Origin of the sequence: Thermomonas carbonis (genome assembly GCF_014396975.1) — a bacterium.
Taxonomy (GTDB): Bacteria; Pseudomonadota; Gammaproteobacteria; order Xanthomonadales; family Xanthomonadaceae; genus Thermomonas; species Thermomonas carbonis.
The window spans coordinates 2,945,406-3,059,228 of sequence record NZ_CP060719.1; the positions used below are offsets into that span (position 1 = coordinate 2,945,406).

Here is a 113,823-nt window from a genome sequence, read left to right on the forward strand (position 1 = left end):
CAGCCCTCGGGCTTGGCATTCCCGATGAGTATCGATTATTGGTCCATCGCACAGGTCACATCGGGCTGCTGGCCAGCACGAAGGTACGCAAGCAACTGCGTGACTGGCTGGGCTGAGCCAGGCATCGGCGGCGACTTCGCGCATCGCCATCCATCGCATACGCTAGCGCGATGACAGACGCCATCGCCCCACCCGGACTCACCTGCCAGCAAGCCCGGACACTCACGCTCGCCGCACTCGGCGGTGCATTGGAGTTCTACGACTTCGTGATCTTCGTGTTCTTCGCGACCACGATGGGCGTGCTGTTCTTCCCGCCCGACATGCCCGAGTGGCTGAAGCTGGTGCAGACCTTCGGCATCTTTGCAGCGGGATACCTGGCGCGGCCGCTGGGCGGCATCGTGATGGCGCACTTTGGCGACCTGTCCGGGCGCAAGCGGATGTTCATGCTGAGCATCCTGATGATGGCGATCCCGACCCTGCTGATGGGCTTGCTGCCGACGTATGCCACGGTCGGCGTGCTCGCGCCGATCCTGCTGCTGTTGCTGCGGATCATGCAGGGCGCGGCGATCGGCGGCGAGGCACCGGGGGCGTGGGTCTTCGTCAGCGAACACGTGTCGGCGCGGCATCGCGCACTGGCTTGCGGTGCGCTATCGGCCGGACTCTGCAGCGGCATCCTGCTGGGCTCGCTGGTGGCGCGCGCGATCCACGCATCGTTCGAGGAAGCGGAAGTGCTGGCATGGGCCTGGCGCATTCCGTTCATCGCCGGCGGCGTGTTCGGTCTGTTGGCGATGTTCCTGCGCCGCAAGCTGCACGAGACTCCGGTCTTCGCCGAGATGCGCGAGCGCAAGTCGCTGGCGGCCGAACTGCCGTTGAAGACCGTCGTGCGCGACCACACCGGCGCGGTGGTACTCGCGATGTTGCTGACGTGGCTGCTCACTGCGGCCGTGGTCGTCACGCTGCTGATGATGCCGACCCTGCTGCAGGGCCTCGGCGTCAGCCGTGCCGATGCACTGGCCGGCAACACACTGGCGATCTGCGCGACCGTCATCGCCAATCTCGTCGCCGGCTGGATGGCCGACCGCTTCGGCGCCGGCCGCGTGCTGGTGCTGTGGAGCGTGCTGCTCGGCCTCGCGTTCTGGACGTTCTATTCCGGCGCGTTGGCGGGCGCGTATTCGCCGGCGCTGTATGTGGTCGCCGGTTTCGGCGTGGGCGTGACCGCGCTGGTGCCGGCGATCGCGGTGAGCGGTTTCCCCGCGCAGGTGGGGTTTTCCGGGCTGTCGTTTTCCTACAACGTGGCGTACGCGATCGCCGGTGGCCTGACGCCCATCGCGCTGAGCATCGCGATCAAGGACGATCCCGCCGCGCCGATGCTCTACATCGCCGGCATGGCGGTGCTGGGTGTCGCACTGGGATTGCACGTGATGATGCGACGACCGCGCGTTGCGGAGTGACGGCAACCGGTCCGCACACGCCTGTCAAGCTTACGCAGGCCGCACGCGACGGCGACAATTGCGGCTTCCGTTCCCGCAAGCAGCCACCACCGAATGACTCAGCAGTCCCCAGCGCTCGCGCGCAAGATCGCCCAGACCATCGCCATCGAGATCGGCGCACAGGACGCGCAGGTGCATGCCGCCGTGGCCCTGCTCGACGAAGGCGCGACCGTGCCGTTCATCGCGCGCTACCGCAAGGAAGTCACCGGCGGGCTGGACGACACCCAGCTGCGCAACCTCGAAGCGCGCTTGTCCTATCTACGCGAAATGGAAGACCGGCGCGCCGCGATCCTCTCGAGCATCAGCGAGCAAGGCAAGCTGACCGACGAATTGCGCGCAGAGATCGACGCCGCCGACAGCAAGTCGCGACTTGAAGACCTGTACCTGCCTTACAAGCAGAAGCGCCGCACGCGCGCGCAGATCGCCCGCGAGGCCGGGCTGGAGCCGCTTGCCGATGGATTGCTCACGGATCCGTCGCAGGTTCCTGAAGAATTCGCCGCATCCTTCGTCGACGCCGACAAGGGCGTGGCCGACGCCAAGGCCGCGCTGGAAGGCGCGCGCGCGATCCTGATCGAACGCTGGTCCGAGGACGCGGCCTTGCTCGGTGAACTGCGTGGCTGGCTGGAAGGCAACGGCCTGATCCGCGCCAAGGTGGTCGAGGGCAAGGAGATTGCGGGCGAGAAATTCCGCGATTACTTCGACCACACGGAATCGCTGGCGAAGATTCCATCGCATCGATTGCTGGCGCTGTTCCGCGGCCGCCGCGAGGAATTCCTGCAACTCGACCTCGATCCGGGCGCGGATGCCGAAGCCGGCAACCTCTACGCCGAGGGCCGCATCGCCTTGCATGCCGGCATCGCCGAACGCGGCCGCGCCGCCGATGCCTGGCTGCGCAACGCCTGCCGCCTGGCCTGGCGCGCACGCATTCACATGCACTTGCTGCTGGACCTGTTCAACCAGGCGCGCGAGAAAGCCGAGGCCGAGGCGATCAATGTGTTCGGCGACAACCTGCAGGATCTGATGCTGGCTGCACCGGCCGGCCCGAAAGCCGTACTCGGCCTCGATCCCGGCCTGCGCACTGGCGTGAAAGTGGCCGTCGTCGATGCCACCGGCAAGCTGGTCGCCACCGACACGATTTATCCGCACGAACCGCGCAAGCAATGGGACCAGTCGCTCGCATCGCTGAAGAAGCTGTGCATCGCGCATGGCGTGCAACTCATCGCCATCGGCAACGGCACCGCATCGCGCGAGACCGACAAGCTGGCCGGCGACCTGCTCAAACTGGTGCCCGAATTGAAGACGCAGAAGATCGTGGTCAGCGAGGCCGGTGCGTCCGTGTATTCCGCATCGGAATTGGCGGCGAAGGAATTTCCAGGCCTCGATGTGTCGATCCGCGGCGCGGTGTCGATCGCGCGTCGCTTGCAGGATCCGCTGGCGGAACTCGTCAAGATCGAACCGAAGGCGATCGGCGTCGGCCAGTACCAGCACGACGTCGACCAGTACCGTCTCGCGCGTGCACTGGATGCGCGCGTGGAGGATTGCGTGAACGCGGTCGGCGTGGACGTGAATACCGCATCCGGCGCATTGCTGGCGCGCGTCTCCGGCCTGTCCGCCAGCGTCGCCGAGAACATCGTGGTGTATCGCGATGAACATGGCGCGTTCGCCTCGCGCAAGGCGCTGCTGAAGGTGCCGCGCTTGGGCGACAAGACCTTCGAGCAGTGCGCCGGCTTCCTGCGCATCGTCGACGGCAGCCAGCCGCTGGATGCATCGTCGGTGCATCCGGAAGCCTATCCGGTGGTCGAACGCATCCTCGCCGCGGGCGGCGGCAAACAGGTGAAACAGGTCATCGGCGACATCGCGTTCCTGCGTTCGCTCAAGGCCGAACAATTCACCGACGACACCTTCGGCCTGCCGACCGTGCGCGACATCCTGAAAGAGCTGGAAAAACCCGGCCGCGACCCGCGCCCGGAGTTCAAGGCCGCGACCTTCGCCGAAGGCATCGAGGACATCAAGGACCTCCGGCCGGGCATGGTGCTGGAAGGCGTGGTCAGCAACGTCGCCGCGTTCGGCGCCTTCGTCGACATCGGCGTGCACCAGGACGGCCTGGTCCACATCTCCGCGCTGTCCGACACGTTCGTGAAGGATCCGCGCGAAGTGGTGAAAGCCGGCGACATCGTCAAGGTCAAGGTGCTGGAAGTCGATGTGGCCCGCAAGCGCATCGCCCTGACCCGGCGCATGGGCGATGAGCCGGGCCAGTCGACCTCGCGCGCACCGGGTGGCGAGCGCGACGCACGACGCGACGCATCGCGTGGCGATGATCGCGGTCGCGCAAACACGCAACCGCGTGCACCGCAGCAGAAAACGCAGGCCGCGCCGTTCAACAGCGCGATGGCAGATGCGTTGAAGGGATTGAAGCGCGGCTGAGCGATGACGTCCGCCGCGCTCAGGCGATGACAGGGAGGTGGGCCACGCCGTAGCGATCGGCAAGTACGGCCAGGCGCTTGTCCAGCGTCCACAGTCGCGTGCGCGGGGTAAGCAATGTGCTGGCCAGCAAGGCCACATCGACCATGCCGCAGCCCAGGCCATGCAGTTTTTCGCGCTCGATGAAGTCGAGCAGTTCGGCCTGGCTGGCCTGCACCGCCGGACGCAGCCGCGCGATGTCGTCCAGCGTCCGGCGGCGCGGCGCGGGGGGCGTGCCGCAGGCCAGTTCGGCCAATACCCACGGATGGATCAGCACGACATCCAGCGCGAGCAGTTGCGCCAACGCGGGCTGACCGTTGCGGAAGTGGTCGACCCAGACCGAGGTATCGACCAGGACATTCATTCCCCGGGCGCGTCTTCGTTGACCCGCAGGCCGCCACGGCGCGGCACGTCGGGCATGTCCGGTACGGCAGCGCCGAGTGCGGCGAGTCGCTGCGCGGCACGCACGCGGATGAAGGTGCGGATGGCTTCGCGGAACAGGTCGGCCTTGTCCATGTCGGGTTCTGCTACGGCCAGGGCGGCTTCGTAATCGTTGTCGTCGATCGTGACGGTGGTACGCATTGCGTCGTCCTTGAATCAGGAGTGATGCGATTGTGCATCGATCGGGAAGGCATGGCTAGCTCGCGCTAACTGGATCACCTGGCTGATGCGGCTCGCCGCACGTCAGTCAGGATCGACGGCGTTCGCAGACGCACCGCCACCCAGCACCGCGACGCGGCGCTGGTCGCGGCTGTTCATCGGTTCCGCGGCCTGCAGGGCGACATCCGGTGCGCCCGGTTCCCAACGACGCACGGCGCGCTGGAAGAACATGCTGTTGGGCACGCGCAGCAGGCTGTGGCCGCCGTGCGCGTGGATCTCGCGCAGGGTGACGTAGACCAGGGTGATGTCCATCACCTGTCCGCGCAGGCCCGGACGCTCGCCGCTCTCCAGCAATTCCACGTGGTCGTGCAAGCGGAATGGCCGGCTGGTCATGATCAGGAAGGCGCAGAACACGTTGGTCAGCACGCTCCACGCGGCGAAGAACGCCACTGCCGCCACCGTGGCGAAGCCGGTGAACGCGCCCCACAACACGCCCGCGGACACGCCGACCACGTGCAGGATCGCCAGCAATGCCGCAAACCCGAGCAGAAAGCCGCTGACCCGGCGCACGCCCATGCTGACTTCCAGCGGCAGGTCGTAGCGCTTTGCGAGCCGCGCGATCAGGCGACGCAGCACCCAGCGAACAGTCCATGCCAGCAGCAGGATCGCCAGTACCTGCAGGACGATCGCCACTTCGGCGAACCACGGGCGCAACCAGTCGGGGAGATATGTACTCATGCAGAGAATGGTACCCGTGGGTGCGGCCGCAGCTTCAGCGGAACACCACGGTGCGATGTCCGTTCGGCAGGATGCGATGCTCGATGTGGTGGCGCACGGCGCGCGCGAGCACCTGCGATTCGATGTCGCTGCCCACGCGGACGAGATCGCGTGGGGTCATCGCGTGATCCACCCGCGCGACGTCCTGCTCGATGATCGGGCCTTCGTCGAGATCCGGCGTCACGTAGTGCGCGGTCGCGCCGATCAGCTTGACCCCGCGCGCATGCGCCTGGTGGTAGGGCTGCGCGCCCTTGAAGCTGGGCAGGAAGCTGTGGTGGATGTTGATCGCACGGCCCGCCAATGCTTCGCACAGGCGCGGCGAGAGGATCTGCATGTAGCGCGCCAGGACGACCAGATCGACCTGTTCGCGCTGCGCCAGGTCGATGATCGCCTGCTCCTGCGCCTCGCGATTGCCGGCATCCACCGGCAGATGATGGAACGGCACGCCATAGGACGACGCGAGCGCGGCGAAGTCCCCGTGGTTGGATGCCACCGCGACGATGTCCGCGCGCAGCTGCCGGCTATGGGTGCGGAACAAGAGATCGTTGAGGCAATGACCCTGCTTGCTGACCAGCATCAGCAAACGCGCGCGGCGGCGCGCATCGTGCAATTGCCAGTCCATGCCGAAGTCGTCGGCCAGCGTCGCGAAGCGGATGCGGAACGCCTCCACCGCGTTCGCCGCGGGCGCATCGAAATGCACGCGCAGGAAGAAGCGACCGGTTTCGCCATCGCCGAATTGCTGGGCGTCGAGGATGTTGCAGCCGGCGTCGAACAGGCAGCCGGAGACGCGATGGACGATGCCGGTGCGATCCGGGCAGGACAGGGTCAGGATGTGGTCGTGGCGCATGCGGGCGTTGTGGTGCGCACGGACGCGCGCGGCGCGCCACTATGTCACAGGTCGAATGCGAGCAAGTCCAGCCCGGCTGCCGCACGCACGATGCGCCGGTACAGCACGTTGCCGTTGGCCGCGTTGGTCATGATGACGATCGCGCGCTGGCGCGCGGCATCGCCCAGCGCGAAGGTCTTGAAGATGCCGGCGTTGCTGCCGGAGTGGTACAGCACCGGGCCGATCCGGGTGGCCTCGATGTTCCAGCCGAGGCCTTTCTCCGTCCATCGGCCGGGCAATGCGATCTGCGGAGCCAACATCGCGTTGCGCGTTGCGGGTTTCAGCTCCCACGCGGCTGGCGTTGCATGCACGACCAGCGTCATCAAGCGCGCGTAATCCTGCACCGTGCAGCGCAGGCTGGCCGCCGAATTCGCGAGGATGTCGCTGGGCCAGTTCACCACGCCAGGCTTCGCATTCGCGCGGGCCAGCGGCAAGGCGCGTTCGGCATCGGCGTAGCGCCACGTCGACAAGGGCTTGCGCCATGCATCGGCCACCGGCTGTGCCGCGTCCCAGGCCTCGCGCAATCCCTGCGCCGGCATGCCCGGCTGCGTGTCATCCGGTGCGCGATGGCCGTACGTGGAGCGCGCCGCCAGCGCGGCATCCCAACCATAGCTGCTGTCATGCATGCCGGCGAGCTCGAACAGCAGCCTGCGCATCGCCTGGTCGAGGCTTTCGCCGGTCACCGCCTCCACCGCCAGTTGCAGCCAGACGAAGGCCTCGCCCGAATAGTCGATGCGCGTGCCCGGCGCCACCGCGGGCACCAGTGGTTCGTTGGCCGGATCCTTGCGCCAGTTCGGCAAGCCGGTGGTGTGCCGAAGTACGTCGCGCACGGTGATGCGTTCGATCCACGGTGACTCACCGAGGTAGGCGGGCCTTGCGTATTTCACCAGCGGCGCATCCAGCGCCAGCTCGCCGCGATCGACCAGTTGCAACACCGTGTAGGCGAACACCGGCTTGCTGAGGGATGCCGCTTCCCACAAGGTGTTGCCTTCGACCGGTGTGCCGCGTTCCGCATGGGTCACGCCGAACCCACGCGACCACGCCAGTCTGCCCGCCTCCACCACTGCGACGCCCACGCCGGGCACACCCAGCGCTTGCATCTGTCGTGGCAGATCCTTGAGGAAGTCATCGCCGGGAACCCAGTCTGCGTCGGCATCCCAACGCTGTGCCGCCAGCCCATCTGCCGGCACGATGGCCAATGACGCCAGTCCGATGCCGCCGGCCAACAGATTGCGACGCGAGATGGCGGGCACGGTGGAATCAGTCATGCCGCATTGGAGCGGTTCGTCGCCGATGCCGCAAGCACCCACTTCAACGTGCATGGATAATCATCGCGACGCCACCACCCGCATCGCATGACCAGTCCGCTCACCAGCGCCGATCCCGACCCGCGCCCGCAAGCACCCGAACGCCCCCTGCCGTCGGACTGCTGCGACAGCGGCTGCGCGGTCTGCGTGCACGACCTGTATGCCGAAGAAGTGATCGCACATCGGCAGGCGCTGGCGGCGTGGATGCTGCGGCATCCCGATGCGGATGCCGCAGCTTCGTGGTAGCGACTTCAACTCAAAACGCGTGGTCGAAGCCGACTTCGCCCTGCACGCCGACTTGGTAGGCCGACACCCGGCGCTCGAAGAAGTTGGTCAGCTCCTGCACGTCCTGCAGATCCATGAACGGGAACGGATTGCGCGCGCCGAAGTGCCGGGGGATTCCCAGCTGGACCATGCGCTGGTCGGCGCAATATTCCAGGTACTGGCGCATGTCGCGGATCGACAAGCCGGCCACGCCGCCGCTGAGGGTGTCTTCGGCGAACGCGACTTCGCAGTCGACCGCTTCCGACATCATCTGCACCACCTGCGCTTTGAGGTCGTCGTCGAACAGGTCGGGCTCTTCCTCGCGGGCAGTGCGGATCACCTCGAAGGCGAAGGCCATGTGCGCGCTCTCGTCACGGAACACCCAGTTGGTGCCGCTGGCCAGGCCGTGCAGTAGTCCGCGCGAACGCAGGTAGTACACGTAGGCGAACGCGCCGAAGAAGAACAGCCCCTCGATGCAACCCGCGAAGCAGACCATGTTGAGCAGGAACTGGCGGCGCTGCGCACGCGTCTCGATCTTCTGCACGCCCTGCAGCGAGTCGATCCACTTGAAGCAGAACTCGGCCTTGCGCTTGATCGACGGAATGTTCTCCACCGCCGCGAAGGCCTTGGCGCGCTCGTTCGGATCCGGCAGGTAGGTATCCAGCAAGGTGAGGTAGAACTGCACGTGCAGCGCTTCCTCGTACAGCTGTCGCGACAGGTACATCCGCGCTTCCGGCGCATTGATGTGCTGGTAGAGATTCAACACCAGGTTGTTGGAGACGATCGAGTCACCGGTGGCGAAGAATGCGATCAGACGTTCGATCAGGTGCCGCTCGGCCGGCCCGAACTTGGTTTTCAGATCGTTGGTGTCCAGCGAGAAATCCACCTCTTCCACCGTCCAGGTGTTGCGGATGGCATCGCGGTACATCTCGTAGAACTGCGGGTAGCGCATCGGCCGCAGGGTGAGTTCGAAGCCGGGATCGAGCAGTAGTTGGCGGGTATGCGCACTCACTGGCAGGCCTCGCAGGCTTCCGGGTTCTCCAGTGAACACGCGATCGCTTCGACCGGCATGTAGTCCGGCTTCGGCACGTTTGCCGCAGCACTCCCAACGGTGGTCTTGGCGATCTTCGTCGCCGGCCGCGAGCGGAGGTAGTACGTGGTCTTGATGCCCTGCTTCCACGCGTACATGTACATCGATGACATCGCGCCGATGTTCGGGCTTTCCATGAACAGGTTGAGCGACGCGGACTGATCGATGAAGGCACCTCGCCCGGCCGCCATGTCGATGAGTGCGCGCATCGGGATCTCCCACGCGGTGCGGTAGACATGGCGCAACGTCTCCGGGATCTGCGCCACGCCCTGCACCGAGCCTTCGGCCTGCTTGATCGCATCGCGCACCTCCGATGTCCACAGACCGAGCTTCTTCAGTTCCTCGACCAGATAGCGATTCACCTGCAGAAAATCGCCGGACAGCGTCTCGCGCTTGAACAGATTGGACACCTGCGGCTCCACGCATTCGTAGCAGCCGGCAATGGACGCAATCGTCGCGGTCGGCGCGATCGCCACCAGCAGCGAATTGCGCAGGCCATGCAGCTTGATCTGCTCGCGCAACGCATTCCAGCGCTCGTTGTTCGCAGGCACGATGTTCCATGCATCGAACTGCAATTCGCCACGTGCCGCGCGGGTATCCGCGAACGATGGATGCTGGCCACGTTCCTCGGCGAGTTCGCAGGAGGTTTCCAGCGCGTGGAAGTAGATGGTCTCGGCGATGCGCGCGGACAATGCGCGGGCTTCGTCGCCATCGAATGGCAGGCGCAGTTTGAAGAACACGTCCTGCAGACCCATGCAGCCCAGTCCGACCGGTCGCCAGCGCAGGTTGCCGCGACGCGCGGATTCGATCGGATAGAAATTCAGGTCGATGACGCGATCGAGCTGGCGCACGGCGAGCCGCACGGTCTCGGCGAGCTTGTCGAAATCGAAGCATCCGCTTCCGTTATCAGGATCGTTGTCGAAATGCCGCGCCAGGTTGATCGAGCCGAGGTTGCACACCGCGGTTTCCTCGGCCGAAGTGACTTCGAGGATCTCGGTACACAGGTTCGACAGGTGGATGACGTTGCCCGGCCGCAGCGTCTGGTTGCTGGCCCGGTTGCATTTGTCCTTGAAGGTCATCCAGCCGTTGCCGGTCTGCGCCAGCGTGCGCATCATCCGCGCGTAGAGGTCGCGCGCCTTGATGGTCTTCAGCGCCTTGCCCTGCGCCTCGGCCTGCTCGTAGGCGCGCTCGAACGCCTCGCCGAACAGGTCGGTGAATTCGGGAACGACGCGCGGGTCGAACAGCGACCAGTCGGCGTCGGCCTCGACGCGGCGCATGAAAAGATCAGGAATCCAGTTGGCCAGGTTGAGGTTGTGCGTGCGACGCGCCTCGTCGCCGGTGTTCTCGCGCAGCTCCAGGAATTCCTCGACATCGCCATGCCAGGGCTCCAGGTAGACGCAGGCCGCGCCCTTGCGCTTGCCGCCCTGGTTGACCGCAGCGACGGACGAATCCAGCGTCTTCAACCACGGCACGATGCCGTTGCTGTGGCCGTTGGTGGACTTGATCAATGAGCCGCGCGAACGCACGCGCGTGTAGCTCACGCCGATACCGCCACTGAACTTGCTGAGCTGGGCGATATCGCCGTATTTCGCATAGATCGATTCCAGCGAGTCCTGCGGCGAATCCAGCAGGAAGCAGGACGACAACTGCTCATGCGTGGTGCCGCTGTTGAACAGGGTCGGCGAGCTCGGCAGGTAATCGAGCTCGGCCATGCGCCGGTACAACGCCAGCGCGCCGGGCACGTCTTCGCTCAGGGCGCAGCCGATGCGCAGGAAGAACTGCTGCGGGGTCTCGATGACCTTGCGCGTGCGTGGGTGCCGCAGCAGGTAGCGGTCGTACAGCGTGCGCAGGCCGAAGTAGTCGAAGTGCCGATCCAGGGTGACATCCAGCGCGTCGTTGAGCTTGCGCGCGTTGGCCTGCACGAAACCGAGCAGGCGATCGTTGGCCAGACCGACCTCGTGCCCGCGCTGCACCGACTGCGAGAACGCGTGGATCTCCTGCCCGGCCACTTCCTTGGCGATCACGCTGGCGAGCAGGCGAGCGGCGAGCCGGCCGTACTCCGGTTCCTCGCCGGTCAGCAGCGCGGCGGTGCGGATCGACAGTTCGTCGAGTTCGGCGGTGGTCGCGCCGTCGTACAGGCCGGAGATCGTGCGGGTGGCGACCCGCATCGGTTCGACCGCGTGCAGGCCCTCCGCGGCACGGGTCACCGCGCGCACGATCTTGTTGAGGTCGACCGCTTCGCTACTGCCGTTGCGCTTGGTCACGCGCATCGTGGTCGCGGTCGGCGGCGGAGTCAGGTCGAACATCGGTGTTGCGGGCGCGGGCGCTTCGGCCACGGCGGCATCGGCCATGCTGGCTTGGTTCGCGGACATCGGGTGACTCCATGCGTGATGCACGGTCCTTGCCTGTCCCTCGCAGGCGCGGATGGCATCGGAAACGCAGGGTCTGGCATCGGTGTCGCACGGCCTGCGACATGCATGCAGAACATGCGGGCCGGCCATGCTGCACCAGCCATCTCCCCCCGGAGATTCGTCGGCCGGCACCGCGCGGCGTGCTTCGCGCGGCTGTCGGCAGGTCTTCGGACTCGTGGCTACGGCCGGGACACGAGTCCCCGCCACCGCGATCGCTGCTTCCCAGGGCCACCGCCCCAGTGCTTGATGCGACCGCGTCACCACTTACCGCTGCGGGGCAGTGCCGGGATGGGCGCTTGCGCGCCGCACCGGCTTCCCTTTTCATCCTGCAGCTTGTGGCTGCCGGAACCGACCACCACAACATATTGGGCCGAACGTGATTCGTCAATCGATTCCGACACCACAAACGAAAAGCGGGCCGAAGCCCGCTTTTCAGTTGGCGCAATGACGCGGCGGCTTACTCGGCCGCGACGCCTTCGCCTTCGGCCACGGCCTTCATCGACAGGCGGATGCGGCCCTGCTTGTCGACTTCCAGCACCTTGACCTTGACCACGTCGCCTTCCTTCAGCACGTCGCCGACCTTCTCGACGCGGTCGTTGGAGATCTGCGACACGTGCACCAGGCCGTCCTTGCCCGGGGCGATGGTCACGAACGCACCGAAGTCCATCAGCTTGGCGACCTTGCCCTCGTAGATGCGGCCCGGCTCGACGTCGGAGGTGATCTGCTCGATGCGATCCTTGGCGGCCTTGCCTGCGGCGGCATCGACCGAGGCGATCGTGATGGTGCCGTCGTCCTTGATGTCGATCTGCGCGCCGGTTTCCTTGGTGATCGCCTGGATCACCGAGCCGCCCTTGCCGATCACTTCGCGGATCTTGTCGGGGTGGATCTTGATGGTGATCAGGCGCGGCGCGAAGTCGGACAACTCGGCGCGCGGCGCGGTCAGCGCATTGGCCATCTCGCCGAGGATGTGCAGGCGACCGGCCTTGGCCTGGGCCAGCGCGACCTTCATGATTTCCTCGGTGATGCCCTGGATCTTGATGTCCATCTGCAGCGCGGAAATGCCGTTGCTGGTACCCGCGACCTTGAAGTCCATGTCGCCCAGGTGATCCTCGTCGCCGAGGATGTCGGACAGCACGACGAAGTCGTTGCCTTCCTTGACCAGGCCCATCGCGATGCCGGCGACCGGTGCCTTGACCGGCACGCCCGCGTCCATCAGCGCCAGCGAGGAACCGCAGACCGAAGCCATCGAGGACGAACCGTTCGACTCGGTGATCTCGGAGACCACGCGGATGGTGTACGGGAACGCTTCCATGGTCGGCATGACCGCCAGCACGCCGCGCTTGGCGAGGCGGCCGTGGCCGATCTCGCGGCGCTTCGGGCCCATCATGCGGCCGGCTTCGCCTACCGAGTAGGGGGGAAGTTGTAATGGAACAGGAAGTGTTCCTTGTACTCGCCGCCGACGGCATCGATGATCTGGCCGTCGCGCGCGGTACCGAGGGTGACCGCAACGATCGCCTGGGTCTCGCCGCGGGTGAACAGCGAGGAGCCGTGCACGCGCGGCAGGATGCCGACCTTGGAGGCGATCGGGCGGACGGTGTCCAGGGCGCGACCGTCGATGCGGACCTTGGTGGCCAGCACCGCGTCGCGCATGGTCTGGTACTCGAGTTCGCCGAATTCCTTGGACAACTCGGCGGCCTTCCAGCCATTGGCTTCCGACTGCTCGGCCAGCGCGGTCATCACGTCCTTCTTCAGGGCGGAAATGGCGTCCTTGCGCTCCAGCTTGTCGCGCACCGCAAAAGCCTGGGTGAGGCGATCGCCGATGGCAGCCTTCAGCGCGTCGACCAGACCCGCGCTTGCGGCAGGCGCGGCCCAGGTCCACTTCGGCTTGCTGGCCTCGGCGACCAGCGCGTTGATGGTGTCGATCGCCACCTGCATCTGCTGGTGGCCGAACACGACCGCACCGAGCATCACCTCTTCCGACAGCTCGGCGGCTTCGGATTCGACCATCAGCACCGCGTCCTTGGTACCGGCGACGACCAGCTCGAGCTTCGATTCCTTGAGTGCGCTGACGCTGGGGTTGAGCAGGTACTGGCCGTCCTTGTAGCCGACCTTGGCGGCGCCGATCGGGCCATCGAACGGGGCGCCGGTCAAGGCGACCGCCGCCGAGCAGCCGATCAGGGCGAGCACGTCGCCGTCGACTTCCGGGTTCAGCGACATCACGGTCGCAATCACCTGCACTTCATTGCGGAAACCATCCGGAAACAGCGGGCGGATCGGGCGATCGATCAGGCGGCTGGTCAGCGTTTCCTTCTCGGTGGCGCGACCTTCGCGCTTGAAGAAGCCGCCCGGGATGCGGCCACCGGCGTAGAACTTCTCCTGGTAATCCACGGTCAGCGGGAAGAAGTCCTGCCCTTCGCGCTGGGTCTTGGCCGCCACCGCGGTGCACAACACGACGGTGCCGTCGCACGAGACCATCACGGCACCGCCGGCCTGGCGGGCGATCTCGCCGGTTTCGAGGGTGACGGTCTGGTTGCCGTACTGGAAGGACTTGCTGATCTTCGCCACGAGGGAATCCTTGAATGTCTTGGGTCGTCGACGCCGCGGAGCCCCGCTCCGTGCGCTGCATCGCGGGGCGATGCGGGAATGCGGCATGGCCGCGATGGAATGTGTCCGGTACCGCAAAAACGAAACCGCGGCGCATTTCTGCGCCGCGGCGGGGTATTCGATCAGCGACGCAGGCCGAGCTTTCCGATCAGCGCCTTGTACCGCTCGCCATCCTTGCGGTGCAGGTAATCGAGCAGGCTGCGGCGGCGGTTGACCATCATCAGCAGGCCACGACGGCTGTGGTGATCCTGCTTGTGGGTCTTGAAATGGTTGGTCAGGTGTTCGATGCGGGCGGTCAGCAGGGCGACCTGCACTTCGGGGGAGCCGGTGTCGTTGTCGCCGCGCTTGTGTTCGGTGATGACTTTCTGGGAATCGATGGACATGCTTGCCTCGTCGTCGCGTGGCCGGCAGGAACGGGGGTCCGGTAAGGACGCCGCACTGCACGGCTCGCCGTGGATGGAATCGTGAATGGTGGGTTGGAACGTGAAACCGCTCCGGGGAGCAGCGGGATTATAGCCCGCATGGAGCGGGACGGGCAACGCGCGGCGGAGCGCCTCACCCAGTCGCGGCGGCGGCGGGCTTGCCGGTGGCCGCCGCCCAGCGGAACAGGCGCGTCGGCCGCAGACCGCCCTCGCCGTCGACCTCGCCCAAGCCCAGACCACGGCCGTGTTCGTCGAGTATCACGACCTGTCCGGTCGGCCGGTACGGCCCGCGCAGGCCCTGGCCAAGGCCGAGCCGCTGCGCCTGGACCTCATTGACCCGCACGGAAGGCCACGAGGTCATCCCGGCCTCGACCGGCAACAGGCAGGCCTCCAGCACGCGCTCGCCGGCCTGTTCGCGCAGGTCTTCAAGTGCCGGCAGCGTCCACATCCGCGGTTCGCGGAACGGATCCACCCACAGCCGGCGCAATTCGGCCACATGCCCGCCGCAGCCCAGCAATTCGCCGAGGTCGCGCACCAGGCTACGTACGTAGGTACCGGAGCCGCATTCGATGTGCAGGCGCAGCGTCGGCGATGCCCCGTTCTCGAGCTGGCCGTCGAGCAGATCGGCCGCATTCAGCAGGTCGAAGGCGTGGACCTCGATGTCGCGTTCGTCGATCTCGATCGATTCGCCACGCCGGGCCTTGGCATACAGCGGTTCGCCGCCGCGCTTCAGCGCCGAATAGATCGGCGGGCGCTGGCGGATGCGTCCGGTCAGCTGCCGGAGCGCGGCATCGATCTGGTCGATGGACAGCGCCGGCACCGGGCGCTCGCGCAGCGGCTGGCCCTCGGCGTCGTCGGTGTCGGTGGTGATGCCGAGGCGGGCCACGGTCTCGTAGGCCTTGCGCGCACCCAGCAGGCCGCCGGCGATCTTGGTGGCCTCGCCGAAGCAGACCGGCAGCAGGCCGGTCGCCAGCGGATCCAGGCTGCCGGTGTGGCCGCCCTTTTCGGCGCGGAACAGGTGACGCACGCGCTGCAAGGCCTGGTTGGACGACAGGCCCTGCGGCTTGTCGAGCAGCAGGATGCCATCCAGCCCGCGGAAGACCGTGCGCGGGCGGCGCGGCGGCGCCGGGTCAGCCGGCGTCGTCACTGGCGCGGACGTCGCGCAGCAGGGTGTCGATGCGCTCGCCGCGATCCACCGATTCGTCGTAGTGGAAATGCAGTTCCGGCACGTGGCGCAGCTTCATCGCGCGCGCCAGCTGGTAGCGGATTTCCGGTGCCAGTTGCTTCAGCGCCTTGAGCGTCTCTTCGGCCTTGTCGGCCAGCAGCACGGTGACGAAGACCTTGGCATGCGCCATGTCGCGGGTGACCTCGACGTCGGAGACGCTGGTCGAGCACAGGCCATGCTCGCGCACGGCCGCATGCACCAAAGTACCCAGTTCCCGGCGCAATTGCGCCGAGACCCGGTCGGTGCGGTGGAATGATTTCTGCGCCATGGCGGTTGCGGGCACGCCTTACAGCGTGCGCTGCACCTCGATGCGCTCGAAGCATTCGATCTGGTCGCCCGGCTTGACGTCGTTGTACGCCTTCACGCCGATGCCGCACTCGGTGTTGACGCGGACTTCGTCCACGTTCTCCTTGAAGCGGCGCAGCGATTCGAGCTCGCCTTCGAACACCACGACGCTGTCGCGCAGGACGCGGATCGGCTTGCTGCGCTTGACCACGCCCTCGACCACCATGCAACCGGCGACCGCACCGAACTTGGAGCTGCGGAACACGTCGCGGACCTGGGCGATGCCGATGATCTCTTCGCGGATTTCCTTGCCCAGCACGTTCGACGCGACCTGCTTCACCTGGTCGATGACGTCGTAGATGATCGAGAAGTAGCGCAGGTCGACGCCATTGCCTTCGATGACGCGACGTGCGGAGGCGTCGGCGCGGACATTGAAGCCGATCACGGTCGCCTTGGAGGTGGCCGCCAACTGGGCGTCGGACTCGGTGATGCCGCCCACGCCGGAGCCGATCACGTTGATCCGGATCTGCTCGTTGGACAGGCCGGTCAAGGCCTCGCGCAGGGCCTGCATCGAGCCATGCACGTCGGCCTTGACCACCAGGTTGAGGGTCTGCTGGGTCGCGCCCTCGCCCATCTGCGCCATGATGTCTTCCATGCGGTTGCCCGCGGCGGCGACCAGTCGCGTTTCGCGGCGCTTGACGTCGCGCTGCTGGGCGACGTCCTTGGCCAGGCGCTCGTCGGCCACGACCACGAAGTCGTCACCCGATTCCGGCACGCCGGAGAGACCGAGCACCTGCACCGGGATCGACGGGCCGGCCTGCGCCACCTGCGAACCGGTTTCGTCGAACAGGGCGCGCACGCGACCGTACTGGATGCCGCACACCAGGTAATCGCCCTTCGACAACGTGCCCTGCTGCACCAGCACCGTGGCCACCGGGCCGCGGCCCTTGTCCAGCGCGGATTCGATGACGACGCCACTGGCGCGCCCCTCGAAGACCGCCTTGAGGTCGAGCACTTCGGCCTGCAGCGAAATCGCGTCGAGCAGGTCGTCCACGCCCAGGCCGGTCTTCGCCGACAGCTCCACCATCTGAGTGTCGCCGCCGAACTCTTCCGCCACCACGTCGTGCGCCAGCAGGTCGTTCTTGACCCGTGACGGATCCGCATCGGACTTGTCGATCTTGTTGATCGCGATGATCAGCGGCACCTTGGCCGCCTTGGCGTGCTTGATCGCCTCGATCGTCTGCGGCATCACGCCATCATCGGCGGCAACCACCAGGATCACGATGTCGGTCAGCTTCGCGCCACGCTGGCGCATCTGGGTGAACGCGGCGTGGCCCGGCGTGTCGAGGAAGCTGATCGTGCCCTTCGGCGTCTGCACGTGGTACGCGCCGATGTGCTGGGTGATGCCGCCGGCTTCGCCGGACGCGACCTTGGTGGTGCGGATGTAATCCAGCAGCGAGGTCTTGCCGTGGTCGACGTGACCCATGATGGTGACCACCGGCGGGCGCTGGGTCTGGTCGCCCTGCACCGCCTCGACATGCGCCAGCAGTTCGCTCTCGGCATCGCCGGCGTCGGCGTGCACGGCCTTGTGGCCGAGTTCCTCGGTGACCAGCACCGCGGTGTCGTGGTCGATGGTCTGGGTGATGGTGGCCATCACGCCCATCTTGAACAACTGCTTGACCACGTCGCCGCCCTTCAGCGCCAGCTTCTGGGCAAGGTCGGAGACGGTGATCGCATCGCCGATCGCGATCTCGCGGACCATCGGGGCGACCGGCTTCTGGAACCCGGTGCCGGTGCGCGACTGGTCCAGCGAACGCTGGCGCTGCTTCGGTTTGCCGCGATTGTTGGCGCTGCTGCTGCGGCGCGCACGGTCGGAAGCCGACAGGTGCAACTGGCCGGCGAAACGCGCGGTGTTGTCGTCGTCCTCGACGCCCGCGACCATCGCGTGCGAGCCGCGATGCGCGGTCTTGCCCTTGTTGGCGGCGGTCTTGTCGTCCGCGCGCGCGGGCGCAGGCTTGGGACTGCCGTGGTGGCCAGGCTTGGGCTTGCCGGCGTCGTCCTGCACCGCCGCTTCGGCGGCGGCCAGGCGCGCACGCTCGGCGGCAGCATCGGCGACACGCTTGGTCTCGGCGAGTTCTTCCGCGCGTTGGCGATCCTTCGCGGCAAGCGCGATTTGCTCGGCCTCGTTGCGCTGGCGGGACTCCGCCAGCTTGCGATGGATCTCGGCCATCTCGGCATCGGGATCGCCCGCTGCGCCCGGTTTGTTGAGGGTCACTTTCTTGCGCACGACCACGTCGATCGTGCTCGGGCCGCGGCCGGACTTGGCGTTGCCGCCAACGGTGATTTCCTGCTTGCGGCTGCGATTGAGCACGATCTTGCCGGGCGCGACGACTTCCTCGGCAGCGCTTTCGGACTTGCCGTGCGAGCGCTTGAGGAAGCCCAGCAATTTGACTTTCTCGATGCTGGTCACGACCTGGTCGGGACCGCTGAAGCTCATGCCGGCCTCGGCCAGCTGCTCCAGCAGTTTCTCGACCGGCGTGTTCACCAGTTCGGCCAGCTTGCGAATAGTGGTTTGCTGCGACATTCGGATTCCGGTGTCTTTGGCCGCAACGGATGCGGCCGGGATATCAATGGAGAATCAGGCGATTGTAGGACGGGCCCAAGCCCGCCAGCCAATCAAGCGTGGCAGGCCCAGGCCTCCCCTGCGGTGCTCATTCGAACCAGTGCTTGCGCGCTTCCATGATGAGTGCCGCGGCGCGTTCGGCATCCATGCCTTCCACATCCTCGATTTCGTCGGTGGCGGCTTCGGCCAGGTCTTCACGGGTACGGATGCCGCGCTCGGCCAACGCGTAAGCGGTGGACTCGTCCATGCCTTCGAGCGACAGCAGGTCCTCGGCCGGCTGGTGTTCCTCCAGGCCCTCCTCGACCGCCAATGCGTCGTTGAGCAACGCATCGCGGGCACGCGAGCGCAGTTCCTCGACGATGTCCTCGTCGAAGCCCTCGACCGCCAGCAGTTCGCCGACCGGCACGTAGGCAATTTCCTCGACGGAGTTGAAGCCCTCGGCGACCAGGATGCCGGCGATCTCTTCGTCGACTTCCATCTTGTCCATGAACAGCTGGCGCGACGTGGCCTGCTCGGCCTCCGACTTCGCCTGCACCTGATCGGCGGTCATCACATTGAGCTGCCAGCCGGTCAGGCGGCTGGCGAGGCGCACGTTCTGGCCGCCACGGCCGATCGCCTGCGCCAGCTTGTCCTCGGCGACCGCGAGGTCCATCGAGTGCTTGTCCTCGTCGACGATGATCGACTGCACTTCGGCCGGTGCCATCGCGTTGATGACGAATTGCGCGGCGTTGTCGCTCCACAGGATGATGTCGACGCGCTCGCCGTTGAGCTCGTTGGTCACCGCCTGCACGCGCGAACCGCGCATGCCGATGCAGGCGCCGATCGGATCGGTGCGGTTGTCGTGCGCCAGCACCGCGATCTTGGCGCGGTCGCCCGGATCGCGCGCGCAGGCCATGATCGAGACCAGGCCCTGGCCGACTTCCGGCACTTCCAGCTTGAACAGTTCCATCATGAATTCCGGCGCGGCGCGGCTGATGAACAGCTGCGGGCCACGCGGCTCCGAACGCACGTCGAACAGGTAGCCACGCACGCGGTCGCCAGTGCGCAGCACGTCACGCGGGATGCCCTTGTCCTTGGCGATGATCGCCTCGGCGTTGCCGCCCAGGTCGACGTAGATATTGCCGCGCTCGACGCGCTTGACCACACCGGTCACCAGCTCGCCCACGCGATCCTTCCACGCATCCACGACCTGCGCGCGCTCGGCCTCGCGGACACGCTGCACGATCACCTGCTTGGCGGCCTGCGCGGCGATGCGGCCGAAGTCCGGGTTCTCGATCTGTTCCTCGATGTAGTCGCCAACCTCGGCGTCATCGCTCTCGTCGACCGCATCCATCAGGCGCACCTGGCGATCCGGCGATTCCATCACCACGTCATCGGCCACCACCTCCCAACGACGGAAGGTCTCGTAGCTGCCATCCTTCGAATCGATGGCCACGCGCACCAGCACGTCCTGCTCGGCGTAGCGCTTCTTCGCCGCCGTGGCCAGCGCGGCTTCGATCGCCTCCAGGATCACCGACTCGGGCACGCCCTTCTCGGCAGCCACCGCATCGACGACAAGCAACAATTCCTTGCTCATTTACGCTTACTCCGCATCGGACGGCTTGCGCGCCGCCCTGCTGTTGATGGTTGTTTCGCTGGTTGGTGTCTTCGCCGCGGACTTCTTGCCCGCGGGCTTCTTCTTTTGCTTGCCCGGCCGCGCATCGCGCCCGGATTCATCCACGGCCGGCGCCATGCCCAGCGCGATCCAGTCGGGCATCAACCGGGCCTTGTCGATATTGGCCGCATCGACGACGAACTCGCCGGCGTCCAGCGCGAACACCACGGTCGAACCCTCGACCCGCGCGATCTTTCCCTGCAACCGGCGGCGCCCTTCCTGCGGCAACTTCAGCACGACCTTCGCGCTCTCGCCGACGACGCGCGCGAATTGCGCGGCACCGAAGATCGGGCGGTCGATGCCGGGCGAGGACACTTCCAGCGTGTAGTTACCGCTGATCGGATCGGCAACATCCAGCTGCGCCGAGACTTCGCGGCTCACCGCCTCGCAATCCTCAATGCCCACGTGGCGCGAGTCGTCGCCGGCGGGCATGTCGATGTACAGGCGCACGACCGAACCACCCGCCGCGGGCAGGTATTCGATGCCGAGCAACTGCAGCCCCAGGGATTCCACAGTGGGCGAAAGCAGCGCGGCGATTTCGTCAGCCTTGTCGGTCACGTCGCATCCAATCGAATTGCGGGAACAGCGATTCCGGAAAAAACAGAATCCCGGAAACGAGAAAGGGCCCGATGGGCCCTTTTCCGATGACGCTGGATTGCGAAACCCGGGAACAACGGATTTCGCGGCCCTAGCCCGGCAACAATCCCGTGGAAGCGATCGCTGCTTGAACTTGGTAGCGGGGGCAGGATTTGAACCTGCGACCTTCGGGTTATGAGCCCGACGAGCTGCCAGACTGCTCCACCCCGCAGCAGAAGCGGAATTATCGCGATGCGCGCGGGATATTGCAAGCCCGTATCGCGTTTTATTGCCGAGTTGCGGTCAGGCGAAGGCCTGCTGGCACCACGACATGATCGGGCTCCAGAACAATCCGAACGCAAGCAGCGCAAGCGCGTTGACGCCGAACACCACGCGCAACGTGCGATCGGCGCGCGGTACCACCGGCTCGCCGACGGGTTCGTCGAAATACATCGCCTTGATCACGCGCAGGTAATAGAACGCGCCGATCACCGCGCAGACGATGCCGACGATGGCAAGCCACAACATGCCGCCTTCCATCGCAGCGCGCAGCACCACCAGCTTCGACCAGAAGCCGAGGAACGGCGGCACGCCGGCGAGCGACGCCATCACGCAAAGCACCAGGCCTGCGGTCCACGGATCGCGCGCGTTCAAGCCCTTGAAATCCTCGATGCGATCGGCCTCGAAACCGCGCCGCGAGAGCAGGATGATCGCGCCGAAGGCCGCGGTCGCCATGATCGAATAGCTGAGCGCATAGAACATCGCCGCCGCATAGCCGGTCGCGCCGCCACCCGCCAGGCCCATGAGCAGGAAGCCCACGTGCGAGACGGTCGAATACGCCAGCATTCGCTTGAGGTTGGCCTGCGCCAGCGCGAACAGGTTGCCGACCACCAGCGACAACGCCGCCAGCATCGCCAGCAACGGACGCCAGTCTTCGGCGAGCGGACCCATGCCCACTTCCAGCAAGCGCATCGCCATCGCGAACGCCGCCAGCTTCGGTGCGGAACCGATGAACAAGGTAATCGGGGTCGGCGCGCCCTCATAGACGTCCGGCACCCACATGTGGAACGGCGCGGCGCCGAACTTGAAGGCGATGCCGGCGAGCATGAACGCCATGCCAGTGAGCAGCAGGGTCTTCTGCTCGGTGACGACCGCATTCGCGGCGATGGTCGCCAGGTCGATGCTGCCGCTGGCGCCGTACACCAGCGACATGCCGTACAGCAGCATCCCGGAGGCCAGCGCGCCCAGCACGAAATACTTCATCGCCGCCTCGGAGCCCGCTGGACTGTCGCGGTCGATCGCCACCAGCGCGTACGAACACAGCGCCAGCAATTCCAGACCCAGATAGACCATCACCAGGCTGCCGGCGGAGATCAGCAGCATCATGCCTGTCACCGCGAACAGCACCAGCACCGGGATCTCGCCCTTGTACAGACCGCGCTCGCGCAGGAACGGCCAGCCGTACAGCAGCGCGATGGCGGAGACCACGCAGGTGCCGATCTTCAGCACGTCGGCCATGTTGTCGCGGATGAACATCCCGCCCAGCACAGTGCCCTGCCCGCCGGTACCAGCGACCAGCAACGCCGCGACCAGCACCAGGCTGGCGACCGCCAGCAGGTGGGTGATCACGCGCTGCCTTTCGTTGAGGAACAGGTCGAGCATCAGCAGCGCGAATGCGGCGCCGACCAGCACGAGCTCCGGAATCAGCGGCAGTAATTCGGTGGCGGCCGGCGTGGCGAGGGTGGCTTGCATCGTCATCATCGCCTCTTCAAAGCTTGGTGGCGGCGAGCTGCGCCGCCAGTTGCGCGATGGAAGGCTCCATCAGATCGATCAGGGGCTTGGGCCACACGCCCAGAACCAGCACGCCGGCGGCGAACACGCCAAGCACCAGCCATTCACGCGCATTGATGTCCTCGAGTTCGGCCACGTGGGCATTGCCGATGTCGCCCCAGATCACCCGCTTGGTCAGCCACAGCGTGTAACCGGCACCAATGATGAGGGTCGCCGCCGCAGCGAAGCCGATCAGCGGGCTGTGCTGGAACGCGGCCAGGATGACCATGAATTCGCCGACGAAACCGCTGGTGCCCGGCAGGCCCGAGTTGGCCATCGCGAACAGCACCCAGAACATCGCGAACCAAGGCATCACGTTGGCCACGCCGCCGTAGTCGCGGATCATGCGGCTGTGCATGCGGTCGTACAGCACGCCGACGCAGGAGAACATCGCGCCGGACACGAAACCGTGGCTGATCATCTGCACCATCGCGCCCTGCAGGCCCAGCCGCGCTGCGTCGACGCCGCCGGGATTGCCGTCGCGGACCAATGCAAACGCGATGAAGGTGCCCAGGGTCACGAAGCCCATGTGCGAGACCGACGAATACGCGATCAGCTTCTTCATGTCCTCCTGCACCAGCGCGACCAGGCCGACGTAGACCACCGCGACGAGCGACAGCGCGATCACCAGCCAGGCGAATTCATGGCCGGCATCGGGGACGATCGGCAACACGAAGCGCAGGAAGCCGTAGCCGCCGATCTTCAGCATGATCGCGGCCAGGATCACCGAACCACCGGTCGGTGCCTCGACGTGCGCGTCCGGCAACCAGGTGTGCACCGGGAACATCGGCACCTTGACCGCGAACGCGACGAGGAAGGCGAAGAACAGCCAGGTCTGTTCGCCGATGGTCAGGGGCAGTGCGGCCATGTCGGCCAGCTGCCAGCTGCCACCCTTGAGGTACAGGTAGACCAGCCCGACCAGCATGAACACCGAGCCGAGGAAGGTGTACAGGAAGAATTTCACCGAGGCATACACGCGGCGCGGTCCGCCCCACACGCCGATGATGATGAACATCGGGATCAGCATGCCTTCGAAGAACACGTAGAACAGGATCGCGTCGAGCGCGCTGAACACGCCGATCATCAGGCCTTCGAGGATCATGAAGGCCGCGTAGTACTGGCTCACGCGCTTGTCGATCGAGCCCCACGCACCGATCAGCACCAGCACGGTCGTCAGCGTGGTCAGCCCGATCAGCGCCAGCGAGATGCCATCGGCACCCAGGTGGTACTCGATGTCGTAGGCCGGCAGCCACGCCAGCCGCTCGACGTACTGCATCGCCGGGCTGGCCAGGTCGAAGCCCATGAACAACGGGATGCTGCACAGGAAGGTGGCGACCGCGAAGCCGAGCGCGATCCAGCGGGCCGCCCCGGGCGGGCGTTGCCCGCAAGCAGGGTGCACACGCCGCCCAGGATGGGCAGCCAGATCAGGATGCTGAGGAGAGGCCAGTGGGTCACGCGCAGGGTTCCATCGAGTCGTTCATCCGGCTCATTGCCAGTAGTGGTTGGCCAGCGCCAGCAGCGCGACCAGGCCCAGGATCATGGCGAAGGCGTAGTGGTACAGGTAGCCCGACTGCAGTTTGCGAACCAGGCCTGCGGTCAGACCGACCAGGTTGGCGCTGCCGTTGACCGCGAGGCCATCGACCACCTTGCCGTCGAACAGGCGCGAGAGCTTGCCCAGCTTCACGCCGCCGCCGGCAAAGCCACCAATCCACAGGTCGTCCATGAAGTACTTGCGGTCCAGTACCCGGATCGGCCACGCCAGCGTGCGGGTGATGCCCGCGCGCCATTCCGGCTTGACCATGTACAGCAGGGTCGCCAGCAGGAAGCCCATCAGCGCCAGGTAGAACGCCGGTGCCTGGAAGCCGTGCAGCGCGAAAGCGACCGGGCCGTGCCAGACCTGTGCCCCCACGGCAGCGATCACGTCGCGTTCCTTCAGCAGGTCGATCGCGCCGAGGAAGAACGGCAGCTGTTTCTCGTGGCCCATCATGTCGGTGCCGAACAGCATCGGACCCACGGTGAGGAAACCGATCGCGATCGACGGGATCGCCAGCAATATCAGCGGCAAGGTCACCACCCACGGCGACTCGTGAGGCTCGTGCGCGCCATGGCCATGCCCGTGGTGGTCGTGCGCGTCGGCGTGGTGATCATCGTGCGCATGCGCGTCGTGTCCGTGTGCATCGCGGAAGCGCTCTTGGCCGAAGAACGTCAGGTACAGCAGGCGGAAACTGTAGAAGCTGGTCACGAACGCACCCAGCAGCACCGCGAAATTGGCGTACTGCGCGATCAGGCTGCCCGAATGCTCGCCGGCATGGTGGGCGACGGCCTCGATGATGGTGTCCTTCGAATAGAAGCCGCTGAAGAACGGCGTGCCGACCAGCGCCAGCGTGCCGACCCACATGGTGAGGTGGGTGATCGGCATGTACTTGCGCAGGCCGCCCATCTTGCGCATGTCCTGCTCGTGGTGCATGCCGATGATCACGCTGCCGGCACCGAGGAAGAGCAGCGCCTTGAAGAAGGCGTGGGTCATCAGGTGGAACACCGCCGCGGAGTACGCGGACACGCCCAGCGCCACGGTCATGTAGCCGAGCTGCGACAGCGTCGAATACGCGACCACGCGCTTGATGTCGTTCTGGACCATGCCGATCAGGCCGGTCCAGAACGCCGTCGTGGCACCGATGACCAGGATGAAGTTGAGCGCCGTCGTCGACATCTCGAACAGCGGCGACATGCGCGCCACCATGAAGATGCCGGCGGTGACCATCGTTGCCGCATGGATCAACGCCGAGATCGGGGTCGGGCCTTCCATCGAGTCCGGCAGCCAGACATGCAACGGCACCTGCGCGGACTTGCCCATCGCGCCGATGAACAGGCAGATGCAGACCACGGTCGGCACCGACCATTCCTGGCCTGGCAACACGGTGATGGTGAGGTCGCGCATCACGCCGGCATTGGCGAAGGCGGTGGCGTAGTCGAGCGTGCCGATCCAGAACAACACGCCGGCGATGCCGAGCAGGAAACCGAAGTCGCCGACGCGGTTGACCAGGAACGCCTTGAGGTTGGCGAAGATCGCCGTGGGCTTCTTGAACCAGAAACCGATCAGCAGGTACGACACCAGGCCCACCGCTTCCCAGCCGAAGAACAGCTGCAGGAAGTTGTTGCTCATCACCAGCATCAGCATGCTGAAGGTGAACAGCGAAATGTAGCTGAAGAAGCGATGGTAGCCGTCGTCCTCGGCCATGTAGCCGATGGTGTAGATGTGCACCAGCAGCGACACGAAGGTGACCACCACCATCATCATCGCGGTCAGCTTGTCGACCATGAAGCCGACGTGCGCCGAGTAATTGCCGACCTGGAACCAGGTGTAGAGGTTCTCGTTGAACGGCACCGCGCCCTGCAGCAATTGCCACAGCACATGCGCGGACAGCACGCAGCTCGCGGCCACGCCGAGGATGGTCACGCTGTGCGACGCCGTCCGGCCGATCTTCCTGCCGAACAGGCCGGCGACAATGCTGCCCAGCAAGGGCAGCAGCACGATCAGGATGAGCTGGGTCTTGGAGATGAGGATTTCCGGGGACATCGGGTCAGCCCTTCAGCGAATCGATGTCCGCCACGTCGATGGTGCGACGGTTGCGGAACAGGGTGACCAGGATGGCCAGGCCGATGGCGGCTTCAGCCGCGGCCACGGTCAGGATGAAGAACACGAAGACTTGACCGGCGGGGTCGCCCAGCGAACGCGAGAACCCCACGAAGTTGATGTTCACCGAGAGCAGCAGCAACTCCAGCGACATCAGCAACATGATCACGTTCTTCCGGTTGAGGAAGATGCCGGCCACGCTGATGCAGAACAGCACCGCGCCCAGCGTGAGGAAGTGGCCCAGGGTCAGCGCGGCAAAGACGTTGCTCATGGCGCGCCCTCCCCTTCGCTGGATGCCGGCGGCAACGGACGCGTCGCCTGCATCTTGACCATGCGCACGCGATCGGCAGCCTTGACCCGCGACTGCGCCGCCGGGTCCTGGTGCTTGGTGCCGCCACGCCGCCGCAGAGTCAGGGTCACCGCGGCCACCACCGCCACGGTCAGGATCACCGCGGCGACCTCGAACGGCAGCATGAAATCGGTGAACAGGGACCTCGCCAGCCAGGTGGTGTTCGGCACATCGGCACCGGTCGCGGCGTTGTCGGCAAACGGCACCGCCGCCGCGGCACGCACGCCGATCAGCGACAGCATCTGCACCAGCATCACAACCGCCACCACCATCCCAACCGGGAGATATTTGACGTAACCCTCGCGCAACGGGGTGAGGTCGATGTCGAGCATCATCACCACGAACAGGAACAGCACCATCACTGCGCCGACATAGACCAGCACCAGCGCGATGCCGAGGAACTCGGCGCCGCCGACGATCCAGGTGCAGGCCACCGAGAAGAAGGTCAGCACCAGCCACAACGCGGCATGCACCGGGTTGCGCGAGGTGATCGTCGCCAGCGCCGCGATCGCCGCGGTCGCGGCGAAGGCGAGGAAGGCCAGGGTCGTGAAATCGAAAGTCATGCGTTTCTCAACCTCAGCGGAACGGCGCGTCGGCGGCGCGTCGCTCGGCGATCTCCGCCTCCAGGCGGTCGCCGATGGCCAGCAACTGCGGCTTGGTCAGGATGTTCTGGCCGCGCTTGTCGAAGTGGTATTCGTGCACGTGGGTCTCGACGATCGAGTCCACCGGGCAGGATTCCTCGCAGAACCCGCAGTAGATGCACTTGAACAGGTCGATGTCGTAGCGCGTGGTGCGGCGGGTGCCGTCGGCGCGCTGTTCCGAATCGATGGTGATCGCAAGCGCCGGGCACACCGCCTCGCACAGCTTGCAGGCGATGCAGCGTTCCTCGCCGTTCGCGTAGCGACGCAGCGCATGCACGCCGCGGAAGCGCGGCGACTGCGGGGTCTTCTCCATCGGGTACATCAGCGTGTACTTCGGCTTGAACAGGTACTTCAGGGTCAGCCACAGGCCACCCAGCAGTTCCAGCAGGAGCAGGCTCTTGAAATAGGAAACGATCTTGGACATGGCTTACTGCCCCGCCTGCAGAATGCCGAAGAACACCAGCAACGCGGTCACGAAAATCCAGACGATGGTGATCGGGATGAACACCTTCCAACCCAGACGCATGATCTGGTCGTAGCGGTAGCGCGGGAACGAGGCACGGAACCAGATGAAGCAGCTGGCGAAGAAGAACACCTTGGCCAGCAACCACCACCAGCCATCACCAAGCACGGTCGAAAGCACCGGCACGTCGGGGATGAACGCAGGCGGGATCGGCGACAGCCAACCGCCGACGAAGAAGGTCGCGGTCAGGAAGCTGACCAGAATCATGTTGGCGTATTCGGCAAGGAAGAACAGCGCGAACTGGGAACCGGAGTACTCGACCATGTGGCCGGCGACGATTTCCGATTCGCCTTCGACCACGTCGAACGGGGCGCGGTTGGTCTCGGCCACGCCGGAGATGAAATACACCACGAACAGCGGCAGCAACGGCCACATGAACCATTCGGTGAAGCCGCCGTTGCCGCCCTGCGCATTGACGATGTCGCTCAGGTTGAGGCTGCCGGCGGCGATCAGCACACCGACCAGGGCGAAGCCCATCGCGATCTCGTAGCTGACCACCTGTGCCGCACCACGCATCGCGCCGAGGAATGCGTACTTGGAGTTGGACGCCCAGCCCGCCAGGATCACGCCGTACACGCCCATCGAGGTCATCGCCAGCAGGTACAGCAGGCCCGCGTTGGCATTCGACAGCACCACCTGCGCGTCGAACGGCACGACTGCCCAGGCAGCGAATGCCGGCACCAGCGCGATCAGCGGGGCGAGCCGGAACAGGAACGGATGCGCCACCGACGGCTGCAGCACTTCCTTGAACAGCAGCTTGAACACGTCGGCGAACGCTTGCAGCACGCCCCAGCCGACATACATCGGCCCGTGGCGCACATGCATCCAGCCGATCAGCTTGCGCTCCCAGACCACGTAGAAGGCCACCGAGACGATCACCGGAACGGCGATGGCCAGGATCTTCAACACGATCCAGACCAACATGCCGATGGTGCCCAGCGACAGCAGGAAATCGCGGGCGGGTTCGACCGCGTGGGTCATCAGCGGATTCATCGAAGCCATCTTGAGCGAGGCAATCGCGTTCATGCGCGCACGACCTCCACCTTGGCCGACGCCGCAAGCGGTGCAGTCGCGCCATGGCCGGTTTCGATCCACGCACAACCCGGGGCGACGCGATCATCGATCACGACCTGCAAGGTTGCGGTACCGGTAGCGGTCGACAGCTTCGCCATCGCCTCGTCGGCGAGGCCGGCAGTGGCGGCATCGGCCGGATTGAGCAGCACGCGCGGGCCGGCATTGAGAGGATGCGCCTGCAATGCCTGGGCACGGCGAGTCACCGCATCGACGCGGTAGATCGCCTGCGAAGCCGCAACCTCAAGACCATTCCCAGCGAGCGGGGGCGCACTGCCCTTCGCCACCTGCACCGGCTTCGGCGCGATGGACGCACGCAAGCCGGCAAGATCGGTAAAGCCGAAACCGTCGAGCTTCAATTCGTCGGCCAACGCACGCAGCACGCGCCAGCCGGCATGGGCCTGGCCCGGCAGCTTGCCGGCAGCCAAGGCGGTCTGCGCCACGCCGTCGAGATTGGTCAAGGTCGCATCGACTTCCGCCAGCGCACCGATCGGCAGGATCACGTCGGCGACTTGGCGGGTGGACTGGCAGGCGAACTGGCTGAACGCCACGACCTGCGCGCCGCCCAGCGCCTTCAACGCGGTCAGCTGGTCGGCGAAATCCAGACCCGGTTCGATGCCGTAGATCAGATAACCGGCGCGCGCATCGCGCAACATCGCCTGCGCATCGCGCGAAGCCGGCAACACACCGTACTGGCTCAGGCCCAACGCATTCGCGCCTTGCGGAATGCGGCAGAGCTTCGCGCGCTTCGCGGCAGCGAAATCGGCCGCGGCCTTGCGGATCGCGGCCGCATGCACGCTGTTCTCGGCGACCCCTCCGACGATCACCGCGATGGTCGCGGCATCGCCCAGGTCGATCGTGCCGATGACATCGGCCAGTTGCGATGGCGCCACGATCTGCTTCGATGCCACGCCGAACGCCACATCGAAATCGACCGGATTGACCATATGCACCTTGGTGCCGCCCTTGACGGCCTTGCGCAGGCGCTGGTGCAGCAGCGGGACTTCATGGCGCAGGTTGGAGCCAACGATGACGATGGCATCGGCCTGCTCGAGTTCTGCGGCCGGCATCGCGAACGCTTCCGCAATCGCGCCATCCGACAGGTCGCACTGGCCGATGCGGTGGTCGAGGTTGCCGGTGCCCAGTGCCTCGGCCAGGCGGGCAAGCAACGCGCCCTCCTCGTTCGAGGTCGACGGATGCACCAGGATGCCGAGGTCGTCGGCGGCGTTGTCGCGCAGGATCTGCGAGGCCTTCGCCAGCGCTTCGTCCCACGAGGCTTCGCGGAAATTTTCACCGTCGCGGATGAGCGGAACCGTCGCGCGGTCGGCCGCGTACAGGCCTTCGTGCGCGTAACGGTCGCGGTCCGACAGCCAGCACTCGTTCACCGCTTCGTTGTCGCGCGGCACGCTGCGCAGGATCTCGCCGCGGCGCACGTGGTGGAACAGGTTGCTGCCCAGCGCGTCGTGGTAACCCAGCGACGGCTTGGCGGTCAGTTCCCACGGGCGCGCCTTGAAGCGGAACACCTTGTTGGTCAGCGCGCCGACCGGGCACACATCGATCACGTTGCCGGACAGCTCGGTGGTCAGCGGCTTGCCGTCGTAGGTGCCGATCTGCAGGTTCTCGCCGCGCTGCATGCCGCCCAGTTCGTAGGTGCCGGCGATGTCCGCGGTGAAGCGCACGCAGCGCGTGCACTGGATGCAGCGGGTCATCTCGGTGGCGACCAGCGGGCCCATGTCCTCGTCGGCGACCACGCGCTTGCGCTCGACGAAGCGGCTGACCGACCGGCCGTAGCCCAGCGACAGGTCCTGCAACTCGCACTCGCCGCCCTGGTCGCAGATCGGGCAATCCAGCGGATGGTTGATCAGCAGGAATTCCATCACGTTGCGCTGGGCCTTCAGCGCTTTTTCATTGCGGGTGAAGACCTTCAAGCCGTCCATCACCGGGGTGGCGCAGGCCGGCGACGGCTTCGGCGCGGAACGCCCACCGACTTCGGTATCGACCAGGCACATGCGGCAATTGGCGGCGATCGGCAGCTTCTCGTGGTAGCAGAAGCGCGGGATCGGGATGCCGGCCTTGTCGGCGGCATGGATGATCATCGAGCCCTTGGGCGCGGCGAGCTCGACGCCGTCGATGATCACGGTGACGTGGTCGGGCGGCAGGTTCGGGTTGACCGGTTGCGCGCTCATGCGGCGGCCTCCACCGGCTTCACCAACTTCCCGGCGCGCTCGTCGTCGACGTAGAAGCGCTGGTTGAGGATGGCGTATTCGAATTCGTGCCAGTAGTGACGCAGGAAGCCCTGCACCGGCCAGGCAGCGGCTTCGCCGAAGGCGCAGATGGTGTGGCCTTCGATCTGGCCGGCGGCCGCGCGCAGCATCTGCAGGTCGTCCAAGGTGGCCTGGAAATTGCAGATGCGGTCGAGCATGCGATGCATCCAGCCGGTGCCTTCGCGGCAGGGCGTGCACTGGCCGCAGCTTTCCTTCCAGTAGAAGCGCGAGATGCGCCGGCAGGCACGCACCATGCAGGTGGTGTCGTCCATCACCACGACCGCGCCCGAGCCCAGGCCGGAGCCGGCCTTCTGGATCGCGTCGTAGTCCATGGTCAGGCCCATCATCACCTCACCCGGCAGCACCGGCATCGAGGAACCACCCGGGATCACGCCCTTGAGCGTGCGGCCTTCGCGCATGCCGCCGCACAGGGCCAGCAGGTCGGCGAAGCTGGTGCCGAGGCGGACTTCATGGTTGCCCGGGTTGGCCACGTGGCCTGACACCGAAAAGATCTTGCAGCCGCCATTGTTCGGTTTGCCCAAGCCCATGAACCATTCCGCGCCATTGCGGATGATCGCCGGCACCGAGGCATAGGTCTCGGTGTTGTTGATCGTGGTCGGCTTGCCGTACAGGCCGAAGTTGGCCGGGAACGGCGGCTTGTAGCGCGGCTGGCCCTTCTTGCCTTCCAGCGACTCCATCAAGGCGGTTTCTTCGCCACAGATGTACGCGCCGGCGCCGAGCGCGTTGTACATGTCGATGTCGATGCCGGAGCCGAGGATGTCCTTGCCCAGCCAACCGTTCGCGTAGGCCTCGCGGGTGGCTTCTTCCAGGTGCTCGAACGGTTCGTGGTGGAACTCGCCGCGCAGGTAGTTATACGCGGCAGTGGAACCGGTGGCATAGCAGGCGATCGCCATGCCCTCGATCACCGAATGCGGGTTGTAGCGCAGGATGTCGCGATCCTTGGCGGTACCCGGCTCGGATTCGTCCGAGTTGCACAGGATGTATTTCTGCCCCGGGCCCTTGGGCATGAAGCTCCACTTCAGGCCGGTCGGGAAACCGGCGCCGCCACGGCCACGCAGGCCGGAGGCCTTGACCATCTCGATCACGTCGGCCGGCGGGATCTTCTCTTCCAGGATCCGGCGCAGCGCCGCGTAGCCGCCGGTCTTCAGGTAGTTCTCGTACGACCACGGCTTGTCGAAGTGCAGCGTCGTGTAGACGGCCTGGTGGGCCTGCGGCGCCGGGCCGACCGGCCCGTAGCCTTCCGAGACATGCCTGTTCAAATCCTGACTGTGACCGCCCATTACTTCAGTCCGTCCAGCAGCTCGTCGACCTTCGCGGCGTCGAGCTTCTCGTGGTAGTGCCCGTTGATCACGACGACCGGCGCGCCACAGCACGCGGCCACGCATTCCTCTTCGCGCTTCAGATAGACGCGGCCGTCCGCGGTGGATCCGCCCAACTTGCAGCCCAGCTTCTTCTCGGCATGCGCGACCAGGTCTTCCGCGCCGTTCAACCAGCAACTGATGTTGGTGCAGAAGGCCACGTTGTTGCGGCCGACCGGCTCGGTCTCGAACATCGAGTAGAAGGTCGCGACCTCGTAAGCCCAGACCGGCGGCAAGTCGAGGTACTTGGCCACGGCAGCGATCAACTCATCGCTCAGCCATCCACCATTCTGTTCCTGCGCCGCGAACAGGCCCTGTAGCACCGCCGACCGCTTGCGGTCGGCCGGAAACTTGGTCAACCAATGTTCGATATGCGCACGCGTCGCATCCGACAGCACCACCATCGGATCCACGTTGCGGCAGGCCTCGAAATTGCCCGTCGCCTTCATCGGTCGATCTCCCCGAACACCACGTCGTAGGTGCCGATCATGGCGACGACGTCGGCCAGCATGTGGCCCTTCACGATTTCGTCCATCGAGGACAGGTGGGCGAAGCCCGGCGCACGCAGGTGCACGCGGAACGGCTTGTTGGCGCCGTCGCTGACCAGGTAGCAGCCGAATTCGCCCTTCGGCGCTTCCACCGCGGCGTAGGTCTCACCGGCCGGCACGCAATAGCCTTCCGAGAACAGCTTGAAGTGGTGGATCAGCGCTTCCATGTCGTCCTTCATCGCTTCACGCGACGGCGGCGACACCTTGTAGTTGTCCAGCATCACCGGACCCGGGTTGGCCTTCAGCCACTTCACGCACTGGGCGATGATCTTGGTGGACTCGCGCATTTCGGCGATGCGCACCAGGTAGCGGTCGTAGCAGTCGCCATTGACGCCCACCGGAATGTCGAAATCGACTTCCGCATACTTGGCGTACGGCTGCTTCTTGCGCAGGTCCCAGGCCACGCCGGAACCGCGGATCATCGGCCCGGTCATGCCCCAGGCCATCGCCGTTTCCGGGCTGATCACGCCGATGCCGACCGTGCGCTGCTTCCAGATGCGGTTGTCGGTGAGGAGGGTTTCGTATTCGTCGATGCGCGACGGGAAGTCCTGGCAGAAGTGCTCCAGGTAATCCAGCAGCGAGCCTTCGCGCCACTCGTTGAAGCGCTTGAGCTTCGCGCCCTTGCGCCACGGCGATTCCTTGTACTTCGGCATCCGGTCAGGCAGGTCGCGGTAGACGCCGCCCGGACGGTAATAGGCCGCGTGCATGCGCGCGCCGCTGACTGCCTCGTAGCAGTCCATCAGCTCTTCGCGCTCGCGGAAGGCGTACAGGAACACAGCCATCGCACCGAGGTCGAGTGCGTTCGAGCCCGCCCACATCAGGTGATTCAGGATGCGGGTGATCTCGTCGAACATCGTGCGGATCCACTGCGCGCGTTCCGGCGCTTCGATCCCCATCAAGGTCTCGATGGCGCGAACGTAGGCGTGCTCGTTGCACATCATCGACACGTAATCCAGGCGATCCATGTAACCGATCGACTGGTTGAACGGCTTGGATTCGGCCAGCTTCTCGGTGCCACGGTGCAGCAGGCCGATATGCGGATCGGCGCGGCGCACGATTTCGCCGTCCATCTCCAGGATCAGGCGCAGCACGCCGTGTGCGGCCGGATGCTGGGGGCCGAAGTTGAACGTGTAATTCCTGATTTCCTGCTGTGCTTCCGCCGAATTGCTGGCGAACACGTTGCTGCTCGGGACGGCGCTCATCAACGCGCCTCCCGCTGCAGGATCTTGCCGCCACGCTCGCCCTCGGCGGTGGCGAAGCGGGCGTCGTCGCGAATCACTCGCGGCACGCCGACGCGCGGCTCGACCGAGGTCACAGGCGCATAGACCACGCGCTGCTTCTCGGCGTCGTAGTGCACCTCGACATTGCCGATCAGCGGGAAGTCCTTGCGGAACGGATGGCCGACGAAACCGTAGTCGGTGAGGATGCGGCGCAAATCAGGATGGCCATCGAAGATGATCCCGAACATGTCGAACGCCTCGCGTTCGAACCAGTTCACGCCCGGCCAGATGCCGACCAGCGATGGCACCACCGGCAAGGAATTGTCGGCAGCGAAGCAGCGCACGCGCACGCGGATGTTGTTGCGCACCGACACCAGGTGCAGGACCGCGGCATAGCGCTTGCCGTCCAGCGCATCGATCGCGATGGCCTGCGGATCGGCGACCTGGTGGCTCGGTTGCTCGGTCCACTTGAAGCGGCCCGGGCCCTGCCCTTCGACACCGCGGCTGAAGCCCTGGGCGGACACCCCGTCGGTGTCCCACTCGTCGTCGCCGTAGCTGAGGTAATCGATGCCGCAGAGGTCGATGAAGGTGTCGAAACCGAACTCGTCACGCAACGAGGTGCAGGCAGCCAGCCATTCGTCGACGGCGACCTCGAGCGTGACTTCGCCGCGCGGCAGGGCGATCTGCACGGCGGCGGCACCGAAACGTGCCGCCAACTCGGTGGCAAACGTGGCGCTCATGCCACCACGCCCTTCTGCAGGGTGGCGTGGCCGGCTTCATTGCCCTCGCCACCCGGCGCGAACGGGTTCTGCGCGCTGCGGCGGATCTTCTTCTGCAATTGCAGGATGCCGTAGACCAGCGCTTCGGCGGTCGGCGGACAACCCGGCACATAGACATCGACCGGGACGATGCGATCACAGCCGCGCACCACGGAATAGGAGTAGTGGTAATAGCCGCCGCCATTGGCGCAACTACCCATCGAGATCACCCACTTGGGGTCGGGCATCTGGTCGTAGACCTTGCGCAAGGCAGGGGCCATCTTGTTGCACAGGGTGCCGGCCACGATCATCACGTCGGACTGGCGCGGCGACGGGCGGAACACCACGCCGAAGCGATCCAGGTCCAGGCGCGCCGCGCCGGCATGCATCATCTCCACCGCGCAACAGGCCAGGCCGAAGGTCATCGGCCACATCGAGCCGGTGCGCGCCCAGTTCCACAGCGCGTCCATGCTGGTGGTGACGAACCCGTTCTGCAGCAGCGGGTTGTCGCCTTCGGGGCGCAGGATGTCGTCCAGCCGCCCTTCGGGCAGCGGATTGCTGGCGGCTTCCAGGACTTTCTGGACGATGTTGCTCATTCCCACTCCAGCGCGCCGCGCTTCCAGACGTAGATGAAGCCGAGGAACAGCATGCCCACGAACAGACCCATTGTGACCATGCCGCGCACACCGAGCTCCTGGAAGACCAGGGTCCACGGCACGATGAAGATGATTTCCAGGTCGAAGACGATGAACTGGATGGCGATCAGGTAATACCGGATGTCGAACGGCATGCGCGCGTTCTCGAACGCACTGAACCCGCACTCGTACGGGTCGAGCTTGTCGGCACTCGGACTCTTCGGACCCAGCACGTTGCCGACCACGATCAGGACGATGCCGATGCCGGTGGCGACGATCAGGAACAGCAGGGTGGGCAGGTATTCGGCCAGCACGCGTGCCTCGATTGTTCTTCTTGGGGGGCTAGCCGGCACGAAGGCCGCTCGCTATATCCGCATTATTGTAGCCGCGCAGGCTCCGCGGCGGCCAGACCCGGATGCATCACCCGGGTAAATCGTGGCCAGCGTCGCGGCTCAGCCACCTTCGAGCGCTTCCCAGCGCAGGTAGGCGGCATCGAGTTCGGCCTGCGCAGCCGCCATCGCGATGTTGTCCGCGGTGACCATGGCGGCATCACGCTGGTAGTAACCGGCTTCGGTCATGCGCTTGGCCATCCCCGCAAGTTGCGTTTCGAGGGTCTCGATGCGCAGCGGCAACTGCTCCAGCTCCTTGAGTTCCTTGAAGCTGCGCTTGGCTTTCGGCTGTGAAGACGCCGCTGGCGCAGCGGCAAAGCCGGCACCCGCCGGTGTGGGCCTGGCCTGTGCAAGCACCTGGCGCTCCGCCGATGCCGCCGCCTGCCGCAACCAATCGCTGTAACCACCGACGAACTCGCCGATCCGGCCATCGCCTTCCATCACGATCGTCGAGGTCACCACGTTGTCGAGGAAATCGCGGTCGTGGCTGACCAGCAGCAGGGTGCCGGGATAGTCGCCCAGCAGTTCTTCCAGCAACTCCAGGGTTTCGACATCGAGGTCGTTGGTCGGTTCGTCCATCACCAGCAGGTTGGACGGCTGCGCGAACAGCCGCGCCAGCAACAGGCGGTTGCGTTCGCCGCCGGACAGGCGGGTGATCGGCGCGCGGGCGCGTTCGGGGGTGAACAGGAAGTCCTGCAGGTAGCCGATGATGTGCTTCTGCTTGCCGCCGACTTCCACGAACTCGCGCCCCTCGGCGACATTTTCGATGGCGTTCCAGTCCTCGCGCAGGGTGGCGCGGTACTGGTCGAAATAGGCGATCTGCAACTGGGTGCCAGTGCGGATCTCACCGGCCTGTGGCTGCAAATCACCCAGCAGCAACTTCAGCAAGGTGGTCTTGCCGCTGCCGTTGGGGCCGACCAGGCCGATGCGGTCGCCGCGCATGATGACGGTGCTGAAATCGCGCACCAGCACGTTGCTGCCGTGCGCGAAATCGACGGACTTGGCCTCGATCACCTTCTTGCCGGATTCGCCCGCCTGCGCGGTCGCCATCTTCACATTGCCGGTCTGCGCACGCCGTTCCGCGCGGTCCTCGCGCATTGCCTTCAGGCGGCGAACGCGGCCTTCATCGCGGGTGCGGCGGGCCTTGATGCCCTGGCGGATCCACACTTCTTCCTGCGCCAGCAGCTTGTCGAAGCGGGCATTTTCCTGGGCTTCGGCGTTGAGCCGTTCTTCCTTGCGACGCTGGTAGTTGTCCCAGTCCCCGGGCCAACTGGTGACCTGGCCACGGTCGATCTCGACGATGCGGGTCGCCAGCGCGCGCAGGAAGCGACGGTCATGGGTGACGAAGACCAATGCCCCGCTCCACTGCTTGAGGAAGCCCTCCAGCCAGTTGATCGCGGTGATGTCGAGGTGGTTGGTGGGCTCGTCCAGCAGCAGCAGGTCGGGTTGCGAGACCAGCGCGCGCGCCAGCAACACCCGCCGCTTCATCCCGCCCGAGAGCGCGGCGAAATCGGCATCGCCATCCAGCCCGAGCCGCTCCAGCGTCTCGATGACCCGCTGGTCCAGCGACCAGCCGTTGGCGGCCTCGATCTTCGCCTGCACCTCGGCCAGTGCGTCCATGTCGATGTGCTCGGCATGGATCAGGTGGTGGTAGTGCGCCAGCTGGGCACCGACATCGCCCAACCCGGCGGCGACCACGTCGAACACACTGCCAGCCGCGTCCAGCGGGACTTCCTGCTCCAGCCGGGCGATGCGGCGGCCACCCTCGACGCGTACCTCCCCGTCATCCGGCTTGATTTCGCCGGCCAGCAGCTTCATCAGGGTCGACTTGCCGGCACCGTTGCGGCCAATCAGGGCGATACGCTCGCCCGCTTCGATGGTGAGGTCGACGTGTTCCAGCAACAAGGGGCCGCCGACGCTGTAGTCGAGGCCCTGCAAAGTGATCAAAGGCATCCGCGCATTGTACGTGCCGGCGTCATCGCAAACCCGCGTGCATGATCGTTCCCGTGCGCACGCGGTCGCGGTAGGCTTGCGCCCAGCACCACCCACCCACTCGACCGGAGATCGCCATGAGCAAGGGCATGGACCAGAAGAAAAGCGAAAAGAAGAAGCCGGAAAAGAACCTGAAGGAAAAGCGCGCGGCGAAGAAGGAAAAGAAGGGCAAGTAAGCCCTTGTCGCCCGGTTAAGGCTGCCAGGCCGCACCCGGGATTCACGTGCCTCCCGGATGCGCTCCGCTTGTCCGGGCTACGAGGAACAGGACAGCATCGAGCAACCCGCCTTGTCCTTCGCCCAGTCCGGGCGTTTCCCCGCGAATCGTTCCTGGCCCGGCTGATCGTCATAAGGCCGGCGCATCACCTCCAGCAATTCACCGATGCCGGCCATGTCGCCGGCATCGGCACGGTCGATGGCTTCCTGCGCCAGCCAGTTGCGCAGCACGTAGTTCGGATTGGCCGCGTGCATGCGGGCGCGACGCTCATCGGCCACAAGCGGATCTTCGTTCAGACGGGTGGCGTAACGCGCCAGCCAATCGTCGAACGCAGGTTCGCCCGCCACGCGCTTGTCGGCGTCGTAGAAGGCGTCTTCCAGCGGAGCCAGCGAAGGCCGTGCCGGTTCGATATCGGCCAGCGCACGGAACCAGAGCGTCATGTCCACTTCGTGCGTCTGCAGCAGCGCATGCAGATCGCGTAGCAGGTCGACATCCCTGTCCCGGCATTCGGCCAACCCCAGTTTGCGGGCGGTGTTGTCGCGATCGGCCGCGGTATAGATGGCGGCAAAGCGCTCCAGCCCGGTTTGCAACGGTGCCGGATCGGCGAACAGCGGCGACAAGGCCCGCGCCAGTTGGCCCAGGTTCCAGTACGCCACCCGCGGCTGCCAGCCGAAGCGGTAACGCCGGCCCGCAGCATCGGTCGTGTTCGGCGTCCAGTCGGGGTCGTAGGCGTCGATCCAGCCGTACGGGCCGTAGTCGATGGCCAGGCCGAGGATCGACAGGTTGTCGGTATTGAGCACGCCGTGGACGAAGCCCACGCGCATCCAGCCGGCGACGAGGCGCGCGGTGCGCTCGCAGACCTCCGCGAACCAGTCGGCATAAAGCGCCTCGCCATGGCCCTGCAGATGCGGGAAATCACGGGCGATGCAGAAGTCGGCCAGCCGGCGCAGCAGCTCGATATCGCCGCGCATGGCCGGCAACTCGAAATGGCCGAAACGCAGGAATGACGGCGCGACGCGACAGACGATGGCCCCGGCTTCGAGCTGCGGATGGCCGTCGTAGAACATGTCGCGGACCACGCCTTCGCCGGTGCCGACCAGGCTCAGCGCACGGGTGGTGGGAATGCCGAGGTGGTGCATGGCCTCGCTGCACAGGAATTCGCGGATCGAGGAGCGCAGCACCGCGCGGCCATCGGCGCTGCGCGAATACGGGGTCGGCCCGGCGCCCTTCAGTTGCAGCTCGCGACGCTGGCCATCCGGCAGGATCGCCTCGCCCAGGCTGATCGCCCGCCCATCGCCCAATTGCCCCGCCCAATGACCGAACTGGTGGCCACCGTAGTTCGTCGCGAAGGGCTGCATGCCGGGTAACAAGGTGTTGCCGCCGAACACCCGGGCGAATTCGGGCGATACCAGGTCGGCCTCGCTGAAGCCGAGTTCCGCCGCCATTTCTCGCGAATGCGCCAGCAAGCGTGGCGCTTCGACCGGGGTCGGCTCGACCGCAGACCACAGTGCCGCCTGCACCTGGCGCGGGAAAATGCGCGTTTCCGGGTCGCCGGGCAAGGCGCGCAGGAAGCTGTTGTCAAAGGTCGGGAAGTGCATGAGTCATGGTAGCTGCACGAGCGTGGGAGCCTCAGCCCAAGCCAGCGGGCGTACACTGTGCGGTCAAATCTGTGGCAGACACGCCCGCAGAATCAGCAACATGGGACGCATATGAGCGCCGACGCCACACCCGACATCAAATTTTCCGACCTTGGCCTGCCCGAGACCCTGCTGCAGGCCCTGCGCACCGTCGGATACGAATCCCCCAGCCCGATCCAGGCCGCGACCATCCCGCCGCTGCTGGCCGGCCGCGACATGATCGGCCAGGCGCAGACCGGTACCGGCAAGACCGCCGCGTTCGCCCTGCCCGCCCTGGCCCTGCTGGATGCCGCCGCGAGCAAGCCGCAGGTGCTGGTGCTGGCGCCGACCCGCGAACTGGCGATCCAGGTCGCAGAGGCGTTCCAGAAGTACGCCACCCACATCCCCGGCTTCCACGTGCTGCCGATCTACGGCGGCCAGAGCTACCAGCCGCAGCTGAGCGCGCTGAAGCGTGGCGTGCACGTGGTGGTCGGCACCCCGGGCCGGGTCATCGACCACCTCGAGCGCGGCTCGCTGGACCTGTCCGCGCTGCGCATGCTGGTGCTCGACGAAGCCGATGAAATGCTGCGGATGGGCTTCATCGACGATGTCGAGGCTGTGCTCAAGAAGACCCCGGAAACCCGCCAGGTCGCCTTGTTCTCGGCGACGATGCCGTCGCAGATCAAGCGCATCGCCCAGACCTACCTGAAGGAGCCGGTCGAGATCGCGATCAAGTCGCTGACCTCCACCGCCGAGAACATCCGCCAGCGCTTCTGGATGGTCAGCGGGATCAACAAGCTGGACGCACTGACCCGGATCATGGAAGCCGAGCCGTTCGAGGCGATGATCGTGTTCGCGCGGACCAAGCTGGGCACCGATGAACTGGCCGAAAAACTCGCCGCCCGGGGTTTCTCCGCCGCGGCGATCAACGGCGACGTCGACCAGAAGATGCGCGAGCGCACCATCCAGCGCCTGAAGGACGGCCAGATCGACATCCTGGTGGCCACCGACGTGGCCGCGCGCGGGCTCGACGTGGACCGCATCAGCCACGTGCTGAACTACGACATCCCGTACGACACCGAAAGCTACGTGCACCGCATCGGCCGCACCGGTCGCGCCGGTCGCAAGGGCGAGGCGATCCTGTTCGTGGCCCCGCGCGAGCGCGGCATGCTCGGCGCGATCGAGCGCGCCACCCGGCAGAAGATCGAGCAGATGCAGCTGCCCAGCGTCGATGCGGTCAACGAACGCCGCGTCGCCAAGTTCCTCGACAAGATCGAGGGCGCGCTGGCCAGCGACGACCTGTCGATCTTCCGCGACCTGGTCGAGCGCTACGAGCGCGAGAAGAACGTGCCTGCGGTGGAGATCGCCGCGGCGCTGGCGCAACTGGTGCAGGGCAAGACGCCGCTGCTGCTGGCCAAGCCGACCATGCCGGAGCGCAGCTTCGAGGTGCGTGAGCCGCGTGAACGCAGCGAACGCCCGGATCGTGGCGAGCGCCCCGTGCGCGAACGCGCCCCGCGTGATCCCAGCGCCCCCGAAGTCGGCATGAAGACCTACCGCATCGAGGTTGGCTACCAGCACGGCGTGCAGCCGGGCAACATCGTCGGCGCCATCGCCAATGAGGCCGACCTGGAAGCGCGCTTCATCGGCCGCATCGACATCCGCGACGACTTCACCCTGGTCGACCTGCCCGATGGCATGCCGGCCGACCTGCTGCAGCACATGCAGACCGTTCGCGTGGCCAGCCGTCCGCTGCGGATGCGCCCCGCCGAGAATGCCGACATCGACGCGCCCAAGGCCAAGCGCAGCTTCGGCCCGCCGCGCGGCGACCGTCCCGGCGGCGGGCCGCGCAAGCCGGGTGGCTTCAAGCCGCGCGGTCCGCGCTCCTGAGCAGACGCGAATAGGCGCATGCCCCATCGCGATTGGCGATGAGGCAGCGTCGTTTGGCATAGTCGTCGCATGCCGCGCCTCCTCGTCTTCCAGCACGTCGCCGCCGAACCGCTGGGCACGCTCGATCCGCTGATCCGGCGGCGCGGGCACCGGATCCGCTTCAAGAATTTCGACCGGCATCCGGACGCACAGCTCAACGTCGACCGCTATCGCGGCCTGATCGTGCTGGGCGGGCCGATGAACGTGGAAGATCATCCGCAGCGCCCGCATCTGGCCAACGAGATGCGCGCCATCGAACGCATGCTCGAGCAGGGCAAGCCGGTGCTCGGGATCTGCCTGGGCGCGCAATTACTCGCGCATGTGCTTGGCGCGCCGGTGTCGCGCAACGATGTGCCGGAAATCGGCTGGTATCCGCTGCAGAAAACCGACGGAGGCCTGTCCGACCCCGTGCTCGCGCCGCTGCAGGGAGACACCCCGGTGTTCCAGTGGCACGGCTGCCGTTTCGATATCCCCAAGGATGCCGTCCACCTTGCGCGCAGCCCGCAGTGCGAGCAGCAGGCCTTCCGTTACGGCGACAACGCCTACGGCTTCCAGTTCCACCTGGAGATGGACGAACAACTGGTGGAACGTTGGCTGGCCAATCCCGTGTATCGCGACGAACTGGCGGCCTCCGGCCTTGCCCACGATGCGGATGCGATCCGCACGCAGACGAAGCGGCACATCGCCGCGATGCAGCAGCAGGCGGACGCGGTGTTCAACAATTTCCTCGACCTGGTCGGCAGGCCGCAGCGGCGCTACACCCTGCCCTCGCGCGAATGGGCCTGAGCGCGTGACCGAGAAGGCCCATGACGCCATCGTCATCGGCGCTGGCGCGGCCGGCTTGATGGCGGCGATCACCGCCGCCCAGCGCGGCCTGCGCGTGCTGGTCGTCGACCACGCCAACAAGGTCGGCAAGAAGATCCTGATGTCCGGCGGCGGCCGCTGCAATTTCACCAATACCGGTACCACGCCCGCGCAGTACCTGTCGGCGAACCCGCATTTCTGCAAGTCGGCGCTGGCGCGCTACACGCCCTGGCATTTCATCGAACTGGTCGAGCGCCACCGCATCGCCTACCACGAGAAGGAACTGGGCCAGCTGTTCTGCGACGAGTCCTCGAAACTCATCGTCAAGATGCTGTTGGACGAGTGCGCGACCGCAGGCGTCGAAGTCCGCACGCAGTGCACGATCGAGCGCGTCGAGCACCTGGACGATGGCAGTTTCCGCTTGCACACCGCGCAAGGCCGCCTGGTGACGCCGTCGCTGGTCATTGCCAGTGGCGGGCTGTCGATCCCGAGCATGGGCGCGTCCGGCTTCGGCTACACCCTTGCGAAACAGTTCGGCCACGAGGTGTTGCCGACGCGCGCCGGCCTTGTGCCGCTGACCCTGACCGGCAAGCACGCCGAACGCCTGCAGGACCTGGCCGGGGTTTCGCTGCCGGTGGAGGCACGCTGCAACGACACCAGCTTCCGCAACTTCATGCTGGTCACCCATCGCGGGATCAGCGGACCGTCGATCCTGCAGGTCAGTTCCTACTGGCAACCCGGCGATGACCTGCGACTCGACCTGTTGCCCGGCATCGATGCCGAGGCGCAGCTGCGCGAATGGCAGGCCACGCGACGCGATGCAGAACTGAAGACGCTGCTGGCCGAAGTCCTGCCCAAGCGCTTCGCCCAGCGCCTGTGCGAGCACTGGATCGCCAGCAAGCCGCTGCGCCAGTACACCCCGCCCGAGCTGCGCGGCATCGCCGACTTGTTGTCCTCATGGCCTTTGATCGCCAGCGGCACCGAGGGCTACCGCACCGCGGAAGTCACCCTGGGCGGCGTCGATAGCGACGGACTGTCATCCACCACGATGATGTCCAGGCACGTGCCGGGCCTGTATTTCATCGGCGAGGTGGTCGACGTGACCGGTTGGCTTGGCGGCTACAACTTCCAGTGGGCCTGGGCCAGCGGGCATGCCGCGGGAACCGCGCTCGCCGCTTGAGGCTGCGTCAGAAGGGGAACGGAATCCCGATCATCGGACCGAAGTACCACCACGCGAATCCGAGGATGGCGACCCAGAGCGCGATCTTGAACAGCGCGCCGACGACCTTGATCGCGGCGTAGATCGCCAGGATCAGCACCACGATGCCGATCCAGCTCATGCGGCCGCTTCCTTCGTCGTCATTCCATCCACCAGTGGTTTCAATTGCGGATCCAATGCGACGCGCTCATCGAACACGAAGCAGCCCCCGTCATAGCCCGCACCGCCGACGGCCTCGAAGTAGCCCAGGATGCCACCGTCCAGTTGCAGCAGGTTGTCCATGCCGTCATGCCGCAGCCACAGCGCGGCCTTCTCGCAGCGGATGCCACCGGTGCAGAAGCTGACCACGGTCGCATCGGCCAATGCCTCGCGATGCGCGGCCAGCGCATCGGGCAGGTCGGTGAAATTGTCGATCGGCAAGGTCAGCGCGCCGGCGAAGCTGCCGAAGCCGAATTCCTCGCGGTTGCGGGTGTCCAGCAGGACCAGCCGCTTGCCGGCATCGTCATGGCCTTGTTCGATCCAGCGTGCCAGCGTTGCGGGCGCTACGGCGGGCGCACGTTCGCCGCTGTCCAGCGGCGAAGCATGCTCGCGTCGGAACGCGATGATCTCGTCCTTGCGCTTCACCTTGAGTCGTGCAAAGGGCACGGTCTCGCTCCAGCTTTCCTTGACCTGCAGGGCGGCGAAGCGCGGGTCGTCGCGCAGCCACCCGAGGAAACCGTGCAGCGCGGACACTTCGCCGGCCAGGAACAGGTTCAGGCCTTCCGGGGTGACCAGCACGCTGCCGCGCAAGGCATCGGCTTCGGCGCGCTCGCGCAGGCGAACGGCCAGTGCATCGGCATCGTCGATGGCAACGAACAGGTAGGCGGCGATGTTGAGGATCACGCTGAGGCCGGGGCAGCGCCACTGCGCAACAGGATGCTGCAACAGGTCACTGCGCCTTCGGCCTTCTGCAGCTCCGAAACATCCACCGTGGTGACATCGATGCCGGCGCTGCGCAGTCGCGCCAACGTTTGCGGGAAGCCATCCGGGTAGAGCAGCGCATCGCCCACCCGCACCGCATTGGCGGCATGCGGCTCGGTGGGATCGATCTCGATGCAGTCGTAGCCGGCGAACGGCCCGATGTCGACCCAGGCCGGATTGACCAGCACCGTGGACTCGCCGACCTGGGTGACCGCGGACTTCAGGTGCAGGCAGTCGCGCATCGCCACCGATTCCACCGTGTAGCCATGCGGTGCCAGCAAGTCGCGCAACTGGCCGTGGCCGGCGGCGTTGCTGCGCGCGGAAATGCCCACGAACACGCGCTTGCCGATGCGCAGCACGTCGCCACCATCGAGCGTGCCCGGCGCTTCGATCCTCGACACGGCGCGGACGCTGCCGAGCAGCTCCAGCACGGCGCTGCCCTCATCACGACGCGACTCCGCACCCGGCCGCGTCGCGATGGCGAGCTCGTCGAAGGCCAGCGCCACGTCCTCGACGAAGACCGAATCCGGCCAGGCCGCCTCGGCCGGCAGTTCCAACACCCGGCAACCCAACCCCTCGAGTGCGGCACGATAGGCCGCGTGTTGCGCGCGTGCGCGATCGACGTCGATCGCGTCGCGTTCGACGAACGACAACTGGCACGCGGCGAGCGCCGGGCTGACTTCACGGGTGATGGCGATCCACATCGGGCCATTGTAAGCCGGCCACCGCGGGGATCAGCGCACCGCGGGGCTGCCGAACACCGCCTTGAAGCGGGCCCGCTGGGCCGGGCTGGCATCCGGCTCGCGATTGATGAACATTTCCTCGGCAAAGCTGTCCATGCGCAGCCCCAGCGCGGCGTAGCTGGGGCGGATGTCGAAATACGATTCGCTGCCGACGGTGCCTGCAAAGAATCCGGAGAAGTCGCTGCCGGTCAGGGCCTTGGCGATTCGCTCCAGGTCCGCCAGCGCGTAGGTCTTGCCGGGCTTGCCGAACTCCGCATGCAACGCGCGCATGAATTCCGGCAGGCCGACTCTGTCGCCGCTGCGCTCGCGCAGGGCAACATCCAGCGCCAGCGCGGCCAGGCTGCCGCCGCCATAGACCAGTTGCCGGTTGGGCTGCTTGTCCTTGCCAGCATCGCGCACGCTCATCTGCAGGTTCTGGGCGTAACGCGCGATCAGGTAACGGCGCGGCACGTTCTCCAGCCGCTTGAACAGCAGGTTTTCGTCCAGCCAGCCATTGCGGGCCAGGGTCACGATGGTGAGGTAGTCGGTGACGCCTTCCTTGAACCATTCCTCGCGATGATCAGCGGGGACGATGCTGAGCCCGTTCCAGAAATGCAGCAGTTCGTGGGCCATCACATAGCCCCAGATCACCCGATTGCGTTCATCCGCATCGCCCTGCACGAACTGGCTGAAGCTGCTGGCGAAGGCACCGCCGTCGCCGCTTGCGTGTTCGTTGATGATGATCAGATAGCGCCTGGACAGCGGCGGCCCGCCGAACAGTTCGGCATAACTCGCCAACTGGGTGCTTAGCAGGTCGACGAACAGCGGCAGGCTCCTGCGATAGCGCTCGCCCAGCACCAGGGTCAATTCCACGCCACCGGCATCAAAGGTTTCCGCATGCGCGGTGCCGAGGAACAGCGCGTTGCTGATGAGTTCGCGACGCGAGTCGACGCGGAAACGGTCGCCATCGCCCGCGCTGGTCCACGGCGTGCGTGCCTGCCAGCCGCGCGGAAGGTCGAAGTCGACTTCGATCGGCGCCTGCACCGGCGCATCGCCATCGGCGAAGAACAGCGCCGCACCGGTGGCCATCATGCCTTCGTCGGTGCGATACGACACCTCTTCCATACCGGCCGGCCACGGGTATTTGTCGTGTTCGAGACGCACCGTGTACGACAGGCGGATGCGTTGGCCACCGGCAATGCCGAAGTCGCCAGCGCCCCGGTCCTTGAGCGCGAGCGTCGCGCCCTTCGCATCGGCGGCGCGCAGGCCCTCGACCAGACTTGCCTGCCCGTTCGGCAAGCCGGGTACCTCCATCACGTTGTACATCGACAGCATGTCGCTCTGCTGCCAGAGGTCGGCTTCCACCACGGCGCGCGAGGCCTGTGCATCGACGCGCACGCGTTAGCGATTCGGTTCGCCGTCCCAATCGGCGGCAACGGCGGAGAGCGGCAACAGCAGGCACAGGGCCAACCCGTACGGCAAGCGCAACATCGAAGGCATCCACGAGAACGTTGCGCAAGGGATACGACGGATGCGCCGGCGGTTGCAGTCGCGGCATCATGTGCGGATGCCCCCCGAATCCAGCCACCCTGCCCGCCTTGCCATCATCGGCGGCGGCCCCGCCGGCCTGATGGCCGCCGATGCCGCCTGCGCAGCCGGCATCGACGTGCACGTGTTCGAGGCAAAGGGCTCGGTGGGCCGCAAGTTCCTGATCGCCGGCAAGGGCGGGCTCAACCTCACCCATTCCGAGCCGCGCCCCACGTTCGATGCGCGCTATCGTGAACGCGCGCCCGAGATCGGCACGTGGCTCGATGAGTTCGATGCCGATGCGTTGCGCGATTGGGCGCGTGGCTTCGGCGTGGAGACCTACATCGGCAGTTCCGGCCGGGTGTTCCCGAGGGACCGCAAGGCCGCGCCGCTGCTGCGGGCCTGGGTGCGCCGCCTGCGCGATGCCGGCGTGCACTTCCACGTGCAACATCGCTGGCTGGGCTGGAACGATGTGGGCGCGCTGCGCTTCGACACTCCCGATGGCGAAACATCGTTCGTGGCCGAGGCAGTGGTGTTGGCCTTGGGCGGTGGCAGCTGGCCGCAGCTCGGCTCCGATGGCACATGGGTGGAAACGCTGGGCATGCGCGGTATCGACATCGCGCCGCTGCAACCGGCCAATTGCGGCTTCGACATCGGCTGGAGCGATTTCCTGTCCAGCAAACACGCCGGTGCGCCACTGAAGCCGGTCGTCGCGCACTGGCGCGATGCCACCGGCGTACAACACGCCCTGCAAGGCGAATGCGTATTGACCGAAACCGGCATCGAGGGCAGCTTGATCTACGCCATCGCCGCCGACCTGCGCGATGCGATCGCGCGCGATGGCGAAGCGATGCTGCACCTCGACCTGGTCCCAGGCCGTACGCTGCAACGATTGCAGCAGGATCTGGGAAAGTCGCGCAATGGACGCAGCCTGGGCGAGCACCTGCGCCGCCAGGCCGGCATCGATGGCGCGAAGTCCGCGTTGCTGCACGAAGTGCTGGACAAGCCGGCACTGCAGGACATGGCGCGTGTCGCCGGTACGCTCAAACGCTTGCCGCTGCGCTTGTTGCGCCCACGGCCGATGGCGGAAACCATCTCCACCGCCGGCGGCGTGCGGTTGGAAGCACTGGACGATGCATTGATGCTGCGCGGTGCGCCCGGTGTGTTCTGCGCCGGCGAGATGCTCGACTGGGAAGCACCGACCGGCGGCTATCTGCTCACCGCGTGTTTCGCCAGCGGGTTACGCGCCGGGCGCGGCGCGGCGACGTGGCTGCAAACGCCACGCTGAGCTTCAGGGTTTCCTGGCGGCCTCGGCCTTCGCCTTCTCCGCCGCCGCCTTCGCACGGTCAGCCGTGTCCTTCTGGAATTCTGCGATATGCGGCAATTCGCGCAGCACGCGCGAATGCGGATCCAGCGTGTAGGTCGCCGCCGCCGGCAACTCCACGCGGCCTCGTCCATCTGTCATCGGCACATCGATGACCTTGTCACCGACACGCACCTGCACCGGCAGCGGGAACGGCGTGTCGTCCTTCGTCTTCCAGCGCAACCAGAGGCCACCGGCATCGCGGGTGGCCCGCAATTCCGGCAACGCCGCGGAACGCAGGTAGCCGTCGAAGAACCAGCGGTAATCCTTGCCGGTGATGCGGTTGACGATGGCGATGAAGTCGTTGGTCGAGGCGTGGCGCGACTTGAAGTTGCCGGGCTTGGGCGTGGCGGTGCCGTAGACCAGCTCGCGGATGGCGCGGAAGAAGGCGTCGTCGCCGATCTGCCCGCGCAAGGTGTGCAGCATCAGCGAACCCTTGTAGTAGGTATCGTTGCCCGGCCCCTCTCCTGCCTTGTAGACCTCGTTTTCTGGCAGGCCGCGTCCGGAAATCACCGGATACTTGTTGACCAGCGCGGCACGTTGCTTCATCAACGCCGTCATGTACTCCATGTCGCCGCGCAGCCACTGCAGGTACAGCGGCTGCATGTAGCTGCCGCAGCCCTCGTGCAACCAGAAGTCGTCCCAGTCGCGATGGGTCAGCTGGTTGCCGAACCATTCGTGGGCGAGTTCGTGCTGCAACAGCCAGTCGTAGCCGGCGTCGCCCTTCCGGTAGTCGTTGCCGTAGGCGTTGATGGTCTGGTGTTCCATGCCCAGGTGCGGGGTTTCGACAACGCCCATCTTCTCGTCGGCGAACGGATACGGGCCGATCATCTCCTCGAAGAAATCCAGCATCGGGGTGAATTCGGCGAACAGGCCCTCGGCCTTCGCGGCATTGCCCTTCAGGTGCCAGAAGCGCAGCGGGATGGTGTTGCCGTAACGCGATTTGTACTCGCCCTGCAGCAGTTCATACGGGCCGATGTTCAGGGAAACCGCATAGGTGTTGGGATTCTTCGCGCGCCAGTGGTAGGTGCGCCAGCCATTCTTCTCTTCCATCCCCTCGGCGATGCCGTTGCCGGCCACGACCAGCGGACTCGGCACGGTGATGTGCTGCACGACTTCCCGCGGTTCGCCGAGCGGATGGTCGATGCACGGCCAGAACAGATCGCAGCCTTCGCCCTGGACCGCGGTGGCGACCCACGGCTCGCCAGTCGGGGCCGTCGCCCACACGAAACCGCCATCCCACGGCGCCTTGTTGGCCACATGCGGGGCGCCCGAATAGCGGATGCGCAGGGTGGCGCGCGTGCCGGCCGCGAGCGAAGCCGGCAGGTCAATGGTCATGCGCCCTTCGGGATTGCGCCACTGGGCGGCGGCAACCGTCTTGCCGTCGACTTCGACAGCATCAATCGCGTAATTGCGATCCAGATCGACCACGAGGCGATCGACCGGCGTATCGGCGCGGAAGGTCAGCGTGGCGTCGCCCTCCAGCCACTTGCGCGCAGGATCGACCTTGAATGAGAGCTCGGCGCGCTCGAACGTCACTGCTTCCTGCTCCGGTGCGCGTGGCAGGCCGCTGGCCGCGGTGATCCTGGTCAGCGCGGGTTGCGCTGCCTGCGCGAGGAGGCTGGAGGATGCGAGTGCGGCGGCAAGCAGGCAACGAGCAAGGGGCATGGCAACGATCCGGGTAAACGATCGCCAACTTTCGCATGCAGGGCGCGGCATCGACCCTGTCTTTGGTCACTGCGGTGCAGGAACCCGGAAGCGAAGATCACCACCCGGGCATTGATCGGCCGGAACATGCCCCGACCCCGGCAAGGCGTCCATCGGACGCACTCTCGGCCGAATCTGAATACGAGCTTTCAAGTCCTGAGCCGACCAGGGCGAATAACGGAAATCTCAGGTTTGATTCATCCTTCACACCGCTAACTGCACGCACGGCGCGAATGGTTCGCGGCCGATGGAGAAGCATCAGGTGGAGAAGCTCATGACCCGCCATTTCACCGCCCGCCGATTGGCCGTTTCGCTCATGGGGGCCTTGCTCGCCGTCGGCGCGACTGCCCCAGCGTTCGCACTGCAACAGGATCGCAACCAGGATCGCGACGACCGCAAGCCGCGCAAGCAGCAGGCCGACCGCGAAGAAGCGCGCCGCGAACAGCCGCAACGGCAACAACCGCCCCCGAGGGAACCGCAGCGGCAGCCACAGGTGCAAGAGCGCCAGGCGTCGCAGCCGCGTCCTGCCTTGCAGCAGGGCAATGGCCGTTCGCAACCGGAACGCCGCGAAAACTGGGACCGGGGCAGCCGCGAACGCGAGCAGCAGCGGCGCGAGAATCTGGACGTGCAGGCCCGCCAGCGCGACGACGCGACCCAGCGCCAGTCGCAGCAGCGCGAAGACATGCAGCGGCGCATCGCCGAACAGCGTCGCGAGCAGGCCGGCCAGCGCGGAGCCAACGCACGGCGCATGGCCGAGCAGCAACGCGAGCGCCAGCAGCAGGCGGATCGCCGTGGCGACGAGCAACGTCGCGGCAACGATGAACGCACAGCCCGCGAACGCGCCGAGCAGGATCGCCGCATCGCCGACCAGCGTGATCGCGATGGCCGGCGCGACGATCGACGCGACGACCGCAACGATGCACGCGACGACCGCCGGGATGATCGCAACAACCGGGGCAATGACCGACGCGACGACCGCAATGACCGGATCTCGCGCGACCAGCAGCAGCGCCGCATCGACGACCAGCGACGTCAGGCGATCGAGTGGCAGCGCCGCGAATCGGGACGCCGCTCGCAGCTGGAGCAGCGCAACCGCGAGCTGGAACGCCAGCGCCGCAGCCATCAGTACCGCTACCAGCAGGACTACTACCGCCGCTGGCTGGCGCAGCAGTCGCGCTGGAATGCCTCGCGGTACGACTACTACAACGATCCGTACTACTCGACCGCCTACAACTACCGCTACAACTACGGTGGTCGCTGGTACCAGACCAACAGCTATGGTCGGGACTTGTTGCAGCAGGCGATCCGCGATGGTTATCGGGAAGGTTGGTACGCCGGTCAGGCCGATCTCAACGACCGCTGGCGCTTCGACTACCAGAGCAACTATGGCTATCGGGACGGCACCTTCGGTTACAACGGCTACTACGTTGGTCGTGACGAATACCGCTACTACTTCCAGCAGGGCTTCGAACGCGGTTATCGCGACGGTTACTACCGCAGGAACCAGTACGGACGCTACGACAACGGGGCGGCGGTGATCCTGCCAGCGATTCTGGGCGCGATACTCAACATCAGCCGCTACTGATCAGGCATTGCGCTGCACCATCACGCCCGGCTCCGGCCGGGCGTTTCTTTTGGCGATGTCGATGCGCGACCGGTCGGCGGCGATTCAACGCAACTGGCTGTCCTTGCTGCCGCGACGGTTGTAGCCGGCGGTGCCCGCTTCATCGCGATCATGCAGCTCCTGGCAGGCCAAGCACAGGCGAGCGCCCGGCATCGCCTTGCGGCGGGCCTCGGGGATCGCGGCATCGCAGTCCTCGCAATGCGTGCGGCCCGGGCCGCTGGGCAGGCGGCTGCGCGCACGCTGGATCGCGTCCTTCACGGTCGCATCGATCTGATCCTGCACCGCGCCGTCGCCGGCCCATCCGGTCGCCATGGCTCGCTCCTGATTCAGCTTCATGAGCGACGCAGCCTAGCAATCAAGCAGTGGCGTTGGCGTCGAGGCGAGTCCTCGCGCACACTGGCGGCTGCTCTGGGGGGAGCCGGCATGACACGCACCAACCACCGCGAGGACGGCGACGGCACCGACGTGCCGCCGCACCTGCGCAACCTGCACCGTCGCACGTATCCGATGCGCACCCTCGGCATGGGCTTGGCGGTGCTGCCCGTGCTGGTGGTCCTGCACGAACTGGATACCGGCTGGCCGGCCTGGGCATGGACACTCTTCTGCAGCCTGGTCTGGCCGCATGTCGCCTGGCTGCGCGCCAGGCACAGCCGCGTTCCTTATCGGGCCGAGTTGACCAATTTCATGATCGATTCGGCCATGGCTGCCAGCCTGGCGCCGATCATGCACTTCAATTTGCTGCCGTCGGCGATGCTGGTCACCTTGGCGACCGCCGACAAGATCAATGCAGGCGTGCGCGGGCTGTGGTCGCGCTCGTTGCTGGGCATGCTGGTGGCGATCCTCGTGACATCCGTGCTGACGGGCTTCCAGCTCGACATCGCCACCAGCACGCCGGTGCTGCTGGCCTGTCTGCCGCTGATGGTCATCCATACACTCGCGGTGAGCGTCACCAGCTACCGGCTGGTTCGCAAGGTGCAGAAGCAGAACCTGCGGCTGGACGACTTGAGTCGCCACGATGCGTTGACCGGCCTGCTGAGCCGCGGGCATTGGCAGGAACAGGCGACCACCCTGCTGGTGGCCGGCGCGCCGGCCAGCCTGTTGCTGGTCGATGTCGACCTGTTCAAATCGATCAACGACCACCACGGCCACGCCACCGGCGACGACGTCCTGCGCGGAATTGCCGACGCGATCCGCGCCGCGGTACCGGACGGCAGCCATGCCGGGCGGCTGGGTGGCGACGAATTCGCGGTGGCCGTGCCGCTGGCCCTGACCGACAGCCGTCATGTCGCCGAAGACATCCGCGCGCGCGTGGAGGCGCTGCAGCTGGACGATGCGCCCGTGCAGTGCTCGGTCAGCATCGGCATGGCCGAACCGCCATTGGCGGGTACCGGGCTGCGCGCCTGGATGGAGTCGGCCGATCGCGCGCTCTATCGGGCCAAGGCGGCCGGACGCAACCGCATCCAGGCCGCCACGCCCGACAGCCTACCGGCCTGAACCGGCGCGTTCCGGCTACGCGCCGGCGCGGGATTTCCAGAGCGCCAGCAATTCCGTTTCTTTCTCGCGGGTGATGCCGGCACGTGGCTTGGCCTGGCGCTCCGCGGGCAGCGAACGGAACCACGCCAGCAAATCCTGCACGGTGGTGGCCAAGGGACGTAGCGTCATCCCCGCCGCCAATGCACGCGCATTGCTGACCGTGCCATAGCCGGCATACGGATTGTCCGCACGCGGCACCCAGATCGGCAGTTCGATCTTCTGCTCCTCGACGAATTTCGGCGTGACGTGGGTCAGTTGCATGCCGCTGGCGGTCACCGCCTGGCAGCCGTAGATCATCGCGTCGGTGGTCAGCGTGTAGTCGGGGCCGACCGCGTTGTAGATCCCGTACGCCTTCGCTTCGGCGAGGCGGATCATCCATTCGCCGAGGTCGCGGCCATCGATGATCTGGATCGGATCCTGGCCATCGCCGGGCACCAGGATCTCGCCGCCCTGCGCGACCCGCAGCGGCCAGTAAGTGAAGCGGTCGGTCTCGTCGCGCGGACCGACGATGTAGCCGGGTCGGACAATCGTGCTGCGTTCGCCGAAATGCTTGCGCACTTCCGCTTCGCTCAGGGCCTTCAGCGAGCCGTAGAGATTCTCCATGTCGGCGCGCATGGACTCCTGCGTTTCCGCCATCGCGTCCTTGCCGTTGTAGACCGCGAGCGGCGAGTTTTCGTCGATGCCGTGCTTGCTGCCATCGGCATACACCGAGATCGTCGAGATGAACATGTAGTGGCCGACATTGCCCTTCAGCACCCTGGCGGCATCACGCACCCAGAACGGCAGCGTGGTCGGGTTGTCGATGCACACATCCCACTTGCGCCCGGCAAGCGACTTCAGGTCGCCGGTGTTGCGGTCGCCGTGCAGTTGCTCGACCTCGCCCGGCCATTCCGGCGAGGGCCGCTTGCCGCGATTGAACAGGGTCACCTTGTGCCCGCGCGCCAGTGCGTAATTCACCTGGAACGGGCCGGTGAAGCCGGTTCCGCCGAGGATAAGAAGGTTCAGCGGCTTTGCGGCCTTGGCGATCGCCGACGCAGCGGCGCCGGGCGATGCGAAGGAAGGCAGCGCTGCCGCAGCGGCGGCGAGTGTTCCGAACTTCAGCAGATCCCGACGCGTGCTGCGCATATGCCTTCCCCGGCTGGTGTGTCTGGCGAGTCTCGCACCGGTTCGGGGATGCTGCTTATGTCGAAAGTCGGGGTGCCGTCGGTAACGCGCTGCGGGCGCGACGCGGAGACCATCGACCGCTCGTCGGAACTAGACAAATATTTCTAGACAATATTTTCTAGAAGAGGCATCGTCCCGACACCGAAACAGCGATGACGCCGATGCCCGCGCCCCGCCTGCCAAAACCGACGCCCGCCGAACTCGACCTGCTGCGCACGCTCTGGCAGCAGGGCCCGAGCACGGCAAAGCAGATCCACGAATTGCAGCAGCGCGAACGCCCCGACCTGCCCTACGCCAACGTGTTGCGGCTGATGCAGATCATGCACGGCAAGGGCTTGCTCAAGCGCGACGAACGCGAGCGCGCCCATGTGTACGCGGCGGCTCAGGCGCAGGGTCCGCTGCAGACACGATTGATGGACGATTTGATCCACAAGGCGTTTGCGGGATCCGGCAAGGCGCTGGTGATGGCAGCGTTGCGCGGTGGACGCGTCAGCGATGCCGAGCGCGCCGAGATCCAGCAGTTCCTGGAGGACACCCGCGATGAATGACCTGGCCGCGACCGTGATTCCCGCGTTGGGCAGCGCCCTGCTGCATTTCCTCTGGCAGGGCACGTTGCTCGGCCTGCTCGCAGGGCTGGGCCTGGCGATGTTGCGCAATGCGCGTCCGCAGGCGCGTTACGCAGTGGCTTGCACGGCACTCATCGCGTCCCTGTTGTTGCCGATGCTGACCGTGGCTTGGTTGCTGGCGTCACCGATCATCGGCACCAATACCGCCTTGCCCGTCGTGACCGCCACCCCGGCCGATGTCGCGAACCTCCATGCCGTTGGCGACATGCTGGCGATGCAGCAAGCAAACACCCTGCCGTGGATCGTCCTGCTGTGGGCATCCGGGGTCGCAACGTTGTTCCTGCGCATGGCCGGTGGGCTGTGGTGGGTGCATCGTCTGCAGCATCAAGCGTGGCCCGATGCCGGCGGACTCTGGCAGGCGCGAGCCGACGCGCTGGCATCGCAACTCAACCTGCCGCGCGGCGTGCAGCTGCGCTTGTTCGATGGCGACGCGCCGCTGGCGATCGGCTGGTGGCGGCCAATGGTGCTGCTGCCCGCGGCCTTGCTGGCGCGCATGCCGGCCGGTTTGCTGGAAGCACTGCTGGCCCACGAGCTGGCGCATATCCGCCGCCACGATTACCTGGTCAACCTGCTGCAGGCCGTGGTCGAGGCCCTGCTCTTTTACCACCCGGTGGTGTGGTGGCTGTCGCGCCGCATCCGCCACGAACGCGAACTGATCGCCGACGACCTGGCCGCCACGGCACTGGGCGATCGTCGCAGCCTTGCGCTCGCGCTGTCCGAACTCGACCGCATGCTCGGCGCGACCGCCGCCGGGCCCATTCCCCGCTTCGCGCACGCCGCCCATGGAGGCCAACTCATGTCCCGCATCCAGCACCTGCTCCGCCCGCGCCAACACCCGCTCGCCATCGGCCTGTCCCTGCCTCTGCTGGGCCTGGCGCTGGCCGGCGTGGCGATGTATGCGCATGCCCAATCCACCGCACCCGCCGCGACACCGACCGTCGATCACACCGACACCCGGTATCCACCGCCACCGCCGCCACCGCCCGCCCCGCCCGCGCCTCCTGCCATGCCCGCGCCTCCTGCCGCACCTGCAGCGCCGCCACCGCCGCCACCGCGTGCCGATCGGCTCAAGAAGCTGCATGCCGGCATCGACGCATCGAATGGCTACGCGATGGTGCGCAAGGGCGACACCGGCTTCCGCATGAGCGGCAGCACCGACGACATCCCCGACATCCGCCAACTGCGCCACGGCATCGACGGCGACTTCCTGTGGGTGCGTCGCGGTGGCGATGCCTACGTGGTCCGCGATGCCGGCGTGCTGGCCGGCGTGGACGAGGCCTGGGGGCCCGTCGATGCACTCGAAGTGCGCATGGACGCTCTGCAGGTGCGCATGCAGCCGCACCAGCGCAAGCTCGATGCGCTGGGTGCGCGGATGGAGCGAATGGAACCGGTGGAAACACCGGAGATGCGCGCCGCAGGGCGGCAATTGGAAGACCTCGCCTCGCACCAGCAGGCGTTGGCCGAAAAGCAGGAGCGGCTCGCCCGGAAGATGGACAAGGCCGACGACGCCGGGCGCGGCGCATTGTCGCGCGACATGGAGCTGATTTCGACGCAGATGGCCCTGTTGTCAGAGCAGATGGACCGCCACTCGAGCGTGATGGACCGGCAGTCCGAGATCATGCAAGCGCAATCCGGAAAGATGGAAGCAGTCGCTCGCGAGATGGAAGCCGCCGCAAAGCCGATGGAAGCGATCGGCCGCGACATGGAAGCACTGGGCAACCAGATCGAACGCGAGGCCGGCATCGCCGACACCCGCATCCGCGGCCTGATCGACGACGCCATCGCCCGCGGCCTGGCGCAGCCAGTCAAGCGCCGCTGACCCGCGCCATCACGCGCATCGGGGTATCGTGGCGGCTCCGCACCGGAGCCGCCCGCATGACCCGTCGATACGCCGCATTCGCACTCGCCTGCTTGCTCGCCGCCCCCTGCTTCGCCGCGCTCAAGCCGGGCACGCAAGCCCCACTGTTCAAGGCACCCGCCTACCTGGCCGGCAAGCCGTTCACCTTCGACCTCGCAGCCGCGCTCAAGAAGGGTCCGGTGGTGGTCTATTTCTTCCCAGCCGCGTTCACCGCCGGCTGCAATGTCGAGGCCGCGGCGTTCTCGCAGGCGATCGACAAGTTCAAGGCGCAGGGTGCCACCGTCATCGGCATGACCTCCGGCAATACCGAACGGTTGGCGGAGTTCTCCAGCGACATCGAAAAATGCGCGGGCAAGTTCGCGGTCGCCGCCGACACCGGCGCGAAGATCGCCAAGTCCTACGACGCCACCATGACCATGAAGCCGGATCTCTCCAGCCGGACGTCGTACGTGATCGGCAAGGACGGCAGGATCGTCCATGTGCATGACGCGATGAACCCCAACCAGCACGTCAAGGAAACGCTGGATGCGGTCACCGCGCTGGCGCGGCCCGCCCCGACCAAGGCAAAGGCAAAGGCGAGCGGCGGCTGATCCACGGCGCCGCGCGACGGTGGATGGCACTCGCAGGACGCCGTCGCCGCAGCGCATACTTCCCCGTACAGGGGAACATCGACGCATGACCATCATCCGGGCAGCCTGCTTGCTGCTGTGCCTTGCCATGCCCGCGTGGGCGATGACGGCAGCAGCACCGCCAAATGCCGCGACGACCGCGACGCGTCCGCTCGACCTCTCGGATCTCGCCGCGCCGGTATTCGCCAACTTCTCGGCGCGCGATGGCCTGCCCGAGCAGGTGATGGTCGACGTGCGCACCGATCGCGACGGGTTCGTCTGGGCCGCATCGCCACAGGGCGTGTCGCGCTACGACGGCCGCCGCTGGGTTCCCGGCAACGACCCGGCGATGGCGCATCCGGTCAACAACCTGTTCGTGGATGGCACCGGCACCTTGTGGGCCGGGTTCCGCAACCATGGCCTGGCTCGCTACGACGGCCAGCGCTGGCACGTGGAAAACGCCGCCAGCGGGCTGCCATTCGAGCAGGTACGGCGCTTCGCCGAGACCACGGATGCACGTGGCCAGCGCGTCCTGTGGGCAACCACCTGGGACCATCACGTGATGCAGCGTCGCGATGGCCGCTGGGTCAAGGATCCTGGCGATGCCAGCCTGCCCGGCAGCATGATCCTGTCGATGGCGCAGACCACAGGCATCGATGGCGTGCGTCGGCAGTGGCTGGGTACCGGCAGCCACGGCCTGTGGTATCGCGACGAAGGCACGCGCGACTGGCGCCAGTGGCATGCGGAGGACATCGACGCCGCCCAGATCGAAGCCCTGCTGGTGACCCGCGACGGCGATGGCGAGGCCTTGTGGATGTCCGCGTTCGGCGTCGGCCTGCTGCGCCTGGACGCGAAGGGCCTGCGCCGCTGGACCCAGCAGGACGGCGAGTTGCCGACCAACCAGTTGTACGACATCGCCGCCACCCCGCTGCCGAGCGGGAAAAGCGTGATCTGGATCGCGTCGCGCTCCGGGCTCCTGCGCGTCCACGACGGACGCGTGCAGGTCTTCGACCGTCGCCACGGACTGGCCTCGGACATGATCCGTGGACTGAATGCATGGCGCAGCCCGAACGGCAGCCAGGTGCTCTGGCTGGCGACCGAGGCCGGGATCTCGCGCACGCCGCTGGACGGCAGCGCCTGGTCGACCGCCTCGCTGATGGGATCGCGCTCGCTCGGCGTGTTCGGGGTGTTGATCGAACCCGATGGCCGCGGCGGCGAGCGACTCTGGGTCGGCTCCAGCGACGAAGGACTCGGGCTGTACGAGGACGGGCGCTGGCGGCGGTTCAGCGCGGACAGCGGCCACCTGCCGACCAACAGCATCAGCATGATCCGCGCACTGCCCGAGGCAGGTGGCCGGCGAACGCTGTGGCTCGGCACCTGGGGTGGCGACCTGCTGCGGGTGGACGACGGACCGCGTTTCACGCGGCAGGCAACGCCCTGGCCAAAACTCACCGGGCAGTCGGTGCAGGACGTCCTGCAGCGCACGGTCGATGGCCGCGACGAGTTGTGGGTGGGTACCCGCCTGTCCGGTGCCTGGCGGCTGCGCGATGGTCGCTGGGACGAGATCCGCCCGCCGGGCATCGACGGTCAGTGGCGGGTGAGCCGCTTCGTGGCGCAGCGCGACCAGGCCGGACGCGACTGGCTGTGGGCCGCCACCGATCGCGGACTGGGCCGCTTCGATGGCAAGGCCTGGGCATTGTTCGACAGCAGCACCGGGTTCCCCGATGAACAACTGGCCGGATTGCGCTTGTATCCCGATGCCGGCGACCGGCCGATCCTGTGGATGGGCAGCGCGCGTGTCGGCATCGTTCGCGTCGACATCGGCGACCCGCTGCAACCGCGGGTATTGCCGGCGACCTTGCCGCCACCACCCGATCCCTACACCTACGGGGCCATGCGCGCGCCCGACGGCCGCGTCTACGTGTGCAGCAATACCGGCGTGCAGCAACTCACGCCCGATGCGCAGGGCGGCTACAGCACGCGAGCGTTCAATCGCCGCGATGGCATGGTCCACGAGGAATGCAACGGCAACGCGCAATTCGTCGATGCGCATGGCCGGTTCTGGACCGGCACGCTCGGTGGCCTGACCGTCTACGACCCCAGTCGCGGAACCGCCGACACCCAGCCCAAGCCGCTGCGCGTGACCGGCATGCACATCGATGGCGCAGCGCAGTCGGGCACGCGGCTACGGGTGCCTGCAGGTGCCGCCACCGTCGATGTCGAATACGCCCTGCTGTCATGGGATCGCGAAGCCGAGTCGCGCTTCCGCAGCCAGCTGCTCGGCCTGGAAAGCGCGCCGACGCCCTGGACCGCGCAGACCGCGCGCAGCTTCGGCGCGTTGCCGCCCGGCGATTACACGCTGCGGATCGAGGCGCGCGACCATGCCGGCAACACCAGCATGCCCATCGACATCCCGATCCACGTGGCCGCCCATTGGTGGCAGCGCTGGTGGGCCTACGCGACCAGCGTGCTCATCCTCGTCCTGCTGGGCTATGTCATCGCGCTGGCACGCACCCGGGTACTGCGCGCGCAGCACGATGCACTCGAACAGCGCGTCGCCGAGCGCACAGCCGAACTGGACGCCGCCAATGCCCGCCTGCTCGACCTGTCCTATCGCGATGCGCTGACCGGGCTGGCCAATCGCCGGCGCTTGCTGGACGCCCTGGAACGCACGCCATCCGGCAGCCTCATGGCGCTGGTGTTTTTCGATGTCGACCACTTCAAGGAATTGAACGACCGCCATGGTCATCCGGCGGGCGACGAAGTCCTGCGCCGGATCGTCGATGCGATGTCGTCATGCACGCCCGCCGACGCACTGCTGGCGCGTTACGGCGGCGAGGAATTCGCCTGTCTGTTGCCGGGGGTGACGACCGCCGCCGCGGCCGACGTCGCCGAGCGCATGCGCGCTGCGGTCGAGGCGACGTCGGTGCAGATCCCGGATGGCCCGCAGGACGCCAGGGTCTCGGTCAGTGCCGGCGTCGCCAGTCGTGTCCTGCGCACGCTCGAAGACCGGCAACGATTGCTGCGCGATGCCGACGTCGCGCTCTACCAGGCGAAGGGCGAAGGCCGCAACTGCGTACGCACCTCCGCCGACTGAGCCGCGGCAAACACTAGGGCGCGGGTTGCGCCGGCGGCACCAGCCGTTCGCTCCACTCGGGGATCAGCATCGTCGCCGCCGAGCCATACCACGGGTGGTACTCGGCGATCATTTCGCCGTGGAGGATCACCGGGTCGGTCGCGACCAGCGCCTTCGCTTCCCCGATGTCGCCCACCGCGAGCACGAACAAGCCGCGCCAGCCCGCCGGATCCTGCACGAAGGGGCCGGCGAGCGCCAATTTGCCTTCCTTCGCCAGCCGCCCGATGTTGGCCATGTGCCCGGCGAACATCGCGTTGCGCGCCTCGCCATCCGGCATCCGCGTCGGCCCGGTCTTCAGGATCACCAGCACGTAGCGGCGCATCCCGCGTTCATCCGCGCCGGTGCGTTGGGCGAGCGCGGCGTCGAACGTCGGGGCAGCGGCGGGAATGGCGGGATCCGCGGCAACCGCCGTGCCGGTGCACAGCGACAACGCGAAAGGTAGCAGCAGGCGCATGGCGACTCTCCGTTTGGCGGATACGCAGTCTAGGCTCCGATCAAGTGCGCGACACGGCCCATGCAGCGGCTTCATCGCGGATTGCCGTGAAAACACCGCCCCAGTCCCCGCGCGAAGGTTGCCGGAACAAGCGCATCGTCGGGTACCACGGCGAATCCATGCGTTTCAGCATCCAGCGCCATTCCGGCATCCACTTCAGTGCAAGCCAGACAGGACGCCCCAACGCACCGGCCAGATGGGCCACCGCGGTGTCGGACGTGACCACCAGATCGAGGCTTTGCATCAATGCGGCCGTGTCCAGAAACGCATGAGCGCCGGCATCGAAGCGTGGATCCGGTTCCAGCACCTGCATCCCGGCCGGCAACGAACGCAATTGCTCGATGCCGTGGCCGCGTTGCAGGCTGATCAGGCGCACCCCGGGCATGTCCGCGAGCGGGGCGAACGCGGCCAGCGGAATCGATCGACCCGCATCGATCTTGCGCTCAGGCCTGCCCTGCCAGCAGATACCCACATTGAGTGCAACAGGCTCGCAAAGTCCTGCCCAACGCGCCACGCGTGCCGGATCCGCGGACAGGTAGGGCACGTCCGCGGGAATGTCGCCGACGCCCATGCCCAGCAGTCTTGGCACGCTCCACAACTGACAATGGAAGTCGAAACCGTGCGGCTCCTCGTCGGCAGGCAAGAAGCGGACCGGCCACGGGCTGCTGCGCAGCAATTCGAACAAGGCCGGCCTGCCTTGGAAGGTGATCTCCGCGCCCATCGCCTGCAAGCACGGGATGAAGCGCCAGTACTGCAATGCATCGCCGAAACCGTTGGGTTCGGAGAGCAGGAGGGACTTGCACGCCAACGGTTCGCCGCGCCACTGCGGGATGCCGTTCACCGCACCATTCGCACGTTGCCGCGCATCCAGCGCCTGCAGGCTGGCCTCGTAATCCCGCCAACCAGCGGCGTAATCGCCACGCAACAGGTGCAACGCACCACGCCGCTTTGCGGCTTCGGCGAAGCCCGGTCGCGCGGCCAGCGCGGCATCGAAATCGGCCATGGCCGCATCGAGTTGGCCAAGCTCCTGGCGGGACAGTCCGCGATTGGAAAGCGCGTCCGGATAGCCGGGACGCAGGCGCAACGCCTCATCGAAGCAGGCGATCGCCTCCTCGAACGACCCGAGGTCGTGCAGCGCATTGCCGAGGTTGTTGATCGCTTCCGCGAACTGCGGCGCCGCGGCGACCGCTTGGCGAAAATCCGCCACTGCTTCGTCCAGGCGGCCAAGATCGTTCCAGGTGATGCCGCGGGCATTCAGCGCGATGGGCACGCCCGGCATCAGCGATACCCCGCGGCCTGCATCCGCGTGGGCGTCCTCGAAGCGCCCGAACTCGCGCAGGGCCATCGCCCGGCGCACGTAGGCGATACCGAACCGGGGATTGCGCGCGATCGCCGCATCATGGGCCTGAATCGCGTCGGCATGGCGACCAAGCCGCTGCAGCACCAAGCCACGATTGTCGTGGGGCTCGGGGAGCCGCGGATCCAGCGCGATCACGCGTTCATAGCTGGCCAGCGCGTCCGGCCAGCGCTCCAGTGCGAACAGCAGTCCTCCACGGTCATGCCAAGCCACCAAGTCGCGGGGGTCATGCCGGATCGCCGCCTCGCACTGTGCGAGCCGCTGCGCGATGTCGTGTGCTTGGTTCATGGGAGAGATCGATGCGATAGATGCATAAGCGACAGGATAGTGGACGCATCACGATCCGCCGGACCACATCCACGCGGCAATGAAACGAAGACAAGGGTGATGAAGATCACCGGCATCCGTCAGTCAACGCCAGAAACAGCGAAGCTGATGCGAACGGAATTGAGTGGAATCTTGCCGCGCCCATCACCGTTCGGCTGGTATTCCTGACCTCCCCCACGGAAGGAAAAGGAATGCGCCATGACCGATGCACGCGACCTTGAACGCAAATTCTGGAAGGCCATCGACCACGACCGCACGGTGATGCTGGGCATCACCGGCGTGGCCCCGCGGCCCATGACCGCATTGGCGGAAGACGAGCAGGCACCGATCTGGTTCTTCACCGCCTCTGACACCGACTTGGCCGAAAGCCTGCGCGGCAGCCTGGGCAAGCAGGCCACCGCCACCATCGCCAGCAAGGATCACGCTCTGTTCGCCACGGTCAGCGGCAAGATCGTGGTCGACAACGACCCGGCGGTGATCGACCGCCTCTGGAACCCGTTCATCGCCGCGTGGTTCGAGGGCGGCAAGGATGATCCCAAGCTGCGCCTGCTGCGCATGGATCCCGAAGACGCGCATGTCTGGCTCAACGAGAACAGCCTGCTTGCGGGCGTGAAATTGATGTTGGGCGTCGATCCGAAACGCGCCTACGAAGACAAGACCGGCGATATCGACATCGCCTGACCTGCCCTCTGGGGCCGGCATCACCCGTCGTCGTCGGCCTGCTGCAGGTCGACGGCGTCGCGGTCGTAGCCCAGCAACTCGCCGGGCGTGCAGTCCAGCACCAGGCACAACTTCGCCAAGGTGCGGAAGCGGATTCCCTTGACCTTGCCACTGCGGAACAGCGAGAGCTGGGTTTCGCTGATCCCAACCGTGGCCGCAAGTTCGCGCGCCTTCATGCCGCGACGGACGAGCATCTCGTCGAGGGTCACCCGGATCGGCATCAGACGATCTCGTCCAGTTCGGCCTGCAGCGCACGCGCCTGGTCGACCAGCCGCGCCAGCAACACCAGTGCCGCGCCGACCACTCCCAGCACGATCCCCGACAGGTCGAAATACAGGTAACCACCCTGCCCACCAGCGATCCAGCGCGACAGGTTGGTCACCGCGAACACATTGAACAACGCCCCGGCAAGCACGCCGATGCCGATGTGCCGCATCGCGCGTGCCACGGTCGGATGGAACAAGCGACCGGCGGCCAGGTCGCCCAGTGCGCGTTGCACCGCCCAAAGCGCCCACAGATAGCCAAGCCCAGGCAGGAAGCGCACCACCGAAAGCAGGGCCCGGGTGTTCCAGCCTTCCGGCATGTCGTTTGCCATCCGCCATGGCAGCCCGATCATGCCCATCGCCAGCAGCACGAGCAGGCCAGCGAACACCACGAGCGTCGCGGCGCGCAGGAGCCGGCATTGGCGACGGAAACTATCGGTTATCGGCATCGGACACCCCTGTCGTTGGTCATGCAAGTTTAATCTTGACTTAAAGTTTTGCTGTCCCTTAACTTTATCTCAGACTTAAATTTCCGGGAAGCCCCCGCATGCACACCGCCATCGAAACCCAAGGTCTCACCCGCCGCTTCGGCCAGCGCGCGGCGGTCGATGCGGTCTCCATGACCGTGCCCGAACGCAGCATCTACGGCTTCCTGGGCCGCAACGGCGCGGGCAAGACCACCACCATCAAGCTGCTGCTCGGCCTGCTGCAGGCGGATGCCGGGCGGGCGCGGATCGCCGGTATCGATGTCGCCGCCGACCGGATCGGCGCTGCGCGCAAGGTCGGCGCGCTGCTGGAAGCGCAGGGCTTCTACCCGCATCTCGGCGGCCGCGAGAACCTGGACCTCACCCGTCGCCTGCTGGGCCTGCCCAGGCGGGAAATCGACCGCGTCCTGGAGGTCACCGAAATGACCGCGCATGGCGGCCGGCGCGTCGCCGACTATTCGCTGGGCATGCGCCAACGGCTCGGCCTCGCCCGGGCAATGCTCGGTGCGCCTCCGGTGCTGATCCTGGACGAACCGACCAACGGGCTGGATCCGGAGGGCATCGCCGACATGCGCGGCTTCCTGCGCGAGCTGCCCGCGCGCAGCGGCGCCACCGTGTTGCTGTCCAGCCACCTGCTCGGCGAGATCGAACAGACCGCGACCCATATCGGCATCCTCAGCCATGGTCGGCTGGTGCTGGAAGGCGCGCTGGCCGAACTCAAGGCAGGACTGGCCACCGAAGTCGCGATCGAGACCGACACGCCGGAGCGCGCGCTGCTGCTCGCCCGCGAACACGGTTTCGATGTCGAACAGGCCGACGATGCCCTGGTCGCGCGCTTCGCCGCGGGCGAGGACGTGCGCGACGCCACCGCCACGCTCAACCGCGTGCTGTGCATCGCCGGCGGCATCCGCATCCATGCCCTTGCGCCGCGTCGGCGCTCGCTGGAAACCCTGTATCGCAATGCCGCCAAGGTCGCCGAACCAGCGGCGCTGGCCTGACTACCGGAGCCCGACCATGCCGCACGCCGCCCCTCCCCGTTTCGCCACCGCCCTCGCCGTCGAGGCCTTCAAGCTGCGCCGCTCGCTCGCGCTGTTTCTGGCGGCAGTGGCACCGCTGCTGATCGCGGTGTTCGTGTTCTTCAACCTGCTGCGGCTGGAAAAGGGCGCGCCGTGGGCAATGACCCTGCAGTCGTCCGCGGCGATCTGGGCGTTCTTCATGCTGCCGATGAGCGTGACCGCGCTGACCGCACTGGTCGCGCACACCGAGCACGGCCCGCGCGCCTGGGACCATCTGCGCGCCCTGCCCCTGCCGCGTTGGCACCTGTACGCATCGAAGGCGCTCTGCGTGCTCGGCGTGGTCGCGGCGATGAGCCTGCTGCTGGCCCTGCTCACCATGTTCGCCGTCGAAGCCGCAGGCCTGATCAAGCCGGCGGTCGCGGCGATCGGTACGCCCGACATCGGCGGATATCTCGCATTGCTCGGCCGCATCTTCCTGGCCGCATGGCTGCTGGTCGCGGTGCAGCTGTGGATCGCGTTGCGCTATTCGAGCTTTGTCCCCGCACTGGCGGTCGGCATCGGCGGCACATTCTTCGCGGTGGTCGCCACCTCGGCGAAGATCGGCGCGTTCCTGCCCTGGCAGATCCCGGTCAACCAACTCGCCAGCGATCCGGCACGCGCGCACCTCGCGCTGGCGCTTGGCTGCATCGGCGGTTGCGCCGTGTTCGTGGCGATGCTGTGGCAGTTGGGCCGACGCGAAGTGCTGGGCTGAGCGCGGTTCGCTCAGCTTGAATTGGCAAGCGCAAAATCGATCGCCGCGCGCACGGCCGCAGCCTGTGCGTCGTTGCATTGCTGCGGCGTGGCGCGCGGGCTGTCCGGGTAGACCTCGGTGGTGGTGACATAGGACGCATCGGTGGCACCGGCGCACAGGCCGAGCGCGCGGCAGTCGTACTCGATCACGCCCGGTGCGACCACCGGGGATCCGATGATGGTGCCGTCGGGATCGGCCGGCGCGATATGCGTCACCTTCGCTACTTCGGCATTGATCGCCTGCTGGAAGCCCGGCTCCGGCCGCGCACTGTCCGCGCACAGATAGAAACCATCGGGAATCGTGCCGGGTTCGTAGTCCTTGCCGTCGCGCGCGGCCAATGCGGGGCGGAATTCGGACTCGTCGCTGTCGGTGGTTTCGTGCAGGTCGACGTGCACCAGCACGCGGCCTTGCAGCGGCGCGATCAAGGCCAGCACAGCCGCGGATTCTGCAACCGGGCCGCCGGCCTTGAAGTTTCGGTTCGGATCCAGCGCATCCGGGTTCCAGCGATTGATCCTCTCGTAGGCCCACGGGCTCACGCAAGGCACGACCAGCAGGTTGGCGCGGCCCGCGTAGTCAGCGGCATGGCGCTCCACGAACTGCAGCGCCCCGTGCACACCGCTGGTTTCGTAGCCGTGCACGCCGCCGGTGACCAGCATCGTTGGCAGCGCGTCATCCCAGTCGCGGCTGCGGATCGCCAGCAGCGGATATCGGCCATCAGGCGCGCAATCGAGTTCGCCGTACTGGTCCACATCGAAACGGTCGCGCAGCGCGTCGATCTTCGCCACCACCTCATCGGCATGGCTGCGCAGCTTGTGCTGGCCTGCGCGCCATTCGGTTTTTTCGGCTGCGCCCCAGGGCTGGCCTGGCGTGCCGATCGGATACGTCTGGTTGGTCATCCTGCCTCCCGGCGCTCAGATGGCTGCAGTCACCACGATTTCCACCTTCCAGCCCGGACGGGCCAGCGGCGCCTGCACGGTCGCGCGGGCGGGGGCTTCGCCGGGCACGACCCAGGCATCCCAGGCGCGGTTCATGGCGTCGAAGTCGGCGATGTCGGCCAGGTAGATCTGCGCGCGCAGGATCCTGCGCTTGTCGCTGCCGGCCTTGGCCAGCAAGGCATCGATCTCCGCCAGCACCTGGTGGGTCTGGCCCTCGGCGTCGGCGCTGGTGTCTTCCGGCACCTGGCCCGCCAGGTAGACGATACCGCCGTGGACGGTGGCTTCGGACATGCGCTTGCCGGCGTCGAATCGCTGGATCATGGGCGGAGAACTCGCGGGAGTGAGGGAACTCGCATGGTAACCGCCACCGCCCGCTGGGTGCCCGGCGCGGGCGTCCCGTACACTGGCGGCCTGCCCCACCCCGTGAGTGCCCATGGCCAAGCCCAATTATTCGTTCGAAAAGCGCCAGCGCGAGCTGGCCAAGCAGAAGAAGAAAGACGAGAAAGACGCGAAGAAGCGCGCCGAGCGCGAAGCGGCCAAAGCCGACGCCGCACCGGCCGACGCGCCGCAGTCCGGCGACATCGAGTAACTGATCCATCCCCATCTCCCGTCTGCGGGAGATGGCGATGACGGCTGCGCCAGGCGCGGCTTACCAGATGCGGACACGCTGCTCCGGCGGCAGATACATCGCATCGCCGGGCTTGACGTCGAACGCCTGGTACCAAGGATCGAAATTCCGCAGCGGACCGTTGGCACGGTACATGCCCGGCGAATGCGGGTTGGTCTTGATCTGGTTCAGCAACGCCTCGTCGCGGTACTTGCCCTTCCACACCTGCGCCCACGACAGGAAAAAGCGCTGGTCGCCGGTCAGGCCGTCGATCACCGGTGCCGGCTTGCCGCCCAGGCTGAGCTTGTAGGCGGTGTAGGCCATCGAGACCCCGCCGAGGTCGCCGATGTTCTCGCCCATGGTCAGTGCGCCGTTGACGCACTGGCCCGGCAACGGGCAATACGCGGCGTACTGCGCGCCCAGTGCCTTGGTGCGCTGCTCGAAGCGGGCGCGGTCTTCGTCGGTCCACCAGTTGCGCTGGATGCCGGCGAAGTCGGACTTGCTGCCTTGGTCGTCGAAACCGTGGCCCATCTCGTGGCCGATCACCGCGCCGATCGCGCCGTAGTTGACCGCCGGATCGGCGTTCACGTCGAAGAACGGCGGCTGCAGGATGCCGGCCGGGAACACGATCTCGTTGAATGTCGAGTTGTAGTAGGCGTTCACCGTCTGCGGGGTCATGCCCCATTCCTCGCGATCGGTCCTGGTGCCGACGCGGCGGTTCTGGTCGTCGCGGTTGTAGCGGCGCATCGCCACCACGTTCGCCAGCAGGTTGCCGGGCACCACGGAGGCGCTGGAGTAGTCCAGCCACTTCGACGGATAGCCGATCTTCGGGCGGAAGGTTTCCAGCTTGCGATAGGCCTCGGCCTTGGTCGCATCGCCCATCCAATCCATCCCGGCGATGTTCTGGCGCAGCGCGGCGCGCAGGTTCTCCACCAGCGTGTCCATCGCCGCCTTCGATTCCGGCCTGAAGTAGCGCGCGACATACAGCTCGCCGAGGGCTTCGCCCAGCCCGCCGCGGCCACCGACCAGTGCGACCGCGCGCTTCCAGTCGTCGCGCTGCGCCTTCTGTCCACCCAGCACCTTGCCGTTGAATTCGAACGACGCATCGTCGATCGCGGTGCTCAGCAGGCCGGCGTTGCCTTTGATCGCGTGGAACGTGAGGTAGTCGCGCCAGGTCGCGAGCGGGGTGGCATCGATGATGTCGAGGATCGGCTGCACCGCGTCCGGGGTGACCACGTTGATCCGGTCCGGTGCCTGCATGCCCTGCGCGCGCAGGTGCGCGGCCCAGTCGTAGCCCGGGTACTGCTTCTGCAGGTCGGCGAAGCTGGCCACGTTGTAGGTCTTGTCGCGCTCGCGCAGCTTGGCGCGTTCCCACATCGGCTTGGCCAGCGCGGTTTCCAGCGCGAGCACCGCATCCGCACGCGCCTTCGCGTCCGCAGCGTTCACGCCGGCGAAGCCGAGCATGCGCTGGATGTGGGCGAGATAGGCCTCGCGGATCCTGGCGAAGCGTGCGTCCGGATTGACGTAGTAGTCCTTGTCCGGAAGGCCCAGCCCACCGACACCCAGCGAGGCCAGGTAGAGATCGGGGTCCTTGCGGTCCGCGCCCAGGCCGATGCCGATCGGTCCATTGCCGCCATCCAGGTCGCGGTTGCCGAACGCCGCGATCAGCGCAGCCTTGGAATCGATCGCGGCATAGCGGTCCAGCACCGGCTGCAACGGCTTGATCCCGGCGGCGTCGCGGCCGGCGCGATCCATGGCGCTGGCGTAGAAATCGCGCAGCTTGCGCTCGTTGCTGCCGGCCTTCAGATCCTTGCGCTTGCCCAACTCCTCGATCAGCGCATGCGCCTGTTCCTCGGAGCGATCGCGCAGTGCATTGAAGGAGCCGAAGCTGGTCTCGTAGTCCTTCAGCTGGTAGCTGTCCAGCCACTTGCCGCTCGCGTAGCGGTTGAAATCGTCGCCCGGCTTCACCGTGACGTCGCGGGCGGACAGGTCCACGCCGAAACTGCCGATCTGCGCCTTGCCCGCGCCGGGTTGGGCGGCGATCGCGGTCACGGTGGTCAACGCCAGGGCGATGCCCAGGCTCAAGGTCAATGGCACAAGGCGCATGGCGGTGTTCCGGATGAAGTGGAACCCGGGAGCGTACCTGCTCGGGCTGAAAGCCTCACCTGCCATTGGTACGGCGGCCAGTGCGCGAATGCGGCCGGGTTAGCATGCCGCCCTGCATCGGAGATCGCGCTTGCCCCGTTATCACGGCCCCCTGCTCACCCGCACGCTCGGCGACACACTGCGCGCTGCGCGCGATGCCGGCGCATCCACATGGACGGGTTCACTCGACCTGGGCCGCAGCGGCGACACCGCAACGCTGACCGAGACGCATTGGGACTGGCAAGGCATCCGCTTTCCATATCCCGAAAAACTCAAGGACCGCACCCTGTACCGGTGGGATGGCGAGGCGTTCGAGCCCATCTCGCGCTATGCCGGCAAGCTGATCAAGCTGGTGCCGACCGAATGGGATGTCCCGACCTTCGAGATCGACGGCATCAAGATGCTGCCCACGTCGAAGGCTTCGCCGCTGGATGACGCGCGCCAAAAAGTCGCGCTGGTGCAACCCGCAGGCAAGACGGTGCTGGATACTTGCGGCGGGCTGGGCTATTTCGCCGCATGCTGCCTCGATGCCGGTGCCGCGCGCATCCAGTCGTTCGAGAAGAACGAAGACGTGCTGTGGCTGCGCACGCTCAATCCGTGGTCGCCGGACCCGGATGCACCGGAATACGGCGGGCGGCTGCAACTGGCGCATGCCGACGTGTCGCAGGCGATCAGGGCGCTGCCCGATGGATCATTCGATGCCGCCCTGCACGACCCGCCACGTTTCGGCATCGCCGGGGAACTGTATTCGCAGGTCTTCTACGATCAATTGGCGCGCGTACTCAAGCGCGGTGGCCGGTTGTTCCACTACACAGGCTCGCCGAACAAATTGACCAGCGGCCGTGACGTGCCGCGCGAAGTGGCGAAGCGACTGGAGAAAGCCGGCTTCCGCGCGGAACTCGCGCTCGACGGCGTGCTGGGCGTGCGGCGCTGAAGAATCGTCTCAGCGCGTCGCCGGATCCGACAGCAGGCCCTTGCGGCGAAACCACATTTCCAGCGGCACCGTGACCAGCGGCGGCACCGCCGCCAGCAGTGCAAGCAGCAGCGCCCAGCTCGGCCAGCGCAGGCGCACGCCGGCGATCACGGTGACCACGAGGTAGAACAGGAACGCAGCACCGTGCAGGCGCCCGAACAGCCACACGCCGGTGTCGGTGACCTCAAGCCCGTATTTCAACCACATCCCGACCAGCAAACCGGCCCAGGTCAGGCCTTCGAGGAAGGCGGCGGCGGCGAACAGCTTGCCGCTCGGGGACAACGAAGGAACAGGCATCGGCGACTCCATGCGTGGGCAGCCATTGTCGCCGATGCCGCTCGAGCGCCGCGACTCAATCGCGCCCGGCCTCGCGATCCACATCCTTCACCAGCATCCGCGCGAGCTCCGCGTCCTTGTCCTGCCACATCGCGTTCATCCATTGCTGGAACTGCACGCGGAACGCGCGATCGTTCTGGTAATCGCCGCGCAGGATCTCGGCAGGGATCTCGCGCTGGCGCACCTGCACGCGGATCTCGGGAATGCGGTGGGCCAGCAGATCCAGCAGCGATGGCGTGCCGGCCGGATACGCGATGGTCACGTCGACGATCGAATGCAGGCCCTGGCCCATCGCATCCAGCACGAAGGCCACGCCGCCGGATTTCGGCTTGAGCAGATGCCGGTACGGCGAACCCTGCGTGTCGTGCTTGGCCGGGGTGAAGCGAGTGCCTTCGACGAAATTCATGATCGCCACCGGGATCGCGCGGAATTTGTCGCAGGCGCGGCGGGTGGCATCGATGTCGCGAAGAGCGAGTTCCGGATTCTTCGCGATCTGCTTCTTGCTGTAGCGACCCATGAACGGGAAATCCAGCGCCCACCACGCCAGTCCGAGCAGCGGCACCCAGAACAGCTGGCGCTTGAGGAAAAAGCGCATGAACGGGATGCGCCGGTTGAACACCTTCTGCAGGACGAGGATGTCGACCCAGCTTTGATGATTGGCCAGGACCAGGTAGTGCCCGTCGACGCGCAATCCCGCGTCTTCGCGCAGATCCACGCGCGTATGGGTGAAGGTCCGCCACAGCCAGTTGTTCACGCCGATCCAGCTTTCCGCCAGGCCGGTCAGCAGCGGATTGCTGGCCACCCGCAGGCGTTCTGACGGCAGCAGCGCCTTGATCAGCGCCATCAGCACCAACGGCGGCACGTGCAGCAGGGTATTGCCGGCGATGATCAGGAAGATCAGGGCGAGGCGCAGTGGCAGCATTCAAGGACCATGAAGCAGTGCGGGGACACGGATTTTCGCCGATCGGGCGCAGTTGCGCATGCGCTTCTTGCGCCGGCAACACGGTGGCTCGGGTATGTTGGCGGCATCACGCAACTGCAGGAATGCCGCCATGACCCGACTGACCGCACGCGATTTCCCACCCGAGTTGCTGGAGCTGTACGACGGCTACGTGCACGGCCGGATCAGCCGCCGCCAGTTCCTCGACCGCGCCAGCATGCTCGCCCTGGGCGGGATGACGGCGGTCGGCGCACTCGCCGCGCTCACGCCCAACTATGCGTGGGCGCAACAGGTGAAGTTCACCGATCCCGATATCGTCGCCGAATACATCCGTTATGCGTCGCCGAACGGCCACGGCGAGGTGCGCGCCTACCGGGTGCAACCGGCGAAGCCCACCGGCAAGCTGGCCGGCGTGGTCGTTGTCCACGAAAACCGCGGGCTGAATCCGTATATCGAAGACGTGGCGCGGCGCGTGGCCAAGGCCGGATTCATCGCGCTGGCGCCGGATGGACTGAGTTCGGTCGGCGGCTATCCCGGCAACGACGAGAAAGGCCGCGAGCTGCAAAAGCAGGTCGATCCCGCCAAGCTCATGAACGATTTTTTTGCTGCCATCGAAGCATTGGCGAAGGATCCTGCAGCCACCGGCAAGGTCGGCATCACCGGCTTCTGCTACGGCGGCGGCGTCTCGAATGCGGCCGCTGTCGCCTACCCGGAACTGGCCGCGGCCGTGCCCTTCTACGGACGCCAGGCCAAACCCGAGGACGTGCCGCGGATCGAGGCGCCACTGTTGCTGCACTTCGCCGAGACCGACCCGAACGTCAACGCGACCTGGCCCGCCTACGAGGCCGCGCTGAAAGCCGCCGGCACGACCTACGAAGCGCATGTCTATCCGGGCACCGGCCACGGCTTCCACAACGATTCCACTCCGCGCTACGACGAAGCGGCAGCGAAACTCGCATGGGAACGCACGCTGGACTGGTTCCGCAAGCACCTCGCCTGACCACCGGACGCCCCGGCGACGCGCGGTCTTCAGCGCATCCCGAGGTGGTCGAGCAGCGCGCGGCGCACCCGAGCCGCGTACGCTTCCGATGTGTAATCGCCGGTTTCGAACACGCCATTGCGAGCGGCCATGCGCAGCCCGGATTGGGTGGACTTGGGCTCGATCACCACGCGCCAGGTGTCTTCGCCTTCGGATGCCTCGATCCGCCGGACCTCGATCGTCGCGATGGTGCGCGCGGTCAACCGCACGTCCCACTGGCTGCGCCAGGCGCGATGGCGGATCAGCAGCGCCTGCGGTGGAAACGTCCAGACCTGCGACTCGCCCACCAGCCCTGCGCGCAGGAAGGCGACCCCGACTGTGGCCGCGCCGCCGCTGATGATGGCGAACACCGGCGTCGCGATCGACAACGGCCACAGACCGCGCCCCAGTTCCCACGCGGGCATGACCATCGCGAACACGCCTAGAGCCGCGAACACCCAGCGGAGTAGCAACGGCAGTCCGTGCCTGACTACGGGCAAATCGTCATGCGAGGTTGGCAGGTGCGCGTTTGGCTCCATCCTCTGATTGTGCCGCGCCGGACCACATTCGCTGCAACCCCGCGCCCTGCCCGCGTATCCCTGCTGCATCCTTCCAGCAGGTCGTCCCGATGCACGCAACTCCCGTTTTGCCCAAACGTCATCGCACTCCAGGACTGGCCCGCTGGCTTCCGCTTGCACTGGCCCTGTCGTTGCCACTTGCACAAGCCGCGCCGGCAACTGGCGATGCCTTCAACGCGCTCGCGCAGGCCATCGAGAAATTCAAGGAAGACACTCGTTACCCGGCTGGCACCGCGGTGATCGTGGTCAAGAACGGCAGGATCGCGTACCAGGGTTACTTCGGCCTGGCCGACATCGCGACCAACACTCCGGTCGATGCCGACACCGTTTTCTACATCGCGTCGGCGACCAAGCCGTTCTTCGCCTTGAATGCGCTGCTTGCCGAACACGCAGGCAAGCTCGATACGCACACGTCACTGCAGGCAATGTTCCCCGATGCGCGCTTCCGCGATTTCGATGCGAACGCGGTCACGGGGAAACACCTGCTGACGCATACCTCCGGCATCGACAATGTCCCCTTGGGCTGGGCCACGGCCTTCAGTGGCGTGCACGACGAGGCTTCGCTTCGCCGGCTGGTGCTTGCATCACGGGCGAATGCGGAAGCGCCGCTCGGCACCCTCGACTACAGCAACATCGGCTACAACATCGCCAGCCTGTGGCTGGACCGCAGCGATACCGCGCCATGGCAAGCACAGCTGCAGGCACGCCTCTTCGCGCCGCTGGGCATGCGCCACACGACCGCGCGGGTAAGCGAGGCCGAGGCCCGCGGCTGGACCATCGCCAAGCCCCATGCCTTCGTGTCCGCCGACCGCAACGTGCCGCTGTACCTGCGCAAGACCGATGCCACGATGCATGCGGCCGGCGGCATGCTGTCCACGGCACCCGACCTGGCGAATTTCCTGATCGCGCAACTCGATCACGGCAAACTGGGGCGCAAACAGGTGCTGCCGGCATCGATCGTCCACGCATCGCAGCAGCAACAGGTCACGACCGACAGCAAGTACCTGGGCTTCCCGCGCGACGGTTACGCCTGGGGCTGGTACACCGGCACCTACAAGGGCCGGCGCATGCTCCATCACTTCGGCGGGTTCGCCGGTTTCCACGCGCACTTGTCGTTCATGCCCGACGCGAACATCGGTCTTGTAGTGTTGAATAACGAAGACGTGCTGGGCGCGCGCCTGACCAACGTGATCGCCGATGTCGCGTATGGCATCGCATTGAACGAACCCGGCATCGCGACCAATACCGACGCGCGCTTCGCGCAGTTGGTGGTCGACACCGGCACGCTCGAACAAGCCGCGCTGCGCCAGCGCGATGCACTCAAGGTGCGGCCATGGCGTTTGTCGCTGCCGCGCGCCGCGTATGCGGGCCGCTATGTCCATGCGGATCTCGGCGAAATGACGGTCTCCCTGCAGGCAGGCGACACGCTGGCGATGCGCTGGGGCCAGTTGCAGGCGGTGGCCAGCGGCTACGACCAACCCGAGCATGTGCGGATCGAGTTGGTGCCGAACTCCGGCAACGTGCTCGAATTCGTGGTGGACGCCGGCAAGGTCGAGGCGCTCGTCCTGGACGGGATGCGCTTCGACAAGCAGCGCTGAGCATGGCCGATGACGGCAGCGCTGCGGCTATCCTGCTGCGATGAACATGCCCGAGGCACCCGCCGCATTGCCGCCCGCCGAGCGCATCGCGCGCTGGGTGGTGGCCGCGCCCGACGCGATCACCGCCGGCTTCTTCCTGCTGCTGTGGCTGGTGCCGCACTGGCTCTGGGCGGACGCGCTGCGTACCGGCCTGCTGATGATGCTGGTGGAATTCATCCTGGTGCATGCCACCGGCTTCCTGGGCAGCATGGCGATGACGAATCCCGGGAACACCCGCCGACGATGGAAGCCGATCCTGCTGTTCGCCGGCTTCTACCTGCTGTTCATTGCTGCATGGTCTTGGAGCTTCGAGGCGTGGTGGCCGCTGCTGGCCTTTGCCTGGCTGGTGGCCGGCAAGCTGGCACTGGCCTGGCAACCGCTGGCGGATGCGGACAAGGCCGAGCGGCTGCGGTCGGAATGGGGCATCAGCGTGCTGGCCTACCTGGGCGGCGTGTTCATCACGATGCTGCTGCCGCTGCCGCGGCTCGGGCTGACCAGCACCGTAGTGGCCGCTGCCGACCTGCCCGGAAGCGGAGAATGGGTGGACAAGCCGCATACCGTGGTCGCGTTCGGCCTGCTCTACTTCGGCGTGCTGGCGATCAGCAAGCTGCGCGGCTGGACGCTGCCCGGCAAGCCGGTGTCGCTGCGCAACCACTGACGTTGCTCAGCGACTGGCAGCAACCGGTTCACTCGCATCGCGGAGTTCGACGCGACGATTGAGTGCGCGGCCTTCGCCGCTGTCGTTGTTCGCGACCGGCCGCGCTTCGCCGTGGCCTTCGGCACGCAGGCGCGCGGTATCCACGCCACGTTCGACCAGCCACGCCACGACGGCCTCGGCGCGGCGCGCGGACAGCGCCTGGTTATGCGTGTCGCCGCCTTCGGCATCGGTGTGGCCGCCGACGATCAACTGCAAGTGCGACCGCGCTTCGAGCAAGGCCAGCACCTGTTCCAATACCGCGGTCGATTCGTCCTTCAGGACCGCCTTGTCGGTGTCGAAATAGATGCCATACAGATCGACCTTGCCCTGCTTGTCGAGTTGCTCGCCCAGGCTTTCGCCGGTCTTTGCCGACGGTTCCAGTTCCAGCCGAACATCGATGCGCTCGCCGGAAACCAGATCGGCCGCTTCGGTGTCCGCCTGGTAATCGGGATGGCTGCCGGACACCACCGCCAGCCCCGCCGGCACGCCCTCCAGCAGGAAACCGCCATCGGCCGATGTCGTCGCCTGCCGGGTATTGCCGGTCGAGACCAGCACCCCTGCAAGCGGCTCGCCGCTGGCCTTGTCGACCGCGATGCCATGAATCGTGCCGGCATGGCGCCACGGCTTCGGGTTGATCAGCAGGCGGGCGAAGTCGAAGGCGAAGCCGTCGGCGACATCGTTTGCAGGATCGTCGATGGCGACCTCCAGCTTGCCGTCGCGCAGCAACGCCAATTGCTCCGGCAGCAGTTGCACGGTGATCAGCTTGCCGATCGGCCCGGTCTGGTCGAGCGCATTGAGCGTGGTCGCCAGCAGCGGCACCTCCACGCCGTTGATCCGCGCCTGATAGCGCGTGCCCCAGACCGGGGCCTGGAAGTCATCCACGAACAGTTGCAGGGCCGCGCCGGCGACCTTGATGTCGCCCAGCTCGAACACCACCCGCAACGATTGCGGCAGGTTGCCGGGGCGTTCGGTGGTTCCGGTGTAGCCGTCGCCACCGGCGGCCTTGTGGCCACTCACCACCATGATCCGGTCAGTGCCGCGCGCATCCTTGTCACCTGGCTGGAACGGAAACGCATGCGGCGGCGTGGACTTGCCGGTGAACGGATCGAAATCCTTGGGGAATCCGAAGCCGAAATTGTCGAGGTCGCCGATCTGCACCATCAGTTCCGCATCCGGACCATCGCGTTCGACCTTGTCGGGTGCCGGCCATGCCTGGTCTTCCGCCGGTTGCGTGGCGACGGGCAGCGCCGCCGGCGTGGCGGCAGCGACATCGGCGACAGGCGTGGATTGCTGCGGCTTGCAGGCCGCCAGGGCGAGCAGCAGGCAACAGGCGAGCGCATGCATGCGACGCGGAAAGGACACGATCAGCATCGGAAATCACCGTGGACATTCGGACCGCAGGAATCACGCAAGCCCGGCGCGAGCGCGGACATCATCATGCCTCGTCGTCGAGCGCTTGCGTCGGGTCGGCATCGCCACGCGGCACATGCCGCGCGGCCCACATGTTGTCGACCAGGTTGGGATAACGCCGGCCGGCCTGCACGGCGCGTTCGCGTGCGGCATCGACCTGCAATGCGCTGAGCGGACGCGACTTGCCCGGCGGCGACTTGCGCTTCCACGGCGGCAGGCTGGCGGGATCGACGGGCTTGCTCGGCATGCGCCGGATGCTACAGCACGCCTGATCCGGGCTGGATGCGATAACTTCCGCCGGCCGTACAATCGGCAATACATCCGGTCAGCGTTGCAGGCTGGCCAGTGCCGCGGTGACTTCCGCCTGCAATTCCGCCGTCGCCTTTTGCATGGCGCGATACTGATTCGCCTGCCCGCGATGCCCGATCAGCAGCTTCGAGTACGCACGGTAGACCGCTTCGTCCTTCAGCAGCATCTGCAGGTCGACCGGGAATGGCGGCTGCGCGGTGGAATCGGGACGCGAATATGTCGAGTAATCACGATCCCGGGGAAGGTCGGCGCCTGCGACCAGCGCGCTGCCATCGAAGAGCTCGGCGACATCGCGCACGCCCGGCTGGTAATACGTTTCGTCGTAACGGGCGACATCGCTGACGTAGGCATCCATCGCATCCACATAGCGCGGGATTGCGCTGCGCAGCGATGTGGACTGGATGAGGCGCAGGTCGCCGGAAGCGATCAGCGATCGCGCCGTCCCCAACACCGGCAGCACACGCCGACTCCGCAACGGTTCCGCCATCAGTTTGCGCAGGTCGCCGTCACTGCGTTGGCCTGGGCGCCAGAACTGATGCAGTACCGATGCCGATGCCCTGGTCATCCCCTCGATCAAGGCATGCGTGTCGGCCAATGTCTGACTGGAAGCCTGCAGATCCACATGCAGTTGCTGCAGATAGGCGATCTCCACCTGTCGCTCCTGACGTCCCTGCCACCAGGCGTTGACCGCCAGCGCGACCAGCACACCGGCCACGATTACGAGGAATTCCGCGAGGAACCAGCGCAGGCGGGGCCACCAGCCGTTCGCAAAGCGCGTGATCGTACCTGTCGCGGATGTCGCGTCTGGCCTTGCCGGATCACTCATGCGACCTGTCCCTTGCGCACTGCGCGTTTGGCGAAACGGAATCTGGAATCGTGCATTGCCGCCACGACAGCCGCCTCAGCGGCGAGTCAAGTCCGGAACACCGGCTCCAGCAAGCGGAATGTGCCGGCGTCGGCATCCAGTTCGACCTTGCCGCCCACCGGCACGATGAACTGCTCGCGCAGGTGGCCGATCATCGCGCCGCGATACGCCGGGATTTTCAGCGGCAGCAGGTAGTCGTCGAGGATCTGCTCCAGCGTCAGCGAGCCGTAGCCATCGCCGGGATTGCAGTCGCTGCATTCGCCGAAAATCACCCCCGCGACCTGGTCCAGCGCGCCCATCAGCTTCAGCGTGCTGAACATGCGGTCGACGCGATACGGCGCTTCGGACACATCTTCGATGAACAGGATCTTGCCGCTGAAATCCGGCAAGTACGGCGAACCGGCCAGCGCGGTCAGCACCGTGAGGTTGCCGCCCAGCAACTCGCCGCGCGCCTTGCCGCCGTGGATGGTGATGGTGCGGTTGCGACGCGGCACCAACTCGTCGCCGGCCTCGATCTTGTTGCGGTACTCGATCAGTTCGCGATCCAGCAGCACGCGCTTGAACTGGTCGACGTTGAACGGATTCCAGCTGCCCGATCCGATCGGTCCATGGAAGGTCACCAGCCCGGTCTTCGCCTGGATCGCGCAGTGCAGCGCGGTGATGTCCGAATAGCCCAGCAACACCTTGGGATTGCGGCGGATGGTGGCGTAATCCAGCAGCGGCAACAGCCGCGCCGCGCCCGAACCACCACGCGTGCAGACGATCGCCTTGACCGCCTTGTCGGCGAACATCGCATTGAGGTCGCCCGCGCGCTCGGCGTCGGTGCCGGCCAGGTGACCACGACGCGCATCGTAGTGCGCGCCAGTCTTGACCTTGAAGCCGAGTGCCTCCATCGCCTCGCGCGCGAGTTGCAGGTTCAGGCTGTCGTCGGTGGCCGATGACGGACTCACCAGGCCGACGGTGTCGCCTTTCGCCAGCGGCACCGGCAGCACGCGCGTTGGTGCCGCTGTTACCGCACGTGCGGTGCCGGACAGCGGCAACAAGGTTGCGGCCAATGCCGTTGTTCCGAGGAATTGCCGCCGATCCATGCTGCCGCCTGTCGATGCCGAGTCGATGCCAGCCTAGCAACCACGACCCGCGCCAACAATGCGCGCGACCGTGTCGCCGAATTGCTCAGCGCGCGAATCCGCGGGCGCGCAGCCACGCATCCATCACGTCCCAGTACCCCGCGACCATGTGACTGTCGCTGGCGAGATCGCGATTGTTGCCGGTAGTCGTCGCAGTAAATGCGTGTCCGGTGTTCGGCAGCCGCACGATGCGGTAGTCCGGATGCTTCGCGTCCGCCAATGCTGCGTTCAACGCGCGATCGCTGGCCTCTGCCGGCACGTTGTGGTCGAGGTCGCCGAGGAACCACAGCACCGGCACGCGGGTGCGGCGCAGGCTGTCGGTCGCCCGATACACCGCGTTCTTCGCCACCCATGGCCGGCCCCAGCCGTCCTCGCTCATGTGCATCGGCCAGGCATGGTCGAACCAAGGCTTGCCACGATGTGCGTCGGCCACCGCGACGAAATCATTCCAGGGAGCGCCGCGCACCGACAGCTCGAACATCGCCGCGGAAGCGGCTTCGGCCTCGCGCGCCGCGGCATCGTCCAGGCCGGCCTCGCGCACGGCCCAGCCGACCTCGTGCAGCATGGTGTCGCGCAGGGTCACGCCCGAGCCCGCACGGACGATGACGAAGCCGATGTCGGTGGAACGCGCGGCCATCAACGACGCCGTCCAGCCACCCTGGCTGGAACCGTGCACGCCGATCCGCTTCGGGTCGATGTCGGTACGCGCTTTCAACATCGCGACGCCCCCCAACCAGTCACCGGCGATGTCGTCCAGGCTCGACGCATGCCAGTCGCCGGTCGATGCACCGGCACCGCGCTTGTCCAGCGACAACACGGCCATGCCCAGGCGCAGGAAATGCAGGTTCCACGCGCCGACGTTGCGGGTCGCGTCACCCGACCCATGGGCGAGCACGATCGCCGGATGCGGGCCGGGCGTGGTCGGCAGCATCAGGCTGCCCTTGAGCGCGACGTCGCCATTGCGCACGGTCACCGCTTCGACGCGATGCGGGGCGATGCGGCGCGCCTCGACGACCAGGTCCTGCTCGCGCCATTGCAGGCCGGTGATCGCGCCGGCCGCGTCGCGCTGCAGGTACGCCTCGACTTCGAACGGATACGGCACGCCGATCGACGGGCCGGCAACCAGCCGCGTCGACGACAGCGCATGCAACGGACCCGTGCGCCGGGTTCCGTGATCGAGAAACACCGGCCCACCGAGTTCATCCATCCAGCCGATCTCGATCACCCGACCCGGCGCGACCTCGTAACTGCCGGCGAGAGCATCACCGAACGCCTGCGTCATCGGCATCGATGCGACCAGGGTGAAGGTGCCGCTGGCATCGCCCTGCACCACCGTGCCGCTGACCTGCCCGGCTGCCTCGCGACCGGAAAACACGAAACGGCCCGGCGGCCCCTCGAACTGGAAGCGCAGGCCGCCTGCATCGCGTGCGAATCCGTTGACCGGCACGCCGCGTGCGCCCAGCGCCGGCAAGTCGACGCTGGGGCCGCCGCTTGAGGGTTCGACCATGCCGGCCTGTATTGCCACCGGCTCATGCAGGATCAGTGCGGTGGCCTGTCCGTTCAAGCGGAATTCGCCCAGCCATTGACGCTGCGGGGTCGCTTTCGCAAGGCCCGAAGCGGCCAGCAACAAGGCTGCCAGCACGGCGGTGAAGATGCGCTGCGTCATGGTGATCGTTCCCCACGCGGCGCGATGCCGCTCTGGTGGGATGATGCCGGGCCGCCGATGGTTTAAGCGCCAGCATCGAACACGCTCGTCAGGACGGGCGATCATCAGGGCCACGAACGGATTCACTGTCGATTTCCACCACACCCGTTCGTCATACCGGCAAACCCCCAGCGTGACCGGGCTCGATCGCGTTTCTGCCGCAGGAGCAATGCCATGACCCCGAACAACACGATCTGCCTCTGGTACGACCACGATGCACTCGCCGCCGCGACGTTCTACGCCGCCACCTTCCGCGACAGCGCGGTGGGCCGGATCATGCGCGCGCCGTCCGACTTCCCGTCCGGCAAGCAGGGCGACGTGCTCACCGTGGAATTCAGTGTGCTGGGCATTGCCTGCCTTGGCCTCAACGGTGGACCCACTTTCAAGCACAGCGAGGCGTTCTCGTTCCAGGTCGCCACCGACGACCAGCAACAGACCGACCGCTACTGGAACGCGATCGTCGGCAACGGCGGGCAGGAAAGCGAATGCGGCTGGTGCAAGGACAAGTGGGGCCTGTCGTGGCAGATCACCCCGCGCGTGCTGACCGATGCCCTCGTCGACCCCGATCCCGAGGTCGCCCTGCGCGTGTTCGAGGCGATGATGACGATGCGCAAGATCGATATCGCCGCGATCGAGGCAGCAATTCGCGGCTGATACGCCTACTCCGCGGCGGTCACTGCCACCGCAGGGTCAATGTGCTGGTTGCGCCCAATCGGGCGACATGCCCCAAGTCGCCGTTGCCCAAGCGCAGATCGTAGAGGCCCAGTGGCGTGACCAAGGCCGCGCGGCCAAGTCCGCCCCCCGGATCAAACCCGACCAGAGTCAGTTGCCCGACATCGCGTTGCGGCCCTGCGTTCACCCATGTCGCGAATGGCCCCTCCGGCACCGACAGCATGCCCACGCACAGTCCATCTTCGTGCACGAAACGCACGTCGCCGGACAACGGCTTGCCGTCGAAGTCGCCCTGATATCGCATGGCCCGGAGCGGGCATGCGACTGCCGCCGAGGCGGATGCCAGTGCATCGGCCAGCTGGAAAGGCACCGCCAGCATCATCGTGGTCTGCTCGATCGACGAAACCCAGAGCGCATTCGACAGCAGGCTCGCAGACAGCCCGTACTCCGGCCACAGGACCAGCGCACTGCGCGCACCATTGGTGACGCCCGCGTGGTGGACGATGCGCGCGCCGTCCGGGTCGTGCGAGACCCGCCAACCGAAGCCCACCGCGTAATCGCGATCACGCACCGGGGTACCATCGGCCAGCGTCGTCGCCTGCAACATCCATCGCAACGTGTCGGGCGCGACCACCGTGCCCGCCAGCACCCGCGCACCGAACTGCGCCAGCGCTTCCGGCGTCCCCGCCAGGCCGCCGCCCGCCCATGTGTAGCTGTAATCGTGCGGCGCTGCCCGGCGCACCTGTCCATCGACGAATTCGTAGGCGCGTGAGGCATCAGGGTCGGCACCATCGGTGGCATCCGCACCGATCGCCAGCCCGGGCACCACGTCGCGCGCCAGGTAATGGAGGAACGACATGTCGGCGCCGGCCTCGACCACCGCGCTCAGCAAGGAATAGCCCCAGGAGGAATAGTGGTAACGCGTGCCCGGTGGCGACAGCAGCTGGCGATCGCGGAGCAGATCCACCGCGTCGCGTACCGATGCGTAGTGCACGCCGCCGCGCGCCTCGTCGATCGCCTGGTAATGCGGCATGCCGGAGATGTGCGCGGCGAGTTGGCGCGGGGTGATCGGTGCCCAGCCAGCCTGCAGCCAGGGCAAGGTGGATTGCACCGGTGCGTCCAGGTCCAGTGCACCTTGTTCCTGCAACTTCGCCGCCGCCGTGGCGGCGATCACCTTGGACACGCTGGCCAGGCGGAAGCGGGTGTGCCGGTCGACGCGCAGCCGCCTTTCCAGGTCGCGATGGCCAACACTCCCCGTCCACACGATTTCACCATCGCGCACCACCGACGCGCCCATGCCGGGGACACCATTTGCTTCCGCCAATGCCTGCAGCAGGCGATCCGATATGCGCGCGGGTGTTGCATCCGCGAGCTGATCTTGCACCTGCGCCAGCGCCTGCGGAGCGAAGAAAAGGGCTATCGCAAGAATGGCCACGTGCAACGAGGCGAATCGGGACATGGGACTGGTTTCCTTGGCTGGCATCGGGAACCAGCTGGAACGGGGCCATGCCAGCAACGTTGACCGCGCGACCGCCGCGACATCGTCGCGCGGGATCAACAGCACCAACGGGAGGACGAACCGCCGTCGCCCCCGGTTAATCCATCTCTTCGGCAGCCTCGCGGCCCTGCTGGCGGATCAGCGCTTCTTCGCGCGCATCGTTGATGGCGTGGCGCACGCCATCGAGGTCGATCGACGATTCGTCATGCACGAATACACCGGTCAACTCGCTGTCCGGCCGCAACTCGCCGGCTTCGAACAGCGCCCACATTTCCTCGCCATACCAGGTGTCGAGCAACTCGGGTGCCCACGCGCCGAGGCTGGCGGTGAGGTTGTTGACGTCGCGCAGCAGCATCGTGCGCGCGGCGTTGTTGCCGGCAGCGCTGACCACCTGCGGGAAATCGATCAGCACCGGGCCATCTGGCGCCACCAGCACGTTGTACTCGGACAGGTCGCCGTGGATCAGGCCGATGCACAGCATCTTCTGCACCTGGTGGATGAGGAAACGATGGAACCCGCGTGCCTGCAACGCCGACAGCTCCACCTCGCCCAGGCGCGGCGCGGAATGGCCATCGGCATCGACCACCAGCTCCATCACCAGCACGCCGTGGAAATAGCCGTAAGGCTCCGGCACGCGCACGCCGGCATCGCGCAGCGCGTACAGCGCCTCGACCTCGGTGTTCTTCCACGCGGTTTCCTGCTGCTTGCGCCCGTACTTGCTGGCCTTGCCGATCGCCCGCGCCTCGCGGCTGCCGCGCACCTTGCGGCCTTCCTGGTATTGCACGCGCTGCTGGAAACTGCGCTGGGCCATGTCCTTGTAAACCTTGGCGCAGCGGATCTCGTCGCCGGCGCGGACCACGTAGACGGCGGCTTCCTTGCCGCTTTTCAGCGGTCGCATCACGGCGTCGATCACGCCGTCGTCGATGAGGGGCTGCAGGCCCGTAGGGGTTTTCATGGCATCTCGAAGGGAAAAAGTGGTGCGGGGACAGCGCCGGAATGCGCGCCAACCCGAAATCCGGGGCGACAGAGTGCCTGATCGCTACACTGCCTGTCCCGAATCCCGCGGTGCCGCTGCATGTCCGACCCGGTTCACCCCCCCGTTCGACTGGCGAAACAGGTGTCCGAACTCGCCCGATGCTCGCGCATCGAGGCCGAGCAATACATCAAGGGCGGCTGGGTGTCCGTGAACGGTCGCGTGATCGAGGACCCGGCGCATCCGGTGACGACCCAAACCGTCACCATCGATCCCGCCGCGCAGCTTGAAGCGGTCGAGCCGGCCACGATCCTGCTGCACAAGCCGGTCGGCTACGACACCATCAGCGGCCGCAAGGCCGCGGCGGGACTCGTGCAGCCGGAGACCCGCTGGGCCGAGGATCCCTCCGGCGTGCGCCTGCTGGAACGGCATTTCCATCGCCTGACCCCATTGGTGCCACTCGATGCCGAAGCCAGCGGCCTGATGGTGCTGACCCAGGACGGCCGTGTCTGGCGCCGGCTGACCGAGGATGGCGACGAGATCGAACAGGAGTTCCTGGTCGAAGTCAGCGGCGAGATCGGCCCGTACGGCCTGCGCAAGCTCAACCATGGCCTGCACTACAACGGTCGCGCGCTGCCGCCGTGCAAGGTCAGCTGGCAGAACGAGATCCGCCTGCGTTTCGCCCTGAAAGGCGTGCAAGGCGGGCAATTGCGCGACATGTGCAAGCAGGTCGGACTGGAGGTGGTGGCGATCCGCCGCCTGCGCATCGGCAAGGTCCCGCTGGCGAAGATGCCGGTGGGCGCGTGGCGCTACCTGCCGGTGGGCGAGCGCTTCTAGTCAGCGCGCCTCCAGCCTGCGCCAGCCGAGCGCGAGGATCGCCAGCGCCAGCGGCAGTCCCAGCAGGTGCCACTGCAGGGTCGTCATCGGCGCGATGACCACATTGAGCAGCAAGCCACCCTGCACGCCGACATAGGCCGCGGCGAGCACCACCAGCTCGAACATGCGGCCGTTGCGGAACAGCACGCCGGTCGCCATGCCCCACAGCGCCAGCGAAATGCCGGTGGCCAGCGTCGCCAGCGCGGCCTGCGGATGCACGGCAGCCAAGCGCAACACGCCGGGCAGCGTGACGATCCACGCCATGCCGACGACCACGATCGTGCGCACCCACAGCATCCGGGCACGCATGCGCGGCGCAGTGAACACGAGTGCTGCGGTGTGCGTCTCATGCTCACGCAGGACCAGCCGCGCGAACACATCCATCCCAAGTATCCAGGCCGCGATGATCGCGACCGCAACGGCCTTGTCGGGCGCGAACGCCTGCACGCCCATCGCTGTCAGTATCGCCAGCCACCACCACGCCTTGCGCGGACGCAGGACCAGCCGTAGCTCTGCCGCCAGCAGCGCGCCGAAGCGACTGCGCTGCAACGGCGACAGCACCGCGTCCAGCCAGCGCAAGCGCGCACCATCGCCATGCGCTTTCCCGGGGCTGCCGACATGGGCCGCGCAGCGATCCAGCACGGGAATCGCCAGCGCCAGCAGCAGCAATGCCAAGCCCAGCCAGGCGCTGCGTGCCTGCATCGTCGCCGAGGTGATCGCCCACTGCGTCCAGTCCAGCAACACCGGTGCCTTGCCCTCCAGCGCCTGCTTGCCGATGCTCAGGCCAAGTTCCTTGCCGGCATCCACCATCGGCCATGCATGCGACAGGTCGTATTCCGCCACCAGCAGGCCGTGCGGATCGCCCGGCCATGGCAATTGCGCGCCTGGTGCCTGCTCCGCCTGCGACACACCGAACGACAACAACATCACCCACACCACGAAGAACACCACGTTGCCGGCGCTGCGCCGCAGCCACGGAACCAGGTCGAACCAGATCGCGAACGCGGCGGTGAGCGCCAGCGACGGCAGGGTCAGCACCAGCACCGGCTTGACCAGTTCCACCAGGTCGATGCGCAAGTCTTCGGCGCGCAAGACTTGCGCGACCAAACCTACCGCCAGTCCCGCGCCGACCAGCAGTCCGAACACCACCATGTGGCTCAGCCATTTGGCCAGCAGGTAGCCGCCGCGGCTCATCGTGGTCGCCACCAGCAATTGCCACGTGCGCGTTTCCAGGTCGCGCACCACGGTGCCGCGCACCAGGTAGAACCCGGCCAGCGACAGCGTGGAACTGTAGATCAGCGCCGCGACCATCCCGATCCATGCGCTGGAATAGCGCCCGCGCATGCCCTCGCCCACCGATACCGTGAGGTAATCTCGGTCGACCGCGGGAAAGCACCACCACATCAACCCGGCCAGCCCGGCGATCAGCAGCCAGAAGCGCGGCGTGCGCAGGCGTTGGCGCAGGTCCGCGACCAGCAACGCGATGACGGCACGCATCGCGTTCACGGCGGTGTGCCGTTGCGATGCAGCAGCCACAGGTAGGCGTCTTCCAGATCCGGTGCGACCGGCACGGCATCGCTGGCTGGCGGCTCCTCGCCCACCACGCGCACTTCCACCCCGTGCGCGCGGCGTTGTGCGCGGCTGATGCGCAGGCGCGTGCGCGCCTCGGCCAGTTGCTCCGCGGCGACCGTCCATTGCCAGACATGGCCGTCGGCCTCGGCCATCAGGGCTTCGGGGGTGCCGTGGAAGCGCAGGCGCCCGCCACTCATGACCGCCAAGGTGCTGGCGCTGGCTTCGATGTCGGAGACGATGTGCGTCGACAGGATGACCAGGCGCTCGCCGGCCAGCTCCGCGAGCAGGTGACGGAAGCGCACGCGTTCCTCGGGATCGAGGCCGACCGTGGGTTCGTCGACGATCAGCAGCTTGGGGTCGTTGAGCAGCGCCTGGGCGATGCCGACGCGCTGGCGCATGCCACCCGAATAGCCGCCCAGACGTCGATCCGCGACATCGTCCAGCCCGACCATCTCCAGGCACTCATCCACCCGTGCCGCCACGCCGGGTGACGGCAAGCCTTTCACCGCCGCCAGGAAGACCAGGAACTCGCGTGCCGACAGCGCCTCGTACACGCCGAAGTCCTGCGGCAGGTAGCCCAGTTCGCCCCGCAACGCATCCGGCCTGCGGACGATGTCCTCGCCGCGCCAGAGCACGCGCCCGCTGGTCGGCTTGGCCAACGTGGACAGCACCCGCATCAGGGTCGACTTGCCGGCACCGTTCGGCCCCAGCAAGCCAACGATGCCGGGCGCCATCGTCAATCCAACGCCCGCGACCGCCTCATGGCCGCCGCGATAGCGATAGCCCACCGATTCCAGTGCCAATTCCAACGCCATGCCCGCACACCACGACCTAGATGAGCTGGTATGTTAGTGAAGTAACACACCAAATCATGTGCCGATGGTCAGGGCTGCCCCTCTCAACTCAGGCGGCGCGCACCCGCAGGGTCAATCCCTTCAGGAAATTGCGCAGCAACTGATCCCCGCACAGGCGGAAATTCTTGTGCCCGGGCTGGCGGAACAGCGCCGACAGTTCCGGCTTGGAAACCGGGAAGCCCGCATCGGCGAAAGCCTGGTGCATGTCCACGTCGGTGAACTGGAACGCCACCCGCAGCTTCTTCAGCACCACGTTGTTGTTGATCCGTTTCTCGACCGGTCGCGGCGGCAGGGATTCGTCGCGACCACGCCGGTGGATCACCAGTCCGTCGAGGAAATGCGCCATCACCCGGTCGCTGCAGGCGACATGGCCGGACTCGTCTTCCTTGGTCAGGAACGCACGCAGCTCGTCCTTCTCGATCGCGAAGTCCGGGTCCGACAGGCGGATGATCTCGATCACCTTGTTGTCGCTCAAGTCCAGCATGTAGCGGATGCTGCGCAGGATGTCGTTGTTGATCATCGGTCCGGCATCTGGCGTGAAGTGGCGGCCAGTCTACCGAGGTCGACCTCAGCAGTCGTCGGACTGGCCGGTGGCATAGCGCAACCCGCGCGACAAATGCGCACGGAATCGCGGATCCGCATACAGCGGGATGTCGTGGCCCAGCCCCGTGTACCAAGCGCGTCCACCCAGTCGCGTGTGGCACCAGGCGATCGGATGATCCGCGCCCATCGTGCCGCCGGCATAGGTTGACTCGTCGGCGCTGGCGATGACATCGACGTGCGCGCGCGGGTTGCGGCGATAGTTGTAGAGCTCGTCGCGCACCTGCCAGCCTTCAGTACCGGCGAGCGCATGACCTGCTTCGAAGCGCAGGGGCGAGGCCTGCAGGCCCGGCGGATGGCTGTCGAACCGAGCGCCGACCAATTCGCCGTACCAGGCCCAGTCGTATTCGGTATCCGCCGCGGAATGGATGCCGATGTAGCCGCCACCCGCGCCGACGAAGCGCTCGAACGCCTGCTGTTGCGCGACATCCAGCACGTCCAGCGTGGTGTTGGCGAAGACGACGGCGCGATAGCGCGACAGCGTGTCGGCATCGAACTGCATCGGATCTTCGCTGTGCTCGACCTGCAAGCCAGCCTCGCCACCGAGTTCGCGCAGTGTCTCGATGGCGACCGGGATCGAATCGTGCCGCCAGCCGGAGGTGCGGGTGAATACCAGGATGCGCAGCGGCGATGCGACTGGCTCCGGCGCCGCTGCATGCCGCTCGCGCACGGCGCAACCGCCCAGCAGTGCGAGCAGCAGGAGCAAGGCATGGCGGCTGCATGGAAAGTTCCGCACCGATCAGCTCCGCAACAGCATGACCGGCAGCGCGACCAGGCCCAGCAGCAGCACAATCGCCACCATAGTCAGCAACACACGCAGTGGTTCGCTGCGCAACTGCGACCAGAACGTCTCCGCAGTGCCATCGCGCACGGCGGCCGCATATTCCGCGCGGGCACGCTCGCCGCGCACCTGCTGGTAATCCGCCATCAGCCGCTTCGCCTCGACGATCGCGGCATCCTCGGTGATCCAGATGCCGCCGACCGAAATCCGCCACGGGCCCGGCTTGGTTTCGTAATAGGCGATGCCGTTGGCATCGAGCATCTCGCGCACGTCATCGGCTTCGTCATCGGGGACGTTGCGCAGGTTGAGCAGGAGTTTCGACATGGCCCAGTCTAAGTTGTTGGCCCTAGTTGGGTGGGTACAGCGCGGGCAATACAACCGGGGCCATCGCACGGTAGATGGTCTGATGCGTCAGATCCGGGCGCGCGACCACCTGCCACGCGAGGTGCCGCGGAGATGCAGCGACCAGCGCACGTTCCAAAGATCGGGTATGCGGGCCGATCATGTCCGGCTCCGCCCATGCCACATACAGCCTGGCCGATATATCGGGATGCGCCGCCAGCCATGCGGGCGCATCGGATACCAGCTTGCCCGCGTTCCACCAGAGGCTCGGATCCAGCGCGATGTAGGTGTCGAACATCCCGGGCGACGCAAACAGGGTTTCCACGACGAACAAGCCCGCTGCCGACTCACCGATGATGCCGCGTTGCCCGCTGCCGGGATACATCCCCTCGACGTAGGGAATCAGCTCGCGCTCGATGAAGCGACGGAACGCAGCCGATCCACCCACCACGGCGGCAATCTTGCGGTCTTCGTCCACCGTCGTCGGCCCGGTCATGTCCCGACGGCGCTGGGTATTTTCGATACCGACCAGGATGACGGGCGCCATTTCCCCCTGTCTGATGGCGGTATCGATGGTGTTGGCCACATGCGGGAAATCCTCGACCACCCCACCGTCGGGCATGTAGATCACGGGATAACGGCGGCCCGCTTGCCGATCCGATGGCGCATACACGTTGATGCGCCGGACTTCATCCAAGACCTCGGATGCAAGCGTGAACGATGCGTATCGAGGCCGCGTTTCCGCCACCGACTTCGCGCATCCCGCCAGCCACCCGCCGGCAAGCAACACGACAATCAAGAATCGTGCAAGCCGCTTCGCTTCAAACTGCCCGTGCATCTTTAATTCCGGAGATCGAATGCAATCAAGCGAAGCATAGAGCCGGCAGCAAGCCGGCAACAAGGCATTTCAATCGCGGTCAGCCCAGTGGTTGCAAGCGGTGTTCGGCGCGCTCGCAAACCACTACATCGCCGTCTTCGGTCACGCTGCCGACGGCCCGCACGCGCTGGCCGACGCGCATCGCCGCGACATCGATCTGCCCCGCCTTGCACAGGTTCCAGCGCGCCGGCAGTTGCACCGACACCGTGCCATGCGCCGCGGTCTCCAGCAGAACGACGGCATTGCCATCGTAGGCCCACGGCTGGGTGTCGATGGAGGTGATGGTGCCTTCCAGCGTCGCCTGGCTGCCTGCCAGGAGTGTGGATGTCGATGGCAGGCTGGCGCAGCCCGCTGCAGCAAGTGTCGCGGCGACGATTGCGGCCTGGACGCCGCGATGGAAAAGGAGGGACATGGCCATTCCGATGAGAGCGAAGAACGCGCGACCCTAGCGCATCGAATGCAAAGGCCGTGACAAGGCGACGAATGCGCGATGACCTCAACGGATCGCAGGGATGTCGTGCGACTGCATTTGCAGGGACAATGCGTGCAGGCGCGCCCTGCGCCGGACTCAACGATTCGACCAGGACACCCATGCGAACCTTCGTTCTGCGCGCGCGGGCGGCACCCACCGACAGCCGGAAACTGCTGGCTTCCGTCGGCACGGGCGCGCATGCGGAGATCCTGGCGCATACGCTGATGAACGCGGTCTTCGTCGCCCAGTCGCATCGCGCCGACGTGGTGGTCTACCTGGTACTGGAAAGCACGCAGGATTACTCGCGCACGATCCGCTTCGAGCCCGACGGCATGCGCGACATCGGCGGCTTCGACGAGCGCGCATTGCTGGGCAAGATCGCAAAAGCGCTCGACGCATCGCGCGGCATGGGCAAGGAAGAAGCCCGGCCGGTCGAATCGGGTGTCACGGTACGCACCGTGAGCTTCGAGCGGCTGGTGCAGGAACTCGCCGTGGACCACCAGTTGTTCGTGATGGACCGCAAGGGCGCATCGATCCGCGAGCAGGCATTAGAGGGCAATCCCTGCTTCCTGCTCACCGACCATATCCCGATGCCGAAGAAGACCTTCCACAGTCTGGAACGGCTCGGCGCGAAGAAACTCACCCTGGGATCGAAGATGCTGTTCGCCTCGCAATGCGTGGTGCTGATCCACCACGAACTGGATCAGCTAGCGCGCGCTCAGTAGCGCGAACCGATCTTGTTGAGCGAGTTGATGAGCTGGGTCTTGTATTCGGTCTCGCGGCGGATGACGTCCGAACGGCGCGTCTCGTAGTTCGAGGTATTCGGCAGGGGCACGAGCCCCGTGCTCCCTGGCGGCCCTGCGGTGTACGCCGCCCCGGGATGCCTCCTTGCCCACTCCCGCCGCATTTCCTCGCTCTTGCGCTCCCACTCCTCGCGGTACGCCTTGGCCTGCGCCTCACTGGCGGTGTAGGCCGCCAGCTTCTTCGCGATGCGCTCGTCGTCCGCCTCGTCACGGGCCACGATATCGGCGCGGGCATCGACATCTTCCTGGTAACGAGGTGAGGCGAGGAAGGCGCGGATGCGCTCTGCCGCCTCGGCACGCAGCTTGGGATCGTCGAGGACCACATAGTCCTCCGCCAGCGGCCCGTCCTCGGTCCATACACCAAGCGTCCTGCGGTGAGGCGCCAGGATCGCCATGGGCATGCGGGTGATGACGCCAAGCACGACATCGCCACCAACAAGATCCAGGTGGGCTTTCTCGATCCGCGGAACGTCTTTGTACTTGTCCGGCCAGATCCATTCCACGCGGGTTCTTGACGCACCGGCGCGCATCCGACCGTAAGCCACCTTTCCACCCTCGAACCGGCCCTGGAACACGGCCGTTTCCTTGACCAGGACGCCATTGCCGGACGCCTTCAAGGCTTTCCCCTGGGGCCTCTCCTCCGGAAAGTCACCGAAGTAAAACGCAGGATCGGAACCGCGCCCGATGTCCAGCGGAATCTCCTCGTAAGGGCTGTGGACCGCCACGAAGCCCCGCACCAGGCGGCCCTCCTTCCATTCACCGACCTGCAGGAAGCTGGTGGGGATCTCCGACGTGCCATTCACGCGGACGCGATACATCGAGGGCACATTCGTGGTCCTGCGCGACACACCCCAACCCTGGCGCTTGCCCGCCTGGAAGAAGCCGATGTAGTCGTCCCCGGGGCCTTGCTGCACACCGATGCCCTGCAGACGTCCCATGCCATCCCGCTCACCCAGGCTGAGCAGCGTCCCGGGTGGCAGCAAGTACCCCCTTTCAACGACTTCGGTCGTCGCCGTCATGTGGGGCACCCGTCCCAGCGGGCGCAGACCGCAAGGGGCCTCGAAGTTGGGTTCAGGCAACGCAGCCGCCTGTCCCTTGGCGCGTCCGGCCTGCAGGGCAAGCGTCCCGAACCAGACCGTCCCGTCCGGCTTGCGAAACAGGCCCGGGAGGAACCTGCGCGCGGGGCCGGTACCGAATGCCTCGCGCCACTCGAAGCCCAGATACCAGGACGTCTCGGTCGTGTGCAGCCGGCGCGCACTTCCATCCCGCCCGATGAAGGCTTCCGACAGCCCGGCATCCTTGAAAGGACTTTCCAGCAGGCCGGAAGCGCCCCCGACGGCCGAGACAGCCGGGGTCATCCCGCCCACGCACTCCGCGGTGTTCACCTTCTTCCAGGCCGCGCGCGCCTCGGCTTCGCCCGCTGGCGTCGCGGCAATCGCCGGAGCCACGCAGGCGGCAACCAACAGGAGCGCAACCAGGCCCCCTGCGCGGGAGTTGAACGTGGTCATGGCGCAAAACTCCTGCGAAAAGACGGCCGAACCGCGTGCCCGGAAGACGTAGCGTGTCGCTCTCTGCGCCCAGGCAAGATGGCGAACAGGGGACATATATAACCGATAGCCATCGAACAGGCTTTGCAGCGCCTTTCAGTCAAGAAAGCAAGTCATCCGCTGCAGTTCGTGGTCCAGCGCATTGCGGAAAACGCGATCCTTCGGCGCACGTTCGGCATAGCCGAGTTCCGCTTCCACGCGTCCATCGCGGACAGCGACGTTCGCCCAGCCGATCACGCGATCGCACCACAGCATCGGCAAGGCGTAGTAGCCGAATGTGCGCTTGGCCGCGGGCGTATAGGCCTCGAACTTGTAGGTCCAGCCCCACAACAGCTCGAAGCGACGACGGTCCCAGACCACGGGGTCGAACGGGGCCAGCAGTCGCACTGCGTCATCAACGGCGTGACGCCGCGTCTTCGGGTTTTCACCGGCAGGCCAGTACCAGGTGACGCCATCGATGCGGACGCTCGGCAGGGATTCGCGCGCTTGCCTGAGCGCAGCCTGGATCTGCGTCGACAGGTGCGGCGCACCGTAGCCGAGCAACCTCGCCAGGTAGGTCAGGCTGGCTGCGGGCAACGGCGCGTATTTGCGCACGACCAGATCGACCAGTGCGGCGGCACGACGCGCGCGTCCTTCGGCGCTGTCATCGGCAGACGGATGCGCAACTGCCTCGTAAACGCGGATGCCGCCGTCGCGGCGTTGCACGCGCAGCAGGCCACGATAGTGCAGGCCGTCGAGCAATTGCGTGCTCGCGTTGCTGGAACCGCCCCAGTAGTTGCGCACCCGGCCATGGGCGAAGTGCTGGTCGACCTCGCGCGGGTGCACCGGCCCGTGTTCGCGCACGAAGGCCAGCACATCGGCCGCCCGACGTCTGGTCGCGGCATCCCACACGCGACGAGGCTCGCGCGGATGCATGAGGGCGAGGTGCTCGCGCGGCAGGAAACCGTAATTGACCAGGCAGTCCTCTTCCACTGCGAGGCGCGGATAGCGCCGTTCCAGGTCGCCGGCGCGGTAGTCCTTGACCCGATGGCGCAGGGTCAGGTCCTGCGCGCGCGCCGGCGCGCGGATCGGATCGGCCTGCACGAAACCCAGGCGCTGGATCGCGCGCGGCAGCGTGGTCGGCTTGAACAGCGTGCGGGCGATCGCATAGCGGCGCAGCGCGTCGAGGGTGGGATCAGGCATGCGCGGATTGCAGCACACCACGGGACAGTGCGTCAGCGATTATCCCGAAGAACTGCCGTGGGCCGCCGTGGCGGCGTTCCGCTCCTGCTCGGTGGCCAGCTTCGGGACGGGTAGCGTAGCGAAGTCGATGGGCCGGAACACCGGCAGTTGCGTCGGCGGGAATCGCGCCCAGCGCGCTTCGGTGCGCGAATACAGGGTGATGCCGCGGCAGCCGTCGCCGCACCAAAGCGGCAGTTCGACCCGGCGGACTTCATGGTCTTCGCGCAGCAGCAGGCCGCCGCCGACGTCGCGGGCCAGTTGATGCGCATCCGACATCGCCATCCAGCCATCGCTGCATTCCAGACTGAGCTCGAACGCCCGAACCGGCGTGGGGCCCGGCACCGACGATGCCAATGCGACCGCAGGCGTGCCCGGCTCGACTGGATACGACAGCACATCGCGCGCGCCACGCCACCACACCACGTATTCCGCGTCGTCGCGCCAGGCGAGCGTGGCCACCTTCGATTCGATCTCCTTCGATGTCCACCACATCGCGAGACGCAATGCCGCGCCCTGCCCGGCGAACTCGATCGCGGAGGATTCCTTGTCGACCAGTGCGCCGAAACGCGCCAGCGCCGGCTCGCTGCCGGCATCCACCACGCTGGAAAACGTGCCGGTCAGGTCCGGGCACGCGGGCATCCCCGGCATGCGCGCGGTATCGATGGCCGGAAAATTCGCAGGAGGCGGCTGGTCGCCGCGTTGCACGCAGCCGACGAGCAGCAGCAAGGCAAGTGGCACGCAGGTGTTGCGTTGCAAGGATGCGGACATGGGAACGCGGGCTGGTCGGGACGGCCACCATAGCGGTTCCCGCACCGCCGCGATCCGATTCGGGCCTCTGCCCGTTTCCCGCGTGTTTTCCCGTATCGAGATCATCGGCGATGCTGATCTGCCTCGCCGGCCTCATCGACCCTCAATCGGACACCTGCCCATGTCATCGCACCGCATCCTCCCGTTCGTCCTGCTGATGTCCCTGACTGCCTGCACGACCACCGAAGCTCAGACACCGGCCGCGCCTGCATCGCATCCACGGGAAAAATTCGGCGACCCGGTTGAATACGAAAGGCGCGACGTCCCCGTTTCCATCGAGGATCTCAAGACACTGGAGCGTGCTTCCGAACTGCTGGGCAACGAGTCCGTCTGGAACCGCAACGACGACCGCCTCTGCACCGACGACGAAGCCATGAACAAGCGCAGCCTGTTCTGCGCGCTGCATCGCGCGTCCGCGGAATCCTATGGCTCGCATGATTCTGCGCGGGTGGCAGACCATCGACGGGTCGCGTTGCAGGAAGTCCGGTTCGCGGTGGAAGAAGCCACCCGAGGCCGCGATCTGAACCACCGGCTGATGGATTTCAACAATCTGCCGGAAACGCGCTTCGCCGATATCCAGGGCGTCCTGGCACGCGCGACGGAACGGGTGCGCGCTCGATTGGCGGCGAAATGACGACATGAGCAGCTTCGAGCCTGGCTGGATACCCTGGCCGCGCTGGAACTGATGGTGATGGAACCCGCGTTGGTGGATGCCCCTGCAGGATCCGGCTCGCCAGCGCTGTAACCGGCGACCCGCTCGCGCGGGTGGCCCCTGTTCCCGCGCGGGAACGTATAGTTCGGGGAGCAAGGCGGGCAAGGTGCCTGGCCATCAATCGCGGAGAGCGGTCATGGGTCTGATTCAAGCGGTGACGGGTGCGGTCGGCGGCATGCTCGGCGACCAGTGGAAGGACTTCTACACGGTGCCGGCCGGCCTGCCCTCCACGGCGGCGCTGTTCGCCGCGGTGCCGCAGGGCACCAATGCAGGACGCGGCTCCAACACCAGCGCCTCCTCGAACATCATCACCAACGGCTCGAAGATCGTGGTGCCGGAAGGCTACGGCCTGCTGCTGTTCCAGGACGGCAAGATCACCGGCTTCGTCGCCGAGCCGGGCGGCTACGAATGGCGTTCGGACGATCTCAACTCGCAGTCGATCTTCGCCGGCGACGGCATCGTCAGCCCGCTGATCAAGCAGAGCTGGGAGCGCTTCAAGTTCGGCGGCCAGCCGGGTTCGCAGCAGGCGGCGTTCTTCGTCTCGCTCAAGGAACTGCCGGACAACCGCTTCGGCACCCAATCAGAGATCTACTGGGACGACGGCTTCCTCAACACCCAGGTCGGCGCGGTCACCCGCGGCTCGTACACACTGAAGATCGTCGACCCGATCCTGTTCGTGAAGAACTTCGTGCCGGCGTCCTACCTGCAGCCCGGCAAGGTCTTCGACTTCACCGACCTCGACAATGCCGCCGCCGCGCAGCTGTTCAACGAAGTGGTCGGCTCGCTGGCACCGGCCTTCAGCCTCTACACCAACGACCCAAGCAAGGGCAATCGCATCACCAAGCTGCAGCAGGATTCGCTCGGCTTCGCCAGGAGCCTGTCCGATGCAGTGGAGGCCGGCTACCAGTGGAAGTCGGATCGCGGCCTGGTCATCGCCAAGACCGCCATCGTCTCCATCGAGTACGACGCCAACACGCGCGAGTTGCTGAAGACGGTGCAGCGCGCCGACGCGCTGTCCGGTGCACGCGGCAATTCCAACCTGCAGGCCAGCGTGGCGCAGGGCATCCAGTCCGCGGGCGAGACCAGCGGTGCCGCAGGCCTGATGGGCATCGGCATGGCCAGCGGCATGATGGGCGTCGGTAACATGCAGCAACCGGTGGCACCGGCCGCACCGGCAGCCGATGACCCGATCGCCAAGCTGAAGAAGGCCAAGGAGATGCTGGAGCTCGGCCTGATCACCCAGGACGACTACGACACGCTCAAGGCCAAGGCGCTGGGCCTGTAAGCCGCCGATCGCGAGACGACCATGTCGAACACCACTACCCCGCCGCCGGTGCCACCCACCGGCCCGGGATCGCCGCAGGACGTGCCGCCGTTGCCGGGAAGTTTCCCGATCGATCCGGCCACCCTGCCCGACCCCATCCGCGACGAATTGCTGGCGCCCGACCCGGTCGCCATCGACACCTCCGCCGAGGAACTCAAGGACGGTGCCAATCGCTGCCCGAAGTGCGGTGCCACCGACATCAGGCAGCGACCCGGCACCGACCTGCTGATCTGCCTGTATTGCCGCAACGAGTGGCACGGGCAGCGGGTCGAGGAAGAATTCGGCTTCGGCGAAGGGCTGGACGACCTGACCGGTACGGTCATGGCGTCCGGTGCAAAGAACATCGATGCCGATGTCTCCAGCCTGATGACCTACAAGTGCACGGGTTGCGGTGCCGAGGTCACGGTGAACACCGAAAGCACCATGACCGCGCGTTGCCACTGGTGCCGCCACGTGTTCGGCGTCAACGAGCAGGTGGCGAACGGCGCGGTGCCGGATGCGGTGTTGCCTTTCCACATCAAGAAGGACGATGCGGTCGCGCGCATCCGCCAGTTCGTGGACAAGCGCCGGATGTTCGCCCTCAAGGCATTCAAGGAACAGTTCACCCCGGAGAACGTGGTCGGCGTGTACCTGCCGTACATGATCGTGGACGGCAAGGCGAGCGCGGACGTGGCCGGCCAGGGGGAGATCGAGACGCGCCGCTACACCCAGGGCAGCGGCGACAAGAAGAAGACCTATTACGACGCCGACATCTACCGGGTCGAACGGCACGTGGACTTCACCGTGGACGACCTGCCGCTGGAGTCCTCCACCGAACGCGGCAAGCTGGACACGAGCGTCAACACCAACAACATCATCAACACGATCCTGCCGTTCGACACCAAGAACGCGGTGAAGTGGAACGCGTCCTACCTCTCCGGTTACACCTCCGAGAAGCGCGACACCGACGTGGAACAGCTGCGCCCGCGGCTCGAAGACCAGCTGTTGTCGATCGCCCGTTGCCAGGTCGAACCGTCGATGAAACGCTTCGACCGCGGCGTGCGCTGGGAACAGGAGCGCCTGGACGTGCACGGCACCCGCTGGGTGGCGATGTACCTGCCGGTATGGCTGTATTCCTACCACCAGCCCGGCCGCAACGGCGGCATGCTGCACTACATCGCGGTCAACGGCCGCACTGGCGAAACGATGGGCAGCGTGCCGGTACAGCAGTGGAAACTGCTCACCGCCGCGATCACCGTCGGCACCTTCCTGGAAGGCATTGCACTCTGGATGTTGGGGAGTTCCTCATGAGCGACGATGGTGGCCTGGCCCTGCTCCTGCTCGGCCCGGCCGGTGGCGCCGGCCTGTACTGGATGCTGTATCGCTATTACCGCAACACCGACAAGTCGCACGCGTTCGAGCGCGAAACCGTGGTCGATGCCAAGCCGGTCACCGGCAGCGAACGCGACAGGAAAATCGACGAGATCAAGGGCACCCGCGAATCGCGGATCGATGGCGACAACCTGCGCGAATACCGCAAGCGAGTGCAGCGCATCAGAGACGACGGCAGCTGAGGACACTCAGCCGCTGGCTTCCTTCAGTCGGAGCAGGTGCACGTCGATCGCCCACGATCAACGGAGCGCGTCGGCCGCCCTGAAATGCGCAAGCTGTTCGGCGTGCGCCTTGCGGAATGCCGGACGGTCGGTGGCGCGAATCACGTAGGCTTCGGTCGCGGGTCGCTCGCCGTGCGCACGCAACTTCGGCACGCGCAGCACGTCGGCCATGATCAGGTCGGCCACGGTGAAGCGATCGGCGGCCAGCCAGTCGCGCGTGGAGAGCACCGCCTCGAGTCGGGCCAGCCGCCCGTCCATCCAACCGGTCAAACCGGCATCGTCGTGCCCCGACAGCGACAGGAACCACCATGGGACGGTGACCATCTCGATGGAATTGAGCGCGGCCATGACCCATTGCAACGTGTCCGCCGCCGCGGATGCATTTAGCGGCATGAGGGATTCGCTTTTGCCCGCCAGGTGCAACAGACAGGCACCGCTCTCGAACAGGTGGATATCGCCATCGGTCAGGAACGGTATCTGGCCGAACGGTTGGCGGTCGAGATGGTTGGTTTCGCGCCCGTCGAACGGGACGGTATCGACCTTGTAGGACAGTCCCGCTTCTTCCGCCGCCCAGCGCAGGCGCAGATCGCGGACGAAACCGCGCGGGCCGTTGGGCACCCAGTCGTAGGTGAAGATCGTCAAGGTGTCTGTCATGGCAGGGTTCCAGGAGTGAGGAGGTCGGGTTCAACATGAGGATCGATGCCGGCAACGGTCCGTGAGTCCCGTGCAGCGATGCCGTCTCGGTTGTGACGAATGGAGACAACCGGATTCGACGTGGTTGCCGACATGATGGCGACGCCTCACCACGCGATGTCGCTGCCGTCCCAGGCGATGAAACGACCGCTGTCGCGTGGCTGCAGCCCGGCGATGATGTCCAGCAACTGGCCGGCGGCACGCGCGGGGGTGAACAACGCCCCGGCCGGCACCCGCGACTGGAACGGTCGCGACAGCGGCGTGTCCACGGTGCCGGGGTGCAACAGCACGCAGGTGGCCAACGGATGGGTGCGCCTCAGCTCGATGGCCAGCGTGCGCAGGAACTGGTTCTGCGCCGCCTTCGACGCGCGGTAGGCATACCAGCCACCCAGCGTGTTGTCGCCGATCGAACCTACGCGCGCCGACAGCGACGCCACCACCCAGCGCGACCGCGCATCCAGCAACGGCAGCAGCGCCTGCACCAGCAGGACCGGGGCGAACGCATTCAACGCGAACACCTGTTGCAAGGCCGCGCGATCCAGTGTGGCCAGCGATTTCTCCGGGTGCAGCGCGTCGCCATGCAACACCCCCGCGCAATTCACCAGCAGGTGCAGCGCATCCGTCACCGACCGCGCGCCGGTCGCCACGGCATCGATTCCCGCGTCGGTGGTCAAGTCGGCATCGATGCAATGCAATCTCGCTCCGTGCACGCGTGCCAGCGCATGCAATCCCGGAGACGCAACCGCGTGGCGGGACACCGCGCAGACACGGGCGACCGCAGCATTACCCAACAACGCCTCGACCATCGCCAGGCCGATGCCGCTGCTGGCACCGGTGACCAGCACCTGCGCCGGCACGTCCAGACCATTCACGGGCGTTCGCATCCACTTGCACTCCATCGTAGGCGGTTACGTTGACCGCGATCATCGATCCGCGCAATCGGTGCGGCAATGACGCAGTGCTGGCCGACGCCGTCCTGCATGACGATACTCGTGGCATCTTCACTGGCGGAGACGAAGCATGCGCATCCTGCTCACGGGCGCGACCGGACTGGTGGGACAAGGTGTCCTGCACGAAGTCCTGGCCGATGCGTCAGTCACACACATCGGCCTGCTGGGCAGGCGCGCCGTCGATCACGACGATCCACGGGTGCAATCGCTGGTGGTCGAGCGTTTCGATGAGCTGGACGCCGTCGCCGATCAACTCACGCCATGGGATGCCTGTTTCTATTGCGCCGGTGCGCCGCCAGTGGGTACGGCGGAGCGCGCGTACCGGCACGTCACCCTCGACCTGACACTGCACGTGGCACGCGTCTTCGCCGAGCGCAACCCGCAGGGCCGGTTCCTGTACATCTCCGGCGCCAACGCCAACCCGCGCAGCAAGATCATGCCGTTGCGCATCAAGGGTGAAGTGGAGGCGGCGCTGCAGGCGCTGCCGACCACCACGGCGATGCTGCGCCCAGGCGGCGTGCAACCCGCACATGGCGAACGCAGCCCGCATGCATGGATGCGCCCGATGTATGCGGTGGGCAGTCCGCTCATGGGGCTGGGCGTGCGCCTGCTGCCAGGCCTGCTGACCAGCACCGCCGCCATCGGCCGCACGCTGCTGGCGCTGGCCGCGATGGACGACCCGCCGCGCGTGCTCGAAAACGCCGCGATCAATCGCATCGCCGCGGGCACGCAGGCCTGACCAACCACAAACCCGCCTCCGTGCAGAAGCACCGGAAACAGGATGTTGTGCCCTGCTCCGCGTTCGAAAGCCGAATCTCCGCAAGAGTCGCGCGAACCCGCACTTTTGCGTCGATGCTTCTTGCCGCTATTTGCCTTCACCAAAGTCGACGGCAGAACCCGATAACTTGATCTTGTAGCTGGCGTTGCCCGACACCACCAGTTTCACGATGATGCGGCGCTTGATGGTGATCGGCAGATCTTTTACTTGTCGTGCCGGTGAGCCTTGTGCCGACAGATTCTCGTATTTCAGCTTGTCGAACTTCGGGGTGAGCAAGGTCCACTGCAGCACGCCACCCGCATCCGATCGGTTGGTCGGCATCAAGTCAAGCGTCCACGTCAGCGTGCCTTTCCTGACATCGAACGCGTAGTAATAGGTGTTGTCTTCGCTCAGGTTGCTCGCGTTGATTCCGCTGATCGTGTGTTCGGTCACCAGCGTCGGCGCATCGGGGTCGGTCGACTGCGCGAACGTTGCCTGTGCGGGCAGAACGGCCAACGCAAGCAGAAGGAACGCGCGGACCAATACTCCAGCCTTGATTCTATTCATGCCTGATCTCCTCTCCAATCCATTGCTGTCGCGGGCAGCGGCTCGGCGATTCGCTCGCGATTCGATGACCACCACTCTGGATACGCGGCAACGGGTGCGGGCAGGACATCGACCCGCCTGGAGAGGTTCATAGATATCGCCGACGCAGGGCGACTGACGATGTGACAGGGGCGCTTCAGGTTCCCGTATTTCCAGCCGCCGCATCCAGCAACAACGCGATCTGCTCGCGCAACTCCGCAACATCGGCTTCAAGCGCTGACACGCGCGCGGCCAGACCCGTTGCAGTCGATTCGCCCGCGCCACTCGGCTCGCGCACGACGATGGCGTCCACATCCACCGGCCCGCAAAGCAGGTGGGCGAAGCGATCCTCGCGCTGGCCGGCACCGCGCGGCAGCTGGATCACCAGCGCGGGCTCGCGTTTGCCCATCCGCTCCAGTTGGTGGCGCACGCCTTCCACATCGGCGAAGGCATGCAGGCGTTCGCTGCGCGACAGCAGTTCGCCCGCGGTTTGCGGCCCGCGCAGCAACAGCAAGCCAAGCAAGGCAGCCTGCTGCGATGTGAGGCCGAAATGCTGCGTCGTCCGATGTTCGTAGCGCTCCGCGCGCGAGGAGAACACCTGGCGCGCCAGGCCCTTCGCCTCCAGTTGGCGTAGCGCGTGATTGACCACGCCGGTTTCCAGCGCCATCACCGGCTCGCGCGCGGTCTTCTGGTTGGCAGCGGACAGCACCGCAGCGATCGTCAGCGGATACACATCGGGCGTGGTCGCTTCTTTCTCGATCAGGCAACCCAGGGCACGTGCCTCGACGGCGGTGAGCCATGCATGCGAATCGGTGACGTCCATGCGCGATCCTGTTCTGCGGGGCCTTCCATTCTAGGAGGACTGAGGGGAAGACCGCGCTCGCGATCGCATCTCGCTTTTGCTGCGGGCGCAAAATCGCCTGCACGAGCTGTTGCTAGACTCGATGGCCGCGGCGCGCGAGGCGCCGTCATCCTCCTATTCCGCCACAGGACCGACGCGATGACCCGACTGCGCCCACCGCCCACCGCCTCGCACGATGCACGCTCGCTGCGCGCACTTCGTCCCGTGCTGCTCGCTTCCATGCTTGCCGCGGCATGCGCGCCGGCCATGGCCCAGGTGAGCATCGTCAATCCCGGCGCACCGGGTCAGGCGTCGCGCCAGCTGTCCGCAGACGAGGCGGTGAAGATCGCCGCGTCGCGCCATTCGGCGGCCGATGTGCAATTCATGCGCGACATGATCCCCCATCATCAGCAGGCATTGGAGATGGCGGCGCTGGTCGGGACGCGCACCAATTCACCCGGGCTGATCGAGGCGGCGAAGCGCATCGAATCCTCGCAGCGCGACGAGATCGGCTTCATGCAGCAGTGGCTGACCGCACGTGGCGAAAGCGCGCCGGATCCTGCAGCGCACGCAGGCATGCACGCCTCCCACGCGATGCCCGGGATGGCGGCTCACACGATGGCCGGCATGGCATCGCCGGCGCAGATGGCGGCGCTGGCCAGGGCGGAGGGCCGGGACTTCGACCGCCAGTTCCTGCAGCTGATGATCATCCATCACGCGGGTGCGCTGAAGATGGTCGAGGATCTGCTGAAGCAATCGGGTTCGGCCTACGATCCGACCCTGCTCGAATTCATCAACGACGTCAGCAACGACCAGGCCGCCGAAATCGAGCGTATGACCGGCTTGCTCGCGTCGGTGAGCAATGATAGGCGCACGGGTCTGTCCGCAGGGTTTCGCGACGCCGGGACCGCCATCGACAACCTGCGTCTGGTGGCATCCCTGCCCAAGCCTGCGGGCTTCTTCGACCCGCAGAATCCGGCCGACCTGCCGCTGGAACCGGTCGGTGACAAGAACAAGGCAGACGACAAGCAGGACGATCCCGGCAAGCAAAAGCCCGATCAGGCGTTCAAGCGCTTCAAGGGCGAATCCACCGGCGGTGGCCGCGGCGGCCTGTTGAGTTTCGCCAACACCGACATGGCGTTTTCGGGCGATGTGCTGGTGGTCGGCAACTACCACGGCTTCAACGCCTACCGACTGGGCGCGGACGGCGTGCCGGCGCTGGTCAGCTCGGTGGTCTGCCCCGGCGGCCAAGGCGATGTATCGATCGTCGGCAACCTGTTGTTGATGTCCGTGGAGGAAACCCGCGGTCGACTCGACTGCGGACTTCAAGGCATCAGCGAAGACGTGTCGAAGGAACGCTTCCGCGGTCTGCGCATCTTCGACATCAGCGATCTGGCGCAACCGAAGCAGGTCGGCGCGGTGCAGACCTGCCGCGGCTCCCACACTCACTCGGTGGTGTCCAGCGACGCCAGCCGCATCGTGGTCTACAACTCCGGGATCGGTTCGGTGCGCAGGCAGGAAGAATTGCAGCGCTGCGTCGACGAGTTGCCCGGCGACCAGCGCACCGCGCTGTTCCGCATCGACGTGATCGAGATCCCGGTCGCCGATCCTTCGAAAGCCCGCATCGTCGACAGCCCGGCGGTGTTCGCCGACGACAAGACCGGCGCGCTGGCGGGTCTGTGGCGCGGCGGCGACCACGGCGACATGACCCAGGACACCAGCCAGACCGATCACTGCCACGACATCACCGTGTTCCCGCAGAAGAACATCGCCGCCGGTGCCTGCTCGGGCAACGGCATCCTGTTCGACATCACCGATCCGCTGAAACCCAGGCGCATCGATGCAGTCATCGACTCCGGCTTCGCCTACTGGCATTCCGCCACGTTCAACAACGACGGCACCAAGGTGATCTTCACCGACGAATGGGGCGGTGGTGGCCGGCCACGCTGCCGGCCATCCGATCCGCGCAACTTCGGTGCCGATGCGATCTACGACATCGTCGACGGCAAGCTGGTGTTCCGCAGCTACTTCAAGTTGCCGGCACCGCAGGCGGTGACCGAGAACTGCGTGGCCCACAACGGTTCGGTGGTGCCGATCCCGGGCCGCGACGTGTTCCTGCAGGCGTGGTACCAGGGCGGGCTGTCGGTGATCGATTTCACCGACTCGGCCAATCCGGTCGAGATCGCGTCCTTCGATCGCGGCCCGATCAACAACGAGACACTGATCACCGGCGGCTTCTGGTCGGCGTATTACTACGACGGCTACATCTACGGCTCGGAAATCACCCGCGGCCTGGACGTGCTGGCGCTGGAACCCAGCAAGGCCCTCACCGGCCATGAAATTTCCGCAGCCGCACAGGCCGACAACGGTGGCGTGTTCAACCCGCAGCAGCAGTTCGCGGTCACCTGGCCGCACGCGCCCGCGGTTGCCGCTGCCTACGTGGATCAGCTGGTGCGCGGCGGCGCTCTGCAACCCGCGGAAGCGTCCGAGCTGCATGCGGCGCTGGATGCCGCCGGAACTGCGCTGGCAAGCGGGCCCGAATCCGCGAAGAACACCGAGCTGGCCCGTCGCCTCGACGCGATGTCCGGCAAGGTCACCCGCGGATCGAACGCCAAGGACCGCACGGCCGAACGACAGGCAGCGCTGTCGGCGGCGCTGAAGGGGCTCGCGGCGCGGTTGCGCTGACGCCGCGCTGCATAACGGGGTCAGGCTGTTTCCTGCCCCCCGGGCAAAGGCGGGCAAGCCCGCCTGGCCAGTGGATGCCGGCGCCTCAGTACGCGCCCATGTAGTCCTTCTTGCCGACCTCCACGCCGTTGTGGCGCAACAGGTCGTACGCGGTGGTCACATGGAAGAAGAACTGCGGCAACCCGTACGCCAGCAGGTAGGCCCGGCCGCCGATGCGACGCTCCTTCGGTGTGCCCGGACGCAACACCAACTCACGCTCCTCGCTGCCTTCAAAAGCAGCAGCATCCAACCCGCCGATGAAGGCCAGCGTCGCGGCAATGCGTTGCTGCAGCTCGGCGAATGTCGCATCGCCGCCTTCGTACGCCGGCACCGCCACGCCCACCAGTCGCGCCGAGACGCTGCCGGCGAAATCGCAGGCGATCTGCACCTGCCGCGCCAGCGGGAACATGTCCGGGAACAGCCGCGCCTGCAGCAGTGCGGGCGGGTCGATCTTGCGTTCGGTCGCGTGGGCTTCGGCCTTGGCCAGCACGCCACTGAGCGCAGTCAGCATCTGCTGGAACACGGGACGGACGCAGCGTGCATCGAGAGGGACATGAGCGATTCCGTTGAATGAGGGAACGGCATGGTAGCGGGCCACAATCGAAATGGTGTCATGGACAATTCCTGCGCCTTCATGCGCGCTTGCGCTTCATTCCCGGAACGGCACCGGCACGACCGGACACTGCGCCACCGCCAGCGGGTCCGGCGTTTCGCTGTGGTTGATCCAGCATGCGTCGAACGCCGGGAAATGGCAGGACCGGGTGACGATGCGGCCGAACCTGGCCTTGTCCAGCGCACTCCCGCTATCGGGGTAGAGTCGACGCCGTCCTTGTTCTGAACGCGAGTACGCGCCCACGCTTTTTTCCCTCCAGATGCTAATGTGGAGAGCGCGGTCCGTGGCGATGACCATCCGACGCGCGACTCTGGCAACGCTGGGTGACTACAAGAGGGGTACTTCCACCCATGGATGCCTTGACGGCGGGACTTGCGCTCATCATCGGCCAGTTGTGCATTGCTCTGGTGATGGTCGGCGCTCATTTCGCCGCACGCCCGGAACGCGCCACCTGGTACTGGTCGCTGGCCGCCGTCGCTGTGCTGGTCGGCGTACTGATGGTCGTCGCCAGCAGCAGATTCCCGATCCTGCAGGCAATCGGAAGCAGCAGCCTGGTTCTGGGTGCCGTGCTGCAGTACCGGGGCCTGCAGGCGTTCTACAAGCTGCGCGCCGACGCGTCGGGCTGGGTTATCGGCTCAATCGCCTGCATGTTGTTTTTCCTGCTGTTTGCAGCGGATGCACGGAACCACCTGCATTTCATTCTGTTGGCGACCGCGAACCTGGCTTTGTTCGTCATGAGCCTGCGCGTACTGCTGGCCGGCATACGTCCCAGATGGACGTTCGCCGGCATGTTGACGACCGGAGCCGTGCTGCTGCTCATTTCCAACAACATCACTCGCATCGTGTTGGCGGTCGAGCAAGAACCGTCCCTGTCGGTCACGCAGTCGCCGATGGGCATCGCCACCATGTACCTGGTGCCACTGGGTGGCATCTTTCTGTACGCAACGGGATTGCTGCTTCTCTATTTCGAGCGCTTGGTAAACGACAAACACAACCTCGCCACGCACGACGAACTGACAGGACTCCTGAACCGCCGGGCGATGGTGGCCGCAGGCGAGCGGGAAGTGGCAGTCGCGATCCGTCATCGGCGGCCGCTCACCGTCGCCTTCGTGGACATCGATTTTCTCAAGCGGATCAACGACACGTATGGGCATAAAGCCGGCGATACGGCCATCGCCGATGTCGCCAGGCTGCTCAAACAGGCATGCCGGAACCTCGACCTGGTCGGGCGCTACGGGGGCGACGAATTCTGCCTGGTATTCCCTTGCGCAGACAGCGACAACGCAGCGCTGGTCGGGAACCGGCTGCTCGCGGCAATAAAGCGCTATTCCTTCCGCGGCCAGCACCCACTCAGCCTCAGCATCGGATTGGCTTCGCTCCCCCACATGGCGACCAATCGTGGGCAAGCCTGGTCCACCGAGCCGACGTGGCGCTGTACGAAGCCAAGAGCCAGGGTCGCAGCAGATTCTGCATCGCCCCGCAAGTCCAGACGTCGCAGGAGAGCCGCGACCCTCCCGATGGCTCGAACAACGTTGCAGGGCAATAACGAGCAGGGCATGAGACTGCTTGCGCTGCGGAACGACGCCCCTGCCGACTGCGTTGCCCTTCGCGGGCAACGCGCTCAATTGGTGAAGCAGGCTTGCCTCTGCCCGGACTTCGTGTCGCCCGCCCAGTAGCAACGGGTCGTCGGTGCGTTTCTCCACAAATAGTTCTGCCGCGGAAGCGTGGATGGCACGACTGGTTGTTGCCTGCGCATTTCCGCTGCGTAGGCATCCCGCTTGCGCGCTTCTTCGGCGTCGTAAGCGCCACGTGCGCGGGCAAGCATCGAAACGGGCACGTGTTCGCACATGGCGGTCTCCGCCTCTGCGGTGTAACCGAGCCGGGCCAAGGTCTGGAACGCCGACGGGCCGTTGTCTGCATTCGTTACCGGGCCCATTGCCCGGGAGCGCGCGTAATACAGCACCGCAGCGCAATCGGAGTGAGCCTTGCCGGATGCGACCCGTTGCGTCGGGTAACGCGACATCCAGGTGCTCGCAAAAGACCGCCAATCCTCCAGCGTCTTGCCGAATGCCGGCCCCTTGCCGGCGCGGAACGCGGTATAGGGATCAGGCGAGGCCTGGAAGGTCGCCATCGGTTGCTTCTGGGTCCACGCGCTGAGCGCCAGCGGCATCGGCGGACAGGCCTTGCCACCGAGGTTTGCCTTCTCGTAGTCCAGGGCCCAGCCGATGGCGGTATCCGGCACCTTGCCCACGGTGCCCTGCCTGGAATTGATGCCCTGCAAGACCAGGCTGTAGGCGATCTGGCAGCCATTCAGTCCGGCAAAGCGTTCGGCATCGGTTCGATTCGTCAACCGCAGACGCGTGGCTTCGGCCTGTGACATGCGCTGTGCTGCATCCGACCTGGTTTTTTCTAACGCTCCGCCCAGGATCCCGGCGAGGCTGGTCGGCGCAATCGAACATGCCTGCACCTGCCTTGAAGGTGCCGTGGCGTTGGAAGCCACCAGGTTACTCACCACCGTCACCCAGGCGCGGACCTCGGGTCGCTTGGCGAACTCCCGGTCGATCTGATACGGCGCGGCATTCGTCCATGGCGCATGGATCTTCTTGATTACCCCCATGCAGGCCTCCATGGGCGTGTCGACCCGCACCAGTCCCAACTCCTGCAAGGTCAGTGCCTGGCTGTCCTTGCCGAAGCAACGGCCAACGCCACCCGCGGCGAACCTGATGGCGTCCGCTGGTGGCGGATTCGAGAAATACACATCGGCCGCATCACCGGGCTGGACTTCCCTGCCGTTGAGCACGCCCCACAGCACCTCGCCCACTGCTGCGTTCCTGGGCAACCCACAGTCCGGAGCGCCCTCGAACGACTGGAAGCATTCGACGAAACGATGCAGGTCTTGCCCATGGAGATTCCTCGCGAACGCATCCCCCAGACATACCACTGCAGGATCATGCCTTGCGCGGACGCCGCCCCGTTTCTCGCGTCGGGCTTGGTGAAATAGTTCCTGGACACCAGGCAGGTCGGGTCTTCCTCGAATGGCGACCAGTCCTGCTGTTGGGCCTGTGCAACAGCGGCGCCTGCAATGGCGAGCCACAAGAATGCGATGACGACAATCGTGCGAGTCATGGAACCTCAACTTCGGAGTGAGCCGCGGTCGAGTGTAACCGGCGAGATCGGACACCTTCGCATGCGCCTGGCTGGCGCTGGTGTGCGCATGCGGCGCGAAAAATGGCGGGGCTCAGCCTGCCGACCAGCCACAGCCCTTTCGTGCTCGCAGATGCGGAGCCGATCGATCCTGCCGGCTGCAAGATCATCGACAACTGACGAGTTGCGGAACCCAGAACCGGCAAAACCGGGACGGAGGCCGTTGCGTTGGCTCAACTGTCTCCGTCGCGGCTTTTGGCCGCAGCAGCAAGTTCCATGATCCTGGCCGCACGCATTTTCTCGGTCTTCCTGAGCGCGTCGCGCGCCTCTTTGACGACTTCGTGAGCAAGATTCTGGTTGGTGTGATGCCGCTTTGCGTCGATCGCGGCATCAAGCCGTTGCTGGGCCAGCTTGATCGCCTTGTCGACGCGATACAGCGGGCTGTGCCCATCCACAGTCAGAGGTGGATCGTAAAGTCTCGTCATCGCGCCCATCCATGATCAGAGGGGCACGATAGCCAGATTCAATTTTGGTGGCTACCGGTCTTTTGCAGGGAGCTTGCCAAGCAGTGACCTCAGGTCGCCGAAGGGGTTGGATGTCGCTGCGGGCGGCTTGTCCTCGGCGTTCTGCGCGCTGACTCCGGTGTAGTCGGTCTGCCGCGAATGCTCGTTGTCATGGCAGTACACGCACAGCAGTTCCCAATTGCTGCCGTCGGACGGATTGTCGTCGTGGTTGTGGTTGCGGTGGTGAACCGTCAACTCGCGCAGGTTGGTGCGGGTGAACTCGCGCGCACAACGGCCACAAATCCACGGATACATCTTCAGCGCACGCTCGCGATACCCCTGGTCGCGCTGCTCGGCATTGCGGCGGGCCTCGGCCACGATGCGGTCGAGTCGGGCGTCTTCAGGCGTGGTCATGGTCATGGCGTCCGTGGGGCGGCACGCAGCACGGTATCAAAGGAACCAGACCACTTGTTCCAACGCAGCGTCCACAATCCACGCGTTTGACGCGGTTCAAACGCGAATGCTCTCCGACCGGCCCTTTTCTCCCACTCGAGCTGACCCTGCGTGCTGGCCCACGTGTTGGCCCGGCTGGCTTACGATCGACCTTCGGCATTTCCCGATCCGGAGCAACCCCATGCGCACCACTGCCTATCGCGCGTGCGACCTGTGCGAGGCGATCTGCGGGCTGGAGTTGCAGTTCGAGGACGGCGCGCTGGCGGCGATCCGCGGCGATGCCGCCGATCCCTTCAGCCAGGGGCATATCTGCCCGAAGGGCAACGCGATCATCGATCTGGAAGCAGACCCGGACCGGCTGCATGTGCCGATGCTGCGCGAGGGCTCGACGTGGCGCGCGATCGGCTGGGACGAGGCGTTCGCACTGGCGGGCTCAAAGCTGGCCGCGATCCAGCAGGCGCATGGCCCCGCATCGGTGGCGGCGCACCTGGGCAATCCCAATGTCCACCACTTCGGGCATATCGCGTATTTGCCTTCGCTGCTGAAACTGCTGCGCACGCCGAACATCTTCAGTGCGTCGTCGGTGGATCAGTGGCCGCACCAGTTCACCTGTTCCCAGATGTACGGGCACCAGTTCCTGCTGCCGATCCCCGACATCGACCACACCGACTATTTCCTGATGCTCGGCGCCAACCCGATGGCCTCCAACGGCAGCCTGATGACTGCGCCCGGGATCCCGCGGCGGCTGAAGGCGCTGACCGCACGCGGCAAGCTGGTCGTGGTCGATCCCCGTCGCACGGAAACGGCCGCCATCGCCAGCCAGCACATCCCGATCCGTCCGGGTGGCGATGCGTTGTTCCTGATCGCGTTGCTGCAGGCGATGCAGCGGATCGGCCCGCCGCGAGTGGACGCGTATGCAGGACGCCTGGCCGGTCTGGACACCGCACTGGCCGCAATCAACGCCATCGACACCACTGCACTGGAAGCCGAGACCGGCATCGCGATGGAGGTCGTCAGCCAAGTCGCCAGCGATTTCCTCGCCGCCCCGCGTGCGGTGGCCTATGGGCGCATGGGCGTGTCGGTGCAGCCCTGGGGCACGCTGTGCCAGATCCTGTTGCAACTGATCAACCTGGTGAGCGGCAACCTCGACCGCGTCGGCGGCTCCCTGCCGAACGAGCCGGCCATGCCAATCACTGGCCCGGGCACCAATCCCGGCACGCAGGGACGATGGCGCAGCCGGGTGCGCGGGCTGCCCGAATTCGCGGGCGAGTTGCCGGTGGCCTGCATGGTCGAGGAGATCGCCACCCCGGCGATGGCCAGGTCCGCGCCCTGCTCACCTGCGCCGGCAATCCGGTCCTGTCCACGCCGGACGGGCGTGCGCTGGACGAGGCGCTCGAGGGCCTCGAGTTCATGGTCTCGATCGACATCTACATCAACGAAACCACGCGGCATGCCGACCTGATCCTGCCGCCGGCATCGCCGCTGACCCAGGATCATTACGACTCGATCTTCAATGCCTTCGCGGTGCGTCGGGTCGCGCGCCTCAATCGTGCCTTGCATCCACGCCGCGATGACGAATGCGCCGACTGGGAAATCGTCAACGGCCTCGGCACCGCGTATGCGGCCAGCGCCGGCAAGCAGTGGCAGCCGTTGCCGCCGCCGCGCGACCTGATCGCGATGAGCCTGGCGCGCGGCGACAGCGGGATGGACCTGGCCGCGCTCGATGCCGCGCCGCATGGGCTTGATCTGGGTCCGTTGCGGCCTTCCCTGCTCGCGCGCCTGCAGACGGCGAGCGGCTGCATCGAATGCGCGCCACCCGCGTTGCTGGCCGAACTCGCGCGTTTCGCCGCACGCGAGCGCTGCGACATCGCGAATGATGGCCTGCGCCTCATCGGCCGCCGCGAGGTACGCAGCAACAATTCGTGGATGCACAACGCACCGCGGCTGGCCAAGGGCAAGCCGCGCCACCAGTTGCTGATGCACCCCGGCGACATGACCGCGCGCGGTTTGCAGGATGGCGAGCGCGTCGCGGTGCGTTCACGCATCGGCGAGATCCGGACCGAAGTGCTGGGCGATGCCAGCCTGATGCCCGGCGTTGCCTGCCTGCCGCACGGCTTCGGACACGGTCGCCCCGGCATCCAGCTGGCGCGTGCGTCGACACTCCCGGGCGAAAGCTACAACGACCTGACCGATCCGCTGGCGATCGAAGGCGGCTGCGGCAATGCCGCGCTCAATGCACTGCCGATCGAGGTGGAGGCGCTGCCGTGACGCAACCCAGTGAAGTCGCTGCCAAGCCGAACCACATCGAACAGTCCGCTGCCTGTTTCTTCATTTCGATTCCTTGATCGAAACGGGATTCGGAAATGTGGACGCATCGGTGGCAACAGCGGCCGTCGGCGACCGCGTATTGATCAGCGCATGGATCAGCGCGCCATTGGCCAGCGCACCGATCAGCACGATGCAAATCGCCGCGATCACGGCGCGCCACACGGGGAGTTTTGCGGCCTTGGCGATCCAACCGCTCTGGATCTATCTTGCAGCCCTCCTGCGCACAAGACGGGTGGCGATGTCCGGATCGCGTTCGCACCTGCGTAACTGACCCGATCGACACATCGTCCACAGGAGCCCCACCCCATGTTCATGCCGTCACGGATCCGTCCCGCGCTGCTCGCCAGTGCCCTCCTGCTGGCCACGGCATCGGTCACCGCCAGCGATCCCAAACAACCGCGGACGATCATCGTGATGGACGGTTCGGGGTCGATGTGGGGCCAGATCGACGGGCGGCCCAAGCTCGAAATCGCGCGCGATACCGTTGCCGAAGTGGTCGGCAAACTGCCGGCCAACCAGACGTTGGGCCTGATCGCCTACGGCCATCGCCGCAAGGGCGACTGCAAGGACATCGAGCTGATCGTGCCGCCCGCGCCCGGCACATCGGGCAAGGTGCTCAGTGCCGTCAACGACATGCGCTTCCTGGGCATGACGCCGCTGTCGGAGGCGGTGCGCCAGGCCGCGCAGGCTCTGCGCCACACCGAGCAAGCCGCCACCGTGGTACTGGTCACCGACGGGCTGGAAACCTGCAACCTCGATCCCTGCGCGGTGGCCACCGAACTCGAGAAAAGCGGGGTGAATTTCACCGCCCATGTGATCGGCTTCGGGTTGACCAAGGACGAAGGCGCGAAAGTCGCCTGCCTGGCCACGAACACCGGCGGCCGGTACCTGCAAGCCTCCGATGGCGCTGCGCTGGCGACCGCATTGCGCGATGTCGTGAGCGAGCCCCCGCCGCCGCCCGCATCCGCCACCCTGAGCGCACCTGCCAGCGCGCCGATGGGTTCGCAGGTCGCGATCAAGTGGACCGGACCCGCCGGGAAGCTGGATACAGTCGCCATCGTCCAGCTCGTGGATGGCAAGCCCACCACGCACGACTACGGCTACGTCAAGGACGGCAACCCGCTGACGCTGACCATGCCCGGCGAACCCGGTGCCTACACCCTGCAGTACCGCCATCGCGACCAGACCGTCATCGCCACGCGCCCGATCCAGGCGTCGGCGGCGCAGGCGGTGCTCAAGGCCGTGGAGGTCGCGCAGGCCGGCAGCGCCGTCCGCATCGGCTGGACCGGACCGAATGCGTCACTCGACAACATCCAGATCGCCGAAGTGGGCAGCGACAGCTACATCTCCTACACCTACCTCAACGACACCAAGCAGGTAGAACTGACCATGCCGGACCAGCCAGGCAACTACGAGCTGCGCTACGTGTTCCGCGACCGCGAAACCATCGCGACCCGGCCG

General features: G+C 66.2%; 105 protein-coding genes, 1 tRNA gene, 4 pseudogenes and 1 riboswitch (2 of these 111 running past the window's edge). Of the genes and pseudogenes, 35 read left to right on the plus strand and 75 right to left on the minus strand.

Translation table 11 applies throughout. The annotated features are described in order from the left end of the window. From H9L16_RS13685 to H9L16_RS13695, 3 genes are all read left to right on the plus strand, one after another. Nucleotides 1-116 carry the end of an esterase/lipase family protein gene (locus H9L16_RS13685; protein WP_187552211.1) on the plus strand. The gene continues 1,036 nt to the left of window position 1, outside the view, so 116 of the gene's 1,152 nt are visible here — the last part of the coding sequence; its start codon lies beyond the left edge, outside the window; it ends in the stop codon at nt 114-116. Between the two features lie 54 nt (nt 117-170). Beyond that, nucleotides 171-1,451, plus strand: a complete 1,281-nt coding sequence (locus tag H9L16_RS13690; protein ID WP_187552212.1) for an MFS transporter — start codon at nt 171-173, stop codon at nt 1,449-1,451. A 93-nt stretch (nt 1,452-1,544) separates the two neighbouring features. Further along, nucleotides 1,545-3,914, plus strand: coding sequence for a Tex family protein (locus H9L16_RS13695; RefSeq protein ID WP_187552213.1), 2,370 nt, complete (start codon nt 1,545-1,547; stop codon nt 3,912-3,914). Nucleotides 3,915-3,933: 19 nt separating this feature from the next. Here H9L16_RS13695 and H9L16_RS13700 read toward each other — a convergent pair whose 3' ends face one another. From H9L16_RS13700 to H9L16_RS13720, 5 genes and pseudogenes are all read right to left on the minus strand, one after another. Beyond that, nucleotides 3,934-4,314, minus strand: coding sequence for a type II toxin-antitoxin system VapC family toxin (locus H9L16_RS13700; RefSeq protein ID WP_187552214.1), 381 nt, complete (start codon nt 4,312-4,314; stop codon nt 3,934-3,936). After that, nucleotides 4,311-4,532, minus strand: coding sequence for a type II toxin-antitoxin system VapB family antitoxin (locus tag H9L16_RS13705; RefSeq protein ID WP_187552215.1), 222 nt, complete (start codon nt 4,530-4,532; stop codon nt 4,311-4,313). The genes H9L16_RS13700 and H9L16_RS13705 overlap by 4 nt, the downstream gene beginning before the upstream one ends. Before the next feature lie 219 nt (nt 4,533-4,751). Further along, nucleotides 4,752-5,288 (minus strand): annotated as a pseudogene (locus tag H9L16_RS13710) (mechanosensitive ion channel domain-containing protein); the annotation flags it as partial. A gap of 34 nt (nt 5,289-5,322) precedes the next feature. Further along, the gene (purU, locus tag H9L16_RS13715; RefSeq protein ID WP_187552217.1) at nt 5,323-6,174 is read right to left on the minus strand and encodes a formyltetrahydrofolate deformylase; all 852 of its coding nucleotides are present in this window, start codon (nt 6,172-6,174) and stop codon (nt 5,323-5,325) included. A 44-nt stretch (nt 6,175-6,218) separates the two neighbouring features. Further along, entirely contained in the window at nt 6,219-7,481 is a 1,263-nt protein-coding gene (locus H9L16_RS13720; RefSeq protein WP_223158146.1) for a serine hydrolase domain-containing protein, read from the minus strand. Nucleotides 7,482-7,568: 87 nt separating this feature from the next. Between H9L16_RS13720 and H9L16_RS13725 the strand changes: the two genes are divergently transcribed. Beyond that, the gene (locus H9L16_RS13725; RefSeq protein ID WP_187552218.1) at nt 7,569-7,766 is read left to right on the plus strand and encodes an oxidoreductase-like domain-containing protein; all 198 of its coding nucleotides are present in this window, start codon (nt 7,569-7,571) and stop codon (nt 7,764-7,766) included. Nucleotides 7,767-7,776: 10 nt separating this feature from the next. Here H9L16_RS13725 and H9L16_RS13730 read toward each other — a convergent pair whose 3' ends face one another. The 26 genes and pseudogenes from H9L16_RS13730 to H9L16_RS13855 form a co-directional block, all read right to left on the minus strand. Then, a complete protein-coding gene (locus tag H9L16_RS13730; protein ID WP_425507274.1) occupies nt 7,777-8,736 on the minus strand; it encodes a ribonucleotide-diphosphate reductase subunit beta in 960 nt (319 codons plus the stop codon). 56 nt (nt 8,737-8,792) lie between these two features. Then, entirely contained in the window at nt 8,793-11,225 is a 2,433-nt protein-coding gene (locus H9L16_RS13735; RefSeq protein WP_187554201.1) for a ribonucleoside-diphosphate reductase subunit alpha, read from the minus strand. 201 nt (nt 11,226-11,426) lie between these two features. Continuing rightward, nucleotides 11,427-11,653: riboswitch (cobalamin riboswitch) on the minus strand. Between the two features lie 89 nt (nt 11,654-11,742). Further along, nucleotides 11,743-13,850: pseudogene (pnp, locus tag H9L16_RS13740) on the minus strand (polyribonucleotide nucleotidyltransferase). A 161-nt stretch (nt 13,851-14,011) separates the two neighbouring features. Beyond that, a complete protein-coding gene (rpsO, locus tag H9L16_RS13745; RefSeq protein WP_187552220.1) occupies nt 14,012-14,272 on the minus strand; it encodes a 30S ribosomal protein S15 in 261 nt (86 codons plus the stop codon). 172 nt (nt 14,273-14,444) lie between these two features. Further along, nucleotides 14,445-15,458 (minus strand): tRNA pseudouridine(55) synthase TruB, encoded by a 1,014-nt coding sequence (gene truB, locus H9L16_RS13750; RefSeq protein ID WP_187552221.1) that lies wholly within the window; start codon nt 15,456-15,458, stop codon nt 14,445-14,447. Next, nucleotides 15,442-15,804: a 30S ribosome-binding factor RbfA gene (gene rbfA / locus H9L16_RS13755; protein ID WP_187552222.1), complete on the minus strand. Its 363-nt coding sequence runs from the start codon at nt 15,802-15,804 to the stop codon at nt 15,442-15,444. Before rbfA ends, truB begins: the two co-directional genes overlap by 17 nt. An 18-nt stretch (nt 15,805-15,822) precedes the next feature. Beyond that, nucleotides 15,823-18,405, minus strand: a complete 2,583-nt coding sequence (gene infB, locus H9L16_RS13760; protein ID WP_187552223.1) for a translation initiation factor IF-2 — start codon at nt 18,403-18,405, stop codon at nt 15,823-15,825. Between the two features lie 127 nt (nt 18,406-18,532). Further along, nucleotides 18,533-20,020 carry a transcription termination factor NusA gene (nusA, locus tag H9L16_RS13765; protein WP_187552224.1) on the minus strand — a complete coding sequence of 496 codons (1,488 nt, stop codon included), beginning with the start codon at nt 20,018-20,020 and terminating at the stop codon, nt 18,533-18,535. Between the two features lie 6 nt (nt 20,021-20,026). After that, nucleotides 20,027-20,656 (minus strand): ribosome maturation factor RimP, encoded by a 630-nt coding sequence (locus tag H9L16_RS13770; RefSeq protein WP_187552225.1) that lies wholly within the window; start codon nt 20,654-20,656, stop codon nt 20,027-20,029. Between the two features lie 173 nt (nt 20,657-20,829). After that, nucleotides 20,830-20,906, minus strand: a tRNA-Met gene (locus H9L16_RS13775). Nucleotides 20,907-20,977: 71 nt separating this feature from the next. Then, the gene (gene nuoN / locus H9L16_RS13780; protein WP_425507204.1) at nt 20,978-22,432 is read right to left on the minus strand and encodes an NADH-quinone oxidoreductase subunit NuoN; all 1,455 of its coding nucleotides are present in this window, start codon (nt 22,430-22,432) and stop codon (nt 20,978-20,980) included. 10 nt (nt 22,433-22,442) lie between these two features. Next, nucleotides 22,443-23,959: pseudogene (locus tag H9L16_RS13785) on the minus strand (NADH-quinone oxidoreductase subunit M). Between the two features lie 31 nt (nt 23,960-23,990). Next, nucleotides 23,991-26,081 carry an NADH-quinone oxidoreductase subunit L gene (gene nuoL / locus H9L16_RS13790; RefSeq protein ID WP_187552227.1) on the minus strand — a complete coding sequence of 697 codons (2,091 nt, stop codon included), beginning with the start codon at nt 26,079-26,081 and terminating at the stop codon, nt 23,991-23,993. A 4-nt stretch (nt 26,082-26,085) separates the two neighbouring features. Then, nucleotides 26,086-26,409, minus strand: a complete 324-nt coding sequence (gene nuoK / locus H9L16_RS13795; RefSeq protein WP_187552228.1) for an NADH-quinone oxidoreductase subunit NuoK — start codon at nt 26,407-26,409, stop codon at nt 26,086-26,088. Next, on the minus strand, nt 26,406-27,050 hold the full coding sequence (locus H9L16_RS13800; RefSeq protein WP_187552229.1) for an NADH-quinone oxidoreductase subunit J: 645 nt from the start codon (nt 27,048-27,050) through the stop codon (nt 26,406-26,408). The genes nuoK and H9L16_RS13800 overlap by 4 nt, the downstream gene beginning before the upstream one ends. Nucleotides 27,051-27,063: 13 nt before the next feature. Next, nucleotides 27,064-27,552 (minus strand): NADH-quinone oxidoreductase subunit NuoI, encoded by a 489-nt coding sequence (gene nuoI, locus H9L16_RS13805; RefSeq protein ID WP_187552230.1) that lies wholly within the window; start codon nt 27,550-27,552, stop codon nt 27,064-27,066. Between the two features lie 3 nt (nt 27,553-27,555). Beyond that, nucleotides 27,556-28,644: an NADH-quinone oxidoreductase subunit NuoH gene (nuoH, locus tag H9L16_RS13810; protein ID WP_187554203.1), complete on the minus strand. Its 1,089-nt coding sequence runs from the start codon at nt 28,642-28,644 to the stop codon at nt 27,556-27,558. A gap of 29 nt (nt 28,645-28,673) precedes the next feature. Beyond that, entirely contained in the window at nt 28,674-30,908 is a 2,235-nt protein-coding gene (gene nuoG, locus H9L16_RS13815; protein WP_187552231.1) for an NADH-quinone oxidoreductase subunit NuoG, read from the minus strand. Continuing rightward, complete coding sequence (gene nuoF, locus H9L16_RS13820) at nt 30,905-32,266, minus strand: NADH-quinone oxidoreductase subunit NuoF (RefSeq protein ID WP_229796466.1); 1,362 nt, start codon at nt 32,264-32,266, stop codon at nt 30,905-30,907. Before nuoF ends, nuoG begins: the two co-directional genes overlap by 4 nt. A 20-nt stretch (nt 32,267-32,286) precedes the next feature. Next, nucleotides 32,287-32,814, minus strand: coding sequence for an NADH-quinone oxidoreductase subunit NuoE (gene nuoE, locus H9L16_RS13825; RefSeq protein ID WP_187552233.1), 528 nt, complete (start codon nt 32,812-32,814; stop codon nt 32,287-32,289). After that, nucleotides 32,811-34,115, minus strand: a complete 1,305-nt coding sequence (locus H9L16_RS13830) for an NADH-quinone oxidoreductase subunit D (RefSeq protein WP_187552234.1) — start codon at nt 34,113-34,115, stop codon at nt 32,811-32,813. Before H9L16_RS13830 ends, nuoE begins: the two co-directional genes overlap by 4 nt. Beyond that, nucleotides 34,115-34,873, minus strand: coding sequence for an NADH-quinone oxidoreductase subunit C (locus tag H9L16_RS13835; RefSeq protein ID WP_187552235.1), 759 nt, complete (start codon nt 34,871-34,873; stop codon nt 34,115-34,117). Before H9L16_RS13835 ends, H9L16_RS13830 begins: the two co-directional genes overlap by 1 nt. Continuing rightward, nucleotides 34,870-35,487 (minus strand): NuoB/complex I 20 kDa subunit family protein, encoded by a 618-nt coding sequence (locus H9L16_RS13840; RefSeq protein ID WP_229796467.1) that lies wholly within the window; start codon nt 35,485-35,487, stop codon nt 34,870-34,872. The genes H9L16_RS13835 and H9L16_RS13840 overlap by 4 nt, the downstream gene beginning before the upstream one ends. Further along, nucleotides 35,484-35,840, minus strand: coding sequence for an NADH-quinone oxidoreductase subunit A (locus H9L16_RS13845; protein ID WP_187552236.1), 357 nt, complete (start codon nt 35,838-35,840; stop codon nt 35,484-35,486). Before H9L16_RS13845 ends, H9L16_RS13840 begins: the two co-directional genes overlap by 4 nt. Before the next feature lie 138 nt (nt 35,841-35,978). Continuing rightward, entirely contained in the window at nt 35,979-37,868 is a 1,890-nt protein-coding gene (locus tag H9L16_RS13850) for an ATP-binding cassette domain-containing protein (RefSeq protein ID WP_187552237.1), read from the minus strand. A gap of 292 nt (nt 37,869-38,160) precedes the next feature. Beyond that, a complete protein-coding gene (locus H9L16_RS13855; protein WP_187552238.1) occupies nt 38,161-39,720 on the minus strand; it encodes a protein adenylyltransferase SelO in 1,560 nt (519 codons plus the stop codon). Between the two features lie 111 nt (nt 39,721-39,831). On the opposite strand from H9L16_RS13855, the gene H9L16_RS13860 reads away from it, so the two are divergent. The 3 genes from H9L16_RS13860 (at nt 39,832) to H9L16_RS13865 (ending at nt 43,648) form a co-directional block, all read left to right on the plus strand. After that, nucleotides 39,832-41,625 carry a DEAD/DEAH box helicase gene (locus tag H9L16_RS13860; RefSeq protein WP_187552239.1) on the plus strand — a complete coding sequence of 598 codons (1,794 nt, stop codon included), beginning with the start codon at nt 39,832-39,834 and terminating at the stop codon, nt 41,623-41,625. 69 nt (nt 41,626-41,694) lie between these two features. After that, complete coding sequence (locus H9L16_RS16270; protein WP_229796468.1) at nt 41,695-42,450, plus strand: type 1 glutamine amidotransferase; 756 nt, start codon at nt 41,695-41,697, stop codon at nt 42,448-42,450. A 58-nt stretch (nt 42,451-42,508) separates the two neighbouring features. Continuing rightward, on the plus strand, nt 42,509-43,648 hold the full coding sequence (locus tag H9L16_RS13865) for a BaiN/RdsA family NAD(P)/FAD-dependent oxidoreductase (protein ID WP_229796565.1): 1,140 nt from the start codon (nt 42,509-42,511) through the stop codon (nt 43,646-43,648). 7 nt (nt 43,649-43,655) lie between these two features. On the opposite strand, the gene H9L16_RS13870 is transcribed toward H9L16_RS13865, so the two are convergent. The 4 genes from H9L16_RS13870 to H9L16_RS13885 are packed head-to-tail and all read right to left on the minus strand — an operon-like array spanning nt 43,656 to nt 46,767. Continuing rightward, entirely contained in the window at nt 43,656-43,808 is a 153-nt protein-coding gene (locus H9L16_RS13870; protein WP_187552241.1) for a hypothetical protein, read from the minus strand. Then, nucleotides 43,805-44,569: a sulfurtransferase gene (locus H9L16_RS13875; RefSeq protein ID WP_187554204.1), complete on the minus strand. Its 765-nt coding sequence runs from the start codon at nt 44,567-44,569 to the stop codon at nt 43,805-43,807. The genes H9L16_RS13870 and H9L16_RS13875 overlap by 4 nt, the downstream gene beginning before the upstream one ends. Continuing rightward, a complete protein-coding gene (locus H9L16_RS13880) occupies nt 44,566-45,351 on the minus strand; it encodes a dimethylarginine dimethylaminohydrolase family protein (protein WP_187552242.1) in 786 nt (261 codons plus the stop codon). Before H9L16_RS13880 ends, H9L16_RS13875 begins: the two co-directional genes overlap by 4 nt. 30 nt (nt 45,352-45,381) lie before the next feature. Further along, a complete protein-coding gene (locus H9L16_RS13885; RefSeq protein WP_187552243.1) occupies nt 45,382-46,767 on the minus strand; it encodes a M61 family metallopeptidase in 1,386 nt (461 codons plus the stop codon). A 169-nt stretch (nt 46,768-46,936) separates the two neighbouring features. On the opposite strand from H9L16_RS13885, the gene H9L16_RS13890 reads away from it, so the two are divergent. Beyond that, nucleotides 46,937-48,184 (plus strand): TIGR03862 family flavoprotein, encoded by a 1,248-nt coding sequence (locus tag H9L16_RS13890; protein WP_187552244.1) that lies wholly within the window; start codon nt 46,937-46,939, stop codon nt 48,182-48,184. A 3-nt stretch (nt 48,185-48,187) separates the two neighbouring features. Here H9L16_RS13890 and H9L16_RS13895 read toward each other — a convergent pair whose 3' ends face one another. Beyond that, entirely contained in the window at nt 48,188-49,927 is a 1,740-nt protein-coding gene (locus H9L16_RS13895; RefSeq protein ID WP_187552245.1) for a M1 family metallopeptidase, read from the minus strand. A 313-nt stretch (nt 49,928-50,240) separates the two neighbouring features. On the opposite strand from H9L16_RS13895, the gene H9L16_RS13900 reads away from it, so the two are divergent. Then, the gene (locus H9L16_RS13900; RefSeq protein ID WP_187552246.1) at nt 50,241-51,551 is read left to right on the plus strand and encodes a hypothetical protein; all 1,311 of its coding nucleotides are present in this window, start codon (nt 50,241-50,243) and stop codon (nt 51,549-51,551) included. Between the two features lie 84 nt (nt 51,552-51,635). Here H9L16_RS13900 and H9L16_RS13905 read toward each other — a convergent pair whose 3' ends face one another. Further along, nucleotides 51,636-51,902: a DksA/TraR family C4-type zinc finger protein gene (locus H9L16_RS13905; RefSeq protein WP_187552247.1), complete on the minus strand. Its 267-nt coding sequence runs from the start codon at nt 51,900-51,902 to the stop codon at nt 51,636-51,638. Between the two features lie 111 nt (nt 51,903-52,013). Between H9L16_RS13905 and H9L16_RS13910 the strand changes: the two genes are divergently transcribed. Continuing rightward, nucleotides 52,014-53,084, plus strand: coding sequence for a sensor domain-containing diguanylate cyclase (locus H9L16_RS13910; RefSeq protein ID WP_187552248.1), 1,071 nt, complete (start codon nt 52,014-52,016; stop codon nt 53,082-53,084). 15 nt (nt 53,085-53,099) lie between these two features. On the opposite strand, the gene H9L16_RS13915 is transcribed toward H9L16_RS13910, so the two are convergent. Then, on the minus strand, nt 53,100-54,248 hold the full coding sequence (locus tag H9L16_RS13915; RefSeq protein WP_187552249.1) for an NAD-dependent epimerase/dehydratase family protein: 1,149 nt from the start codon (nt 54,246-54,248) through the stop codon (nt 53,100-53,102). Between the two features lie 200 nt (nt 54,249-54,448). Between H9L16_RS13915 and H9L16_RS13920 the strand changes: the two genes are divergently transcribed. The 4 genes from H9L16_RS13920 (at nt 54,449) to H9L16_RS13935 (ending at nt 60,476) form a co-directional block, all read left to right on the plus strand. After that, entirely contained in the window at nt 54,449-54,835 is a 387-nt protein-coding gene (locus H9L16_RS13920; RefSeq protein WP_223158147.1) for a BlaI/MecI/CopY family transcriptional regulator, read from the plus strand. Then, nucleotides 54,828-56,732, plus strand: coding sequence for a M56 family metallopeptidase (locus H9L16_RS13925; RefSeq protein WP_187552251.1), 1,905 nt, complete (start codon nt 54,828-54,830; stop codon nt 56,730-56,732). Before H9L16_RS13920 ends, H9L16_RS13925 begins: the two co-directional genes overlap by 8 nt. A gap of 56 nt (nt 56,733-56,788) precedes the next feature. Further along, nucleotides 56,789-57,361 carry a peroxiredoxin gene (locus tag H9L16_RS13930; protein ID WP_187552252.1) on the plus strand — a complete coding sequence of 191 codons (573 nt, stop codon included), beginning with the start codon at nt 56,789-56,791 and terminating at the stop codon, nt 57,359-57,361. 85 nt (nt 57,362-57,446) lie between these two features. Then, the gene (locus tag H9L16_RS13935) at nt 57,447-60,476 is read left to right on the plus strand and encodes a ligand-binding sensor domain-containing diguanylate cyclase (RefSeq protein WP_187552253.1); all 3,030 of its coding nucleotides are present in this window, start codon (nt 57,447-57,449) and stop codon (nt 60,474-60,476) included. Nucleotides 60,477-60,489: 13 nt separating this feature from the next. Here H9L16_RS13935 and H9L16_RS13940 read toward each other — a convergent pair whose 3' ends face one another. After that, nucleotides 60,490-60,969, minus strand: coding sequence for a YciI family protein (locus H9L16_RS13940; protein WP_187552254.1), 480 nt, complete (start codon nt 60,967-60,969; stop codon nt 60,490-60,492). 40 nt (nt 60,970-61,009) lie between these two features. Then, a complete protein-coding gene (locus H9L16_RS13945) occupies nt 61,010-62,653 on the minus strand; it encodes a tetratricopeptide repeat protein (protein ID WP_187552255.1) in 1,644 nt (547 codons plus the stop codon). A gap of 237 nt (nt 62,654-62,890) precedes the next feature. On the opposite strand from H9L16_RS13945, the gene H9L16_RS13950 reads away from it, so the two are divergent. After that, nucleotides 62,891-63,373, plus strand: coding sequence for a pyridoxamine 5'-phosphate oxidase family protein (locus H9L16_RS13950; RefSeq protein WP_187552256.1), 483 nt, complete (start codon nt 62,891-62,893; stop codon nt 63,371-63,373). A 20-nt stretch (nt 63,374-63,393) separates the two neighbouring features. Here the strand turns inward: H9L16_RS13950 and H9L16_RS13955 are convergent, their stop codons facing one another. Together H9L16_RS13955 and H9L16_RS13960 are read right to left on the minus strand one after the other, a co-directional pair. Further along, nucleotides 63,394-63,633 (minus strand): helix-turn-helix domain-containing protein, encoded by a 240-nt coding sequence (locus H9L16_RS13955; protein ID WP_187552257.1) that lies wholly within the window; start codon nt 63,631-63,633, stop codon nt 63,394-63,396. Beyond that, nucleotides 63,633-64,124 carry a DUF2975 domain-containing protein gene (locus H9L16_RS13960; protein WP_187552258.1) on the minus strand — a complete coding sequence of 164 codons (492 nt, stop codon included), beginning with the start codon at nt 64,122-64,124 and terminating at the stop codon, nt 63,633-63,635. Before H9L16_RS13960 ends, H9L16_RS13955 begins: the two co-directional genes overlap by 1 nt. A gap of 98 nt (nt 64,125-64,222) precedes the next feature. Between H9L16_RS13960 and H9L16_RS13965 the strand changes: the two genes are divergently transcribed. After that, entirely contained in the window at nt 64,223-65,158 is a 936-nt protein-coding gene (locus tag H9L16_RS13965; RefSeq protein ID WP_187552259.1) for an ABC transporter ATP-binding protein, read from the plus strand. 16 nt (nt 65,159-65,174) lie between these two features. Further along, nucleotides 65,175-65,927 (plus strand): ABC transporter permease, encoded by a 753-nt coding sequence (locus H9L16_RS13970; protein WP_187552260.1) that lies wholly within the window; start codon nt 65,175-65,177, stop codon nt 65,925-65,927. Nucleotides 65,928-65,938: 11 nt separating this feature from the next. Here the strand turns inward: H9L16_RS13970 and H9L16_RS13975 are convergent, their stop codons facing one another. Beyond that, on the minus strand, nt 65,939-66,862 hold the full coding sequence (locus H9L16_RS13975) for a M14 family metallopeptidase (RefSeq protein ID WP_187552261.1): 924 nt from the start codon (nt 66,860-66,862) through the stop codon (nt 65,939-65,941). A 15-nt stretch (nt 66,863-66,877) separates the two neighbouring features. Continuing rightward, nucleotides 66,878-67,222 carry a RidA family protein gene (locus tag H9L16_RS13980; protein WP_187552262.1) on the minus strand — a complete coding sequence of 115 codons (345 nt, stop codon included), beginning with the start codon at nt 67,220-67,222 and terminating at the stop codon, nt 66,878-66,880. 112 nt (nt 67,223-67,334) lie between these two features. On the opposite strand from H9L16_RS13980, the gene H9L16_RS13985 reads away from it, so the two are divergent. After that, nucleotides 67,335-67,490, plus strand: a complete 156-nt coding sequence (locus tag H9L16_RS13985; RefSeq protein WP_187552263.1) for a hypothetical protein — start codon at nt 67,335-67,337, stop codon at nt 67,488-67,490. Between the two features lie 60 nt (nt 67,491-67,550). On the opposite strand, the gene H9L16_RS13990 is transcribed toward H9L16_RS13985, so the two are convergent. Further along, nucleotides 67,551-69,614, minus strand: coding sequence for a M13 family metallopeptidase (locus tag H9L16_RS13990; protein ID WP_223158148.1), 2,064 nt, complete (start codon nt 69,612-69,614; stop codon nt 67,551-67,553). A 130-nt stretch (nt 69,615-69,744) separates the two neighbouring features. Here H9L16_RS13990 and H9L16_RS13995 point away from each other — a divergent pair, with 130 nt between their 5' ends. Beyond that, on the plus strand, nt 69,745-70,587 hold the full coding sequence (locus H9L16_RS13995; RefSeq protein WP_187552264.1) for a class I SAM-dependent methyltransferase: 843 nt from the start codon (nt 69,745-69,747) through the stop codon (nt 70,585-70,587). A 9-nt stretch (nt 70,588-70,596) separates the two neighbouring features. On the opposite strand, the gene H9L16_RS14000 is transcribed toward H9L16_RS13995, so the two are convergent. Together H9L16_RS14000 and H9L16_RS14005 are read right to left on the minus strand one after the other, a co-directional pair. After that, nucleotides 70,597-70,923 carry a DUF3817 domain-containing protein gene (locus H9L16_RS14000; protein ID WP_187552265.1) on the minus strand — a complete coding sequence of 109 codons (327 nt, stop codon included), beginning with the start codon at nt 70,921-70,923 and terminating at the stop codon, nt 70,597-70,599. A gap of 55 nt (nt 70,924-70,978) precedes the next feature. After that, the gene (locus H9L16_RS14005) at nt 70,979-71,884 is read right to left on the minus strand and encodes an acyltransferase (RefSeq protein WP_187552266.1); all 906 of its coding nucleotides are present in this window, start codon (nt 71,882-71,884) and stop codon (nt 70,979-70,981) included. A 130-nt stretch (nt 71,885-72,014) separates the two neighbouring features. Between H9L16_RS14005 and yghX the strand changes: the two genes are divergently transcribed. After that, entirely contained in the window at nt 72,015-72,902 is an 888-nt protein-coding gene (yghX, locus tag H9L16_RS14010) for a YghX family hydrolase (RefSeq protein WP_187552267.1), read from the plus strand. Nucleotides 72,903-72,931: 29 nt separating this feature from the next. Here yghX and H9L16_RS14015 read toward each other — a convergent pair whose 3' ends face one another. After that, nucleotides 72,932-73,360, minus strand: a complete 429-nt coding sequence (locus tag H9L16_RS14015; protein WP_187552268.1) for a hypothetical protein — start codon at nt 73,358-73,360, stop codon at nt 72,932-72,934. 269 nt (nt 73,361-73,629) lie between these two features. Here H9L16_RS14015 and H9L16_RS14020 point away from each other — a divergent pair, with 269 nt between their 5' ends. After that, a complete protein-coding gene (locus tag H9L16_RS14020) occupies nt 73,630-75,096 on the plus strand; it encodes a serine hydrolase (RefSeq protein ID WP_187552269.1) in 1,467 nt (488 codons plus the stop codon). 40 nt (nt 75,097-75,136) lie between these two features. Beyond that, nucleotides 75,137-75,793 carry a hypothetical protein gene (locus tag H9L16_RS14025; RefSeq protein WP_187552270.1) on the plus strand — a complete coding sequence of 219 codons (657 nt, stop codon included), beginning with the start codon at nt 75,137-75,139 and terminating at the stop codon, nt 75,791-75,793. 6 nt (nt 75,794-75,799) lie between these two features. Here H9L16_RS14025 and H9L16_RS14030 read toward each other — a convergent pair whose 3' ends face one another. The 5 genes from H9L16_RS14030 to H9L16_RS14050 form a co-directional block, all read right to left on the minus strand. Then, a complete protein-coding gene (locus H9L16_RS14030; RefSeq protein WP_187552271.1) occupies nt 75,800-77,203 on the minus strand; it encodes an OmpA family protein in 1,404 nt (467 codons plus the stop codon). Between the two features lie 64 nt (nt 77,204-77,267). Then, nucleotides 77,268-77,489, minus strand: a complete 222-nt coding sequence (locus H9L16_RS14035; protein ID WP_187552272.1) for a hypothetical protein — start codon at nt 77,487-77,489, stop codon at nt 77,268-77,270. Nucleotides 77,490-77,567: 78 nt separating this feature from the next. Further along, nucleotides 77,568-78,377 carry a hypothetical protein gene (locus H9L16_RS14040; protein ID WP_187552273.1) on the minus strand — a complete coding sequence of 270 codons (810 nt, stop codon included), beginning with the start codon at nt 78,375-78,377 and terminating at the stop codon, nt 77,568-77,570. 86 nt (nt 78,378-78,463) lie between these two features. Next, nucleotides 78,464-79,504: a S66 peptidase family protein gene (locus tag H9L16_RS14045; protein ID WP_187552274.1), complete on the minus strand. Its 1,041-nt coding sequence runs from the start codon at nt 79,502-79,504 to the stop codon at nt 78,464-78,466. 85 nt (nt 79,505-79,589) lie between these two features. Beyond that, entirely contained in the window at nt 79,590-81,209 is a 1,620-nt protein-coding gene (locus H9L16_RS14050; RefSeq protein ID WP_187552275.1) for an alpha/beta hydrolase family protein, read from the minus strand. A gap of 213 nt (nt 81,210-81,422) precedes the next feature. On the opposite strand from H9L16_RS14050, the gene H9L16_RS14055 reads away from it, so the two are divergent. Continuing rightward, on the plus strand, nt 81,423-81,902 hold the full coding sequence (locus H9L16_RS14055; protein WP_187552276.1) for a VOC family protein: 480 nt from the start codon (nt 81,423-81,425) through the stop codon (nt 81,900-81,902). A 19-nt stretch (nt 81,903-81,921) separates the two neighbouring features. On the opposite strand, the gene H9L16_RS14060 is transcribed toward H9L16_RS14055, so the two are convergent. Next, a complete protein-coding gene (locus H9L16_RS14060; protein ID WP_187552277.1) occupies nt 81,922-83,379 on the minus strand; it encodes a serine hydrolase domain-containing protein in 1,458 nt (485 codons plus the stop codon). A 136-nt stretch (nt 83,380-83,515) separates the two neighbouring features. Next, nucleotides 83,516-84,373 carry a PA4780 family RIO1-like protein kinase gene (locus H9L16_RS14065; RefSeq protein WP_187552278.1) on the minus strand — a complete coding sequence of 286 codons (858 nt, stop codon included), beginning with the start codon at nt 84,371-84,373 and terminating at the stop codon, nt 83,516-83,518. 120 nt (nt 84,374-84,493) lie between these two features. Here H9L16_RS14065 and H9L16_RS14070 point away from each other — a divergent pair, with 120 nt between their 5' ends. Next, nucleotides 84,494-85,228: an rRNA pseudouridine synthase gene (locus H9L16_RS14070; RefSeq protein ID WP_187552279.1), complete on the plus strand. Its 735-nt coding sequence runs from the start codon at nt 84,494-84,496 to the stop codon at nt 85,226-85,228. Here the strand turns inward: H9L16_RS14070 and H9L16_RS14075 are convergent, their stop codons facing one another. The 7 genes and pseudogenes from H9L16_RS14075 to H9L16_RS14105 form a co-directional block, all read right to left on the minus strand. Next, on the minus strand, nt 85,229-86,773 hold the full coding sequence (locus H9L16_RS14075) for an ABC transporter permease (RefSeq protein WP_187552280.1): 1,545 nt from the start codon (nt 86,771-86,773) through the stop codon (nt 85,229-85,231). Further along, nucleotides 86,770-87,579: pseudogene (locus H9L16_RS14080) on the minus strand (ABC transporter ATP-binding protein); the annotation flags it as partial. The pseudogene H9L16_RS14080 and the gene H9L16_RS14075, both read right to left, overlap by 4 nt. Nucleotides 87,580-87,742: 163 nt before the next feature. After that, nucleotides 87,743-88,213, minus strand: a complete 471-nt coding sequence (locus H9L16_RS14085; RefSeq protein ID WP_187552282.1) for a YehS family protein — start codon at nt 88,211-88,213, stop codon at nt 87,743-87,745. A 48-nt stretch (nt 88,214-88,261) separates the two neighbouring features. Continuing rightward, a complete protein-coding gene (locus H9L16_RS14090; protein ID WP_229796469.1) occupies nt 88,262-89,029 on the minus strand; it encodes a ThuA domain-containing protein in 768 nt (255 codons plus the stop codon). Between the two features lie 3 nt (nt 89,030-89,032). Then, a complete protein-coding gene (locus H9L16_RS14095; protein WP_187552283.1) occupies nt 89,033-89,398 on the minus strand; it encodes a DUF6164 family protein in 366 nt (121 codons plus the stop codon). A 22-nt stretch (nt 89,399-89,420) separates the two neighbouring features. Further along, nucleotides 89,421-90,317: an alpha/beta hydrolase gene (locus H9L16_RS14100; RefSeq protein ID WP_233449393.1), complete on the minus strand. Its 897-nt coding sequence runs from the start codon at nt 90,315-90,317 to the stop codon at nt 89,421-89,423. A 16-nt stretch (nt 90,318-90,333) separates the two neighbouring features. After that, nucleotides 90,334-90,705: a hypothetical protein gene (locus H9L16_RS14105; RefSeq protein ID WP_187552284.1), complete on the minus strand. Its 372-nt coding sequence runs from the start codon at nt 90,703-90,705 to the stop codon at nt 90,334-90,336. A 179-nt stretch (nt 90,706-90,884) separates the two neighbouring features. Here H9L16_RS14105 and trmY point away from each other — a divergent pair, with 179 nt between their 5' ends. Further along, nucleotides 90,885-91,490 (plus strand): tRNA (pseudouridine(54)-N(1))-methyltransferase TrmY, encoded by a 606-nt coding sequence (gene trmY / locus H9L16_RS14110; protein ID WP_187552285.1) that lies wholly within the window; start codon nt 90,885-90,887, stop codon nt 91,488-91,490. On the opposite strand, the gene H9L16_RS14115 is transcribed toward trmY, so the two are convergent. The 3 genes from H9L16_RS14115 to H9L16_RS14125 all read right to left on the minus strand — a co-directional run bounded on the left by H9L16_RS14115 (nt 91,484) and on the right by H9L16_RS14125 (nt 95,104). Further along, entirely contained in the window at nt 91,484-93,076 is a 1,593-nt protein-coding gene (locus tag H9L16_RS14115) for a hypothetical protein (protein ID WP_187552286.1), read from the minus strand. The genes trmY and H9L16_RS14115 overlap by 7 nt on opposite strands. A 135-nt stretch (nt 93,077-93,211) precedes the next feature. Then, the gene (locus H9L16_RS14120) at nt 93,212-94,297 is read right to left on the minus strand and encodes a DNA glycosylase AlkZ-like family protein (RefSeq protein WP_187552287.1); all 1,086 of its coding nucleotides are present in this window, start codon (nt 94,295-94,297) and stop codon (nt 93,212-93,214) included. Between the two features lie 39 nt (nt 94,298-94,336). Continuing rightward, nucleotides 94,337-95,104 (minus strand): hypothetical protein, encoded by a 768-nt coding sequence (locus H9L16_RS14125; RefSeq protein ID WP_187552288.1) that lies wholly within the window; start codon nt 95,102-95,104, stop codon nt 94,337-94,339. A gap of 160 nt (nt 95,105-95,264) precedes the next feature. Here H9L16_RS14125 and H9L16_RS14130 point away from each other — a divergent pair, with 160 nt between their 5' ends. The 4 genes from H9L16_RS14130 to H9L16_RS14145 all read left to right on the plus strand — a co-directional run bounded on the left by H9L16_RS14130 (nt 95,265) and on the right by H9L16_RS14145 (nt 98,732). Beyond that, nucleotides 95,265-95,777, plus strand: coding sequence for a DUF6197 family protein (locus H9L16_RS14130; protein ID WP_187552289.1), 513 nt, complete (start codon nt 95,265-95,267; stop codon nt 95,775-95,777). Nucleotides 95,778-95,991: 214 nt separating this feature from the next. Further along, nucleotides 95,992-97,140: an SPFH domain-containing protein gene (locus H9L16_RS14135; RefSeq protein WP_187552290.1), complete on the plus strand. Its 1,149-nt coding sequence runs from the start codon at nt 95,992-95,994 to the stop codon at nt 97,138-97,140. Nucleotides 97,141-97,161: 21 nt separating this feature from the next. Continuing rightward, a complete protein-coding gene (locus H9L16_RS14140) occupies nt 97,162-98,469 on the plus strand; it encodes a TFIIB-type zinc ribbon-containing protein (RefSeq protein WP_187552291.1) in 1,308 nt (435 codons plus the stop codon). Then, nucleotides 98,466-98,732, plus strand: coding sequence for a hypothetical protein (locus tag H9L16_RS14145; protein ID WP_187552292.1), 267 nt, complete (start codon nt 98,466-98,468; stop codon nt 98,730-98,732). Before H9L16_RS14140 ends, H9L16_RS14145 begins: the two co-directional genes overlap by 4 nt. Before the next feature lie 57 nt (nt 98,733-98,789). Here the strand turns inward: H9L16_RS14145 and H9L16_RS14150 are convergent, their stop codons facing one another. Beyond that, nucleotides 98,790-99,425 carry a glutathione S-transferase family protein gene (locus tag H9L16_RS14150; RefSeq protein ID WP_187552293.1) on the minus strand — a complete coding sequence of 212 codons (636 nt, stop codon included), beginning with the start codon at nt 99,423-99,425 and terminating at the stop codon, nt 98,790-98,792. 146 nt (nt 99,426-99,571) lie between these two features. Next, nucleotides 99,572-100,348, minus strand: a complete 777-nt coding sequence (locus H9L16_RS14155) for an SDR family NAD(P)-dependent oxidoreductase (protein WP_187552294.1) — start codon at nt 100,346-100,348, stop codon at nt 99,572-99,574. A 136-nt stretch (nt 100,349-100,484) separates the two neighbouring features. Between H9L16_RS14155 and H9L16_RS14160 the strand changes: the two genes are divergently transcribed. Continuing rightward, nucleotides 100,485-101,153, plus strand: a complete 669-nt coding sequence (locus tag H9L16_RS14160) for an NAD-dependent epimerase/dehydratase family protein (RefSeq protein ID WP_187552295.1) — start codon at nt 100,485-100,487, stop codon at nt 101,151-101,153. A 126-nt stretch (nt 101,154-101,279) separates the two neighbouring features. On the opposite strand, the gene H9L16_RS14165 is transcribed toward H9L16_RS14160, so the two are convergent. Continuing rightward, nucleotides 101,280-101,738 carry a hypothetical protein gene (locus tag H9L16_RS14165; protein ID WP_187552296.1) on the minus strand — a complete coding sequence of 153 codons (459 nt, stop codon included), beginning with the start codon at nt 101,736-101,738 and terminating at the stop codon, nt 101,280-101,282. Between the two features lie 175 nt (nt 101,739-101,913). Next, nucleotides 101,914-102,579 carry a YceH family protein gene (locus H9L16_RS14170; RefSeq protein WP_187552297.1) on the minus strand — a complete coding sequence of 222 codons (666 nt, stop codon included), beginning with the start codon at nt 102,577-102,579 and terminating at the stop codon, nt 101,914-101,916. A 177-nt stretch (nt 102,580-102,756) separates the two neighbouring features. On the opposite strand from H9L16_RS14170, the gene H9L16_RS14175 reads away from it, so the two are divergent. Continuing rightward, nucleotides 102,757-105,282, plus strand: a complete 2,526-nt coding sequence (locus H9L16_RS14175) for a DUF305 domain-containing protein (protein WP_187552298.1) — start codon at nt 102,757-102,759, stop codon at nt 105,280-105,282. An 85-nt stretch (nt 105,283-105,367) separates the two neighbouring features. Here H9L16_RS14175 and H9L16_RS14180 read toward each other — a convergent pair whose 3' ends face one another. Together H9L16_RS14180 and H9L16_RS14185 are read right to left on the minus strand one after the other, a co-directional pair. Beyond that, a complete protein-coding gene (locus tag H9L16_RS14180) occupies nt 105,368-105,844 on the minus strand; it encodes a DUF1993 domain-containing protein (RefSeq protein ID WP_223158149.1) in 477 nt (158 codons plus the stop codon). A gap of 126 nt (nt 105,845-105,970) precedes the next feature. Next, a complete protein-coding gene (locus tag H9L16_RS14185; protein WP_187552299.1) occupies nt 105,971-106,177 on the minus strand; it encodes a hypothetical protein in 207 nt (68 codons plus the stop codon). 107 nt (nt 106,178-106,284) lie between these two features. Between H9L16_RS14185 and H9L16_RS14190 the strand changes: the two genes are divergently transcribed. Continuing rightward, complete coding sequence (locus H9L16_RS14190; RefSeq protein ID WP_187552300.1) at nt 106,285-107,610, plus strand: GGDEF domain-containing protein; 1,326 nt, start codon at nt 106,285-106,287, stop codon at nt 107,608-107,610. Here H9L16_RS14190 and H9L16_RS14195 read toward each other — a convergent pair. The 3 genes from H9L16_RS14195 to H9L16_RS14205 all read right to left on the minus strand — a co-directional run bounded on the left by H9L16_RS14195 (nt 107,556) and on the right by H9L16_RS14205 (nt 109,995). Beyond that, entirely contained in the window at nt 107,556-108,755 is a 1,200-nt protein-coding gene (locus tag H9L16_RS14195) for a hypothetical protein (protein ID WP_187552301.1), read from the minus strand. The two genes, H9L16_RS14190 and H9L16_RS14195, sit on opposite strands and share 55 nt — an antisense overlap. Before the next feature lie 556 nt (nt 108,756-109,311). Then, entirely contained in the window at nt 109,312-109,563 is a 252-nt protein-coding gene (locus H9L16_RS14200; protein WP_187552302.1) for a hypothetical protein, read from the minus strand. A gap of 51 nt (nt 109,564-109,614) precedes the next feature. Beyond that, on the minus strand, nt 109,615-109,995 hold the full coding sequence (locus H9L16_RS14205) for a YajD family HNH nuclease (RefSeq protein ID WP_187552303.1): 381 nt from the start codon (nt 109,993-109,995) through the stop codon (nt 109,615-109,617). A gap of 220 nt (nt 109,996-110,215) precedes the next feature. Between H9L16_RS14205 and H9L16_RS16025 the strand changes: the two genes are divergently transcribed. After that, nucleotides 110,216-111,496, plus strand: coding sequence for a molybdopterin-dependent oxidoreductase (locus H9L16_RS16025; RefSeq protein ID WP_223158150.1), 1,281 nt, complete (start codon nt 110,216-110,218; stop codon nt 111,494-111,496). Next, nucleotides 111,445-112,302 (plus strand): molybdopterin dinucleotide binding domain-containing protein, encoded by an 858-nt coding sequence (locus H9L16_RS16030; RefSeq protein WP_223158151.1) that lies wholly within the window; start codon nt 111,445-111,447, stop codon nt 112,300-112,302. The genes H9L16_RS16025 and H9L16_RS16030 overlap by 52 nt, the downstream gene beginning before the upstream one ends. A gap of 60 nt (nt 112,303-112,362) precedes the next feature. Here the strand turns inward: H9L16_RS16030 and H9L16_RS16340 are convergent, their stop codons facing one another. Continuing rightward, the gene (locus H9L16_RS16340; RefSeq protein ID WP_267904686.1) at nt 112,363-112,491 is read right to left on the minus strand and encodes a hypothetical protein; all 129 of its coding nucleotides are present in this window, start codon (nt 112,489-112,491) and stop codon (nt 112,363-112,365) included. A 177-nt stretch (nt 112,492-112,668) separates the two neighbouring features. Here H9L16_RS16340 and H9L16_RS14215 point away from each other — a divergent pair, with 177 nt between their 5' ends. Then, nucleotides 112,669-113,823, plus strand: the 5' portion of a protein-coding gene (locus H9L16_RS14215) for a vWA domain-containing protein (RefSeq protein WP_187552304.1). It continues 24 nt past the right edge of the window; 1,155 of the gene's 1,179 nt are visible here — the first part of the coding sequence; the start codon lies at nt 112,669-112,671; its stop codon lies off the right edge, out of view.

Bases quoted from the DNA above. Each gene is read 5' to 3' on its own strand.
- H9L16_RS13690 (WP_187552212.1), top strand. From the start codon at position 171: ATGACAGACGCCATCGCCCCACCCGGACTCACCTGCCAGCAAGCCCGG.
- H9L16_RS13695 (WP_187552213.1), top strand. From the start codon at position 1,545: ATGACTCAGCAGTCCCCAGCGCTCGCGCGCAAGATCGCCCAGACCATC.
- H9L16_RS13700 (WP_187552214.1), bottom strand. From the start codon at position 4,314: ATGAATGTCCTGGTCGATACCTCGGTCTGGGTCGACCACTTCCGCAAC.
- H9L16_RS13705 (WP_187552215.1), bottom strand. From the start codon at position 4,532: ATGCGTACCACCGTCACGATCGACGACAACGATTACGAAGCCGCCCTG.
- purU (WP_187552217.1), bottom strand. From the start codon at position 6,174: ATGCGCCACGACCACATCCTGACCCTGTCCTGCCCGGATCGCACCGGC.
- H9L16_RS13720 (WP_223158146.1), bottom strand. From the start codon at position 7,481: ATGACTGATTCCACCGTGCCCGCCATCTCGCGTCGCAATCTGTTGGCC.
- H9L16_RS13725 (WP_187552218.1), top strand. From the start codon at position 7,569: ATGACCAGTCCGCTCACCAGCGCCGATCCCGACCCGCGCCCGCAAGCA.
- H9L16_RS13730 (WP_425507274.1), bottom strand. From the start codon at position 8,736: ATGCGCTACCCGCAGTTCTACGAGATGTACCGCGATGCCATCCGCAAC.
- H9L16_RS13735 (WP_187554201.1), bottom strand. From the start codon at position 11,225: ATGGCCGATGCCGCCGTGGCCGAAGCGCCCGCGCCCGCAACACCGATG.
- rpsO (WP_187552220.1), bottom strand. From the start codon at position 14,272: ATGTCCATCGATTCCCAGAAAGTCATCACCGAACACAAGCGCGGCGAC.
- rbfA (WP_187552222.1), bottom strand. From the start codon at position 15,804: ATGGCGCAGAAATCATTCCACCGCACCGACCGGGTCTCGGCGCAATTG.
- infB (WP_187552223.1), bottom strand. From the start codon at position 18,405: ATGTCGCAGCAAACCACTATTCGCAAGCTGGCCGAACTGGTGAACACG.
- nusA (WP_187552224.1), bottom strand. From the start codon at position 20,020: ATGAGCAAGGAATTGTTGCTTGTCGTCGATGCGGTGGCTGCCGAGAAG.
- nuoN (WP_425507204.1), bottom strand. From the start codon at position 22,432: ATGACGATGCAAGCCACCCTCGCCACGCCGGCCGCCACCGAATTACTG.
- nuoL (WP_187552227.1), bottom strand. From the start codon at position 26,081: ATGTCCCCGGAAATCCTCATCTCCAAGACCCAGCTCATCCTGATCGTG.
- nuoK (WP_187552228.1), bottom strand. From the start codon at position 26,409: ATGAGCAACGTCTTTGCCGCGCTGACCCTGGGCCACTTCCTCACGCTG.
- H9L16_RS13800 (WP_187552229.1), bottom strand. From the start codon at position 27,050: ATGACTTTCGATTTCACGACCCTGGCCTTCCTCGCCTTCGCCGCGACC.
- nuoI (WP_187552230.1), bottom strand. From the start codon at position 27,552: ATGTCCAAGATCGTTTCCTATTTCAAGAGCCTGCTCCTGCTGGAACTG.
- nuoH (WP_187554203.1), bottom strand. From the start codon at position 28,644: ATGAATCCGCTGATGACCCACGCGGTCGAACCCGCCCGCGATTTCCTG.
- nuoG (WP_187552231.1), bottom strand. From the start codon at position 30,908: ATGAGCGCGCAACCGGTCAACCCGAACCTGCCGCCCGACCACGTCACC.
- nuoE (WP_187552233.1), bottom strand. From the start codon at position 32,814: ATGAAGGCGACGGGCAATTTCGAGGCCTGCCGCAACGTGGATCCGATG.
- H9L16_RS13830 (WP_187552234.1), bottom strand. From the start codon at position 34,115: ATGAGCGCCGTCCCGAGCAGCAACGTGTTCGCCAGCAATTCGGCGGAA.
- H9L16_RS13835 (WP_187552235.1), bottom strand. From the start codon at position 34,873: ATGAGCGCCACGTTTGCCACCGAGTTGGCGGCACGTTTCGGTGCCGCC.
- H9L16_RS13840 (WP_229796467.1), bottom strand. From the start codon at position 35,487: ATGAGCAACATCGTCCAGAAAGTCCTGGAAGCCGCCAGCAATCCGCTG.
- H9L16_RS13850 (WP_187552237.1), bottom strand. From the start codon at position 37,868: ATGCCTTTGATCACTTTGCAGGGCCTCGACTACAGCGTCGGCGGCCCC.
- H9L16_RS13855 (WP_187552238.1), bottom strand. From the start codon at position 39,720: ATGCACTTCCCGACCTTTGACAACAGCTTCCTGCGCGCCTTGCCCGGC.
- H9L16_RS13860 (WP_187552239.1), top strand. From the start codon at position 39,832: ATGAGCGCCGACGCCACACCCGACATCAAATTTTCCGACCTTGGCCTG.
- H9L16_RS16270 (WP_229796468.1), top strand. From the start codon at position 41,695: ATGCCGCGCCTCCTCGTCTTCCAGCACGTCGCCGCCGAACCGCTGGGC.
- H9L16_RS13865 (WP_229796565.1), top strand. From the start codon at position 42,509: ATGGCGGCGATCACCGCCGCCCAGCGCGGCCTGCGCGTGCTGGTCGTC.
- H9L16_RS13870 (WP_187552241.1), bottom strand. From the start codon at position 43,808: ATGAGCTGGATCGGCATCGTGGTGCTGATCCTGGCGATCTACGCCGCG.
- H9L16_RS13880 (WP_187552242.1), bottom strand. From the start codon at position 45,351: ATGTGGATCGCCATCACCCGTGAAGTCAGCCCGGCGCTCGCCGCGTGC.
- H9L16_RS13890 (WP_187552244.1), top strand. From the start codon at position 46,937: ATGCCCCCCGAATCCAGCCACCCTGCCCGCCTTGCCATCATCGGCGGC.
- H9L16_RS13895 (WP_187552245.1), bottom strand. From the start codon at position 49,927: ATGCCCCTTGCTCGTTGCCTGCTTGCCGCCGCACTCGCATCCTCCAGC.
- H9L16_RS13900 (WP_187552246.1), top strand. From the start codon at position 50,241: ATGACCCGCCATTTCACCGCCCGCCGATTGGCCGTTTCGCTCATGGGG.
- H9L16_RS13905 (WP_187552247.1), bottom strand. From the start codon at position 51,902: ATGGCGACCGGATGGGCCGGCGACGGCGCGGTGCAGGATCAGATCGAT.
- H9L16_RS13910 (WP_187552248.1), top strand. From the start codon at position 52,014: ATGACACGCACCAACCACCGCGAGGACGGCGACGGCACCGACGTGCCG.
- H9L16_RS13915 (WP_187552249.1), bottom strand. From the start codon at position 54,248: ATGCGCAGCACGCGTCGGGATCTGCTGAAGTTCGGAACACTCGCCGCC.
- H9L16_RS13920 (WP_223158147.1), top strand. From the start codon at position 54,449: ATGCCCGCGCCCCGCCTGCCAAAACCGACGCCCGCCGAACTCGACCTG.
- H9L16_RS13925 (WP_187552251.1), top strand. From the start codon at position 54,828: ATGAATGACCTGGCCGCGACCGTGATTCCCGCGTTGGGCAGCGCCCTG.
- H9L16_RS13930 (WP_187552252.1), top strand. From the start codon at position 56,789: ATGACCCGTCGATACGCCGCATTCGCACTCGCCTGCTTGCTCGCCGCC.
- H9L16_RS13935 (WP_187552253.1), top strand. From the start codon at position 57,447: ATGACCATCATCCGGGCAGCCTGCTTGCTGCTGTGCCTTGCCATGCCC.
- H9L16_RS13940 (WP_187552254.1), bottom strand. From the start codon at position 60,969: ATGCGCCTGCTGCTACCTTTCGCGTTGTCGCTGTGCACCGGCACGGCG.
- H9L16_RS13945 (WP_187552255.1), bottom strand. From the start codon at position 62,653: ATGAACCAAGCACACGACATCGCGCAGCGGCTCGCACAGTGCGAGGCG.
- H9L16_RS13950 (WP_187552256.1), top strand. From the start codon at position 62,891: ATGACCGATGCACGCGACCTTGAACGCAAATTCTGGAAGGCCATCGAC.
- H9L16_RS13955 (WP_187552257.1), bottom strand. From the start codon at position 63,633: ATGCCGATCCGGGTGACCCTCGACGAGATGCTCGTCCGTCGCGGCATG.
- H9L16_RS13960 (WP_187552258.1), bottom strand. From the start codon at position 64,124: ATGCCGATAACCGATAGTTTCCGTCGCCAATGCCGGCTCCTGCGCGCC.
- H9L16_RS13965 (WP_187552259.1), top strand. From the start codon at position 64,223: ATGCACACCGCCATCGAAACCCAAGGTCTCACCCGCCGCTTCGGCCAG.
- H9L16_RS13970 (WP_187552260.1), top strand. From the start codon at position 65,175: ATGCCGCACGCCGCCCCTCCCCGTTTCGCCACCGCCCTCGCCGTCGAG.
- H9L16_RS13975 (WP_187552261.1), bottom strand. From the start codon at position 66,862: ATGACCAACCAGACGTATCCGATCGGCACGCCAGGCCAGCCCTGGGGC.
- H9L16_RS13980 (WP_187552262.1), bottom strand. From the start codon at position 67,222: ATGATCCAGCGATTCGACGCCGGCAAGCGCATGTCCGAAGCCACCGTC.
- H9L16_RS13985 (WP_187552263.1), top strand. From the start codon at position 67,335: ATGGCCAAGCCCAATTATTCGTTCGAAAAGCGCCAGCGCGAGCTGGCC.
- H9L16_RS13990 (WP_223158148.1), bottom strand. From the start codon at position 69,614: ATGCGCCTTGTGCCATTGACCTTGAGCCTGGGCATCGCCCTGGCGTTG.
- H9L16_RS14000 (WP_187552265.1), bottom strand. From the start codon at position 70,923: ATGCCTGTTCCTTCGTTGTCCCCGAGCGGCAAGCTGTTCGCCGCCGCC.
- H9L16_RS14005 (WP_187552266.1), bottom strand. From the start codon at position 71,884: ATGCTGCCACTGCGCCTCGCCCTGATCTTCCTGATCATCGCCGGCAAT.
- yghX (WP_187552267.1), top strand. From the start codon at position 72,015: ATGACCCGACTGACCGCACGCGATTTCCCACCCGAGTTGCTGGAGCTG.
- H9L16_RS14025 (WP_187552270.1), top strand. From the start codon at position 75,137: ATGAACATGCCCGAGGCACCCGCCGCATTGCCGCCCGCCGAGCGCATC.
- H9L16_RS14030 (WP_187552271.1), bottom strand. From the start codon at position 77,203: ATGCTGATCGTGTCCTTTCCGCGTCGCATGCATGCGCTCGCCTGTTGC.
- H9L16_RS14035 (WP_187552272.1), bottom strand. From the start codon at position 77,489: ATGCCGAGCAAGCCCGTCGATCCCGCCAGCCTGCCGCCGTGGAAGCGC.
- H9L16_RS14040 (WP_187552273.1), bottom strand. From the start codon at position 78,377: ATGAGTGATCCGGCAAGGCCAGACGCGACATCCGCGACAGGTACGATC.
- H9L16_RS14045 (WP_187552274.1), bottom strand. From the start codon at position 79,504: ATGGATCGGCGGCAATTCCTCGGAACAACGGCATTGGCCGCAACCTTG.
- H9L16_RS14050 (WP_187552275.1), bottom strand. From the start codon at position 81,209: ATGACGCAGCGCATCTTCACCGCCGTGCTGGCAGCCTTGTTGCTGGCC.
- H9L16_RS14055 (WP_187552276.1), top strand. From the start codon at position 81,423: ATGACCCCGAACAACACGATCTGCCTCTGGTACGACCACGATGCACTC.
- H9L16_RS14060 (WP_187552277.1), bottom strand. From the start codon at position 83,379: ATGTCCCGATTCGCCTCGTTGCACGTGGCCATTCTTGCGATAGCCCTT.
- H9L16_RS14065 (WP_187552278.1), bottom strand. From the start codon at position 84,373: ATGAAAACCCCTACGGGCCTGCAGCCCCTCATCGACGACGGCGTGATC.
- H9L16_RS14070 (WP_187552279.1), top strand. From the start codon at position 84,494: ATGTCCGACCCGGTTCACCCCCCCGTTCGACTGGCGAAACAGGTGTCC.
- H9L16_RS14085 (WP_187552282.1), bottom strand. From the start codon at position 88,213: ATGATCAACAACGACATCCTGCGCAGCATCCGCTACATGCTGGACTTG.
- H9L16_RS14095 (WP_187552283.1), bottom strand. From the start codon at position 89,398: ATGTCGAAACTCCTGCTCAACCTGCGCAACGTCCCCGATGACGAAGCC.
- H9L16_RS14105 (WP_187552284.1), bottom strand. From the start codon at position 90,705: ATGTCCCTCCTTTTCCATCGCGGCGTCCAGGCCGCAATCGTCGCCGCG.
- trmY (WP_187552285.1), top strand. From the start codon at position 90,885: ATGCGAACCTTCGTTCTGCGCGCGCGGGCGGCACCCACCGACAGCCGG.
- H9L16_RS14115 (WP_187552286.1), bottom strand. From the start codon at position 93,076: ATGACCACGTTCAACTCCCGCGCAGGGGGCCTGGTTGCGCTCCTGTTG.
- H9L16_RS14120 (WP_187552287.1), bottom strand. From the start codon at position 94,297: ATGCCTGATCCCACCCTCGACGCGCTGCGCCGCTATGCGATCGCCCGC.
- H9L16_RS14125 (WP_187552288.1), bottom strand. From the start codon at position 95,104: ATGTCCGCATCCTTGCAACGCAACACCTGCGTGCCACTTGCCTTGCTG.
- H9L16_RS14130 (WP_187552289.1), top strand. From the start codon at position 95,265: ATGTCATCGCACCGCATCCTCCCGTTCGTCCTGCTGATGTCCCTGACT.
- H9L16_RS14135 (WP_187552290.1), top strand. From the start codon at position 95,992: ATGGGTCTGATTCAAGCGGTGACGGGTGCGGTCGGCGGCATGCTCGGC.
- H9L16_RS14140 (WP_187552291.1), top strand. From the start codon at position 97,162: ATGTCGAACACCACTACCCCGCCGCCGGTGCCACCCACCGGCCCGGGA.
- H9L16_RS14145 (WP_187552292.1), top strand. From the start codon at position 98,466: ATGAGCGACGATGGTGGCCTGGCCCTGCTCCTGCTCGGCCCGGCCGGT.
- H9L16_RS14150 (WP_187552293.1), bottom strand. From the start codon at position 99,425: ATGACAGACACCTTGACGATCTTCACCTACGACTGGGTGCCCAACGGC.
- H9L16_RS14155 (WP_187552294.1), bottom strand. From the start codon at position 100,348: ATGCGAACGCCCGTGAATGGTCTGGACGTGCCGGCGCAGGTGCTGGTC.
- H9L16_RS14160 (WP_187552295.1), top strand. From the start codon at position 100,485: ATGCGCATCCTGCTCACGGGCGCGACCGGACTGGTGGGACAAGGTGTC.
- H9L16_RS14165 (WP_187552296.1), bottom strand. From the start codon at position 101,738: ATGAATAGAATCAAGGCTGGAGTATTGGTCCGCGCGTTCCTTCTGCTT.
- H9L16_RS14170 (WP_187552297.1), bottom strand. From the start codon at position 102,579: ATGGACGTCACCGATTCGCATGCATGGCTCACCGCCGTCGAGGCACGT.
- H9L16_RS14175 (WP_187552298.1), top strand. From the start codon at position 102,757: ATGACCCGACTGCGCCCACCGCCCACCGCCTCGCACGATGCACGCTCG.
- H9L16_RS14190 (WP_187552300.1), top strand. From the start codon at position 106,285: ATGGATGCCTTGACGGCGGGACTTGCGCTCATCATCGGCCAGTTGTGC.
- H9L16_RS14200 (WP_187552302.1), bottom strand. From the start codon at position 109,563: ATGACGAGACTTTACGATCCACCTCTGACTGTGGATGGGCACAGCCCG.
- H9L16_RS14205 (WP_187552303.1), bottom strand. From the start codon at position 109,995: ATGACCACGCCTGAAGACGCCCGACTCGACCGCATCGTGGCCGAGGCC.
- H9L16_RS16025 (WP_223158150.1), top strand. From the start codon at position 110,216: ATGCGCACCACTGCCTATCGCGCGTGCGACCTGTGCGAGGCGATCTGC.
- H9L16_RS16030 (WP_223158151.1), top strand. From the start codon at position 111,445: ATGGTCTCGATCGACATCTACATCAACGAAACCACGCGGCATGCCGAC.